Here is an 89,081-nt window from a genome sequence, read left to right on the forward strand (position 1 = left end):
TCACGTCGCGCAACGATGATGCCCATAGCTCAAGCGTCGTCTCGATTGATGCACCTGCCATCCATGACCTCCGAATCATGGAGACCCATAGATTCAGATCATAGATAAATATGCAACTGTAATGCTAAAGAGCATATTCGGGGGCATGAGTGCAGTGGGCGAGCGCCCCTGATTGATCGCGGTCCTTAGCCGGTGTCACCGGAACACGCGCCGGCGCCCTGACATGGACACGTTTCCAATCAGGGCCCTCAAACAGGGCCGAGAACTGCGCCGCGGTCAGATGCATGAGGCCAGCCTGCATCTTCGGCCAGCGGAAATCGCCCTCCTGGAGCCGCTTGGCGACCAGACACATGCCGGTGCCATCCCAGAAGATCAGCTTGGGCCGGTTCGTTTCGCCGGGAACACATAAACCGTGCCGGAGAATGGATCGCGTCCCATCTCCGCGGTCACCAGCACAGCACGTCCACCCCTTGCGGAAGTCGACCGGTTTGGTGGCGATCATCACCCGAACGGTACCCGACGGCCGATCACGCTTGGCTTCTCAGCACCTGGATGGGAGCGGCAGCGTGATTTTGCCAGGCAGGCGTCTCACGACTGGCGGCGCTGCTTAAAATCGCGGCTCTACCTCGTAGGCAATTTGCGCGACGATCTTAGTCGCGTCGCCACGCCCGCGGTACCTTCCGACATGTTGCCCTTTCTCTCCTGCCGAGGGTGCATTCACTCGGTGAAGGTCCCATCGTTTGTCCGAGGTTGGTGTCAGGCGGTACGTGCGCCCATTGGCGCGACAATACCATTGCGGTGCCTTGCCGAGCTGCGTCCATTTGCAATCTGCACCTGATAGAAGTCGTTGCTCGGCCGCCGAGCGCTCCTGCTCCCGAATACGCTTATGTCGCTCCGCCCGTTCGAGACGAAAACGCTCCTCCTCGCGCTCCACATATTCGGACAAAAGCCCGATTATCGCGGGCAGCTCGGTGCCTTCAGCTTTCTCCTTAGCGAGCAATGCAAGGCAGCCATCTTTGAGATCATCGTTTGGGTAGGAGGCAAAGGGCTCCTCCTGGAATGCCCTCATTCTCTGTGCGACATCGGTCATGGTGAGGATCGGGCCAGGCAAGTGGTTGAGGTACTCTCGCAAATCTTGGATCGGAATCCAGCATCCCACTGCCGATTTGAGAAGCGCTTCCCGCTCACCTTCCCATTTCTGCCACGTCCTGCTCTGAGGATCTAATCGCTTTACGATGTCTGTTGCCACCCGCGTCAACGAGTGCGGATCGCGGAGATGCCGCAGAGATGGGCTCTTCACGTATTCGCTCAAGAGGGCTCGCACCACCGAAACGCGATCATGGTGTATCACGAGTTTCACCTCCTATTGTGATCCGGGCGGCACAACGCCCGTTGTTCTTGTATACAGCAACTACAGCAGCTATGATCTTGAAAATTTTCCTCGAGCAAGCCTTGGCTCGCAATGGCGAGAAAGAGCTTGAGCATAGGTAAACGGGCGGTATGTTGTCCCGTGATCGAAGAGATAGGGAACCTCACATTCCTGTCGGCGGCCCGTTCTATTGTTCGGGAGAGATTGCCGAATTCTTCTGCCACTTTGAAGCGTGCCGGTATCCCGCCTGATAGCCAGCAATCGCGTATCGCGGTAACGATGCCTGCGGCTATCAAGCGGGATGGTTCTCAGATCGAGACTGACGGCGGTGAGATGTGCCGCAGTGGGGGTCTTCCTCACTTTGTGTGGTGATGATTATTGATGAGCGGTAGCATGCGCGCTCTGAGGAGCGCCGCGCCCGCTCTGCCATACATCGCACGTTTGATCGTCTTCAGGCGGTTGATCTGGCCTTCCGCCTGGCCGTTGCTCCAGGGGAGTTCAACGGCGTTGCGGACGGCGCCGATGTCACGGTGCAAGACCCGCGCGAACCGCACCATCGGAGCGAGCCCGGAGCTGACGGCATCGTCGATCCAAATGTCAAGCTTGCTCGATTCACCGCTCCGGAGAACGCCACGAAATCGCATGGCAAGGCTGCGCATTAGACTAAACTCATGTGATCCCTGCTTGAGGACGCTCACCTTGCTCGCCTGATTGATCGTCAGCATACTTCGTGGCTTCATGCAAAGGGCAGCCGCGACCACCGGCGAGATCACATGGCCGGTCTCCGGATCCCTTATCGGGATGACAGCATCGCGGCCCAATTGATGCGGTATGATCGGAGCCGGCGACGCACCGTCCTTGACTAACCTCTCGGCGCGGCGCCAGCTTGCGAGAAGCCGCTCGAGATTCGAGAAACTGCCCGCGTAGCCACGCTGTTTGACATCGTGGAACAGATGCCGTCCGCAGCGATTGCCATCTTTCCAGCACTCGGTGAGGAACGCCTCGAAATATAAGGGTGATGTCGGCTTCAGCGCCGACCTTCGCCGGTCGGGTGGCGTCTCGAAAGTCAGCCATTTCGCAATGCTGCGCCGGCCGTAGCCGGTGCGACGTGCGATCTCCGAACAGGACAGACCCTCCTTGTGCAAGGCGTGCACGGTATCGAACACCATCTGCCGTGATTGTCGATGAGCATGGCGCACCCGACCCTGATGCGTTGCATCAACCTGCGGATCCTCCTGAATCAGATCGATTTGCGCGCTTCCGGTATTTTTATCCGGCAGCAAAGCTCGTCCCGTGGCGGCAATCACGCCTGTGCTGGGTGCATGCCGAGCGCCTTCTGCAGAAGCTGATGGCGGCGACCGCGAAGGAGGAGCGGCCGCTCACGATGGTCCGCGATCTCGTCTGGCGCTTCTACAAGGCGCCGAAAGCCTACAGCAGAATCCTTCCCCTCACTCCGCTCCCGCGTTCCGACGACGGTTCGACAGGATCTTTACCCTACACACCGGTTATGAGGCGCTCGACAAGTTGCTCGAACGGCTGCATCGACGAAAGAATGAGCTGCTGAAGGTGCTCGAACATCCCGATATTCCGTTGCACACCAACGCATCGGAGAATGACCTACGAACGTTTGTCACGAAGCGGAAGATCTCCGGCGGTACGATGAGCCAGGATGGCCGTGTTGCGCGCGATGTCATGCTCGGTTTGATGAAGACGTGCCAGAAGTTGGGGCTTTCCTTCTACCACTTCCCCGGTGACCGGCTCGGCCTTGGCGACGGTGGTTATCCCATGTCGCCGTGGTCGGCCACCATCCTCGCCCGCGCCTGAGAGTGAACCTTCCCGATGTCGCCTTGTCGTGTTTGGCACTCAGCGCGGCCTCGATCCCTGTCGATCTGGGTCGCAGGCGGCGATCTTCTTCAAATCAGGCAAGCAGAGAGGCAAGTTTGCCTGGCAAACCAGCAGCGCCACCAGATCTCCACTTACCCCGCAGCAGTACGCGGGGCAGATTTGGTGGCAGCTTTTCAGCGTCAGCGCATGGAAAATGTGCATAACCGGAGGCCTTGCACGCTGTTCGTCGGCGCGGGGATTCCCGCAGAGGGGCAAATCATGATTCGATTCCATCATGAAGAAGCGGCCCCCCTCTCCCGAGCATGCCGATACGCTTTCGCTGAATGCGTTGCGCAGTCTGGTGACGGGACTGGTCGAGAGGTCGCAGCAGGCGGAAGCGCGGCTTGCGACTCTTGAGGGAGAGGCCGTCCGGCTTGGCGAGGAAAACGCCGCCCTTCGATTGGAGAACACCCGGCTGAAGGTCGAGAACCAATTGCTGCGCGACGAGATCGCCCGGCTGAAAAACCTGCCGCCGCGTCCGCCGTTTCGCCCTTCCGGCATGGACAAGGCAACCGACGCCGGAACCGGCAGCAACTCGGGCTCAAAGAAGAAGCCGCGCGGCCCGAAGCTGGACGTGGAGCGGACAAGCCGGCAGGAGATCCTGCGCGTCAAGGTGCCCGACGGATCGCGATTCAAGGGCTACAAAAGCGTCTATGTTCGCGACCTGGTGCTCAAGGCCGAGGTCGTGCATTACCGTCGCGAATGCTGGGTAACGTCGCAGGGAAAGACGGTGCTGGCACCCTTGCCGGCCGGGATCATCGGCGGCTACGGCACCAACCTCAGGCGGCTGTGCCTGATGTTGCATGCACAAGGACAGGTAACGACCGCGCGTCTGACGACATTGCTCAATGACATTGGTCTCGACATCTCAAAACGCCAGATCGTACGGCTTTTGACCCGGCAGCTGGATGGCTTTGTTGCCGAGGACGCGGCGGTGTTGCATGCCGGTCTGGTGTCGTCGTCTTATGTCACCGTCGACGACACCGGCGCCCGACATTCCCATAATCCGTATTACGCCACACACATCGGCGGCCCGAATTTTACCGTCTTCCGAACGGCAAAATCGAAGTCACGTCTGAATTTCCTGTCGCTGCTGCGCGGCAACTACCAGGATTTTGTCCTTAATGATGCCGCCTTCGACTATCTGGAAAAGCGCCGCGGCGATCCGGTCCTCTTATCCAGGCTGCAGACGCCGGAGCCGCAGCGCTTCTGCAACCAGGTGCCATTCATGGCGCATCTGGCCGAGGGTATCGACATCTTTGACCGGCAGGAGATCGGCACGCATGCCGAGGCCGGCCTGTGGGGGTCTATCCGTCACCACGGCCTGATGGGCAACACGGTGATCGTCTCCGAAGACGCCGGCCAGTTCCGTGTCGGCAATCACGCGCTGTGCTGGGTTCATGCCGAGCGCCTTCTGCAAAAGCTGATGCCGGCGACGGCCAAAGAGGAGCGCCTGGTCACGATGGTTCGCGATCTCGTCTGGCGTTTCTACAAAGCGCTGAAAGCCTACAAGCAGAACCCTTCCCCGCGGGCCGCTCCGGCCTTCCGACGACGGTTCGACCGAATCTTCAGCCTACGCACTGGCTATGGGGCGCTCGACAAGCTGCTTGAGCGGCTGCATCGAAGGAAGACCGAGCTGCTGAAGGTGCTCGAGCATCCCGAGATTCCGCTGCACACCAATGCCTCCGAAAATGATCTGCGGAGTTTTGTCACGAAGCGAAAGATCTCCGGCGGCACGATGAGTCGCGATGGCCGTGTTGCCCGCGACGTCATGCTTGGTCTGATGAAGACCTGCCAGAAGCTTGGGCTGTCCTTTTACCTTTATCTCGGTGACCGGCTTGGTATCGGCAACGTCGGCCAACCGGTTCCGCCCCTGTCGGCGATCATTCTCGCTCGGGCCTGAACACCCGGGGCCGCGTCGGCTCGGCTGCGCCATCACCGTTGCCCAATGAACCGGCACTGCCACCAAATCTGCCCCATGTACCCCCACGTACCTCTAGACAGGCAACTTGGGGCGGTCGTAACGCCTTGAAATCATGGTAAACACTCCCTTAATCAGAAGTTATATGCGTGATTGATTCCGTCAGCCATTACGATAGTGAATGGGGCATATAGCCATCGATAAGTATCGGTTATCGATGGTAGTTGATCTGGAGTCGCAAATCAGCGAAAACCGTGTCAGCGGACGGCCGAAGCGCAGTCTTGATCACCGTTTCGGAGCTTGTTTTGACGTCACCCAACCAAAAGTCTGCCGTCGAACGCCGCGCCGAAGAACTCGACACGATCGCGTCCGTGCTGCCGCTCGAACGCCGCGACGAGCTCGCCGAACTGCTGAGCGATCGGGACGTGGAGACGCTTCGGCATCTGGTCAATGCGGGCATGGGCGACAACACCCTGCGGGCCTTGACCTCGGATCTCGCCTATCTCGAAGCCTGGGGGCTGGCGGCAACCGGACAATCGCTGCCCTGGCCGGCGCCCGAAGCGCTGCTGCTGAAGTTCGTCGCCCACCATCTGTGGGATCCGGAGAAACGTGCGGCCGATCCGGATCATGGCATGCCTGATGACGTCGACGACAACCTCCGGCGTCAGGGTTTTCTGAAATCTGTCGGACCACACGCGCCGGCGACCGTGCGCCGGCGGCTGGCGACCTGGTCGACGCTGACCAGATGGCGCGGCCTCGATGGCGCCTTCGCCTCCCCTGCCCTGAAGTCCGCCATTCGCCTCGCCGTGCGCGCCGTCCCGCGCACACGGCGGCGCAAGAGCGCCAAGGCGGTCACATCAGATGTGCTGGCAAAGCTGCTGGCGACCTGCGCCAGCGACAGCCTGCGCGATGTCAGGGACCGGGCGATCCTGATGGTCGCGTTTGCCTCCGGCGGCCGCCGGCGCAGCGAGATCGCCGGGTTGCGCCTTGAGCAGCTGAGTGCCGAGCCGCCGATCGAGATGCCGGACGGCCCTCCCCTCCCCTCGCTGGCCATCCATCTCGGCCGCACAAAGACCACGAGCGGCGAGCAGGACGATGCCGTCTATCTCACCGGCCGTCCGGTGGACGCGCTGAACGCCTGGCTGGCGGCCGCGAAAATCGACAAGGGCAGTGTGTTTCGGGCGATCGGGCGCTGGGGGACCGTGTCGCGGCGGGCGCTCGATCCGCAGTCGGTCAATGCGATCCTCAAGCAGCGAGCCGCAATGGCTGGCCTGGAGCCGGGTGCGTTTTCCGCCCATGGGTTACGGTCCGGCTATCTCACCGAGGCTGCCAACCGCGGCATTCCCCTGCCCGAGGCCATGGACCAGTCGCGCCATAGGTCGGTTCAACAGGCGTCGAGCTATTACAATGATGCCACGCGCAGAAGTGGCCGCGCAGCGCGAATGCTTTGAGGCAGCCGTCTTTAACAGACCGCAGGAGGCATCTGCCCCTCCCCGACACCCTTTCGAATTCCCCACACGACGCCGAATTGGGACCAGGAATGAAGCCACGAGAACAGCGCCCGTCTTGTTGCCAAACCTCGCTTCAAGCGTCAGTAGAGCAGCCGCGTGCGTATCGTTCCAGGAATCTGGCGCAATGCCTGAAGAATGTCGTCGGCTGCTTGCGAGATCCCTTCGGCCTCGACGACGACGTAGCCTGTGTCTCCATAGGTCTGAAGAAACTCAGCGACGATGTTCAATCCGCGCGATGAAAAGATCTCATTCAATTGAATGAGCATGCCGGGACGGTTTTCATGCACATGGATGAAGCGCGTACCGTTCGGGCGCTCGGGCAGCTGAACTTGCGGAAAGTTTACCGCGCCCATCGTTGAGCCGATGTCGGAATACTCGACCAGCTTTCTGGAGACCTCTCCGCCGATGCGCTCCTGCGCTTCTTCCGTCGATCCTCCGATATGCGGCGTCAGAATAACATTGCTCAAGCCCTGCAACGGCGTTTCGAAACGCTCCTTGTTCGATGCAGGCTCCTTGGGGAACACGTCCACGGCGGCACCCGCCAGATGTCCTTCTTTCAGGACTTTCGCGAGCGCATCGAGATCGACCACCGTGCCGCGGGAATTGTTGATGAAAATGGCACCCTTCTTCATGCGGCGCAGTTCGGTTTCCGTGATCATGTTATGCGTTGAGGGCGTTTCGGGAACATGCATCGTCACATAGTCAGAGATTTCAAGAAGGTCGCCGAACGAAGCCATCGACTCCGAATTGCCCCGGCGCAGCCGATCGGAAAGATCGAAATAGCGCACCACCATGCCCATGCTTTCGGCAAGCGAGCTGAGTTGCGAGCCGATATTGCCGTAGCCGACGATACCGAGCGTTTTCCCGCGGACTTCGCGGCTACCGACCGCGGACTTCTCCCAGCCGCCGGCATGGACGGATGCCGAACGGGCAAAGATCTGACGTGTCAGCATGATGATTTCGCCGATCACCAGTTCCGCTACCGAGCGCGTGTTCGAATACGGCGCGTTGAACACCGGAATCCCGCGCCGCCGCGCCGCATCCAGATCGACCTGGTTCGTACCAACAGAAAAACAGCCGACGGCAATCAGCTTCTTGGCGGATTCGAAAATCTCTTCCGTCAGCTGCGTGCGGGAACGAATTCCGATGATATGGGCGTCCGCGATTTGGCTCTTGAGTTCCTTGTCATCGAGCGCCTTCGGCAGATGAGTTAGGTTGGTGTAGCCGGATGACGAAAAATAGTCCACGGCGCTCTGACTGATGCCTTCCAGCAGAAGCACGGAAATGCGATCACGTGGGAGAGAGAGTTGGCGAGTCATAGATGTTGCTCCGATTTCCGAATGGCCGATGGTGTTTCAGTCGCCTATGAATGTCTAAGCGGCCGCGCAGGTGCTAATACCAATACCTTGGTAGCGCGAATAGATCTCAACGCAGCGCGGTTTTCGGGGCCACCTCCCCAAGGGTGGCAAGAAAGGATGATATCAGCTTCGCCGTCCCTCCCCACCGCCCGAAAACACGAGGTTCAATTGAGATAAACAATTGATTTAGCGACGCAAAGTGCCAAAAAAAACGGCTGACAATCGACCTAGCGATAACGGATCTTAGCTCATTCGTCGATTTCTCATCCCGCGAGCCTTCCCGCTGCCCCATTGGCCTTGAGAAGTGCCATCAGCATCGGACCAAGCGAAAATTCGCCTCGGGCCGACCGCTTCGTCAGGTCACGTAGATATCCACCGGCCGAATTGATCATATTCGACCTTTCCAAAATGCATGCCATTGCGACAGCGGCATTTTCAGGACCCATCGTTCCGCACGCCTCCTCGTAAGCTGACGGACTGACGCCCAACATTGAACGGACAACCACTGCGGCTCCCACCAACTCGCGCCAGTGTTCAATTTTGCCGCCGGGCCCGTAATCGCTGATCTGTGGGCAGGCGCGAAGCACCATACCCAGCGGGAATGCCTTGATTGGCTCGATGTTGTTCTGCCCGCTAGCCCGCTCCCTGTCCTTTGTCTTAGGTTCTGGCTCCAACTTCTTGCCCTGCTCATTTCTAGAGCTAGGTTCAAGTTCATTGATGGATTCGGGTTTTGAATTCTGTAAGTGGCATCCATTTTGGATAGCATTCCCACCCGTTTTTTCGGCTTTTACCTGAATTTCCAGTTGGTTGAGCACTTCCTCACGAAGAAGCTCCATTTCGTCGAGGGTAGTCTCCACCTGCTGGCGGGAGGGATACCGCGGAAGTCGGTTCAAGATGCCGATATAGGCGTCTTCAACGGCTTCCCAATTGCCACTGGCTCCTTCTTCGAGGGCGGCTGTGACGAGTTTGCGCACATCCCGCCGACAGATGGTCAAAGCTTCCTTGGCCCTACGGAAACGAATTCGTTCGGCGACGACGTCCTGCGCGAGCTGAGCCAGTTCCGCCGAGCGAACGACCAATGGAGCCAAGTCAAAACCAAACGCCTGCTCGATCTCGCCATCGCGGGTTCGATGAGCGTAGCGCTTTCCGTTAGGGCTATCGCGTCTCTGGATCAGGCCCGCATCAACGAGTGACGCTAGGTGCCTGCGAAGGGTGGTGCCAGCGATACCATGGGCACGAAGAGAGAGCTGTGCGTTCGATGGAAACACCACCAAGCCCTGCTCCACGTCGAGTTCGGTATTCGGAAAAAAGCTCAACAGAGCATCGAGAACTGCAAGCGCTCTGTCCTGGAGCGCCAAGCGCTCCCGCGCCTCACTAATGTCGCGAAACACCTTCCACTTATCGACGCTCTTATCCGTTTTCGATTCCGCGACGGAGAGCTGACCTTTCACCAGCGCAAGCGTCATCGATCGGCGCCCAAAGGGCGTCGAGACATGTCCCGTTTGCATTTTTCTTTCCCCTTTCTTCGGGCAAAAGAAATCCGCTCACCAAATCGGTGCCAAAGACTCTTGACTGTGATTCCGGGAAATGCGATTCTCGATCTTGCTAAGGATAACGAGAGAGGCTTCCACGGGGTACCGTTCGGGGGCCTTTTTCTTTTGCGGTTTAATCTCCGTTGTCGTCAGGTTTAGACTGCCTGTATTCGTCGTACAGCTGGTCCATTCGGCCGGAGAGCCAATCACTAAACGGCTTGGCTTCTATGTTCGAAAGCTCGATGGCGACCTTCTTGGATTTGGCGTTCATCGAAAAACTCAACGAGCTATCGCGCGATACCCACTCTTTCGCAGATGCCGCCGCTCTCGGCTTTTTTGCATCCGATTTGGCCTTGTACCGCTTGAGATAATCGTGAAGGTCGTCAAACCTCTTGTCCTCGGAAAGTTCAAGGAACTCAGCGTTAGCCACGCGATCCGTCGATGCTCGGAGAAGGGCAGGGGTAAGCACGAGTTGCCTAAGGCTAAGCCATTTATCTCGCCCTATCTTTTTCGCGGCGCCAACCGCCTTGATGACTGGAGCAGGGACGACTTCGACAACACCGAGCATCTTGGACAACATCGCTTCATCGATGGCAAGGGATGTTCGAACTACGTCCTTGGTCATTCCCGTGGCAAGTAAGTTCTGAGCAAAGTAGGCACGCTCGATAAACGATAGATTGGACCGGGCCGAGTTTTCCTGGCCTTGAGCAATAGCCGAGGCGATATCATCGAGTTTCTTGACGATCGCCTTGACTGGGATCCCCAGCTCGCGTGCGACCTTCAGGCGCCGGTGGCCGAATACGACCGTGTAGCGCTGACCATCCGCGCCTGGCCGCACGAGGATAGGCGTCGACTGCCCGGATTCTTGGATGGCCTGCTTCAGCTCCAGATATTCCTCGCCATCATCTGAGAGGCGATCGGAGATAGAGGAAGCGTCGAGCGACTGTGGATCCAATTCCACAATCACTTCGCCTTCCATCAACTTCTTGGTGTTCTCCGCAAGATCTTCGATGGATCGGACAACCGTCTTAGCAGCCCCAGTCATCGCGTAACCAGGCTTGGTCGGCGCTTTGCTTGCGGAGATAGACGCGATGTCCAACTTTGCAAATGGGTTTTCACGCGACATGGCTTGTCTCCCAACTCAGCGTCAACGCCGATAAGGTCTTGTTACCCTTCGCGAAACGCGGAAAAAAAACGGCTGACAAGGTCATTTTCGTCCCCATGCACTGTGGATCAATTCCATGATCTCGCCGTTTGCGGAATTCAGGCTCTCGATAGCGCGATCATACGTTGACCGGACGAAATCGCCGCGCTCGACCTCGTATAGGGTCTGCTTCTTGATCGAGGCGTCCGAGATTGCTGTCGACTTCAACACGTGATTTCGAAGCATGTGCTGAGCGAACATCGACTGCATGAAGCCGACCATCTGTGCCTGCGGTATGTCTGTCGGTTCGAAACGCGTTACCAAATAACGAAACCATTCCACCCGGATCTCGGCGCCTGCCTCGGCAACCGGCGTCATGATACCGCCGAGCATCATCAGGAACTGGCTCATAGACATGACGTCCAGCATCTGGGGATGGATGGTGATCAGGATGCCGGTTGAGGCCATCAGCGCGGTGATCGTTAGATAGCCAAGCTGAGGTGGGCAATCGATGACCACCACATCATATCGGTTATCGACTTCCTTAAGTGCATTGACGATCCGCATATGAAAGAGACGCCCCTCATCCCCCTTCTTTGACGAGATGGCGAGCGGAACGTCGTATTCGTATTCCTGCAAAATCAGGTTGGCGGGCACGACATCGAGGCCAGGGATGTTGGTCGATTGGATGACATTAGCGATCGGCTTACGCTCATCATCGAAGCGCAACGCTTCGTAGAGCGACGAGGTTTCGTCAAGCTCTGGCTGGATACCAAACAAGGATGTTAGCGATGCCTGCGGGTCAAGGTCGACAGCAAGGACGCGGTGGCCGGTTAGCGCGAGATACTGGGCAAGATGGGCCGCCGTCGTTGTCTTTCCGCTACCACCCTTGAAGTTGACAACGGACACGACCTGCAAAGGTTCGCCCTGCCGGCGTTTGGGAAGGTAATATCGCTTGTCCGATTTCTTGTTGGTCTCCAGATACTCTCTCAGTTCGAGCATTTGATCGGCCGTATAATAGCGTCGACCAGCGACCGATTCGATCTCAGGACCTTTCCCTTCGGAATGGATCTGCCGCAGATGACTTTGCGTGACGCCCACGAAATCCGCGACTTCACCAATTTGGAATTTTCGCAAACCCTTTCGAGCATCAGGCGGATACTGCTGGCTGCGCAGCATATGCAACGCGCTAGAGATCTTTGATCCCTGCTCGGCGATCTCAAGATCAAAACGGTTAGGCAGCGGCTGGCTCATTTTGCGAACTATTTCCTTGGTGGTCACACTTTCGAAAAAATGGCCATAGAGCCATCATTTGCGCAACTATCATTCGATTCCGCCTGCGCGGCAAGGAATTTAAAGTTAACAAAGTCTTAAGTCGATCCCTCGCATCTGCGTCGGTTTGCGTAATACGCGTTATATTTCATCATGTTAGGCAAACTTCTATCGTACCCGGCCTTTCATCTTTCCTGTGACTCAACCGCCTAAATTGCAGACAGCATCGCTTTCCGGCGATCGGTTCGAGGCGAAACTGACGGAATCACCCGCGACTCGCGAGGTGCAAAATTGCACGTAGACTTCGCGCCGCCTCCGGGGTCTGTCTCCTCACGCACTCAAACGAGGAGACGATCTTCCCCATGCTTCAGTCGCACTCCCGCCTTGTCCGCAAACTCCAGGACGCACTCGGCGAGCGCCTTTGCATTGCCCTTGAAGACCCGACAGTCGTCGAGATCATGCTCAATCCAGATGGCAAGCTCTTCATGGAGCGCTTGGGTCACGGCGTTGCGCCAGCGGGCGAAATGCAGGCGACTGCAGCCGAGACCGTTATCGGATCGGTAGCGCACGCTCTCCAGTCCGAAGCCGATGGAGAGCGACCAATCATCTCCGGCGAACTACCGATTGGCGGCCACCGCTTCGAAGGTCTCCTCCCTCCCGTCGTCAATTCGCCAACCTTTACGATCCGCCGGCGCGCGTCGCGGCTCATTCCGCTCGACGATTATGTGACCGCGAAGATTATGACCGAAGCGCAGGCTTCGACTATCCGCAGCGCGATCACCAACCGCCTGAACATCGTCATCGCCGGCGGCACGGGATCAGGCAAGACGACGCTTGCGAACGCGGTCATCGCCGAAATCGTTTCTGCGGCGCCGGAAGACAGGATGGTGATCCTTGAGGATACGTCCGAAATCCAATGCGCCGCAGAGAATGCCGTCTGCCTACACACGAGCGACGCGGTCGACATGGCCAGGCTTCTCAAAAGCACGATGCGCCTGCGTCCCGACCGCATCATCGTTGGCGAGGTTCGCGACGGCGCCGCACTGACCCTGCTGAAAGCCTGGAACACGGGGCACCCCGGAGGCGTCACGACGATCCATTCCAACTCCGCCATGTCGGGGCTTCGACGCCTCGAGCAACTGACATCGGAAGCCAGCCAGCAGCCAATGCAAGCTGTGATCGGCGAAGCGGTCGATCTCGTCATCTCGATCGAACGCGCCGGGCGGGGGCGCCGGGTGAGGGAGGTGCTCCATGTCGAGGGCTTCAACGGCTCGCGCTACCAGACAGAACACTATCCGCAGATCGATGAGGACAGTCATGCTGCATAATCGCTTTCTCCGTTTGGGAACTATCGGCGCACTGATTTGCGTCTCTCTCGCCGGCCCCGCACTCGCAGGCTCAGGCGGAGGTCTGCCATGGGAAGGCCCCCAGGAGCAGATCCAGCAGTCCATCACCGGACCGGTCGCTGGCTATATCGCACTGGCCGCGGTTGCGATTGCCGGCGGCATGCTGATCTTCGGCGGCGAACTCAACGATTTCGCACGACGATTGGTATATGTGGTGCTGGTCGCGGGGATCCTCCTTGGCGCGACGACGATCGTCGGCCTCTTTGGCTCGACGGGCGCTTCGATCGGTGGCTCGTTCGTCGCCGAGCAGACCGCGATCCCGAATGCAAATCGGGTCGGGGGAGGGGAGGGGCGTCATGGCTGACGCCGGCACGGGTCTTCACCGCAACCGCATCCACAGAGCTCTGTCGCGACCCAACCTTCTGATGGGAGCGGATCGGGAACTCGTGCTGCTGACCGGGCTCGCCGCGGTCATTCTCATCTTCGTCGTCCTGACCGTCTACTCGGCGCTGTTCGGCGTGGCGATCTGGATCGTGGTCGTCGGCGCGCTCCGCATGATGGCGAAGGCGGACCCCATGATGCGCAAAGTCTACGCGCGACATATGCGGTATCAAGCGCATTACCTCCCGACCTCCGCGCCTTGGCGCCGATACTGAGGATCTCGCAATGGTTGCCTTACGCACATTTCGATCGACCGGTCCGTCATTCGCGGACCTCGTTCCTTATGCAGGCCTTGTCGATAACGGCGTTCTCTTGCTGAAGGACGGTAGTCTGATGGCCGGCTGGTATTTTGCCGGTCCGGATTCCGAAAGCGCTACCGATTTCGAACGCAACGAACTGTCCCGTCAGATCAATGCGATCCTATCGCGGCTCGGCACAGGCTGGATGATACAGGTCGAGGCGGTTCGCGTGCCGACGACGGAATACCCTTCCGCCGAGCGCAGTCATTTCCCGGATACGGTAACGCGCCTTATCGACGACGAACGACGGAGGCATTTCGGTCAGGAACGCGGGCATTTTGAAAGCCGCCATGCGCTAATCCTGACCTACCGGCCGCCCGAGCGCCGCCGGTCCGGGCTCACTCGCTACATCTATTCGGACACCGAAAGCCGTTCGGCGAAATATGCCGATACCGCTCTTGATGCGTTTCGCCGCTCGATCCGCGAAATCGAGCAATATCTCGGGAATGTTCTCTCCATACAGAGGATGCAGACCCGGGAGGTTCGTGAGCGGGACGGTGCTCGCATTGCACGCTACGACGAGCTTTTCCAGTTCATCCGCTTTGCGATCGCTGGCGAAAACCATCCCGTCCGCCTGCCAGAAGTCCCGATGTATTTGGACTGGCTCGCGACGGCGGAGCTCGAACATGGATTGACGCCGCGGGTCGAGAGCCGGTTTCTCGGCGTGATTGCGATCGATGGACTTCCGGCCGAGAGCTGGCCGGGGATCTTGAACAGCCTGAACCTGATGCCGCTGACCTACCGCTGGTCGTCGCGATTTATCTTTCTCGATGCAGAGGAGGCCAAGCAACGCCTCGAGCGCACACGCAAGAAGTGGCAGCAAAAGGTCAGGCCATTTTTTGACCAATTGTTCCAGACGCAATCCCGGTCGGTCGACCAGGACGCGATGGCCATGGTGGCCGAGACTGAGGATGCGATCGCTGAAGCCTCATCTCAATTGGTGGCCTACGGCTATTACACGCCGGTCATCATTCTCTTCGACGAAACCCGCTCGGTGCTGCAGGAGAAGGCGGAGGCGGTTCGTCGCCTCATCCAAGCGGAAGGCTTCGGAGCCCGCATCGAGACGCTGAACGCGACCGATGCTTTTCTCGGCAGCCTGCCGGGCAACTGGTATTGCAATATCCGCGAACCGCTGATCAACACGCGAAATCTTGCCGACCTTGTCCCGCTCAACTCTGTTTGGTCGGGCCAACCCGTCGCCCCGTGCCCGTTCTATCCTCCCGACGCGCCTCCACTCATGCAGGTTGCGTCTGGCTCGACTCCCTTCCGGCTAAACCTGCATGTCGACGATGTCGGCCATACCTTGATTTTCGGTCCGACCGGTTCCGGCAAATCCACGCTCCTCGCGCTGATCGCCGCCCAATTCTGCCGCTACGAGAAGGCGCAAGTCTTCGCTTTCGACAAAGGCAATTCGATGCTGCCGCTGACGCTTGGGGTGGGTGGTGAGCACTACGAGATCGGCGGCGAAAGCGGGGAGGGGGCCAGTCTTGCCTTCTGCCCATTGTCCGAGCTTTCGACTGACGCCGACCGAGCCTGGGCCTCCGAGTGGATCGAGACCCTGGTTTCGCTTCAAGGCGTGACGGTTGCGCCAGACCATCGAAACGCGATTTCGAGGCAGATTGGATTGATGGCCTCGGCGCCTGGCCGTTCTCTGTCGGATTTCGTCAGCGGCGTCCAGATGCGCGAGATCAAAGACGCCCTCCATCACTATACGGTCGATGGCCCGATGGGTCAGCTCCTCGATGCGGAAGAGGATGGGCTGACGCTCGGGCGCTTCCAGTGCTTCGAGATCGAGCAACTGATGAATATGGGCGAGCGTAATCTTGTGCCCGTTTTGACTTATCTCTTTCGCCGGATCGAGAGGCGGCTCGATGGCTCGCCAAGCCTCATCGTCCTGGACGAGGCATGGCTGATGCTTGGCCATCCTGTGTTCCGCGACAAGATCAGGGAATGGCTCAAGGTGCTACGCAAGGCGAACTGCGCCGTCATTCTCGCGACGCAGTCGATCTCCGACGCCGAGCGCTCGGGCATTATCGACGTCCTGAAGGAATCTTGCCCGACCAAGATTTGCCTTCCGAACGGCGCAGCTCGGGAAACCGGCACCCGCGATTTCTACGAGCGGATCGGTTTCAATGAGCGGCAGATTGAGATTGTCGCGAGCGCCATCCCTAAACGCGAATATTACGTGACCTCACCCGATGGCCGCCGGCTTTTCGACATGTCCCTCGGCCCGGTCACACTCTCCTTCGTCGGCGCTTCCGGCAAGGCCGATCTAGCCCGCATCAGGGCGCTCTCGTCGACCCACGGCCACGAATGGCCGGTTCAGTGGCTCATCGAAAGGGGGATCAACCGCTATGAGTGAAGCAGTCCAGTTTTCGAGGCTCGGCAGATCGTTGGTGGCGGGGTTGGTCGCCGCCGCCCTTACTGCAACGCCCACGGTTTCCTACGCAGGAGGCGCGGTTACCGGCGCGACCGAAATGACGCAGATGCTCAACAACGGTGAGCTTATCCATCTCGTTGGTCAGTCGACCGAACAGATCAATAACCAGATCAAACAAATCACGCAGCTTGCCGAGCAGATCCAAAACCAGCTCAATATCTATCAGAACATGCTGCAGAATACGGCCCAGCTTCCGAACCACATCTGGGGCCAAGTCGAAGGCGATCTGAACCAGCTGCGCAATATCGTCAATCAGGGTCAGGGCATCGCCTTTTCTATGGGCAACGCTGACGATCTGCTGAAGCAACGCTTCAAGAGCTACGCGGATTTGAAGACAAGCCTTCCGAACGCAGAGAGCTTTTCGTCCACCTATCAGACGTGGTCGAACACGAACCGCGACACGATTTCCAGCACGCTCAAGGCCGCGAGCCTTACCGCCGATCAGTTCGACAGCGAGGAAGATACGATGGACCAGCTGCGATCGATGTCGCAATCGGCGGACGGCCAGATGAAAGCACTTCAGGTCGGCCACCAGATCGCAGCACAGCAGGTCGCCCAGATGCAGAAGCTCCGCGGTATCGTCTCCCAGCAGACCACGATGATGGGAACCTGGCTGCAGAGCGAACAGACGGACAAGGATCTGGCGCAGGCTCGTCGCGAGAAATTCTTCAATGCTGATGTCCAGTCCATTCCCTCTGGCCAGAAAATGGAGCCCCGCTGGTGACCCGCCCCGTATTGATCGCCTCATTGTGCGTTGTGATCGCAGGGATTGCTGCGGTCGCCACAGTCGTTCTGGTGCGTGGGGAAAGCTCCGCCGCGCCGCAGATGAGCGAGGAGCAACGAGCAACACGCGAGAAGTTTTTTGGCACCGGCAAAGAGCTGCCGCCGATCGAAAAAGGGCAGGAGATGCGCCCGAGATGGTGAAGCGCTATCGGAAAGCCACCTTCCTCGTTGCGGGTATCGCGTTTCTCGCTTTGGCAGCACCTGCTTTCGCTCAGCAAGGCCAGGTCCTTACAGAACTGGAAAACCAGGTCTCGACAGCAGCCAAAGGGTGGGAAACCACCGTCATGGATGCGGCAAGAACGCTGTTCTGGATCCTCGCTGGAATCGAGGTCGGCATTGCAGCGGTGTGGCTCGCGATCCAGGCAGCATCGCTGGACAGTTGGTTCGCCGAGCTCGTTCGCCGCATCATGTTCATTGGCTTTTTCGCCTTCGCTCTCACTCAGGGTCCGACCTTCGCCAAAGCTGTCGTCGACAGCCTCTTCCAGATCGGCGCCGGTGGCGGCTCTGCGTCGCCCGCCGAGGTCTTCGACGCCGGAATCCGCGTGGCATCCCAGATGTCGGAACAGGCGAAGTTCGGCGTCTTCGAAGACAATGCCTTGGCTATTGCCGCAGTGCTTGCGATGGGCATCGTCGTCATCTGCTTCTCTCTCGTCGCGGCAATCTTCGTCTCGGTCATGGTCGAGATGTATGTCGGCCTGCTGGCAGGCATGATCATGCTCGGGCTCGGTGGCTCCTCCTTCACCAAGGACTTTGCGATCCGCTATCTCATCTATGCCTTCGGCGTTGGGATGAAGCTGATGGCCTTAGTCATGATCGCCAAGATAGGCTCCAACGTGCTGCTCGGCCTCGCGCAGGCGCCCACAGCCGAAAGCGACCAGTTTATCACCACACTCGCGATCGCTGGCATTTCCGTCGTCGTCTTCATCATCGCAATGTACGTTCCGAACATCATACAGGGCGTCGTGCAAGGGGCGTCGGTCTCCGGCGGCATGGAGACAATCCGTCACGGCGGACAGGCGGCCTCGTTTGCAGCGGGCGGCGCGTTTCTCGGCGCCGGCGCAGTAGGCGCTGGCTTTGCCGCTGCGCAGGCAGCGCGCGCCGGTGGGTCATCGGCCGCAGGCTCGGTGCTCCGTGGTATGGGCGCAAGTTTCAGCTCCGGCGCCATGGCTGCCGGATCCGCCGCAAAGGAGAAGGCGATCGGGTCGCCCGGCGCTTATGCCGGCTCCCTTCTCGGCCTGGCCAACGCCAAGCTCGATCAGGCGAGGGGCATTCCTTCAGCTCCGACACCTCATCCGGAAAGACCGGACAAACCATAATTCACGGACAGGATCACACAAATGGCAGGGCATACCGCACCTGAGAACCCGTATCTTGCCGCAAGGCAGGAATGGTCAGAACGCTACGGCTCCTACGTCAAGGCGGCTTCCGCTTGGCGAGCAGTCGGCATTTTGAGCCTGGGAATAGCGGTTATCGGCTTCGGTTACGCGCTTTATCTCAGCACGCAGGTCAAACTCGTCCCTTACATCGTCGAGGTCGACAAGCTGGGGAACACGGTTTCTGGCGGCTTCCCACAACAGATCGAATACGCGGACACCAGAGTCGTTCGCGCGACGCTCGGGAACTTCGTGACCAGCTTTCGTTCGATCACACCGGATGCTGTGGTCCAGAAGCAATATATTGACCGCACCTATGCCTTGCTGCGAACGAGCGATGCCTCCACGCAAAAGGTCAATGCATGGTTTCGCGGCAACTCGCCGTTCGAAAAGGCGGTCAACGCGACAGTGGCGATCGAGGTGAACAACATCGTCGCGCTTTCGAACCAGACCTATCAAATCGACTGGACGGAGTACGAGCGCGATCGGAAAGGCAAGGAGGTCGCGACCCGGCGCTTCCGGGGCATCGCGACCGTCTCGATCACATCACCACAGGACGAAGCAACAATCCGGCTCAATCCGATCGGCGTTTATGTGACCGATTTCGATTGGACCGCGCAACTTTGAAGGCAGGGATCTGCAATGAGGATCAAACACAAACGCGTCGCTCTTCGCTGCATGCTGACGCTCGCCTTATCGACCGGAGTTTCACCGATGGCTATCGCACAAAGCCTCACGGGCAATGAGGTGAAAGGGACGAACCTCTCCGGCAAATGGCGAGGTCAGGCCGGGCTGGTTACACGAGGACCGGACGGCAAGGTGATTTTTCTTTTCGGCGAGACTCAGCCGTCCGTCGTCTGCTCCCCATTGCAGGTCTGCGATATCGAGCTTCAGGGCGGCGAAATCGTCCGCGACGTCCTCGTCGGCGATACCGTCCGCTGGAAGGTGGAGCCAGCAACATCGGGCGCCGCCGGCGGGCAGGCGATCCATCTGATCGTCAAGCCATCTGAGCCGGGGCTTGTCACTTCGATGGTGGTGACGACATCACGCCGCACCTATCATATCCAGCTGAAATCGCATCCGACACAGTACATGGCCCGCGTCGGGTTCGAATATCCCGAAGATGCCGCCACAAAGCTCTCCGATATCAATGCACGTATCCAGGCCATGACCGGGTCGGACGGCGGTGTGGCTCCGGAACAGCTCGCCTTCTCCTATTCGTTGAGCGGAAACGCCCCGTGGCGGCCGAAGCGGGTCTATTCCGATGGGCAGAAGACCTACATCCAGTTTCCCCGCGCTATCTCCGGCCAGGACGCGCCGGTTCTCTTCGTCGTCTCGGGTGGACAGAACCGCATCGTCAACTATCGGATGGAGAACGACATGATGATCGTCGACTATAATATCGATAAGGCGATCCTGATTTCCGGGGTTGGCTGGAAGCAGCAGAAGATCACGATCCGGCGGGGAGGGTGATCCATGCAGCTTTATCGCCTCATTCCGATTGTCCTTGCCCTCAACCTAGCCGGATGCCAGACCGCAACCGATGGGCTGTCCACCAGCGCAGCACCCGCTGACGTCACCGGGCCTGCCGCCGGTGCCATCGCCGGCGACATGGCAGGACGTTTCGCCGAGCAAGCTGGATCAAGGACCACTCCCATCAAACTGCACAAGGATACATCCGAATTTGCCGTCGCGCTCGAAGCTGCTTTGAAAGGGTGGGGCTTTGCCATCGTCACAGATGACAAGAGCGCAAACGAGAAGGGTGCAGCAAAGCCCGTCGAGTTGACCTACTCGATCGTTGCCGCCGACGGACAAGTTCTGGCGCGTCTTTCGACTGACGCGATGGAGCTCGGCCGGGCCTACTCGGTGAGCAATGGGGTGGCGACGCCAGCAAGCCCCCTTTCCCTCATGAAGCGAAACTGACAGGCGGAGACGATCATGGTCCAATCGCTGCAACTGGGAACGTCAAATCAGTCTGCTGACGAGAAAGGGATGAAGCGCCTCAATCGCGTGCCCGTGTTCGTCGGCATCGGGATCCTGGTTCTGTTCCTCGCCGTTCTCGTTTACGGCCTCTCCTCACGTGGGCTGAGGTTTGGCCAGCACGACCAGAACGAAAACGGGACTGGCACGCCGGCTTCCACCTTCGCCGATCAGCTGAAGCGGGGTGTCAAAGACGGAATTATCGGCGACCGGGAGGAACAGCAGCCGGTGTTTCAGCCAACCCCGGTCCCACAGCAGCAGGAAGCCGCCCGTCCGGTGGAGGCAGAGCCCAAGGTCGAACCACGGGAGCCGCGCAGGTCTCGCATGGAATCGGACGAGGAGTGGAATGCCAGGATACTTCGCGAACAGCGGGAACAGATCTTTCGTGAACAGCAACGCCAGCGCATGGCAAGCCTACAGGCGAGGGGAGCGGCCCTCGACTCGCCGCTGAAGGTCGATATCACCGATGTCTCGGCACAATCAGCGGACACTGCGTCTGCCGGACCGCGTCAATCGAACTCCGCGCCATCCGGCGCGCAAGATCTTTATGCCGCAGCGTTGAGAGCGGGCGCTGCGGGTCAGGTCGATCAGAATGGACAATCGTCTAAGGAAGATTTCTTCAACGCAGACATCAAGGATCTCGGCTATCTGCCCAATCAGGTCGTGCCTCAGCAGTCACCTTACGAACTCAAGCGTGGATCGGTGATCCCCGCGACACTGATATCAGGCATCAATTCCGACTTGCCGGGCCGCATCACGGCGCAGGTCAACCAGAACGTCTATGACAGCGCGACCGGCCATTTCATGTTGGTGCCGCAAGGGACAAAGCTCTTTGGCCGTTATGACAGCAAGGTCTCATTCGGCCAGAACCGCGTCCTCGTCGTCTGGACCGATATCATCTTCCCGGATGGCTCGACTCTGCAGATCAGCGGCATGGCCGGGACCGACGCGGAAGGCTATGGCGGTTTCAGCGACAAAATCGACAACCACTATTTCCGGACCTTCGGCTCGGCCGCGCTCGTCGCGCTCATAGGAACAGGGATCGACATGTCTATGCCTCAGAGTTCAACTCTTGCCACGCAGGACACCGCCTCAGACGCGGCGCGGCGGAATTTTACCGAAACTTTTGGACGGGTCGCCGAGCAGACCATCTCGAAAAATCTCAATGTCCAGCCGACGATCAAGATCAGGCCGGGTTATCGGTTCAATGTGCTGGTTGATCAGGACATCATTTTTCCTGGCAGCAACAGGGGTTAAAGTCCGACACCCGGCCAGGCTCAACTGAAGGAGATAGTCGATGGTCGATAGGATGCCAGAGCGTGCGAAGGACGATCTCGACCGTGTAGTTCAACAGCTCTACGCTATTGCGCCCGAGGTTGATAAGCTTGCCACTAACTGTGCGAATGCGCTGCAGTCAAACGTTGATGCCGACGGCGACTACATCTCAAAGCGAACCATGAAGGCATTCACTGACATTCGAGAGGCGATTGCGCACCTCTATGCTGCTGGGCACGAAGTCATGGAGGAGCGAGACCGCTTCTTTGGAAAGCCGATGATACGGCGATAATCCGGTTGCGTACCAGTTGGTAGCTCCCCACAGCTCACTGCTGGTGCTTACCAGCCAAGAAAGTTTTGGCTTCGTCAGTCAAAATTAAAGCCGGGGTCCCGTGAAACGCGACCTCGCGAACAAGGTCTTTTTGCTCCAGCGTTTCGATAGTCCTGGTCGCGACCCGACGGTCGCCAATAAGCCAAACTCGACCGACACGTCTTTGATGCCTAAATTTCGCTATCGCGGTCAACGCGTCAAGCGAGGTCTTCGTGATGGATGTGGCTTCAGGTTTCATCATGCCGATCCGTTTCTGCTGAGTGTTCACGTAGGGGTCGGCCTGCTAACCTTCAAGGTGGTGGCCGTTCCGTGTAAAGCCCCCGGATGCTAGACCAGTAAGCAACGAATCGCGGGGGAATAGCATGCCGTTTTACAGAGTGACCTCTCGCAGCTTGCTCATCGAAGCTGACAATCCCGCAGAGGCCGCGATGAACGCTTACCGGATGTTCGAAGATCGAACGCCCTCTGCCTTTGAGGTTGTGGGTCCAGATACGGAGGTCAACGAGGTTCACCTCACCTCCGAGCAACAAGAGCAGGCAATCACAATAGCGTTCGCCAAGCGATCTGCGTCTTAAGGTTCCGGCTGTCACGGCTGCGAAGGTAGTGCCGTGGGCACGAGAAGGTAAGGGATCAGTCCATCCTGCAAAACTGCAGTGGAAGTGTCTCCGGCCGATCGCTAAAATAATTCTCAAGACAGTACGTGCTGTGTTGCTCGATTCTCATACGAGCAGACCTGTTGGCGTACATCGCAGGCTGTGCGTGGGCGTTGGGAGAAATTATGGGTCACGAGAGAAATGACATTACCACGGACATCGACCTGCGGCCGATTGTCGGACTGCTCTCGAACGAGTCCGAGCAAGTTGTCGAAATCCTGACCGTCGGCGCAATCAAGAGACATCGTACGCTTGTCGACCGCGCCGAGAAAATGTTCCAAGTCGCTCATGCAGCCGAGCGGGATGACAAGAACGAGCCGAATGACGCTCACCTAGCCTATCTGGAGGCGACGATCGAAATGCACGCACAGATGTCTGCGCTCACAACACTTCTCAACATTCTGGGCCGAACGCCGAAGGTTTGATCAAATCAGATCCCGCCGGATTGCCAGAGCCACGAGTTGGGTATTGTTGCAAAGGTCATAACGCCGCCTGACCTCGGCGAGCGCAATACGGACGGTATTATATTTAACGTGCTCAATATCGGCCGTGTCTTCCACCGTTTTGCCAAGTGATAGCCATCGCGTGTAAGTCGCCTCCTTCGGAGAGAGATAAAACGGTTCCTGGATCGAAGGAGTTACCTTCAGCTGTTCGATGCGGGCATGCAGCTGCCCAACCGCAGAGGATGCGGCGATCGGATCAATTTCTTCCTGCACAGTCAGAACGGGCTTTGAAGTGACGAAGCTCAACACTGAAATGGCACCACTGGAAATCGCAATCGGGATGGTGACGCCTGAACGGATCCCGAATTGCGATGCCGTTTCATAGAAAGTCTGGTCTTCCTCCGACAGAGTCCCATTTTCTTGCGTTCCTGACCAGATAAAGGCGCCGCGTGATTGTTGGGCTCGCTTCCTAATCGGATTTCGCCGGTCCAGGTCCAACTTTCGGCTACGCTTCAGCCAATCGGGATGCAGGTTTGATATCACGTAAAAGTCGCCCGGCAGCAGTTTGGAATAGTCGTAGCCGGAAAACTCGAACCGTTCGGCCAAATCCGCCAGGGCGGTTTTCAGCGTTGCACCGTCGTGCGCGACAGCGCTGATTTCTAAAAGCCCGGCGACAAGTTGGTTCATCCAAATCTCTCCCATTCAGTGCTGCTCTCCTGCCCGAAGCGCCTCATGGCGACAGTAGCGGAACGCGGTTCCGCACCTATGCGGCCTCTTCTACAACGCTAACGGGTGCAACTCGCGGGCGTTGACTCAGCCTGAGGTTGATTAATTCATTTGGTCAGGTCGCCCACTCGCTGTGCGTCTGTCATAAAATTATCCAACCTGAATTCGATAACCGGCGAGTGAGTGATTTGGCACGATGTAATATGAAGAGCAGTGAAACGAAACGAAATTAGAACTGGTAATCGATTGTTTCAGAACGGAAAATTATTTCTGCCACCACCAAACGACGGTAGTGATTGGAAGGAATTGTTCAAGAAACTTGCGGCGGCGGGCGCAGGCAGACCATTGGGCGAAGACGGATTTCCCGCAGGCCCATGGACGCCCGAGCTGCTTGCGGAGGCCATTTCCCAAATAGATTCGAACCAAGCTGGGGTTGATCTGAGGACCGTACAGCTTTGGTTTCAGGAAAATGACAGGGGAATTAGCGCCGCGAACATTCGTTGGCTTGCAAGGGTCTTTGGGTGCGATGATCCGGCGGCGACTGCAGCATGGCAGGTCGAGCTAAGTTCGGCTCAGGCGCGGCTGCAGGCCAAGAGACGGGAGGCGAAAAAGGCGGACAGTCTTGCGCTAGAAAGTCCAGATGTGTCGCCAGACCCCACAGTTGACGACGAGCAGTCGTCAGCGCTCGAGCTTACACCCGAAGCGGCAGCCGATCGGAAGAAGCAACGCTTCGGTTTGGCGCGAAAATCGGAGGCCCTTTTTAGCGGCGGCTCGCCGTTGAACTTGCCTGCATCAGTGTTTGCGGGCGCCTCCGCTCTCGGTTTTCTGTCGTACATTGTGGGGATCCACAGCGCAGTTTACGTCCGAGCGGATAACGTTGCGAAAGAGGTTGGATTTCTTTGGGCGCCGAATTGGACATTCCTTTTCATGGTGCTCTTGCCGCTGTTTTTCGCGCTCGTCACGGAGCTACTCGCTTTTTGGACAAAGAAAGGGCGCGTGAAGCTATGGTCGGGGAGCGACACGACCACAAGCGAGGATGATTGGGCACGCAATGTCGAGGCGTCTTCCTCGTCCTATTGGGCGGTGTTTCTGATTTGTGTGTTGTTTGCCGGTGTTTTCCAGTGGATTGGCGTTTGCCTCATCCCATTGCTGGAAGGCGGAGCAGACTACGCGACAAGTTGGGGCACGCTGGCAACTGTGCGACCGGAGGTTATATCGGTACCGGTGTCGATCGGGTTCACGGCCTTCGCTTACCTCTACATGAGCCTTTGCTTTTATCTATTCTTTGCCGGACTCATTTTGCTGCATACGATGGTCCATGATCTGAGAAAAATCGGCGCCGAAGCCACGATCCTGCAGCAGGTTGGATCTCAAGGCGAAGTCTATGAGCTTTGCTTGAGATTAATGCGTGGGATATTTCGTTGCACAATTCTGGGCATTCTCGTCGCCGTGTGCATGAAAGCTCAGAGCTCTTATTTGACATCAAATGCCAAAAATATCGTCGACTGGCTGTCAGGAGACATGTATTCGGCACTGGCGGGACGTGAAGGTGTTAGCAATGGGTTCCACTATCGCATGCCCACCCATTACAGCAGCCTGCTCGTTGCACTTTCGACCCTCGTTGTCTTCGTCTACGGTTCGATCTGCCTGCGAGCTATCGGCACGCGGTTTCATGTTCCTCTCTGGAAGATGGCGGCGGTCGTGACATGGCTGTTTGCCACCTACCTGCTGGTAGATGCATTCGTGGGTTTCTCAATCGTGTTGGGCTCCGGTGTACTGGTCGCGGTGTTCAGCCTGGTTGATCCTGGCCTAGGCAGTCGGCGATCCAGTGAAATAGGAAGCAAACAAATTGTATCTTAGCTGGCTTGATCGGTGGGATGAACAGCGGGCGCGACGCGGTGAGGACGGGAAGGAAACGACGAGTTTCATCCTTGATGCAGACCGTGTGTTTCCAGGTGAGGAAATCGACACCATCCGCGAATTTTGTGCACGCGCAGATGAAGCTTCGACTGACCCGACGTTTTTTGATGAGCAAAACGGCGGCGATCAACAATTCGAAGTGGGAGAGCATTGGATTAAATTTCCATCGGACATTTCTACCGATGTCGCAGAGAATAATATCGTCTGGGCGAAAATCACCAAGAGTGGATCACTCGACAAGGCACTGGTGATTTTTCACCATTGGAACGCACGGGCTCGAAACGCTCACATTGCCAACTTTATGTCACGGCGCGGCATCACTGTCGTTGAGATCGCAATGCCTTATCACTTCGAGCGTAGCCGTCCCGGTTCATTGCACGCGGATTACATGCTGAGCGCCAACCTTGGTCGAACGATCCAAGCCGTAAGGCAGGCGGTGTCTGATGGAAGAAAACTCATCCGCTGGCTGAAGAGCGAGGGATATCGAGAAATCTCCGTCCTCGGCATGAGCCTCGGTTCCTGGGTCGCAGGATTGATTGCCGCACATGATGCGAACGTTTCGAAGGCTTCGCTGTTTCTGACGGGTGGAAGCCTTGCGGATATGGTTTGGACCGGTCGAGCGACACGATCTATCCGTAGCAGCCTCGAGCCGGAAATCGAGCTGGCTGATCTCAGGCGAGCATGGAGCCCATTCAATCTCGAGAACTATGTGCATCGTCTGGCTCGGCCGGATCTTGATCTTCAAGTGGTGCTTGCCAAGAGAGACACGGTTGTGTTCCCGGAGCTGTCGGAAAGCTTGTTACTAGGTTTGAAAAACGCCGGCAGCCGGCCGCAGATCCTGAAATTAAACTGTGGGCACTATTCCCTCGGGAAACTACCATACATTTTGTACGTCGGTTTGAGCTTAAAGCGGTTTCTGTCTTAAGTTGACAGGGTACTAAGTGTCAGCGTGACAATCGGGTGCATGAGGTGCCATAAACTTAAGTGCCTTTACGAACTTGACGAACTTATCCATCTTTGCCATATGAGTACTTCTGTATGGAGGAAATGTTATGGCATCTCCCAAGGCAAAACCCAGCATGAAAGACGGCTCAGCCCGCAGGGATGGACCAAATAGGTCCATGGCTTTTTTCCTGGCGACAGGCGCCGGTGCGCTGCCGGAAGGTATGAGTGGCTTCAAAATCAAAGTTCCGGATAGTGCGACCAAAGTCCTGTCCGACAAGCCCAAGCGCGTGCAGGCACTGCTGCAGCAGTATGGTCAGGCGATTTCCAGGAGCCGCACCGCCGGCAGACGTGTGAGCTTTCGCGTTGACGTCGATCCTGAAGGTGAAATGGTCGTAAGTCCCGTCGAAGAGGAAGCAACGACCATCCCTGCACTGTCTGAAGAGGACAGCACGCCGGATGCTGAACTTGAGCAGGCTCTTGCCGCAGCCCGGGAACGCGGACGCTCGAAAGCAGCAGAAATCCTCGCGCGCGTCGATATGCTCAGCGCTGACGAATTTGCCCGCCTCCTCGGAACGACGCGGGTGACAGTCAATACCAAGCGGCAAAACGGTCAGGTGCTCGGACTCGACGGCGCCAAGCGCGGGTATCGCTTCCCGGATTGGCAGCTCGATTCCAATGGCAAACCGTTTGTAGCACTTCCCATCCTCCACGAGATGCTCGGCGGAGCCTGGGCTGTCTATCGCTTCCTGGTCCAGCCCCATGGTGAACTGGATGGTCTGACGGGGCGCCAAGCTCTGGAGCGTGGACGAAGTAAAGAGGCGCTCGCGGCAGCGGAAAGCGTTGGGCGAGATTTCCGGTAAATGGGAAATGCACTACCGCCCGCCGGCTTCGAAACAGCGAGCCTGCATCTACACGTCGTTGCGCCCGGCTCAAGGTTCGGCCGCATCTACCTCGGTAGATACCCGGATCCGCTCGGCTTCGGAAAGACACCGAGCCGCTTCAGCGACCCGCGGCGCCGAAAGCCCGCCAATCGCTTTGGCGTGCTCTACATGGGCGACACCGTCAAAGTCTGCTTTCTCGAAGCTTTGCTAAGGGATCAGCGCGATGGGTTGATCGGTGATCTGCCAATTGCCGAGTCAGAGTTACGTAACCGGCAGTTTACACAGATTGAGGTGATCGACCCACTGACGATGGTTGATCTGCGCGACGACGGAGCGATCAAGATGGGCGTGCCGACGGATGTGGCAAAATCCTCCAAGCAATCCCTTGCTCGCGAGTGGGCTGTCGCATTCCATGAACATCGAGATCATGTCGACGGCATCATTTATCCCTCGAGGCTAAACGGGCACACGAATCTTGCAGTGTTCGATCGATCCATCGGCAAGCTGAAGGCTGTCGGCGCGACAAGGCTGATACGGGCGCCGGGTCTCGCGAATGTGCTCGATGACCTGAACGTTGCGATTATCAATCCCTGATCCGTCGCCGCGTTCAGTATTGATCGATAAGTCATTTCTGACCGCCGATTCTCGACAGATCGATCCTGATACCCGCCGATCCGATATCGTTTGCGCTTGAGGGCTCGGCCTCGCTTTCAGCCGGCGCGGCATCAGCAGGCTCCGCCTCCACCACCTTCGCCTTGTCGTCCTCTTCGGGTACTGCACCCCCCGGATCCTCGGCTTGAAACACGCCTTGGCCCTCGAACTGGCCTGTGTTCCAGGCGTAGACCGCATCGTCGAAGATTTGCGGAAAGACCTCAACGTTTGTGGGGTTGCCGTACCATTTTCTTACGATCCGAAGGATCTTGGCGAACATTGCAGATCCCTTTCGGAGGTTCTTGCAGGGCTCGACCAGATCGGAATTTATCTCGGAGGTATCCTTGACGCCGACACCGGCCGGAAACTGCGTCACCCCCACCCGGACCACCGCCTGGCCGACATACTGCCGAACGATGCCCATGGCCTCGTCAGGGGTCTTCGGCTTGGGAACGAGGATGAGACGGCCGCCCGATTTGAGGGTGACAGCAAGTGGGTCGTCGGAGCCGACCGCAGACACGAACTGCTCGACAATAGTGGGCTTGAGCGCCGGATCGGCGCACTGTTTGATAAAGGCAGGGTCCATGACAATGGCTCCAAAGTCAGGTGTTGAAAGACATAATGAGGGGCTTGTCGAACAGCCGTGCCCAGGCTTCGGTGCTGGCGCGCTGAATGGCGATGATGGAACTTCCTTTGGTCCACCAGTCGTTCCCGACGGCTATGATGAGATCAGGGCCATGAAGCATCGACTGCAGGACAGGCCAGATGATCAGCTGCTCGTAGCAGATGAGTGGGGCCACGCGCTGGCCGCCAACGGATACGATCGGATTTGCGAAGAAGTCCGCTCTGGCTCCTCGACCCTTTCCGATCAGTGGGAACCAGGGCTGCCACATCGAGCCAGGCACTGGCATGCGTTCCCGATAGAGGATCTCATTGCCGCTGGCCGAGACGCGAACCAGAACATTGTCATATCCTTCCCGATCGACGACAGCCGCGCCGGCGATGACATTCAGATCGACGGCGGCGAGCTGCTGCCGCCATAGGCGTTCGACCGACGGCGTCCAAAACCCGAGAGCGCTTTCAGGCAAAAGCATGTAGGCGGTGTCGGGCCGACGCTGTAAGCGAAGCGTTGCAACAAGATCACTATGCCGAGCAAGACTGTTATCGCGACCCAGACTATTTCCGAGCTGCAAGTCGACGCCCTGCCAGCCCCGCCCTATGTCCGGTGCGGTCCAGAATGCGGCGGACCAGAGCCAGAAACCTACGAGGGCTATGGCTGCAGCCGGTCGATATCGCGTCGTCATAACCGTGAGACCGGCTGTCACTGCCGCCAATCCCACCCAGCCCCATCCTGGAAAGAGAACGCCTGCCGCTGTGATTGGATGGGCCCAGCCGACAATGCCGAAGGGTGGAAGGGCCATGAGGACCATCGCGATCGTATATCGCAGGCCTTTCCAACCCCCGGACTGACGCGACCATAGTACGGCGTGAACGAAAACGAAGCCGCTTGAGGCGACCAGCCACAGGATCAGCCCCGGCCAGATATCTGATTGATAGAAGGCAGCCACGCCTTGCGGCAGACCGCGCGACGCCGCCAGAAAATAGGCGGCCGAAACGACACTCGCGGTGCGACGACTGCATGCGAGCGACCAAAGCGCCGGAAATGCGATTGCTGCAGGAAGCGCCAGTAGATGTCCGCTCCAGCCGATAAATCCAATCGTGGCAGAAGCCAGAGCGAGGGAAAGAGGCTGGAGCGAATCAGGGCGCATAGGTGAGCACCTGCTTTGCAAGGCCGAGGACACCGGCGGCTGGGACCGGCCCGAAATATCGGGAATCCCAGGATCCGGGAAATGGCGAATGGAGGAACAGAAAGCCGGCTGGAACCGTCCCTCCGGCGTAAGGGCGCAATGGACGCCCCTGGCCGTCCTGAGACACGAGGTTCGAGCTTGCGATCTGCCGCCCATCGATCGCAACGTCGCCAGCGATCTCGATGTGCTGGCCGCCGACTGCAGCCACCGTTTTGATGAGGGGGCCAAAGCCGCCCGGGCACAGGCCCGCGCGAAGGTAGCCTCTCTCAAATCCCTGGGAAACAGTGTCGGTCTCCGGTGGGCAGACGAACACCAGGTCGCCGACCTGAACAGGGCGATCGAGAGCCGCAACACGCCAGAGTCCGAGCGGCTCGCTGGGCGTGGTGTTGATCCGCAGGCCACCGATGGACCCACCGAAGATCACCGCAAGGGCAACGCCACATGACACCGCGAAGAGAGCGAGAGCCGGGCGCCTTTGGCGCGCAGCGGCAGAGGTGTGGGAGATGAGAGACGTCATTTCAGCGACAGTCCTTTCGTCTGGGTCTGCCGCATGGCTTCCGCCTGCTTGAGAGCCACAGCTGTTCGCTCATGCGCAGCCAATTGCTGGACGGTCCGGATCGTGTCCCAGGCCGATCGCAGCTCGTTCTTCTGGGCCGGCTGCATACCCGCGGACGCTGCCCCGAACGCCTTCCCGTCAGCTGTCTTTGCCGCGAGCGGCAGGAAGGTTCTTTCCCCGAAGCGTTCCGACACGGCCTTGGCAAAACCTTCGAGCTCAACCTTCACCATCTTGTCCGCCAAGGCGAACTCGAGACCGGCGGGGATATCGTTTCGATCGATCGCATCGCGCACGCGCTCGAGCACCTGCTTTGCGGATGCGGAGAGAGCCGGAATGTCGAGCGAGAGCTTGGTGCGCACCGCGCGTTCCTCGTCCTCATAGCGGCTGGCCGCGTCTGCGCGTTTCGCAATGAAGCCCTGCAGATCGCGGGCAAGGGCAGGCGCGTTGACGAGTGCTGTATCGCGGGCCTGCTTCTCGGCGCTCCCCGCAAAAAGACCGGTCTTCCCCTTCAGCGCGCCGAAACTTTCCGGACGCTCGGCAATGCGCGCAATCGTCGTTGCTGCTACCGTCCCGTTCGCCAGCATCGCGTCGACGTTGACTGCCTTGAAGGCGGCCTGCGGATCCGCAAAGACGTGATGGAAGCGAGCGGAAACCTCCTGCCAGCTGTCCTTCAGGCCGGGGTCGGCCGAGAGCCTGTCTTCGACCGCCTGACCGATCGATCTTGGGAAGGTTGTCGTGCCTGAGACCATGGGTTTTGCCTCCTTGATTGCAGATGTTGTCGATACGGTCGATCTCGCTCCGCAAAGGCCGAGCTTTGCCGCGACAGCGACGAGACGCGCGCCAAGCTCGGCGAGCTTCGACGATTGACGAACGGTCCATTGGAGCTGATCATGCGCGATGGTGCGGGCGACATTCATCAGATGGAGGCCACGCGCCTCCGCAAAACGCAGCGCCGCGCGATAGTGCGAACCGTCCTGATAGTCGAGCGTCGTTTCCTTCGATCCGGCACGCGAGAGCTGCTCATGGAGCCGTGCCATCGCCAGCTCTGCGATCGGCACAACCTTCCAGGAATTGCGGTCGACCTCCTTGCCATCGGGGAGCGTGACGCGTTGCGATCCGATGTGTTTGAGGCCGATGCGATCACCGATCATGGCCTCCGACGCATCCATCGCCCGCGCGAGATCGACACCCCAGACGGTTCGCTCCTGGCCATCGGCATAGCCGAGCGTCACGTAGTAGCTGTCCCGGTTGCCTGGCTTGTGCTCGTAAGGCGCTTCGCCATGGGCCAGCAGCACGCCGCCACGCCGTTGCGCGAACTCTTCCAGCCCGACATAGAGCTCCGCCGTCTCGCGGTGACGCGTCATGGCGACATAGGACAGGTGCCGGTCCAGCGTGCTCGACGCCAGCACCTTGACGCGATCGACAGTGGCGCCCTGGCTCTTGTGCACCGTGGTGGCATAGCCGTGATCGACATTGGCGTAAAAGCGCTGCTCGACCACGACCTGACGGCGGTCTTCGCCATCGCCGATGTCAGCAACAATCCGTCCCGGCTGCGCCTCGACAACCCGCGCCAACATCCCGTTCTTGACGCCGAGCGACCCTTCATTCTTCAGGAAGACGATCTGATCGCCGGCCGCAAAATACCTCGTCCCGTCTTCCGTCTTGAACGCATGGCCAGTCTCGATCAGCCCACGCTCGACGAGCTTGTCGCGCGCCATCTCGTTCAACAGACGAACATCGACACGGCGATGGGCGAGGATCAGGGTCGCCTTGGCCGGATCGTATTCACGGTCCCAATCGGAGACCAGAGCGGTGATTGCCTCGTCTCTCGTCCAGCCGGTCCGGACCATGCCCCGCTGCGCGTAGGCGTCGAGCGCGGCCGACACGTTTCCACGCGCCAGATCAAGGGAGGCATCGCGCATCCAGTGTTCCCGCTGGCGATAGATCGTCTCGAGTTCCGCATAGCCGATCCGCTCGGAAATGGCGCGGAAGGCAGCGCCGGCTTCGATCGGCTGCAGCTGCTCGGGATCGCCGACCAGAACGAGCTTCGCACCGGACAAGGTTACCGCTTCGACGAAGCGTGCCATCTGCCGAGACGAGACCATTCCGGCCTCATCGAGGACGAAGACGGTCTTGTCATCAAGCCGGTCTCGCTCCTGATCCCATCTCAGCTCCCAGGCGGACAGGGTGCGGGAGACAATGCCGGCTTCCTTCTCCAAACCTTCCGCCGCCTTGCCCGCAAGCGCACCGCCAACGACCCTGTAGCCGGCCGCCTCCCAGGCTTCACACGCCGCCTTCATCATCGTCGTCTTACCGGCGCCGGCACGGCCGATCACAGCGCCGATGCGCTCCGAACCAGTGACATGTTCGATCGCAGTTTTCTGCTCATCCGACAGGCGGTCGTGGCGAGAGAATACGCCGTTCAGTACCGCTGGCTTGACGGCATGCGAGGATCGCTGCGACAGCCAAATCGCCTGATTGGCCATCTGCGCTTCAATGCGGATCAGCTCCCGCGTCGTGTATTTCGCCGGTGCCCTGACGCCAGTGACGAGATCCATGCGCTCACGGTCGAGCCGCAGCGTCTGCGGCCTCTGCAGGATCCGCGCCATCAGGTTCTGGAAGAGCGCAGCATCGTCGATATAGCGATAGAGAACCTTCGCGATGTCACGCTCGTCGAAGACGCTCTTCTCGCGGGTGATGAGGTCCAGGACGATCTCAGGATTGCGCTGGATACGCCTGATATTCTCGGCGCGCCTCTCCTCCTGCAGCTCCAACCGCTCGAGCGCGACTTTCTCTTCCCCGGCGTCGCCTTTCCGTTCGATCGCCTTCGTCCCGACGCCGAGGTGGATGGTCGGCGTTAGCTCGATCCCTTGCTTTTCGAAGGACCGTCCATCGACACGAATGTCGATTCCCGCAAGGGCCAGATGCCGATTCTGACAGGCGAACCAGCCATCCCGAAAAGCATTGAAATCGTCGGCTCCGCCGGCCCAAAGCTCATAGACGATCTTGCCAGCATCGTTACGGACAGGGTTGCCATCCTGTCCCAAGACCGCGACCTTCTTGGCGCCAAACCCGTCCTCGGTCAGTGGCCTCAAGGTTGTCATCAGGTGGATGTGCGGATTGCCCGGCGCATCGTGGAACACCCAGTCGGCGATCATACCCCTGGCGGTGATCTGCCGCTCGACGAAATCGCGGACGAGCGCGATGTTCTGATCGGCGGTCAGCTCGATCGGCAGGGCAATGGTCACATCCTTGGCGAGCTGCGCATCACTCCGCTTCTCGAAGGCCTCGACCTTGTTCCAGAAGGCTTCCGATGCGCCGGAAACCGAATGATCGGCGATCATCTCCTGCAGCCATTCCGGTGCGTCTTCAGGAATGGCGAACTCCTCATGCAGCAGCCCTTGCTTGCGGCTGTAGTCGATCGTCCTGGCTTCCCGCTCGAAGTCCATTTTGGCGCAATGCCGGTAGGCCGCCGACAGCACAGCGCTGCGGCCGGAGCCGCGGGCAACGATGCTGACTGAGAAATGCGGGACCGCCACGGCGAGAACGAGCTCCTAAGATCGAACAAAATCAGACTGTTCGTCGGGAGCGCAAGGCCCCGCCAGGGCCTTTGAGCAGGGCGTCGCGTCAGCGACGTATAATTGCGCCCTTGGATCCGCTCCTTCGGAACCGCGGGATCATTCGCCAAAAGCTAGCGCTTTGGCGAGGTGCAACATTGCACCTTTCCAACGGAAGAAAATTCGGGGCAGGGTCTGTGTCCATCGGACTATCAGCAACGAGGACGCCACGCCCATGAAGAAGCCAACTGCCAAGATCCGTGAAGAGATTGCTCGCCTGCAGGAGCAACTCAAACAGGCTGAAACACGCGATGCCGAGCGCATCGGGCGCATCGCGCTACGTGCGGGGATCGGGGAGATCGAGATAGAGGAGGCTGATCTTCTGTCGGCATTCGAAGAGGTCGCCAGCCGGTTTCGCGGAGCAACGAAACTCGCGCAGGGGCGCAAGTCCGCGACCACGCCGCCGAACGGCGCTGGCGAGGCTGCGGGCCAATCTGCGGAGGCTTGAGCGAATGCAAAAGACGACGGCGAGCGAAGCCCGCAAGAAGGACGCGCGGGAAAAGATCGAGCTCGGCGGCCTGATCGTCAAGGCGGGCCTGCGTTATGAGAAACGCGCGCTCTTGCTCGGGCTGCTGATCGACGCCGGCGCGCGGATCAAAGCGGACGATGCGGAGCGAACGCGTCTGAGTGAGCTCGGCGCAAAGGCATTCGCCGATGATGCCTAAGAGGATCCTTGTCGCCGCCATTCCAGCCGTGGCCATGCTGGCAATTGCGCTGAGCCTCCCCGGTATCGAACGGTGGCTCGCCGCATTCGGAACGACGGATCAGGCAAAGCTGATGCTCGGGCGGATCGGGCTCGCACTGCCCTATACGCTCGCCGGGGCATGCGGGCTCATGTTTCTGTTCGGCACGAGGGGATCGGTCAATATCAAGACCGCGGGCTGGAGCGTTGCCGCGGGCGGTTTTGGTGTCACCGCCGTCGCACCGCTTAGGGAGGGATCGCGCCTGCTGGCTTTTGCTGGCCAAGTCCCCACGGGAAAGACGCTTCTGTCCTATGCCGATCCTTCGACCATCGCAGGAGCAGCCACTGCGCTGCTTGCGACATTCTTCGCGCTGCGCGTTGCGAGGATGGGCAATGCGGCGTTTTCGCGAAGCGAGCCGAGACGCATCCGGGGCAAACGCGCCCTGCACGGAGAAGCGGACTGGATGACGATGCAAGATGCCGAAAAGCTCTTTCCGGAAACAGGAGGCATCGTCATAGGCGAGCGATATCGTGTCGATCGCGACGATCCGGCCGCCTCGTCGTTTCGAGCCGGTGAGCCGACGACCTGGGGAAGGGGAGGTTTCGCACCGCTATTGTGCTTCGACGGCTCGTTCGGTTCATCGCATGGGATCGTTTTCGCCGGTTCAGGTGGTTTCAAGACGACCGCTGTCACGATCCCGACCGCGCTCAAGTGGGGCGGCTCGCTCGTCGTGCTCGATCCGTCCAACGAGGTGGCGCCGATCGTGATGGAGCACCGGCGCAAGGCGGGACGGCGCGTCATCGTCCTCGACCCTAGAAACACCGGCTCCGGCTTTAACGCGCTCGACTGGATCGGTCGTCATGGAAGAACCAAGGAAGAGGATATTGCGGCCGTCGCGTCTTGGATCATGAGCGACAGCGGCCGCGCGACCGGCGTTCGCGACGACTTCTTTCGCGCATCCGGTCTTCAGCTCCTGACCGCGATGATCGCCGATGTCTGCCTGTCAGGGCATACGGATATGAAGCACCAGACCCTGCGCCAGGTTCGCGCCAACCTCTCCGAGCCTGAGCCCAAGCTTCGCGCCCGCCTTCAGGAGATCTACGACAATTCAGCGTCCGACTTCGTGAAGGAGAATGTCGCCGCCTTCGTCAACATGACGCCGGAGACCTTCTCTGGCGTCTACGCCAATGCGATCAAGGAAACGCATTGGCTAAGCTATGCGAACTACGGCGCTCTGGTCTCCGGCTCCAGCTTCTCGACCGAGGCGCTGGCCGATGGTGAAACCGACGTCTTCATCAATATCGACCTCAAGACTTTGGAAACCCACGCCGGTCTGGCGCGCGTCATCATCGGCTCCTTCCTCAACGCGATCTATAATCGCGACGGTGCGATCAAAGGCCGGGCACTCTTTCTCCTCGATGAGGTGGCAAGGCTCGGTTACATGCGGGTGCTGGAGACGGCACGTGATGCCGGCCGGAAATATGGCATCACGCTCACGATGATCTATCAGTCGATCGGCCAGCTGCGGGAAACCTACGGCGGTCGCGACGCGTCCAGCAAATGGTTCGAGAGCGTCAGCTGGATCTCGTTTGCGGCAATCAATGATCCGGAAACAGCCGATTATATCTCGCGCCGATGCGGCACGACGACAGTCGAGATCGACCAGGTCAGCCGCAGTTTCCAATCGCGCGGGTCGTCACGAACTCGCTCGAAACAACTCGCCTCCAGGCAGCTGATCCAGCCGCACGAAGTTCTTCGCATGCGTGCTGACGAGCAGATCGTCTTCACAGCCGGCAACGCGCCATTGCGATGCGGCCGCGCGATCTGGTTCCGTCGACCGGACATGAAGTCATGCGTCGGCGAAAACAGGTTTCAGCAGCGAGAGGCGAGCACCGATGATCCGGTTCCGCCCGAACCAATCTGACCGCAGGAGGATCCGGCAATGCGATATTGGGAAGCCTGTGAGGCGCAGGTTCCGGCTGAAGACGCGATTGAAGAATGCCGCATCCACGACGTGGCGGCGGCCGTCCGAGAAGATGACAAAGCATTGATCGATGAAACCACTGACGAGGTCATTGCTCATGCCGATGAGGAGGGGAATATTATGGCGCAGATATCGTCGGCTATCTCGGGCACTAATCAATCCTGCCGCGAACGCGAAAGGATCGTGACCCGAAAGGGCGGAGACCGCTAGCGGGCTTCGTTCGCCGTGGCGAATAGAGCCGTACGCCGAAGGCGGATCGCCGAAGACCTGACACTTAGAATGCTTCACGAGATTGAATCGATCACGCGAAACCGATTCATAATTGTCGTTGGACTGCAGACTCAGCACGCGCGATTCTCGGTCATGATCGCACAGCCCTACCAGCTTTATGTCGAACGCAAGGACCGCGCCAGGAACATGGCTCGCTACTATGCCATGTCGATCGAGGCCAACCTGTTCGGTGAACTCTGCCTTACCCGGCGATGGGGGCGGATCGGCACCAACGGTCAGACATTGATCCACCATTTCGAACGGGAGCAGGATGCGGTTGCCCTCTTCCTGGACCTGACCCGACGGAAATGCGCTCGAGGCTATCGACCACGATCAACCCCTGCCCGCGAATCTGATAGTTTCGCTCCTTCTACCGTCATCGAGCTTGAGGCAATCAGGTGAAATCAATTTGGACTGGCGTCATTTCCGTCTCTGTTCTGCTAGGGGCCCCCTTGCTTGTCCCGCATGTTGACGCGGCGTATTCCGGTCAACCGGCGACGTTCCCCAAATGTGCGTCCGGCGCGCGTCACAACTGCGTCGTCGATGGTGATACACTGTGGATCAGCGGTCAGAAGGTGAGGGTTGCGGATATCGACGCCCCTGAGATCATTACGCCGAAATGCGCGTCGGAACTGGCACTCGGCGACAAGGCAACAGAGCGGTTGATCGAGCTCGTCAACGAGGGGCCATTCCAACTCCAAGCGTGGCCAGGGCGTGATACGGATCGGTACGGCCGCAAGCTTCGGGTTCTCGTCCGGGACGGGCGCAGCCTCGGCGACCGGCTGGTTGCGGAAGGCTTGGCGCGGACCTGGTCGGGCCGGCGCGAGCCATGGTGCTGAGGAACAGGCCCGCCGGAGCGGGCCGGTGGCGCCTTGCCGAGAGCACGAAGGCGGCGGCCGGTGAGGTGTAAGAATTTTGCGAGCTGTTGCATATTGTTTCTCCTGTGATTGCGTTTCATCGCGGGGATGAGATGCGGATCGGGAAGGAGTGCTGCATCGGAACGACCGCAGCGAAGCGGAGGACCTGAGGACGACTGAATTTTGGCTCGCGAGGAAGCCGAAGGCGGGGAAAATTCTGGCGGCATCAGGTTGCGGCGCGACGCTCGAGACGCACCATCCCTGATGTCGATGAAATTGGATTACAGGAGAACCGCGACAGTCGACGAACACGAAAGCCGTATCGGTTGCCCCTCAGTGAGGAGGTTCCCGATCGAGGGTCTCGTTCCGCAGGGCGACGGCAGCCGCAAGCTCCGCCTGAGCGACATCCAGTTCGGCTCGGATCTGGCGACGCTCGCCGGCGTCGCAGGCGTTACGAAGCTCGGCCCGCAGTTCCTCAATTTGGATTTCAATGTCGTAGGTCATCGTCTGATCTCCTTGAGTGTGAAAGACGACCACCTCGGCCGGGAGGGGATGGCGGGGTCAGGGATCGCGAGCGACCGGCAGAGCCGGGGAGTGGGGGAGCCGATTTTCGGAAGGCGCCGCAGGCGGCTGGAGAAAATTGGGGGAACCGCTCATCCTTGATGCCGGCATGCGCGAGCGGCACACTTCCAGTTTCTGAGCAGCTATCCCTCCCTCTCGTCTGCCACCAAAAAAGCCGGACCAGGCTCAATGCCTGATCCGGCTTTAGATCTGCGCCGAAGGAATGACCCCGCCCTCTCGGGCGGGGTCGGAATTCTTAGTCCCGGTTCGGGCGGGACCAGATCAGCTGGTAGCCATCTTCGCCTTCGACCTCAGAGAGCGTCGCGTAGATCGGAGCGGGGAAGCTCGGGTCGTCAAGCTTGACTGAGAGGTAGTCGCGGTCGGTCTGCTCCGAGCGCTTCTGCCAGGCGGCGCCGAGTTCAACGGCTCCCGCGAAGATGCGGAACTGCGGACCCTTGTCGGAGGGATTTTCGATGCGGGCGATGCGGGCCTTTACGTTGAGGGCGAGGGTGCGGATCGAGCCGGTGAAGCCGTTTTCGGTGGAGGTGAAGGTGCCGATGGTAGCCATTGCCGTATTCCTTTTCGCTGTTTCGGGCCGCTCCATTGCGGCCTCGATGGCAGTCGCAAAGGCCGGTGACGATCGGACCGCACCCGTAGGGCCGAAACATCGTGAAGGGCGGCGTGGAGAGACTTTCTTGTTTCGCGAGGAATGACGGCTTGAGCCGGCAGGGGATGAAAGTTTCGGAGCGCCGTTGCGGGAATACGAGCGAGGCGAAGCCGTTCTCCGGCCAGACATGCCTCATCGAGCCCGCGAATGGAGCCCTGTCGTCGAGGGAAACGGATATGACAATGGCGGCCGACAACACCCGGCCCCGAATTGACGGAGTACCGGATCGGCCAGATCACTGAGTTCACCATTAAGTCACTTCGTACTCGCAATCTCCCGGCCACCACGGCTTGCGGCCTCAATCCTTGTCGGTAGAGTTGCCCTGCGATTCGTCGCCTGGAGGATTTATGGCAAAGCAGACGAAACCGTTCATCGTCGAAATCAAGCAGTCCCGGAAAGTGAAGACCGGCGTTGAAAAGCCGTCGATCTGGGGTTCGTTGGATCTCCGGATGGCCGATGATCGCTCTCCGGAGTTGGACCGGACAGATGAACCGGTCGCCATCGTAGCTGGCGACCGTTCCTAGCGCATCAGCTCGTGCGGCCGTATCAGGCTGCCTCCCTGATTGCGGATCTGGTGGCCTGTAGGCCATGGAGAAATGCGACCGCGCGCTGCGCATGGGCCGCCGCCTGAAAGATCGCCCGCTTGTCATTCGCTAAAACTGACAGCCAAGACTGCAGGTATGACGCATGATCGGGCCGAGGCTCGAGTTCGGGCACGATTCCGAGGTCGGCGCAAAGAAAGCAGCTTCCGAGCTCGGCGATCAGCTCTTCCCTCGCCCGCTCGCTCTTATCTTTGGCGTAACGGGAGAGATCACGACCAACACGGTGTTCTGGCGCCGTCCAATGCGCGACTTCATGGCTCAGCGTCGCATAATAGCTAGCGGCATCCTTGAACGCGTGAAGCGGCGGCATCTGAATGAGATCCGGGCCAGGCGCATAGAAGGCTTGGTTGCCGCCGTGACGGATGATCGCACCGGTGTTCCGAAAGAACCGCTCCGCGCCTTCGATCCGTTCGAAAGGATCGGGCCGGGGCTCCGGCTGGTGATGGAAGTGGTCCGGCAGGCCATCGATTTGCTCGACATTGAAGACAGAATAGGCCTTGAGAAACGGAATCTCCCGGTCGATCTCGCCGCCGTTCCCATCCGCCTCGGACTTCGTAAAGCGGCTTGCAAAGACGACCGTCGAGCCTGTCTCGCCCTTGCGAACGGCAGCACCCAGTTCGATAGCCTGTTTAAATGTCATCCACATCGACGAGGCAAAGCCACGCGACATCTGCTCCGACCAAAGCAGGAGCACGTTCATTCCCGAGTAGGGAAGACCATTGTAGCGAAGCGGGCGCGTGATGCGGCCTTCGGTATTGGCGGCGCTCCATGGCTTCATCCAGGGGCGAGTGCCATCAGCGAGCTCCTCCATGATCCGGTCGGTGATCCGGCTGTAGATGTCAGCTCGCTTCGATTCCAAATTCCTGCTCATTTTCATCTCCATATGTTGGAACCGCGCCAATCGCGGTCCCGTCGCGCAGGCAAAAGGCAGGAGCCCTGGAGGCGGGGCCATGCACCGGAACGGCCTCAACAAGGTGGAGGACGGCGAAGCCGTTGCCTGGCGCCGGCGGCTCCTGCAGGCGGCAAGCGCAGACGGGCCGCACCGGCCGGATCAAACGAACTTTCATTTCCTTCCTTTTCACCCATTTGCCGAAAGGCAAAAAAATAGGCCGGTTCCCATAGGGACCGGCCCTGATCGTGCGAGAGCGGCGGGGCTTAACCCCGCCGAGGATTTCAATCGAAAGCGGACATCTGAGCTTGGGCAGCCTTGCGATCCACGGAATGTCCAGGGTTTTCGACCGGGCGATCGAAGGGCTTCCAGCTCTCGCCGACGACGTGCTTGTAGGCTGCGACGGCACCTTCAGCTGCCGTGCGCAGCGCATGGGCCTGGATACCCATGTCGGCTGCGAATTCCCGCTTGCGGTGCGCGGCACTATCGTAGCCGACGGGACCATCGAGGTCCTCGTCACGGGCATCGTTTGCCGCCTTGGCGGTGGCATCGCGCGCTTCCGTGACGGCCTTGCTGTAGAACTGACCGGCACCGTGGGCGGAGCCGACATAGGCGCCGACGATCCGCTGGAGGTGGATCTGCATGGCGCGCTCGCTAAGGCCTTCGCCGAGAGCGTCCGCGGTCTCGGAGATCAACCGTTCGTGGAGGTCGCGGATCCCGTCGCTGTCGATGACGGCTGTCCCGAAGCTTTCGGCGATCTTGAGCGCCTGGGCGCTGTCTGGGCAGGTGAGGCGAACCATCTCGACGGTGGCGCCCTTGCGGAGTTGGACGACGCGAGCGGAAGAGCGATGGGTTGCGGGCTTTGCCATGGTGGTCTCCTTGTCGGTTATCCCGAGGCTCTCGAACCGGCTTCCTGCCGGCCCTTCCTCGGGTGCGGTCGACCAAAGCCGGCGAAAGACGGGCGGTTTCACAAGTCCGGATGCCCTGACCGAGCGAATTGACTTTGCGGGCACGCGGGGCACCAGCCCTGCACGGGATCGCGAAGGCGGTTTGCGAGAGGAGGGGAGGAAGGCCGCCACGCGGCGCGACAGCGACCTTGAAACGACCGGCAGCAGGCTTAAGACCGTCACAAACCCGAGGCAGGTGCGGCAGGGTGCGAGGTGGATGACGGAACGACGCTCGAGGACCACAATGATAGCCCGCGCCACGATCTCAACCGACGATCCGATCCACGGGAACGCCTGGAAGCTGTACGCCCGCCGCACCCTGTTGCTCAGCGTACGATCAAGCGGATTGGGCAACCGGCCTCCTCGCGGCTCCCACCCTCCATCATGGCGTCGAGTTCCGCCCTCCGCTCAAAAGCAAGGCGGTTTGCATGGTCCATCAGCACAGCCCGGTGGGATCGACCGTGATACCCGCCACTTCGGCCGCGCGAGCGGGCCAGCACTCTCGCCGTCACGGCCAACCGCTTCGCGCGATGCACGATCTGGCGCTGGATACGATCGAAATCTTGATGCGGAACTTCATCGGCGATCGGCCGGTACGTCGAACTCATGCCGCCGACCTCGACCAGCCAACGAAGGAGGACGGCCCGTCATAGGGCTGATGTCGCGCCTCATCGATGACGTAGCCGAAAGGACCACGACTGGCATACTCGTTGCTGTCAACGAGATATCGCCGCTCGATTTCGCCGATCGATCGTTCAGTGCCGTAGCGCGCGATCACCTCCGTCATCCCGGCGTGGTGCCCCGACAAGATCGCCGACGTCACGATCCAATGGTTTGCGTGGATCCTTTCGAACTCCTGCCGGTCCTTGCCCCGAGACGCTCCTACCCCGAGCGCTCGGCCGTGAACCGTCTCCCAAAACTCTGGCCAGTGGTGTCGGATGGTTTCCTCTGCGGCCCGCCGCTCGTAGCCCGTGAACAGGTCGGGAAAAGCATTGGCGACGGCTGCCCATTCCACATCCTCCTCGTACCAGCAGGTCTCGTTTCGGAGAGCTGTCGGCACGGCCAGGTTTCGGTCGGGAGAAAGATGAAAGCCGCCATGGCCGGCGGTGACATGAGACACGATCCCCGAACCGTAGATCGTCGCCATCTGTGACATGCCCCAAGGGGTGCTGCAGGCGATGCGTGCCTGGACCCGGCCGAGATCGTGCAGATCGCGCTGATGCTCGGCAGTTTCGATGACACGGGCGATGAAGGCAGCTTCGTCTGCGAGACTGCCGTCATGACGGTAGAAATCGCCACGTCCGAGGCAGGAAAGCGGGCGGCTTTCGCGCCACAAGGCGCTCGCCAGGAAGCTGCCGGCGGGTGTGGTGATCATGGCGAGCACAAGATCGCGCGTGCGCGCCACCGGAAAACCCTCGGCGCTAAGGCTGAATTCTATGCCGAGCGCATCCGCGATCGGGTTGTTCTGCTGTGGGAAATGCGTGGACATTGGAAACTCCATATGTACCGGAAACAGGAAGCGCCGCCGGGGGTGCCGGCGGCGCGATCGGGTCGGGACTTGTGGCTGGCGCGCTACTCCGCGGCGATGCCGTAGGCAGTCTCGCGATCGTCGAGATCGCCCTCGGGCGCATCGTCGGCGGCTGCGCCTTCCGCGTCCTCTTTCTGGGTCAGCCCAGCATCCTCATCCTCTTCAGATATCTCGGCATGACGCAGCAATGCCATGATCTCCTGAGGGTCCGGGGCGAACAGAGCGCTCGGATGAACGAGACTTGCATCCCCGGCAAAATGGTCGACGAGTGCCGAGCGGGTATCGCGAACACGCGCCTTCGGATCGACGCCGGCATCCGCCGCCGCAAGCTCAAGAGCCTGACGCGATAGGCACGCGAGGAAATCCTCATCGCCCATGTTCGGCAGGTAGGTATCGGCGCCAATTGCCTCGCCTGCGATGCGCGAGACCAAACCACTGTTCGACATGCCGCGCCGGCACGAGAGGACGTCGATCAGCGCAGCGCGGGCGGTGACGCGAACGGTGTCCATGTCGAACGACAGGCGACCATCTTCCGTGAAGAGGCGAGCGGCATGTCGCCCGAAGCGAGCGCCACCATAAAGCGCCCCGCCGGCGCCGGAATCGACCCGGACATTCAAACCGGCGAAGGCGAGCACGAGGAGCGCCATCAGCATGTCGTCCTCGATCGGCGCACGGGCGAGCGCGTCGTGCAAGGCGTCGGTGCGGAAGTCACCGATCATATCCAAGCCCTTCTGGGTGACATCAGGCCGCTGCTTGGCCGTCGCGCTATCGTCGGCGACGTCAGCACCATCGGACGTGGCCGTCTGTCCCTTGGCCGGCTTCGTCTCGGGCATCCGATAGTGCACCGACTGCACCTTGCCATCGCGATCCAGGTAGAGACCGGTGACATCGCCCTTGCCTGGCTTGCCGTAAACACGCTCCGCCTTCTTGGGCAGTTCCGGCTGGCCCCAGTTGTTGACCTCGACGATCGCGCCCTTCTTCGGCAGATTGTTGGTCATCCACTCCTGCTGGGCGCCGAGGAAGGCTTCGACATTGGTGGTGAAGCGATTGTCCTGGTCGGCGGAGCCGAAGAGATCGTCGGCCCATTCGATGCCGTAGGCTTCCCGCAGGTCATCGCCAAAGCTCGCATCGCGCGCGTACATGCGGGTTTTCGAGAGGCCGTTGGCGATCTGCCACCAGGAGGCGGTGTCGCCCTTCTTCGGCTTGTTGGCTTTCCAGACCTCCTTCTGATCCTCGAGCGATGCTGCCGCGATCGTGCGCAACTGCTGTTCGTTCGGCATGTCGCCCTTTGCCATCTGGTCGAGCATAACAGGCAGAACGTTGGCGAGCAGACGCAGCTTGCGGATCTGGCGGACGGGAAGGGAAAGCGCGACAGCAACCGCTTCCTCTGTCCAGCCGAGTCCGACCAGTCGCTCGATACCCCGCCACTGGTCGACCGGGTTCAGCGGTTCGCGGGCAATGTTTTCGACCATCGAGCGCATGGCGCCATTGTCCGTGGCGGCATCGCTGACGACGACCTCGATCTCGTCGAGGCCGGCTTCGATCGCGGCTCGCACGCGGCGATGGCCGGCCTGGATCAGATAACCGTTGCCGCCATCGGCTTGCTGCGACACGACCGGCGGCTGGATGATGCCGACGGCTTTGACGGTCGCCAGCAACAGCGCATCTGCCGGCGGCGAGGATTTCGACTGCCTGATATCGTCGGGGTTTGCGTTCAGCGCACGGGGATCAATCTTGAGGATCTGCATGGATCTTGCTCCTTGTCCGGTAGGGAGCGGCAGGCTTGCTGCTCCTTCATGTCCTCTTTCCTTCTCGAAGACACCTCCCGAACCGCGGGGCGGGCGGCACGTCGCAAATGCGGTCGAGCAGCCCTGGCGTAACGCGCCAGCACGGCTCACAGCCATGCGCAGCGCGAGGGGCAGGGGTGAGGAGACCGCGATTGAACGCCAGTGGCGGCGGGCGGAACGCCCTGCGATCGACCTCCATCCCTTTTTCTCTCACCCTTCTTCCTATTTCCCAATAGCGCCATCGACAGCCCTGACGATCGCCATCAACGGCATTGGCTTCCAGGCAACCGTGAGATTGCGCGTCAGGCGATAGACCAAATGTGAGCCAAAAAAAATGGGCCAGCGGAAAGCCGCGGCCCATGAAGTGTGAAGGTCAATTAACCTCCAGAGGGGAACAGCTGCTGCGGCGGAACTGGGAGGAGGCCCGCCATGTGCATCAGCTGCAGGCTGTATGCCTGTTTTTTGACCAATTGGAAAACATTTATTGTGCAGTGCAGCTATGCAGCCGCGGCTTGGCTCGCTGGCGTTTCCACATCCGCGGCCAGAAGTGCCTCCAGCTCCTTCAATGCCAGTCGTTTGGAGGCGAGCTCTTCAGCAAAGCCAAACTGGCCGCCGTCACGCGAACGGTACGAGGCGAGCCGTCGATTGGCTTCATCCAGCCTCTGTCGATACTGGTCGCGCTCGTCTTCGAACCCGCAGAGGGCATGCTCGAGGCGAGCGATAGCGCCGAGCGGCGTCACGGTGACGGCCAGATCGATCTCGTAGTCCGAACCGGTGCGCTTCAGCAGGGTCGTGTAGTGATAGCCTTCGCCACGACCGTAGCGTCCGCCCTCAAAGATAAGATCGAAGCCGCCGATCGAGGCAAGCCGCATTTCACCCTCGTGCTGCAACTGGACCAAGGTCAGGATCTCCTTCATCAAAGCGCGCCCGGCGACTTTGCGATCGACATGACGATCTTCCATGACAGTCATCTCGAAGGCATCGGCTGTCGTCGGTACAAGCCGCGCAACATCCCGGCCGATATCGCCAATCCGACGGGTGGCCGTCTCGATCTCGCGCTCGGCGTCGCGGATCTGACGACGAACGGCGAACAGGTCGTCCTCATGGGCAGCGCGTAACCGCTCAAGCCGAGCGATATCAGCCTCCAGCCCCGCCTTCTGCATCAGGCGTTCGTCGCCCGAGGCGATTGCCTTGGCCATGGCGAACTGGTTGGCCGCCCCCTCGCCAAGATCGTCGAGCCGCCGGATCGATGTGTCGCCGGAAAGGGCCGCCGCAATGAAGCGGGCCTTACGTTCATTGTTCTGCCACATGGACGCGTCGAGCGAGCCTTGTGTGGCATAGGCGAAGATGTCGACCTCGTCATGCTGGTTGCCCTGGCGCACGATCCGGCCCTCGCGCTGCTCGATCTGCGAGGGGAGCCACGGCACATCGAGATGATGCAGTGCTTTCAGGCGAAGCTGCGCATTGACGCCGGTGCCCATGGTCTCCGAGGATCCGATCAGGAAACGGACCTTGCCGGCCCTGACGTCGCCGAACAAGCGCTGCTTGGCTTCGGTCTTCTTGTAATCCTGCATGAAGGCGATTTCGGTGGCCGGCACGCCGAGACGGACGAGCTCATCTCGGATCCAGCGATAGGCCGAGAAGCCGCGCGATTTCTCGACGTTGATGGTGCCGAGATCGGAGAAGATCATCTGCGCAGCACCCGGCAGGTCGAAGGGCTTGCCATCCGGACGCACGTAGGTGCGCTCTCTCGTCTCCTGCCAGATGCGGAAGGCGTTTTCGACCAGCAAGTTGAGCTTGTTGTCGGGCTCGTTGTCACCATCGGGATCGACGAGCCTCAGATCGATGGCGGCATGGCGGCCGTCGGTGATGACCGAGAGCAGGATATCGTCACCGGGCTTGGCCGGCCCCTCGCGTCTCTCGATCGCCTTGATGCGGGCGTCGAGGATCGTCTGGTAATTCTTGAAGGCCTGGGTTGGTTTGGCGGTCAGGATCTGCCGGTGACCGGTCGAAAGCTCCGGCACACGGACATACTGCTTGAGGTCCGCCGGCATGACGACGTCGGCGAAGCAGCGGAACATCGCGATCAGCTCGGGGACGTTGACGAAACTGGCGAAACGGCTCACCGGCTTGTACTTGCCTGATGGTTGGATCTCGAGTTCCGTGGTCGTGTCGCCGAAGGTCGAGGCCCAGGCGTCGAACTCGTGCAGGCCGCGCTCGTGCAAGGCCTCGTGGCCGAGCAGCCGCTGGACCGAGAACATCTCGCCGAGCGTGTTGGTAATCGGCGTGCCCGAGGCAAGCATGAGCGCCCGGCCAGGGTTCTTCGTCTCGATGAAGCGGGATTTGACGTAGAGATCCCAGGCGCGCTGCGAGCCGTTGGGATCGATGCCCTTCAGCGTCGACATGTTGGTGGCGAAAGACAGCTTGCGGAACTCCTGCGCCTCGTCGACGATGATCTGGTCGATACCGATTTCGGAAATCGTCAGGAGGTCGTCCTTGCGGGTCGACAGTGCTTCCAGCCGCTCCGTCAGCCCTTCCTTCAATCGCTCTAGACGCTTGCGCGAGACGCGATCCTCACTGTCGACCTTGGTGACCAGGTCCTCGTAGAGTTCGAGCTCGTCCCGGATCATTTGGCTCTCGAAAGCTGAAGGCACGGCAATGAAGCGGAACGCCGAGTGCGTGATGATGATCGCATCCCAGGTCGCGGTGGCCGCCCGCGACAGGAAGCGAGCCCGCTTGTCCTTGGTGAAGTTGGTCTCGTCGGCCACGAGGATGCGCGCGTTCGGGTAAAGCGCCAGGAATTCCCGTGCCGCCTGCGCCAGGCAATGGCCAGGCACGACCAGCATCCCCTTGGCGATCAGCCCGAGACGACGCTGCTCCATAATGGCAGCTGCCATGGTCATCGTCTTACCGGCGCCGACGGCATGGGCAAGGTAGGTCGAGCCGGCCGAGATGATCCGCCAGATGCCGCGTTTCTGGTGCCCATAAAGAACAAAGGCGCCAGAGGCGCCGGGGAGCTGCAGGTGCGCGCCGTCGAATTTGCGCGGTGCGATGTTGTTGAAGCGGTCGTTATAGACCCGCGCCAGACGATCGGTGCGATCGGGATCGGTCCAGACCCAGTTCTGAAAGGCCTCCTTGATGCGCTGCAGCTTGTCGCGCGCCGCCTCGGTATCGATGACATTCAGCACGCGGCGCTCGCCGTCAGCATCCTTGAAGGTATCGAAGATCTGCGGGACGCGGCTGTTCAAGGCGTCAGCAAGGAGTTCGCCGGCATGGCGACGGCTGGTGCCCCATTCCGAGGTGCCGATCGCGGAGTATCCGAGCTGCCGCGCCTCGACCGTCCAGGAGCCAAGTTCCGGCATGTGGTGGATACGGATATCGACCGCCATCGTCTCCCTGACGAAGGAGACGACGTCAGCCGCGGGGGTCCATGGAGCGCCGAGCCGCGCAGTGATGTCGGAGGGCCGGAGGTCGGCCGGCTGAACCTGCTGCAGGGCCCGCACATTTCGTGCGAAACGAGGATCGAGTGCCGTGGCAGCTTCGGCCTCCACGAGCTTGGTCCGCACCGCGCCGGAGAGATAGGCATCCGAGGTCTTCCACGCACCGTCGCTTGGATCCTGGAAGATCGCATCGCCGAGATCCGCGGTAACGGTGGAAACGTCCATATGCAGCAATTCGGCGATATGATCGAGGTCGACATGGCCACGTTCATTGAGTACGACCGCCAGCGCATCAGCCGCATTGGTGATGACAGGCGACATCGGCGGGGCGATCACACGGGTGCTGAAAATCGGACCTGGCTTCGCGGTGTCGGTCTCCAGATCGTAATCCTCGATCGAGGCGACCAGCCAGCAATCGGGATCATCGAGAAACGGCTGCAGGTTGGGCCGGCGATGGGTCTCGCGAACCTCGCCGGTTTCGGTATCTTCCTGGATCGAAACGGTCGTGTGGTTGATCGGCCCGAAATCCCGCACGAAGCTCGACCAGGCAATGCGAAGCCGGACCTGATGATCGCGCCTGGGGCGATCGGTCTCCTGGCCCTTCAGGATATCCCGAACCGCATCGCGGATCGGGATCAGCTTGGTGACGATACGGACGTGCTTTTCCGACAGACCGTCGCCAGTTCGGCCCTTGCGAATGGGAACCGCCACCGCCGCCCCGTCGACCACCTGCATCAGGCCGCGCGTGCGATCGAGGAAAAAACTGCCTTCGCGGATATTCACCTCGGGCTTCAGGTTGACGATATCGCCAAGCTCGACCTCCAGATCGATATCTATGGGGGTCGGCTCCCCGTCGTAGAGGCCTTCGGGCAGCAGGCCGATCGCCTTCGCCAGGTCCGCTTGCAGATCCTGCCCTGATGGCGCCAGGCAGGTATAGGTTTCGCCGAAGGGTCCGGAGGTGAGCGCATGGCTGCCAAGAAGGAAATCCGGATGGCGCGCGAACCAGCGATTGACCCGGATTGCACCTTCGTCTGCCGTGGCCGGTCGGATCTCGTCGACATCGAGCCAGGTCAGATCGCCTTCGGCTTGGCCAACCTTGCGCCTGCGGAAGAACAGGATATCGACGACCACGTCCGTACCCGCGTCGCAGCGAAAGCTGCCCTCGGGCAGACGGATCGCCGCCACCAGATCGGCTGACCTGGCGATATGCTCACGCGCCGTGGTGTCGGACTTGTCGAGCGTCCCCGAACTTGTGACGAAGGCGGCCAGTCCGCCGGGCTTCAGGAGATCGATCGAGCGGGCAATGAAATAGTCGTGCAGGCGCAGGCCGAGCGACCGATAGGCGCGGTCGGACCGCACCGTGCGATCGGAAAAGGGTGGGTTGCCGATAGCGAGGTCGAAGATCGGGGACAGATTGGTGCGCGAGAAGTCGCCGTTGATGATGCGTGCCCTCGGCTGCAACAGGCGGGCGATGCGGGCGGTCACAGGGTCGAGCTCGATCCCGGTGAAGAAGCTCGCCTCCCGCAGTGTCTCCGGGAGCAGGGCAGGGAAGAGCCCAGTTCCGATCCCGGGCTCCAGCACACGGCCGCCGCGCCAGCCAAGCCGCGTCAGCCCCGCCCAAATCGCCCTGACGATGAACTCCGGCGTGAAGTGGGCGTACTGCGTGCAGCGCGCAAAAGAGGCATATTCCTCGTCGTTCACCGCTGTCTCGAGCGAACTGGCAAGCTCGTCCCAGCCCTCCCGAAAGCTGATCTCGCCCGGGCGGCGAAACATGCCGTTCGCCAACTCCGAGGCGCCAAAACCGGTGAAGCGTATCAGCCGCTTCTGCTGGTCGCGTGTGACAGGCACGTTGCCGCTTTCGATCTCGCGCGCCGTCAAGATGGCCGCGACGTTGAGGCGGGCACGCTCCTTCCAGGTCGCCGCGAGACCACGGTCCCCGTCGTCGAGATAGAAGTTCGCTCGAAGACCCTGCTTCCGCGGGGCAGAGCGCGGCACCCTTCGGTTTGCAAAGGCCGGCGCCGGTGAAGGCGGTGTCGGATCGGGTTCGTCATCGTTGGCCGCAACGGGGTCGAAACCGCCGAAAGCCGTCACGCCGAGTCCGAGCCCGGACGAGAGGGCCGAGCTACCGAACATGTCGAGAGTAAAGGGATCATTGCTCATGAAAGTGCTCCTTCTAAACGCGAGCGCCATCGTCCGGTCGCGTCGCGACCGGTGTGATCGATGGGCAGATGAGGGGAGGGAACCGCTTACGCCGCGGCGGACGGCAGATGGCGTATCTGGACCGGTAGCTTGCCGGCGATCTCGTCATCGCTCAGGTCATCGAGCAGTTTCAGGATCGTGCCGTTGCCACCACTCCACAGCATGATCGTTCTCTGGCCCTGCATAGGTTTGGGGAAGCGATCGCCGGCATAACCGCGATAGGCGTCGGCCGTGCTGCTCCAGATATGTTCGAGGCGTTCCTCACGGGTCATCGCACGGATCGGCCGCGTCTCGCGGTCGAAGATTGCGACGCGCATGGCCTCGACCGAGCCTTGGTCGGAGAGATCGCAATAGCCGTGGAAATAGCGCGTCCGCCCGTCGATCCTGAGTGCGAAGAAAATGCTGGTGACCGAGCCCGTCAGAAATTCCCTGAGAGCGAAGATCGGTCCGCGCATCCACAATGGCGGGAGAATATCGAGCATGTAGTCGTAAAGGGCTTCGTCGATCTCGAACCATTCGCCGGCGTAGAGCGGGGCGGCGTCAGTCTCCCACCGATCCGGACGCTGATTATGGCGATCGAACAAGCGGAACATCTGCGGGCGGGTGGCGACGCCTTCAAAGATCTTGCGGATAGGGGAAACGGAATTCATCTGCGGCTCCTTTGGTGCTCTGGAAACCGAAGCCGATGGATCCTGGCGATCTCACCTTCCTCTTCAGTTTCTCGTGACACCTTCCGGGCCGCCGGCATCCCGCCTGGCCGGGTCAAGGGCCGGCTTCAGCCGGGCGTAGCCTCCCTTGATGCGGGCAGGCGCGATGCGGCACGCCTGTTTCCGTTTCCTGTTTTCGCTCTTTCCCTTTTTCTCTCCTGAAGCACCGCGTTCCAGTCCTCCGCTGTCGGACGGAGGCGAAGCCAGTCACCTCCGACCTCTTCGGCAAGACCCCGCAGCCGATCCGCGAACCTGTCGCCTTGAGGATTGGCGTCGGTGGCGGCCACCAGTTGCACGTTCTGACGTGCGAGCAGCTCGCACAGGGCGTCCTCCCCGGTCGGAGACCAACCGCCCCCAGTGCTGAGGTACAATGTGCCATCCCGCATCCCTTCGATCGCGGCGAGGCTCATCGCGTCTATCGCGGCCTCCGTGACGCAAAGCCGCGTCGCCTGCGAGGCACCGAACCGGAACAGAACCTTCGATCCGCCCGACGCGAACCCGCGCCAATCTGGACCGCGTTCCTCCCATCCCACGATGCGGCCGCTGCTGTCGGTATGTGCAGCCCACATACTCCCGAACGGTCCCTCGCGCAGGAGGTCTCCTTGCACCGCGGCGCGTATGACGTTGATCGGCAGAACTCGCACCCCGCACAGATAGCGCCATGCGTCTGATCCGTGCCCGAGAGCTTTGCGGGCATGCCAGCGATCGCTGACGGATGCCGTGCATGTTGCTCGCTCAGGTTTTTGCCACTCCGCCGACGAGAAGCTGAACCCGACCAACGCTGCAACGCGTGCGGCCCCTTCAGAAAAACCAACACCGTCGAGATGGCAGACAAGTGAAAACACGTCACCCTTGGCCTCGCTGAGCGGATCAAACCAGCCGCGGCCCTCATGCGTGACGATGATAATCTCTGCCGACCGACGATGTTTGACCGCCCGTCGCGTGCTTTCCTTAACATCGATCGCAAACCCGGATGTTTCGAGTACGGCGCCGCATAGCGTTGGTGCAGCGATCGGTTTGTGCCAGCAGTTGTGTCCATGATGGATTTAGTCAGTTTGCTTTCGCTTTGCCGCGGACGGATTCCGGGCGTCCGCAGGCGAGCATTCGGTTGAGAACGGCGACGCCGATGGCCACCTCTGTCAGTTGAGTGGGGCAAGAACGTGCCCGCAGGCGACGCCCGATGATCCCCTTGTATCGACTCATTGCCGTTTCAATTAAAGCCCGTTTGCCATAGCCGGTGGAGGCCTGCCATTTTAGCCGACCATCGGCCTGGATTGATGCGACATGACGATCCCGTTGGTTTACCGGCTCAGCCTCCTGTCTTGCCACGGCCGTTGCGCGCGGTGGAATGACGATCTTTGCTTCAGTACTGTGGCGCAGGACAGCGTTGTAGGTTGGATCCCCATCATAGGCGCCATCGGCGGTGAACCGGCCAATCTCATCGTCGATCTGGTCGAGCAACGGCGCCACCTGCGAGGCATCGCTGGTGTCCTGATCTGTCAACGCATGCGCAATGATCTCGCCACTGTCGGCATCAAGCGCCAGATGCAACTTGCGCCAGCCACGGCGGGACTTGGCACCATGCTTTTCTTCAAGCCATTGGCCTGCGTCATAGATCTTCAGCCCGGTGCTATCGACCAGCACGTGAAGTGGAGCATCTGGCTCAGCCCGTCGTTTGGCAGATGGTTTCCAGGTTCTTGCCCGTCGGCTGAGGGTCGTGTGATCGGGCACGGGCAGATCCAATCCCATCAGCGCAAGCACCGAACTCAAAAGCCCTTCGCTTTGGCGCAGCCGCAGTCCGAACGCTATGCCCAACATCAAGGTCGTCTCGATGGCGAGATCAGAGTAATGCCGCTGACCACCGCGTGTCGTTCGGCGCGGTGCAGCCCAACCCGACAGCGCCTCCGGCGTCAACCACAGGGTTAAGCTGCCGCGACGGCGAAGACCCGCTTCATACTCCCGCCAGTTCGCCACTTTGAATTTCATTTTGCCGATGCGATGTCGGCGGGAGGCGTTATGTTTATGCGGCATGCCGGTTCATTTACGCTGGTGTCGGTCGCAGCCGCTTAGATGGAAAATGTTGAAATTTGATCCGTGCACCAAAGTCACGCTTGGCCGCCTTGGCATTGCGGCGGCTTTGCACCAGAACCTCCAGGACGAAACCGTTCTGATCGACGGCGCGCCAGAGCCAGTGCTTCTTACCGCGGATCGAAACGACGGCCTCGTCGAGATGCCACTTGTCGCCGGGTCGACCAACTGAGCGGCGGCGGATCTCGCTGGCGAAGGCCCGCCCGAATTTCTCTGCCCAAAGCCGGACCGTCTGGTGCGAGACAATAATCCCTCGTGCCGCCAGCATGTCCTCGACCATCCGCAAGCTGAGAGGAAAACGGAAATAGAGCCAGACAGCATGGGCGATGATCTCGGGAGGAAAGCGATGGCGGCGGTAGAGTGGGTCACGGTCTGTCATGGCCCGTCATCTCACATCGAATTCCACATTCCGTTAAGTTGACGATGCCAGAGGCCGCAATACCGAGTTTGCACTTGCTGCGGCTATCGCGCTGGAAAATAGTTCAATCCACGTTCTCTCAGCGGATACCGATGGCATTGACGGGTCAGAGACCAATGCCGGCGCCTTTGCGGATGGCGGCACTTCCAAGCACTTGTTGGGAGCTGGCTTTAATGCTCAGACTTTATTGGACGCTAATGACAGCTTCACCGCTTTTGAGAAGATCGGCGATCTTTTCGAGACAGGTCCGACGGGAACCAACGTAAACGACTTCCGCGCATTGCTAATCGCCTAAAATATTTACTGCGAGCCTGGCTCCTTAGGGCGAGTAAAGGCACCGGAACCGCCGGCTCCAAATTGGCCGTAACTTTATTGAAAATTCCGCGCTTTGATCTTCAGCGTATTGATATGACGGGTCAGGCACGAACATGTCGCGCGGGGCGACAACCGGCTCCGGCTTGTCCCGTGGATCCGGCCCGCCACCTCTGGCGAACTCGTCGCCGCGACCGACCGGCAGCTTGAACTCTTCGTCGCGATCCGCGAGGCCGACAAGGTCGCCTGACAAGTCGAATAGCTGCTGGGCGACAAGATGGACGACCTCCCCTTCCCGCTGGATCCGGCTACTGATCGCCATCATCGAAGATCCGAGAACAATCCGCCGGCGCTTTTCGAAGAGTGTCGGCCAGACGACAAGGGTGGCCGGTCCTGTCTCGTCCTCAACGGTGATGAACATGACACCCTTGGCCGATCCCGGTTTTTGCCGAACCGGGACAAGTCCGGCGAGTGGCGTCGCCTTAATCTGAAGAAGGTATAGTGCGGACAGGTAGCGATCGCTATGCGGCAGCCGATGAGGTGATGTCGCGCCAGGCTGTCATGGCAGCGGCACGGCATTCTCGGTGATCGGAGGCGCTCAGATGTTTGCGGTGCAGATGGAAGAGGTTGGCGACCGGGCCTTCAATTGAAATGAAACGCTGGCATTGTCGGGTGGATTTGAACCGCATCATGCCCCGTTCTCGTCGTCGGATGGCCAGATGAGAATTCTCAGCGCGGTTGTTGAGGCCCTTGTGCGAACGATGCTCGACGGATGGGATTAATTCGGCTTTCGCAGCAGAGTACGAGCGGAGCTTGTCGGTCACCAGGACGCGCGGCGTGACACCCTGGCCCTTCAGCAACTTGCGCATCAGCCGCAGGGCCGCCGTCTTGTTTCGGCGGCTTTGCAAGAGGGCATCGAGAACATAACCTTGGGCGTCCACGGCCGCCAGAGCCAATATTTCTTGCCTCTGATGGAAACGACCAGGCGAGTGGCGCAGGGGAGTTGCACCCCCGCGCTCTCTCAGAACCGGACGTGATACTCTCGCATCATCCGGCTCCCATTGTCCGGCCGTATCCATGAAGCAGTGGCCAATGGGCGAACAGCCGAGGTTGGCGCTGCGCGATGCGCAAGAGCCAATGCCGGGATCGCCGCTTGTGCCCACGCAAGGACTTGTACTTTCCCGAAGCCCATCGAGCCAAGTATCGTTCGATGCTCCAGAGCGTAGGTTATTGGTTCCAGATGGCGTTTGACCACCATCTGGTGATGGGTTGACCCTGACTGCCGAACCCGTGGCCGCTCCCAAAGCGTATCTGGAAGACTGGTTGGTTCGGTAGCTCGGGCTTCCGATGACCGATAAAGCTTACGTGATTTTGCTCAGTGCAATCGCTTGGGTCTGACCCTGTGCATTGAGGAAGGTGCTCTCGAAAACGAGGGTTTCGTCACGCGCCACCGTGGTCTGTACTGTGGCGGTCTGACTTGCCAGCATCGGGCGAAGGAAGCTGGCCGACATTGACCCTCCGGACAACCAAGCCATGCCAGCGAGCCTCGTAAGCTCCTCCGAAAGCCAGCAAACGCTCATCAATCCTTGCACGACAACGTCGGTGAAGCCCATTTCGCGCGCTATTCTGCGATCCGTATGCAGATTGACGAACTCATCGACGAAGCCGGAGAAGATCGCCATCTGGCCTCTGTCAAATGACATCGTCCGCAAGGGCAGTCTCCCCTGCCGGGGTGGGTCTTCAGCGATTTTTTCGAGGATCGGCAGACTATCATCCCAAGCGGTAGAGAAGCTCACTCGCTCGCGAGAATCCGGATCGTCCGGAATTCCCGAACGATTTAGGTCGAACAATTCCGTGTTGATCTGCGACACGTACAGGCGGCCTGACTCGTCCCGTGCTTCACTGGCATGACGGAAGTACCCTTTCCCGCGTTTAGTGAATTTCTCCGTGTTCCGGCCGGAGAAGATCAACTCGGTGCCAGCCGGGACAGGAGCATGAAACACAAAATCCTCGTGCTGATGGAAGCCGCGGACGCGGCTTCGATCATATTGTGTCTGGTAGAACCACATCAATTCCTTGAGGATCATGGCACTAGGAGCGATCCGCCCCGAAAACGCGCTGTGATCGCGGAAATACCACGGGTCCTGGCAGTTCAACGCATAGCAATAGGCGTTGATCGCAGCGTCGTCCGCAGTATAGCGCACCGGCGCGGCCTCCTCCGGGACAACGACGTTTTCGAAGATCGGGTCACGAAGATGTTCACCTACCTTCCGTGATTGCAGATCGGGCAAAGCGTTCCAGTTGTCCATGACGTGTCCTCAGGTGATATCCAGAAGTCGCTTAAGCGGATGCGTCGCCGTCTTTCAGCCAACGGACTTCATCCTGGGTTAACGTGACACCGAGAGCACCGAGCGAGTCCCGAAGCTCCGTCAGGTTCGCAGGTCCGATGATCGGGAAGATCGGCAGATTTTGTGCGAGCAGATAGGCCAGTGCAATCTGTGCCGGCGTAACGCCTCCGCGCTTTGCGAGAGCATGGACTCGGTCGCGGCGAGCGAAGTTCAACTCGCTGTACCAACTCTTCACCATGACCGGGTCATCGAACTTGTCGCGACCTGCCCGGTCGGTGAAGAAGCCTCGCGCCTGGCTGGACCATGCAAATACCGGAGATTGCGTGCGTTCGAGCCACTTTACGCTAGCCTCATCCGACGACGCGATGCAGCCTTCCCACATGGGCGCAACCATCTCCGCGAGACTGAAGTTGTTGGAAAGCAGCTCGAAGCCCTTTTTACCGTTCTTCGCAGCGTAGGCATTGGCCTCGTCCATCCGCCCGAGGGTCCAGTTAGAACCGCCGAACTTGCGGATACGACCTTCGGCCACCAGTTCGTCTAGCACGTCAACAAATTCGCCCACTGGGACGGCCGGATCGTCACGATGCATGAAGTAAAGATCGAGATAGTCGGTCCGTAGCCGGTCAAGCGATTCCACAAGCTGGGGGCGAATGGCCTGAGGTGTGCAATGTGGCGTGTGTGCACCCTTTCCAATGATGATCACGTCATCGCGGACACCGCGGTTCTCAATCCATTGACCCAACAGTTTGTCGACCGAACCCTGGCCATAGACATACGCGGTATCGAACACGGTGCCGCCGGCTTCGAAGAAGGCATCGTAGACCGTCGATGCCAGCGGAAGCGTCTTGAGCGCCATACCGCCGATCACAATCCGCGAGGCTGGCTTACTGACATCCAAGCGCTCGTCGAAGATCATCTTGTGATCGGCCGCCTGAGCCAGCACGCGCCCCGAAATCGTGGTCTTCGATCCCAGCGTCTCTCCGGGATACGCGAGGCCAACCGCCTGACGCCAAGCATCCAATGCCGTCATGGTGCCGACAGTATCCTCGAGGGTTGGGACAGGCCACGATACCGAGCCGGACCGGACAGCTTCGACAAAATTATCGGCTTCGATCTCATAAAGCCAATTGTCTGTCTCCACCTTAACGGTCTCGGCCTCGCCCTGTCTCGATGTGATGTTGATTATCCCGGTGCCGCCGGTTTTGCCCGAGCAGAACCACGGGGACGGCACTTCGATGCGGCCCTTGGTCCCGTAAATACGCAGTGTATTATCCTGAACAGTCGTGATGCTGGCTGAGACTTGAACCAAGAGGTCCTCCGCAAACCGAAGGACGGCGACCGCACGCTCATCGACACCCGTCGAGCCGAGGTGAGCGAAACCTTGCACCGCAAGAGGCTCCGCGAAGTTCTTCCCGCGAGCCGCACCCGCCAGGAGACGCGCCATCGAAACACCATAGCAGCCAACGTCCAGAATAGCGCCGCCGCCGAGCTTCGGATCGAAGTGTCGTTTTTCAACGCCAAAATCAGTGTGGTAGCCATAGGCGGCCTGAATGAGCGTGATGTCTCCAATTCGGCCGGATTGTACGATTTCCAGAAGCCTTTTTGTTTGCGGATGGCCCCGGTACATGAAGGCCTCCATGACGACCACACCCGCCTGGTGCGCGGCATCAGCGATAACCATCGCCTCGGCCGCGTTCATTCCGATCGGCTTCTCACAAAGGACATGCTTACCTGCTTCGCAGGCTTTGATTGCCCACTCCGCGTGCGTCGGATGGGGTGTGGCAATATAAACCGCTTCCACCGTTGGATCGCTCAGGAGAGCCTCGTACCCTTTATGGACGCGAGCCCCATGAAACACGTCGCCGGCGTCTGCCGCGGGGTTGCGACTGGCAATCGCCGTCAGTACGCCGCTGTTGGAGCGGGCCACTGCGTCGGCGAACTGTTTGGCAATTGCGCCCGTCCCCAGAATGCCCCAACCAAGCTTCTTGTTAGCGCCTGCAGCAGACCTTTGTTCATTCGTCGTAGTCATCTTCATGTCTCCAAAAATCGGTAGGTAGTCAGTCTTGCGGTCCGAGCCGAGTGGCGGTTATCGTGATCTAGTATTGGCTGTCAGGTTTGCTGATGCGGCGTGCAACGTTTGGTCTCGCTCGTAAGCCGGACCACCGATCAGTGGCCCGGCCAGTGTTCTTGGGAGGACAAAATTACTTGTCCGGGAGGTTCATCGCCTCCAGACGCGATGGTGCCAGCTTCGCCTTGTTTGTCGTCGCATCGTAGTAGTCCAGCACGTTGCTCTTATCGATCATGGGTGCTGGGAAGGAGATGTTCTTAGGGATCGGCTTGCTTTCCAGGACGCGGACGGCCGCCTCGACGCCTTCGACACCGAACGGATGGTACGACATCACCATCGCAAGCTTCTCTTCGTAGATCGCCTTGAGCGTTTCGTTGGCGACGCCGTCATATCCGACCACGAACATCTCCTTTTCGCGGCCAGCCTCGTGAATGGCCTGAATCGCACCGAGCGCCATGTCTTCAGAGTGGACATAGACGCCGTCCACCTTTTCGTTGGCCTGGAGCATGTCCTCCATGCCCTTCAGCGCTTTCGCACGGTCGTAATCAGCCATAACGTGCCCGACGATCTTGATGTCCGGCACCTTATCGATAACGTCGTGCCAGCCCTTGCCGCGGTTCTGGTTCACCGTCGAGCCGGGGCTGCCTTCGATCTGCACCACGTTGCCCTTGCCGTTTAGTCTTTTCACGAAATACTCGCCTGCGGTTCTGCCCGAATCGAAGGAGTCAACGCTCAACTGCACTGCCCAGTCGACATCTCCCACCAGACCAGAACTCAATACGATGACCGGTATGCCTGCCTTATTTGCTTCACGTACCGCTGGCGCGATTGCTTCGGAAAAGTAGGTGCTGATCAGGATCGCATCGACCTGCCGTGTAACGAGGTCCTCGATATCGCTGATCTGCTTTGCAGGGCGGTTGGCCGCGTCCAAAACCACGGTTTCCAGGCCATACTTCTTGGCCGTGGTCACAACGCCTTCCCGCTGTTCCCGTATCCACTGGGTCGTTACGAACGACTGCGTGAACCCAATCGTCTTTCCGGCGAGAGATTGTGCGAACGCGGAGCGTCCGATCCAGGGTGCCACGAGTCCGGCGGCGACTCCGGTCTGCAGGAACGTACGACGGCTCAGTTTACCTTTGTCGAAAGTCATTGGTTTCCTCCCTTAGCGCTTTCGTGTTTCACTGATGATTACTGCCGCAATAATAATCAGACCCTTAAGCAGCATTTGCGTATACGGCGAAATACCGAGCAAGTTCAGTATGTTAGACAGGAACGCCAAGATCAAGACGCCAACGACAGTCCCTCGGACGGAGCCCTTGCCTCCATCGAAGGTCATGCCGCCGATAAGGCATGCCGCAATGGCGTCCAGTTCATACAGATTGCCCGCATTCGGATCGCCTACCCCGAGGCGTGCCGTCAGCACGATTCCACTGATGCCCGCGAGAAGGCCGCTGACGCCGTAAACGAGGATCTGGTTCAATTTCGTGCGAATTCCCGAAAGCCGTGCTGCTTCCTCGTTGGCACCGACTGCATATACCTCGCGTCCGAAGATCGTGCTTCGAAGGACGAAATGTCCGACGACGGCGCAAAGCAGGAAGACGATGACCGCGACAGGGACGACGCCGACCGACGATGATCCGAGGCTCTGAACAACGTCCGGCATGTTCTCGGCGACGAGCGGGCTTCCGTCCGAGTAAATGAAGACCAGGCCTCTGACGAAGATCATCATCCCCAATGTGGCAATAAACGGCTGTAGTCGGACTTGGGCGATGAGAAGACCGTTTACCACGCCAAGCAGTACCGCAGCCCCAATTGGAGCGATCAGCCAGCCGGCGACCCCATACGGCATCATCCCCGCCATGAGCACGCTCGATATGCCGACCAGAGAACCCACTGACAGATCGATGCCTCTGTTCAGGATGACGAAAGTCATGCCGATGCTGACGATGCCGACCATGCTGGCACCGCGGAGGACGTTGAAGAAGTTCGTGACACTCAGGAAGTGGGGCGAGAGGATGCTTCCCACGCCAAGGAGAAGAAATAGCGCGAGGATGTTTGTCAGCGCCACGCTGTGGTGCGTTAGCCACGCCTTGATGTCCTTGTGCGGTTGCTGCGTTTCTGCGCCAGCTACGGCAGTGGACGGTCGATTAATGCTTGTCATTGTTCAAGCTCCCCCGGCTCGACGGAACTGCCAGCGCGATAACGGCAGCCTCGGTTGTTTCGGACGCGACGACTTCTCCGCTGATCCGGCCTTCGCACATCACCATCACGCGATCGCTGATGTTGATGACCTCGGGCAGTTCCGATGAGATCATCAGGATCGCGCAGCCTTCGTCTGCAAGACGGTGGATGAGGCCGTAGATGTCACGCTTAGCGCCGACATCGATGCCGCGGGTGGGCTCGTCGAAGATGATGACCTTGGGCTGCTGCAAGAGCCAACGGGCGATAACGCACTTCTGTTGGTTGCCGCCGCTTAATTGGCCGGCCGGCTGTTCCACCGAGGTCGCCACGATTTTGAGCTGCTTCACGAATTCCGAAGCGGCTGCGCGTTCAGCAGTGGTGCGAAGCACGCCCACTTTTGAAAACTTCCGACGGCCCGCAAGCGTTATGTTATGGGCGACAGACATCGACCGCAGCACGGAATCGTGTCGGTCCTCCGCCAGGTACGCAATGCCGCTCGCCACCGCATCCGCCGGGCTCGACGGGCGGACCTGCCGTCCCTCTAGCGCGAGATCCCCGGACGTGATGATACTTGCACCGCAGAGGGAGCGCGCTAGCTCCGTCCTCCCAGCACCAACAAGGCCGGCCAATCCAACAATTTCACCTCGCCGTAGGGTCAGCGAGACGTCCTTGAAGCCCGGGCCGGACAAGTTGGCGGCTTCGAGGACAACGTCGCCAGCCTTGCCGTTTCGGCGGGACGGGAAGTGAGAGCCTAACTCGCGACCTACCATGAGCCGTATCAGATCGGCCTTGGTCGTCTCAGCGATCGTGTTCGTCGTCACCAGCGAGCCATCGCGAAGGACGGTTACGCGATCGGCGATCTGGAAAATCTCGTCGAGATGGTGGGAAATGTAGATGAAGGCTACATTTCGCTCCTTGAGACGTCGGATGATCGAAAAGAGATTGTCGGTTTCGACCGGTGTCAGGCTTGCTGTCGGCTCGTCCAAGACGATCAGCTTTGCGTTCTGGCTAATGGCACGTGCCAGCTGAACCAGTTGGCGCTGCGCGATGCTGAGCTTTTCGATCGGTGTCGAAGCATCAAATGAAACACCGACGTCCCTCAGAATGGTGTTCACTTTCTCGTGGAGTGAGCCGTAATCTACGACAAAGCCGCCCTTACGTGGCAAACGCCCCATCAGGACATTTTCGGCGATGCTCAGCGGCGGTGCGACTTTCGGCTCCTGATGCATCATCGCTATTCCGGCATCGATAGCCTTGGAGGGATTGCGTAGATCGCGCTCCTTCCCGTCGATCCAGATTGTCCCCGATGTCGGTGGGAAATTACCGCTCAAGATATTCATGAGCGTCGACTTCCCGGCCCCGTTTTCGCCGATGAGGGCGTGAACCTCCCCGCTGTCGATATCGAAATCGATGTTTCGAAGGACCGTCGTAACTCCGAAGATCTTGGTAATCTGTCTTGCGCTAAGCAATTTCGTGTGTTGGAGCATGTTTCCTCCTTAGCTCCTGGTGTGTCTTTCTCCTGTGCCCCTCAACCCTGACTGTCGTTGGCGATTGCTTCGATGAGCTTGGCGAGGGCGAGCATGCCCGGGTCGTCGAGCCCGATGGTGGCGTTAGCGAACATGCGCGCGCGGCCCATGCGGTTTGGTTTCTGGCGAAACTCGTCGAGGGCGGCATGCGCGCCTCTGCGCGCCGCTTCGGCCGCAGACTGTTGATCGTTACATTCCGCGATCGCGATCGCGACGGCATGGAGGCCATCGAGAATGGTCTTGTCGCCCAACGACGCTCCGCCTCGTGCCGCCATTTTCTGCTGGGCTTCGGCCAACAATCCGCCCAGTGCGGACCAGTCGACTTCCTTGTTTTCCTGGGTTGCTTTGCCGACGCTCATCAGCCCCGTCGCCAACAAGGTTCCGAGGCTGGAACCGGTTGACGATGCAGCTGTTTGGGCAAGCACCAGGCAGGTAGCACCCACTGTTTCGCTCTTGTCGGCATTTGCGCGGTCGGCCAGCGCCTTGAGAACGCGCGCAAGCATGCTGCCCGTGTCCCCATCCCCGATACGAGCATCTGCTTCGTTTAGAACCGATTTCAGTTCATCCATTGCAACGGAAGCCTTCAATGCCGTGCTGCGCACGTGGGAACTGGTAAAGCCAGTCATCTGGTCACCTGCCAAAACGGGCAGCTTGCCGGGGCTGCCAACAATTTATGAAGTTCATCGTCGGCAAAGCAAAGCGATATCGACGCGCCCGCCATCTCCATGCTGGTGACGTAGCGGCCTACCAGAGACGAGACGACGCGGTATCCGCGTCGACGAAGTTCGGCAGAAGCTCTCCGGTAAAGGATGAAAAGCTCTTCCTGTGAAGTCGCCCCGAGGCTGTTCACGATGATGGACACCGTGTCTCCAGCCTCATCCGGCTTATCAGCAAGGAGGCGGTCGAGCATCTCATCGACCAGATCGTCCGCCGGCTTCATCCGGTCGCGCCAGAGCCCAGGCTCACCATGAATGCCGAGACCCATCTCGATCTCGCCGGCGGCGATCTCGAAACTAGGCTTGCCGGCTCCGGGAACTTTGCATCCGGAAAGGGCCAAACCGATCGTCCGCGTTCTCCGGATGACCTTCTGAGCCACGGTTGTGACTTCCTCCAGCGAGCGTCCCTCGTCCGCCGCCGCTCCAGCGGCTTTGTAGGCGTAGACGATACCTGCCACACCGCGTCTCTTCGTTGCTTCAGCAGGACCCGCGCTGGCAATGTCATCGCAACCCAGTACCGATGTCGTGTCAATCTTTCCCTCAAGAAGTTCGCCGGCCATATCGAAGTTCATCCGATCGCCCCCGTAGTTGCCATAAAGGCGCAAAACGCCCTTACCGCTGTTCGCCGTTTGAATGGCTCGCATGCAGGAGCCAACGCTTGGACCTTCGAAAACATCGCCTACTGCGCAGGCATCGAGAAGTCCCTTGCCGACGTATCCGGTGAACAACGGAAGATGTCCCGAGCCACCTCCGGTGACGATCCCGACCTTTCCGGGACGAAGCGGGGTCACCGCGCGTATCACGCGCAGGTTCTCACCGTCCCTGCACAGGTGGGGATTTGCGTCGACGAAGCCATCGAGCATCTCGTCGACGAAGTTGTTCGGGTCGTTCATCAATTTTTGCATTGTGTGACCTTTCACGCCATCCTAGTAGGCCAGCGCCGAGTTAGCTTCGAAACTGGTGATCGGCGGGTAAGCACGTTCGTCGGTGACAATATCGAGAAGCACGGTCCGGTCGGCGGAAAATGCTTCCTTCAAAGCAGGCAGGAAGTCGCTTGGCTTCTCGATGCGAATACCTTCGCAGCCGCATGCGCGCGCAATGGCAGCATGGTCCACCGGCGCGAAATCGCAGACGTCCGTGTAGGCTCCGAAACCCACCTTCTCGGCATGCTTCTGATAGCCGAGAATCTGGTTGTTCAAGACGGCGACGACGACATTGATGCCCATTCGGCGGGCGGTCTCCAGCTCAGACCAAACATGCGCGAAACCGCCGTCGCCTGTCAGGCAGAACACTTTCGAGTTAGGACGCGCGACCTTCGCGCCCATTGCCAATGGAAGACCCCAACCGAGCCCGGCAAGACCGCGTGGAGAGATGATGCGCTGACCGGCCTTTCGGGACGTCAGGAAGTTCGCGACCCAGATCGACGAGTAGCTCGCGTCGGCAACCACGATCGTGTCTTCGTCGAGAACGGTGTCGAGATCGCGCATGAGACGTTCCGGACGGATCGGAGTGGCTTCCGACGATGACTGGGACCCAGCTTCGCTAGACGATCTGCGTCCCGCCGCGATCTCGCTTTCGATCTCAGCCCGCCGTTCGGTACGACGCGACAAATCCTTGCCCGCCAGAGCCTCCTTCAGAGCGGCCAGCGTCAGCTTCGCATCGCCTGTCAGGCGAAGTGCTTCATAATTGCGGCCGATCTCCTGGCCGTCGATATCGATGTGAATGTACTTCGCGTTCTTGGGATAGAGGGTCCAGCTGTCGGTGCCGTTCTGGTTGGTCCGGTTTCCGACGAGGAGCACAACGTCCGCATTGGTAACCATCGAACGAAGGTCCTTGGTCAAACCGCGCGTACCCATGAAGTACCCGACGACGCCGACCGAGAGCGGATGGCGCTCGTCGACCGACCCCTTGCCCATAACGGTCGTAGCGACCGGCAGCGACGCCGTCTCCTGAAGTGCCGCAAGCTCCGGACCTGCGTCAGAGAGATGGATACCACCACCTGCGATGATCAAAGGCTTGGAAGCCCCGGCGAGAAGCTCGGCGGCCTTGGCGATCTGAGCGGGATCCGCGCTAACGCGGTCCAGGGGGAAATGACCGAGGCTGGCCTGACGCGGAGCGGTGTCGGAATCCAGGACTTCGTTGAAGAGGTCCATTGGCACGATAAGCACGGCCGGTCCGGGGCGGCCCGAGGCTGCAGCCGTGAACGCCATATCGACGTAATCGTCGATGCGGCTGGCGTCTGTCAACCGCTTGATCCACTTGGCCGAGCCTTTGAAGATTTCCAGATGGTCGAGTTCCTGGAAGGCATTCTTGTCCGTAAACGCGCGGCTGACGTCCTGGACTACAGCGACGATCGGAACCGAAGCCTTGAGTGCTTCGGCGAGGCCGGGCACGAGCAGGGTCGCAGCCGGACCGTTCTGCGCTGTTACAACAGGCACCTTTCGGGAGATGCGGGCGTAGCCATCAGCCATGACCGTGCCTGCGTTTTCGGTTCGGTAGCCAACTTGACGAATGCCGTAGTCCGGCGCGGCAAGGATCAACGCCGAGGGAATGCTTTGGCCGAAAATGTACTCCACGCCGTGACGGTGCAGTGCGGCGGCGAAAACCTGAGCGGCCGTAAGGGTGTTGTTAAGCGGCTCACGTGCCGGGGATTTCACAGACTGCATATTATCCTCCAAATGTTCGCGCGGTACATCAGACGGCACGGCTGGTTCTCAAAGTTTCGACTTCGTCGGGGTGAAGATCGAGCCAATCCGCGAGCACTTCGTCGGTATGCTCGCCCAGGCGCGGTGCGGGGGAAACCTGCTGTCTCTCGCTACCCATTTTGATGACTGGCCCGCTCATCGCAATTAATCCGAGCGACGGATGGTCGACATCGATGATGTTGCCGGCTTCGCGCATGTAGGGGTTTTCGACCACGTCTTTGATGGTTGACACCTTGGCCGACGGCAGATCGGCCCGGTTCAGAGCTTGGACGGCTTCATCCGCCGGGACATTGGAAATCCATTCGGCTACAAGTGCTTCGGTCGCCTCGACGTTTTGCATACGCGCCGCCAACGTGCTGAACCTCGGGTCCTGCAGGAGTCCAGGCTTCCCGATCATTTCGGCGAAGCGTTTGAAGGGCTGATCAGCCCCGGCCATAACGTGGACCCAAGCACCATCCTGAGCGCGGAATGTATTAGACGGCGCTGTATACCGATCTCGGTTACCCGCTCTGGTTCGGATCGCGCCGAGGGATACGTATTCCGGGATCGCCGTCATGAGCAGCGAAACCGCGCTACTCATTAGGCTGACATCGACCATCCGCCCCTTGCCAGTTTTGTGACGTTCCTGGAGAGCGGCCAGAATACCGATGCACGAGTAAAGCGCCGTGCTGTAGTCGACGACAAATGTGCCCGCTTGCATCGGCGAGCCGTCCGGCGACCCCGTCAAATCCATGAGACCAGATGTTGCCTGCGCAATACCGTCGAAGCATGGCTGAGATGCCATCGACGTCGTCTGTCCGTAACCGGAGATACGCGCCATGATAAGCCGAGGGTTGATAGTGTGAAGTTCCTCCCAGCTACACCCCATGCGCTCCATCGTACCCGGACGGAAATTCTCGACGAGGACGTCGGCTTCCGCTGCGAGACGGCGCAACAGGACCTGAGCTTCCGGATTTCGAAAGTCCAGTGTCATCCCCCGCTTGTTCCGATTGAACATTAGATAGTACAGGCTCGCGCCGTTCATCTCGGGCTGGAACGCGCGGGTATCGTCACCCAGTGTGGGTCGCTCCACCTTGACGACGTCTGCGCCGAGGTCTCCTAGGACGGTTGTGCAGTGTGGCCCGGCGATAAAACGCGAGAGGTCGAGCACCTTCAGGCCAGCCAGCGGCTTGCTCATGTTCTTCGTCTTTCAATTTAGCGTATGTGACTTGCAAATGGTCCGTACCGGACCGTTGCGCTTACGCGCGCAGCAGCGATCGATCTTTATCGATATGCGTCCGGATCAACTGAACCTGTTCGGGCGTTGGTTCCGGAGTAGACTTGGGTGAGCCATCGGACTCCGGCATGAAGCCCATGAGGTCGTGCACTTCTTCGAGGGCCACACCGGGATGCAGAGACCTCAAGCGCATCGAGCCGCCGGTCCCCTTGAAATCGAACACGGCCTTATCGGTTACGCACAGCTGTGGACCGGGGCCAGACAGGTTGTAGCGCTCTCGGCTGACCCCTCGCCGCTGATGGCCGAAGCTCGTTACGAAGTCGACCTCCTCGACAAAAGTGCGACGGCTGAGGTCAACGACGATGATCGGCTTGCGGACGAAAGCCAGATGCTCGGGCTGCGCGAGGCATCCGATGAGGCGGGCGCGGATGCTGCCATCGGGATTATTGATACGAGTAATATTCAGATTGCCATAGCGATCAACCTGCGCGGCGGACTCGAACGAGACATCAAAACGCCCATGGGCGAGCATGTCGATCTTCTGGGACGTCTCGGTGAGCTGGCTTGCGCATCTCCACCGCGTGAAAGAGTCCTGAAGCCAGCTCTCCGGCATCTTGTCCAGATCGGGCGAAAGAAGGTTGCCCCAGTAGAGTGAAGCATTCGGCGCGTGAGCGCTCTGCGCTAGCTTTACAGCCACCACGGGAAGTCCGACAGCAAGGGTAAAGGGCCGCCCCGCCGTGCCGACGCCTGTGAAGACAAGGTCATCGTCCTGAATTTCACGAGCGATGACCGAAGCCATCAGTTCATTAGTAGAGTAATCAGTCATGCTGCACCTCCCACAACCCCAAGCCGCTTTCGCAACGCCTCCAGGCCACCAAATTTGCGCAGGTACTCCTCATGACCTGCAGTCCGAACGAATTCATTGAGGTACGCCTGGGCAGCCTCGGGCGAAGAACCCGCCTTCGCGAAATCGCGGATGTGGTCGACATCCTCGTCATGGATCGTGTCACATGCTAGCGGGTGACCGCCAAACGGCACATGGACGACCGCTTCGACCCATTGGCTCGGGATGTATGTGAGGTTGGGCTGCTCCATGATCTCGCTGTGGTCGACGATTTCCTCGACCGTTACGATGAGCCGCTTCGAGCCTCGCGCGATAATCTGATCGACATCGTCGGAATCTCGGAGCAGCGGCCACTGCACGTTGCCGAACTTGTCGGCACGATATCCATGCATCACCGTGAATTCCGCGTCGATCGCGCGAACGGCGGCGTAGATGTCACCAGTGAACGGGCAGGTCATTTCGGTTACGATAGAGGCATCCTGCCCCATCATATCGGTTCCCAAAATTGCCTTCGTGGGAAAGAATCCTACGCCAGCACAGGCAGCCTGAAATCGTGCGACCATCGTTGATTCCGAAAAGTCGCGAACCTCGACCTTTCCGGCTTCGACGGCACGGCGGAAATTCGGTGCCAGTCCATGCCAGAACAATCCCACATAGACTCCTTCATAGCGATGGAGAAGACCCGCGGCCGCAAGCATGTCGACTGAAACGCCAGTGGCAAATGTGTAGACGGTCAGGTCGCCAATGGACTGCCGTATCATTTCACGAACGGCTGCATTCGGCTGTCGTCGCATGATGTTGCCGCCCAGGGCTACCCTGCTTCCGGACGGAATCCGACTGATCGCTTCCGAAAGCGACACAAATTTCTCTTTCATAGGACCCTTGTCTCCCAGCGGCTATGCAGGCCGCCTTCAAAATAAAAACGTTTCTATACATAATAGAAACGTTTTTATTTTTGCCGTCAATGAGATTTTTGAGGGGGCAGGAAGTTTTTCTGTTGAATCTGGGTGGGATCAGACGAGTTTGCAGTGGTACGGCGGATCACGAGCTCGGTGGAAAAGATGTGAGCCTCACCAGTGAGATTCTCGCCCTTGATCATCCTTACAAGCATTTCGGCGGCACAGACGCCCATTTTACGCCGCGGCGGTCGAGTTGTCGTAAGCTCGACACCCGAAAACTGTGCAAACGGGATATCGTCGGCACCTGTCAAAGACATATCCTCCGGGATTCGGACGTTCATTTCACGCGCCGCCTCTAGGAATCCAAGAGCGTTCATGTCGTTGCTGGCGATGACGGCCGTAGGTCGGTGGCGCATTTTGAAAACGTGCTCCGCAGCCTCGCGACCCGCAGCCAAGCCGTAATCGCTTTTTATAATCAGCGCTTCGTCGTCGTCCAAACCCTTCAGGCGCACGATTGCCCTATAGGCTCGCTGACGTTCTTGTACTGTGCTCGAATCCTGCGGTCCTTCCACCAGCGCGATACGCGTATGCCCAAGATCAATCAGATGATCCATGACAACCTTGATGGCCTGGTGGTTATCTGTTCCGACGTAAGGATCGGGAAACTCGACACTGCGGCGGTGCATGAGCACAAAGGGAACGTCCGACATCAATGAGCGAAATTCCTCGCCGCGCGAGCGCTGCGAAATCAAAATCATCCCATCCACATTTCGATCGCGCATTCCTTCCATCAGCGTTAGCTGACGTGACGCAATATCGTCTGTGTTACAGAGGATGACACTGAGGTTCTCGCGCATCGTGACATCGTCAATCCCACGGAGGTGATCAGCGACAGATGGGTTTGCAACGTCTGCAACGAGTACGCCGATAGCCGAGGTGCGGTTCATTCTGAGGCCCCGTGCGATCGGAGACGCGCGGTATCCGAGGCGCTCTGCGACCTCCCTGACCCGTCGTTTCGTTTCTTCTGTCACAAGGCTGCTGTTTGACAGAGCGTTGGATACTGTGGACAGTGCGAGGCCACACTCCTGCGCGACGTCTTTGATTGTAACGCGTTTACGCGGCTTATCCTCGAGGGGCATGGCATACCTTGAAATGCAATCGGTTGAAAATCGTGGCGGTCAGCGCCGCCCCCTCGGCATGCCAAAAAGCGATAATCCGCTCAGTCGGACTGCGGGATTAACATCAGAATAGGTTTCGCGGACGGTGGGCTCGGGATAATGCACCGCCCGCCGGTCTATGCAGTCAAACATTCCCGTGTCCCCTTCTTGCCGCCAATGAAAACGATTTTATTGCGAAATACGCGCGTAGGGCAAGCTAAATCGGCTAACAGTGCCATGTCTTGTTCATCCGGGCGCTGTAGCCGTCTGGAAGTTTGGACGATTTCCAAAGATCACGCATCCCACACGGTTCGGAATCGTAAGCACCGCGGAGCTCTAGGCGGTCGAGGTGATCTTCGTGCCGTCGAGTATTCTTTCAAGCGACCTGTCCGGTTGCTCGGCGTCACGCTTTCGTCACTGACGATGGAAGATGCCGGCGCTGCGGAGATCCAGTCCCAACTCGATCTCGGTATCTGACGCAGATGCCCAGAAACGAAAAAGCGTGCCGCGGGAGGAGGTCCGGCAGGCTTTTCGAAAAGAACCGAACAGCGACTGGGAGGAGGAGTGCCGCTGTTCCTACAAGACGTCCCTAGGAGGAGTGGGCCGTCTGAAACTCGAAGCTCTGCCGGAGGCAGGTGAATCACTTCGATAAACCCAGTTATATACCGCCCGTGGTCAATTCCCATGCTTTATGCTGCACTGCAGCTATGCAAGAAACACAAGTCGGAAAGGCTTGCCCTGGAACGACGGCCAAAACAGATCCCAACATGGGAAACCGACGCAAAAACGCCCGCGTCATCAGCGGGCGTCGAGCGGTCTCGAAGACTAGATACTGTGTGCGTGCGGTTAGCGCGCGATCGATGCGCGGGCAACGCTGCGGATGTCAGCGCGGTCGATGCCGAGGTCCTGCAGTTCACGGCTGGACATACGGCCAAGTTCGTTAACGGTCTGACGGAACTTGCGCCAATTGTTGAAAGAGCGTGCTACGTTCATGATAATCCCCTTTCCTGAGGGCTCTGACGTCAGTAACCTTGCTTGGCTCCGACGTCGTTTCGATGATTGGAATATAGACATTTCAATCGGTTTAAAACAGCAACAATCCCTCACCCCACCTATGCACGGAGCGCATAGGATCTTCAGTTTTCGCGGGCAATGCTTATAAGACTGGCGCGCCATGAGCTCGGAGGCGCGTCTCAGAGGAGAAACTCAATGCTGTAAGCTGCTCGCGACGACAGGTGCGCCGAATTCCTTAGCGTCCGAAATTTGCGATTTATTACGGACGCCATAACCCGGATGACCGCCTTGATGAGAGCAGAACCTGAGACCCCGTCATTCGACATCTGGCGCAGTTGAAAGGATTAGAACCAACGACCCAGCCAATCAGATTACACCGTAATGTCTCGCTTTGCCGAAACTATCGTTGATTATCATACAGGGCCATGTTGCCTGCCAGCCATTCTTTGGCCACTAGCATTGTTTGTCGATTCGCGTTCAAGGCGCATTCTCACAGCATCGATTTATCGGACACGCTATGAAAAGTTCCTCGCGCAAGAAGCCGGGCTCTACACTTCGCGACAAGGTATCGGGTATTCTCGAGATGCTGCATGCACTGTCAAAACCGAATATCGCCTGGTATCGACGACTGTCGAAAAAGCATCGACCACTGCACCCGAGAGCACTCCCCAGCGTCTTTGAAGCCGTTTGGGGCTTCTTCATTGCCCGAAAATTCGATCGCGCATGTGATTTTGCGCCACAATCTCGGCGGAAATTAACCAGAAAAACAACGCGGCGGCAGTAGTTTCAATTCTCGCTACCCGCTCCAGACGTACAGCCCGGCAGTCAAACCGGCTTGCGTTTGAACTCTTCCCGCAAGTAGTTGATAAACAAACGGGCACGGTAAGGAAGATAGCGTGAGTCCTGATAAACGATATAGAGGGGCCGCTTCGTGCATTCGTAATCGGGCAAAACCTGACGCAGCGTGCCAAAGGCCAGATCGTGGCGGATGGCATAGAGCGGCAGCATAGCCACACCTGCCGACTGGACGACGGTGTCACGCAGGAAGGTGACGCTGTTCGTGAAGATCGAACCTCGGACCCGGACCGAGGCGGTTTCGCCCTGCCGGTGAAACCGCCAGATCGAATCGTTGGCATAAGACCGATGCACAAGGCAATTGTGCGCCTTCAGATCGGACGGTTTGTCTATCGCGGGGTGGCTGTCGAAATAATCTTTGCCGGCGCACAATACCCAGTCGGTCTCTCCGATCTTGGCGTTAATTAGATTAGCATCGTCCAGGTCATCCATCGAAAGACCGAGGTCAAAATCCCCCTCGAAGAAATCAGACGGCGCAAAGCCGCGGCCCAGTAAGATGAGCGTAAAATGTATCCCCGGATATTTTTTTGAAAACTCAACGATTGCCGGCCCCAAGCGCAGATTGCCGAAACCCATGGAGGCCATGATCTTCAAATGACCTCTTTCACCGGCCTGTTCTTCGGCAAGGCGCCCCTCCACTTCCACCAACCCCTGAAGTAATGCCGAACAGCTTTTGAGGTATTCCGCGCCGGCCTCCGTCAGCACGAGGGATCGGGTGGTACGCCGGACCAGCAGCACCCCGAGATGGTCTTCCAACTGCTTGAGATGCGCGCTTGCAAGCGACCTGGAAATCCCGAGTTCATGCGCCGCTCGCGCCAAGCTTCCCGACTTGGTTATTTGCAAGAAAGTGCCGATGATCTTGAGTCTGTCCATTATTCCGCAGCTTGCCTACCGAAAATCTCGGGCCGTCCACAGGGCCGTGCCGTGTCAGGTGTCCGGCAGCAAGGTATATCCGGCACGGCTGCGTTCCAAGCGCGCAAATCCCGGCGCATCAAAATGGGCGCCCGCCAGAGCCAGGCCTTCGTTACTGACGGTATCGAAGACGCGCATCCGGGTGGCGGCAGCCATCTCGGGATCGACATCAAAGATCAGAGCGGTCTGCGGCAGCGGAACCTGAAGTTTCGCGAAATGGACGATGTCGCCCCAGACGAGTACGGGCCCCGTGGTGCCGCTGACACGCCAACTGCAATGGCCGGGAGTATGGCCCGGCGCCGGTACGGCCTCGATCCCCGGAAGGCCCTCGCCCCCCTTCACGGTTCGAAGCCGCTCGATATACGGCCCCAGCGACCGCTTCGCATTGCGGAAATTCCGCGTCAGGCGGTCACTGGCATTCGCCGGCAACGTGCCCAGCCAGAAGTTCACCTCGTTTTCATGGATGAGCAGGCCGGCATTGGGAAAGACCGCTTTTCCCTCCCGATCGGTCAACCCGTTCGAATGATCGGGATGAATATGGGTCAGCACCACATGGTCAACGTCGCTGGCTTCGACGCCCAGAGCGTGCAGGCTTTCCAGTATCCTGCCATGCGACGGCCGCGCGGTCTCTCCGCCGCCCGTATCGACCAGCACGGTCATGGTCGGTGAGCGCAGCAGAAACCCGAAGACCGGGATCGGGATCTTCTGACCAACCGGAATCCCCAGCAGTTCCTCAACCTGTTCCGCCGGCTGGTTGCGGACGGCATCATGAGCGGACAGCAACTCTCCGTCGCTTACCGCGTCGATCCTCCATAGGCTATCCACCACGCGCTCCTCCCTGTTGACGCGGTCGTCTATACATCATCAGCCCGCGCGAATGGAATCGGAGATTTTCTCGGCGATCATGATAACCGCAGCGTTGATATGGCCGCTGGGCATGTCTGGCATGACGGAGGCATCGACGACGCGCAAGCCCTCCATGCCCCGGAGCTTCAGATCCACGTCTACGACGCTTGTCTCGTCTGTACCCATCTTGCAGGTACCGGCCGGATGGTTTGCGGTGATCGCCGTCTGCCGCAGGAGCGCTTCGACCTCGGCATCGCTGTTGGGCGCCTTTTTCGGTGTGACCTCCCGCCCTCGGAAAGCGTCGAGCCCCCGCTGATGCGCAAGCTCGCGGCCGAGCTTATAGCCATCGCGCAGGGTTTCGAGGTCGCCAGGCTCGGAAAACGGATTGAAGTGGATCAACGGCGCATCCCGGTTGTCGGCAGAGCGCAACCGAACGGTACCACGGCTTTTCGGATGCAGCAGGCAGGGCCGGATACCAAAGCCGTCGGTATAGGCCGGCTTGATTCCCGGAAACCACAGGTCGGCCTGCATCGGTAGCCCACGGAACATGAATTCGATGTCGGGGACAGGCTGGGTCGCGGTGGTTTTGATAAAGGCATGCAGTCCCCCAGGAACGACGGTACCCGGACCGGTGCCGCTAAGATAAGCCTGGACCATCGCAAAGGCCATACGATCGAAACGCAACGTCTGGCGCAGCTCCGATGGCGGGTCAAGCCGCTCGTACATGTTCAGCGCCGCCATGTGATCTTGCAGATTCTCGCCCACCGGCAGTGAGACCAGCGGTCGGATTCCGCTGGATTCGAGATGCGCGGCAGGACCGATGCCCGACCGCATCAGAAGCTTTGGAGAGTTGAACGCGCCTGCGGACAGGATCACCTCTCTTGCCGCGCGTGCATCCACCGTTCTGCCACCTTGCCGATAGCGGATGCCGCGTGCCTTCAAGTTTTCGATGATGATGGTATCAACATCGACACCCGTGACGAGCGTCAGGTTTTTTCGGGACCGGACCGGCTTCAGAAAGGCGTTCGCCGTCGAGGCGCGCCGTCCGCGGGCGATGGTGTACTGACTGCGGCCAATGCCGACGGGCGGCTCTGAATTATAGTCGTCGAGGATCGGCAGCCCCATTTCGTTGGCTGCCGCCTGCCAGGCGGCATACAGCGGATCATCCGTTCGGGCATATTCCACCCCGAGCGGGCCGTCCGTGCCCCGCCATTCGCTGGCCTCGCCCGCCCAGGTTTCTGAGCGACGGAAATACGGCAAGCAGTCGGCATAGGACCAGCCGGGTGCGCCGTTGCTGGCCCATCGGTCGTAGTCTCCGGGATGGCCGCGGGTATAGGCCATGACATTGATCGAGGAAGATCCACCCAGCACCTTGCCACGGGGCGCCTTCAGTGACCGCCCATCGAGACCCGGTTCCGGTTCGGACGCATATCCCCAGTCATAGAGCCCCCAAGCCAGAAGCTTGCCCATGCCCAGCGGAATATGGATGAAGGGATGCCGGTCCGGCGGGCCTGCCTCCAGCAGCAAAACCTTAGTGTGTCCGTCTTCGGTCAACCTGTTCGCCAGGACACAACCGGCCGATCCGGCGCCGACCACGATGAAATCGAATTCTAGATGTGGACTCATGTCTCCCCGACCAATTGTTTATGTTTTCGGCCGCATCAGCTTTCCAACATCGGGATATGCCAGCAGCCGGGCAATGCCCTCCTCTGCCGCCGCAGCCAGGATTTTGGGTTACAGAAAACACTCCTATACCCACAGCACTCCACGGGCGCGGCAGCCCGGCGTGCGGCGTAAATGACCACCGTCGCCTGTCCGTCCCTAACCAGTTTGCCCGGCATTGTGTAGGCGCGCTCTCTTGCATGCTCTGTCGCGATTCGCTGCACAATCGATGGAATTATTGTCCAAGAAATCTTCACATAGCGTGCAATCAGGCACATCTTTTCAGCCTGCCGGGCCTTTGCTAGGGCTATACAACATCGCAAAGTTCATCGGCTGTGGTAACAAAGCGCCACAAAAGAGGGCCGTCGAGCAGGCCCCCGCTAAACAAGTGTGTGCAAAACTGAAAGTCCAAACATGGGAGGAGCATTGTTTGGCTGAAGAATATACCAAAACGGTGCGCGAAGCTTCGTTTGAAAAATCCAGGCCGGCCGCAGGGTCACCGCTGGTCATTCGCAACGCGGTCAAGCGCTTTGCCTCGAAAGGGGGCGAGGTCACGGCGGTCAGCGATATGTCTTTCGATGTTGCTACGGGCCAATTCGTTTCTGTAATCGGCCCTTCGGGCTGCGGGAAATCGACCCTGTTCAATATGATTGGCGGCCTTGTTGACAGCTACGAGGGCGATGTTTTGGTTCAAGGGCAGCGGGTAAGCGGCCCCCACCCCGCCGTCGGCCTGGTTTTTCAGGAGGAATCGACCTTTCCCTGGCTAAACGTGATCGACAACGTCACCTTCCCGCTCGAACTGCGGAAGATTCCGCGCACGGAAAGATACAACCAGGCCCGGGAGTTCATTGCAATGGTCGGGCTGGCGGGGTTTGAGCATAGCATGCCTTACGAATTGTCGGGCGGCATGAAGCAGCGCGTTTCGATTGCACGGACACTCATTACCCACCCGCAAATTTTGCTGATGGATGAGCCCTTCGCGGCACTGGACGAGCAGACCAGAGTGCTCCTGGGTGAGAAGATTACGGAAATCCAGCAGAAACTCAAGCAGACCACGCTGCTGATCACGCACAACCTGACCGAAGCCGTGCAGCTTTCGGACCGAATCGTCATCATGACCTACCGTCCCGGCCGGGTGAAGCGTATCATCGATATCGACCTGCCGCGGCCGCGCACCGCAGAAGTCGTGTCGAGTGACGCTTTCGGGCATTATGTCGCGGAAGTTTGGTCTGACCTGCGCGAAGAAGCCTCCAGAGGTATGGTGGAGTCCGATGGATCGAAGGCGCCGCACTAAGATGGAGGGACGCTTCGATCTCCGGCGTTATCCGGTTGCTGTCGGAATCGCAACCGTCGCCGTGCTGACTGTCTTGCTCGAAAATGCGCTGCGGCTCGGCCTCCTCAATCGCTATGTTGTTCCTTTGCCGAGTGAAGTCCTGCTCAACCTGCCGCGGCTGTTTACTGAGGAGGCGATCCTGCAGCGATTTTTCGATACGGGATTCCGCATGCTGGTCTCCTGCATCCTTGTCGTCGGCATCGCCGTGCCGACCGGCGCATTGCTTTGGCGCTACCGACTGCTTCGCCGGGCGGTCATCGATTGGGTGGCGGCCTTGGCCGCAGCTCCGGTGGTCCTGGCTTTTCCATTGTTCCTGGTGATGTTCGGCCGGAGCACCGCGACGGTCGTGATCATGTCACTGATTACCGGGCTGGCGCCCCTGGTCATCAAGACCGTCGAAGGGTTGACCACGGTACGGCCCGTTCTGATCAATGTCGGGCGCAGCATGCGCCTTTCGTCGATGCAGATGTTCTGGAAGATCCTGTTGCCGGCTGCACTGCCGGCAATCTTTACCGGCATCAAGATCAGTTGGACCTATGTCCTGATCAGCGTGGTCGGCATCGAATACCTCATTAATCTCGGCGGTTTGGGCGCGCTCATCAATGAACTGGTCGAGCGTTACGACCTTCCTGGCACATATTCGTCGATACTGCTCGTCGTGCTCCTCAGCGTCATTTATTTCATGGCGCTCGAACGGATCGAGAAATGGGTTCGGAGGTAGAATGACGCAGAATCTCCCCCGCGCCTGTCCGTCGGCCCGGCTCCTCGGCTGGCCCACCGGTGTAAACGCCATCAGGGTGTCCATCATCTGTACTGTCGCGATCCTGTGGGAGGCGGTGGTCAATTCTGGGCTGGTCTATAGCGGCGTGATGCCGTCACTAGTCGCCATCGCCAGATCGACCGTCGGCATCTTTGCCACAGCGGAGTTCTACGGCAATTTACAGATCAGCGCGCTAGAGGTGGCCCTTTCTCTTGTGATCGGAACTGTCACCGGCGTCTTTGTCGGCGTCCTTTTGGGGGCGAGCCGGGTCCTCTCGCGGGCCTATGAGCCTTATATCTACTATTTAGGCCCCACGCCCCGGATCATTTTTCTGCCAATCATGATCATGCTGTTCGGTCTCGGGATCGGATCGAAGGTGGCGCTCGGGGCTTTGTCCTGCTTCTTCGTGCTGGCACTGATTTCGGCGAACAGCATGCGTCAGATCAATCCGACGCTGATCCGGGTGGGGCGATCGTTGCAGGCAAAGCCGCTGCAAATGGTCACCAAGATCTATTTGCCAGCGATGCGCGCGCCCATCCTGAACGGCGTCCGGCTCGGCTTCGGTACCGCCATGCTGACCTGCATCCTGGCTGAAACCAAGCTTTCGAATGCCGGTCTCGGCTTCATGCTGATGCAGTTTTATTCACAATTCAACATGCCAGCGCTCTACGGAATGCTTGTCGTGATCTTCGTCATCGCCGGTATGGGGAACGGCGCTCTTGGCAGGCTTGCGGATGGCCGGGCTCGCTAGCATGCCAAGGGAACCCAATATCTAACGATCAAAATAGGGAGGAGTTTTATGTTTCGGAAAACAATGGCCACTTTGGCGTTTCTTTCTGTCGCCGCGTTGAGCGCAGGAGCGCAGGCTGAGGATCATATCAAGATTGCCGCAGGCGGCAAAGGTCTCGGAGAAACCGAGATTGTCGCGATCGGGCAGAAGCAGGGGATTTTCGCCAAGCACGGCATTGCCCTCGACGTCTTCTATACCGCTGGCACCGGGGAGACGATCCAGGCGATCGTATCTGGTGCGGCGGATCTCGGCGTCTCGGTCGGGGTTCTTGGCGTGGTCGGCGCCTATGCCAAGAACGCACCGCTGCGGATTATCGGCGCAAGCTATACCGGCGATTCGAACCTGTTCTGGTATGTCAAATCAGATTCGGCGATCAAGGAGCCGAAGGATGCCGCAGGAAAGACCGTCGCCTATTCCACCAACGGCTCCTCTGCGAACAACGTGGTGCTGCAAATGCAGCAATATCTGGGCGTGAAATTCGCCCCGACTGCGACTGGCGCGGCGCCGGCCACACTGACCCAGGTGATGACTGGCCAGGTCGATGTAGGCTGGTCCGGTGCGCCGTTCGGCGTGGCCCAGATCGCTTCGGGCGAGATCCGAGTGCTGTGGCGCGCGTCCGATGTTCCGGCACTCGCGAGCCAGACATCGCGCGTTTTGATCGCCAACACCGCATTCCTCGACGGCAAGGCGGAACTCGTCGGCCGCTTCATGGACGCCTATCGGGAGACGGTTGACTGGATCTATTCCAGCGCCGCCGGAGCCCAAGCCTATGGCGACGCATGCGGCGTGTCGCTGGAGGTCGCGAAGCAGACGCTGAAGGATTTCGTAACGAAGGCTTCCGCGGATCCGGACGCGGTCCAAGACCTCGACGGGATCATGACAGCTTCAACGGAGCTGAAATATCTCTCCGCCCCCCTCAGCAAGGGACAGATCGCTGAACTGATCCAGATTCCGCCTCGCAAATAAGGCGTCCCGGATCGCTCGGGTGGCGGCGTGCGCCTCCCGAGCGAAACTATCTGCCGTTACATCGGCCTACCCCGCCCCTATCACAGAACAGGAGCCATAGAATGAGCGCCCATGCACCAGCCGAGACTGTCGGCAAGATGCTGATCGATGGCAAGATGGTCGAAAGCGAAGGCGGAGGCTGGCTGCATTCGGTCAGTCCGGCCGATGAGACTCTGCTCGGTCGGGTGCCGATTGGCACCGCCGCCGACATGAACGCCGCCGTCGAGGCCGCCGAACGCGCGCAGCCGGCATGGGCGGCCCTGCCGGTCGCAAAGCGGGTGGGTCATCTCAAGGCCCTGGCCGATGCGATCCTGGCCCGGCGCGAGGAATTCGCGGTGCTGGAGGCGCTGGATACCGGCAACACGGTTGGCCCAATGCGGCGGGATGTCGAGAATGCGGTCGAACGCATCCATTTCGCCTGCGGTCTGGCACATGAGATCAAAGGAGAAACGATCCCGAACGGCGGCGCCAACATCCATATGACGCTGCGCGTACCCTATGGTGTGGTGGGGCGGATCATTCCTTTCAACCATCCCATCGGCTTTGCCGCCTCGCGGATTGCCCCTGTACTCGTCACCGGCAACACCACCGTTATCAAACCGTCCGAGCAGAGCCCGCTATCGGCTTCGCTGCTGGGGGAGCTCTGCGCCGCCCACCTACCGGCGGGCACCGTAAACATCGTGACCGGCGGACTCGAGACAGGCGAAACGCTGGTCCGCCACCCGCGCGTCAAGCGCATTGGCTTCATCGGGTCGGCCGCGACGGGCATGGCTATCCAGCGTGCCGCCGCCGAGACAGCGGTCAAGCACGTGACACTGGAACTGGGCGGAAAGAATCCGCTGATCGTCTGGCCTGACGCCAACCTGGACAAGGCTGTGGCTGCCGCCGTCTCGGGTATGAATTTCGGCTGGCAAGGGCAATCCTGCGGCTCGACCAGCCGGTTGATGCTGCATGAGGACATTCACGACGCCTTTGTCGAGCGTGTGCTGGAGCATGTGCGTGCGATCCGCGTGGGTCATCCACTGAACGATGGCGTGACCATGGGGCCGATCAACTCCAAGGCACAATACGAAAAGGTGCTGTCCTATATCCGGCTGGGCCAAGAAGAAGGGGCGCGCCTGATCTTTGGCGGCAGCCGCCCACAGGGCGATGCATTCGAGCGTGGCTACTGGGTCGAGCCTACCATCTTTGCCGATGTGGCCATGTCGATGCGGCTGGCGCGCGAAGAGATCTTCGGGCCGGTTCTGTCAATCCTGAAATGGAGAGACAAGGACGATGTCATCGCGATGGCAAATGACATCGATCTCGGTCTGACCGCCTCGGTCTGGACCCGCGACCTCAACCGCGCGCTGCATGCGGCGCAGAGGCTGGAGGCGGGCTATATCTGGATCAACGGCGTCGGCACCCATTTCCGTGGCGTGCCCTATGGCGGGTTCAAGAACAGCGGCGTTGGACGCGAGGAAGGACTGGACGAACTCCTCAGCTATACCGAGGTCAAGGCGGTCAACATCCTGCTTGACTGAACGGCATGGCTTGGCTCCTGGAGGCGAACCGTAACAATAGGATCGAGGTCGCGCGAATAGATCATGATGAGGACGGTGGCGTCGCGTTAAGCTATTGAGGGACGCAGCAAGGGATTACGGACTCGTTTTATGCGCCAGTCGACAAGGTGATTTCCGCCCAGACAGCTATGGCGGCAGCACGAATATCGCGGTGATCGGCGGCTGTCAGATGTTTGCGGTGAAGATGGAACAGATTGGAAATCGGGCCGTGAATGGAGACGAAGCGCTGGCATTGGCCTGCCGACTTGAAACGCGTGAGACTTCGCTCTCGTCGTCGTACAGTGTCGTTTGGCACTTCTGTGGTTGCCGCCCGATTGGCAAGAAATTTCTGACTTTCTTTGACGTGTGATCGAGTGCGGTCTTCTGTCAGGCCTTGTTGCGGCGTTTGCAAAGGCCGCCGGCCGGTATGGTGATCCGCGGAGCGGGTCCAAATCTTAATCCCGAGCTTGCAGGCTCAACGTGCCAAACTCCTGTTGCCGATCGGTTCGATCATGCGCCCATTCAGGTCGTCGACTTCTCACACCTCTTTGCCAGTCCTGGTTATCCGCGGCAGTTTCCTTTCACGCCGCCATTGCCAGATCTGGGTCTCGATAATCTTCCTGCTTCGTCAGCATGGCCCATATTGGCCGAGCCATCTTGTTCGCCAGTGCGATCGCCACCGGCATGCGCGGCTTCTTCGCGAGCATCCGCGAAACCCACGATCCTTGTACTCGCGGTTTGCGACCCGCCCGACTCAGGCGCGCCATTGCCCCGATGATTAGGGCGTAAAATCATAAAATCGCTTGGTGTTTTTCGCCTATCGTGATTCAAGGCTTCCGAATGAGGGAGCCTCTATGACGCGTCGCCGCTACGAACTCACCGATCACGAATGGTCGATCCTGTCGCCGCTGTTGCCCAACAAGCCCCGCGGCGTTCCTCGGGTCGATGATCGGCGAGTGCTGAACGGCATCCTCTGGCGGTTCCGAACGGGCTCGCCCTGGGCGGAAATCCCGAGCGCTACGGTCCGTCGACCACCTGCTACAACCGCTTCGTCCGCTGGCGGAAGGCCGGTGTCTGGGATCGGCTTCTTGAAGCGGTTTCCGAGGCTTACGATGGCGACATCGTCATGATCGACTCGACCTGTGTCCGCGTTCACCAGCATGCGGCCACGGGAAAAAGGGGGATGGAGATGATGGCGGCATCGGACGTTCCCGCGGCGGGCTTACGAGCAAAATCCACGCGCTCGTCGATGCCGAAGGTCGCCCCGTTACCCTGCGCCTGACCGGTGGACAGATCGCCGACTGCACCGAGGCCGACGCGGTGACGAACGGTACAGGGCTTCACTTTGGATGAGAATGGAAATGGATCCTTCACCGCAATCCGGAACAACAGCTTAGTCACGCGTTGCTCCGCAACTCGGCCCCGAACTAGGCGCCTGCGCCGATCCTGCGAAGGCCGTGTGCGTGCTTGAATCAAATACTGATGCGTCCCGCTCCGTGCGGGACGCATCATCATCAGCCGTTTACTGCGCGTCGACGATTTCCTTCGGAAGAGGAGAACCGTGGAATTTCTGATAGATGCTGTTCAGATTTCCATTCTTCAGGTTCGTCTTGATCCAGTCATTGATCTTCGCCAGGAGCTCCGGCTCGTCCTTGCGGACGCCGATCGCCAGGTCGAGGACCTTGATGGTGATCTTCGGCTCGAAAGCCTTCTGCGTGTTTTTGTCGTGGATCTGCTTCACGAGGGTCGCCGAGGTCGAAATGATGGCGGCCTGGCCGGAAAGAGCAGCGGTGACCAGGGTCGCATCGTCATCATAGCGCGCGACGGTAAAGCCCTTCTCGGCGGCAATCTTCGTCAGGTCGGTATCCTGGGTCGTGCCGCGCGTGACGGTGACCGTCTTCCCCTTCAGGTCCGCCCAGTCCTTGATCGGCGACGAGGCCGGCGCTGCGATCACCGAAAGAAGGCCTGCATAGGGAATCGAGAAATCAATGACCTGCTGGCGTTCGGGCGTTACGGACAATGTGGAAATGACGATATCGGCCTTCTTCGTCTGCAGGTTAGGAATGCGCGTCGCGCCCGTGGTCTGGATGAATTCCAGCTGCAGCCCCCAGTCCTTGGCAAGAAGCGCTGCCGTTTCCACGTCAGAGCCGGTCGGTTTGAGGTTGGCGTCCAGCATGCCGGACGGCGGGATGCCCATATCGGTCGAGATCCTTATTTTTCCCGACGCCATGATGTCGCTGAGCTCGTCGGCCGAAGCCGTCGTGACGCCAAACGCCGCCAGGGCGCCGGCCAGGCCCGCAAGGGCCAATAGATTGCGAAGTTTCATGATTCTCCTCCTGTTATGATGATTAGAGATCGTGACTGAGAAATTCCCGGAGCTCTTCCGTCGAAGGGTTGTTGAGAATGTCAGCCTTGCCTTGTTCGTGAACGAGGCCCTGGTGCATGAAGACCACCTTGCTGGCGACCTTGCGTGCGAAGTTCATTTCATGGGTGACCATGATCATCGTCATCCCGCTGATGGCCAGCTGCTCGATCACTCTGAGGACCTCGCCGGTCAGCTTCGGATCGAGCGCGGAGGTTACCTCATCGAAAAGCATCACCTTCGGCTCCATCGCGAGGGACCTGGCGATGGCGGCGCGCTGCTGCTGTCCGCCGGACAGTTGCTCCGGGTAGTTGTCGATCTTGTCGTGAAGGCCCACGCGCTCGAGGGCGCTGCGTGCCAGCTCGCCGGCCTCTACCTTTGCCAGCCCTTTCACCGAGCGCGGTGCAAGCATGACGTTCTGCCCGATGGTCAGGTGCGGAAAGAGATTGTAGCTCTGGAACACGATGCCGACGTCCAGCCGCAGCTTCCTGAGATCCAGCTTGGGATCGTGGACGCTGTGGCTTGCCACCTCGATCCTGCCGCTATCGACGATCTCCAGCCGGTCGATGCATCTTAGCGCCGTGCTCTTGCCCGAGCCGCTCGCGCCGATCAGGGTTGCGACCTCGCCCTTGTCGACCGAAAAGGTTACGCCCTTGAGAACCGAGACGGCACCGAAACTCTTCTTAACATTATCAAGTGAAATCATTGGCATGGTCAGGCTCTTTCAAGGCTCTCGACTGCACCCGGTCTTGCGTTCCGGCTCCGCTTTGCCACGCCTCCCTGCTCCAGCCGGCGGCTGAAGACGGAGAGCGGAAAGCACAGGCAGAAATAAAGGCCGGCGACGATGAGGTAGATGAGAAATGGTTCGAAGATCGAATTGTTGATCAATTGTCCGGCGCGCGTGAGCTCGACAAAGCCCACTACCGAGGCAAGCGAGGTGTTCTTGACGATCTGAACGCTGAAGCCGACGGTGGGCGGGGTCGCTAAGCGAATGGCCTGCGGCAGGATGACCTTGAACATGCGCTGGGGCCGGGACAGGGCTAGGCATTCGGCAGCTTCCCACTGCGCCTTCGGAACGGCCTCGAGGCAGCCTCGCCAAATTTCGCCAAGATAGGCGCTGACATAGATCGTCAACGATACGCCGGCCGCAAAAAGCGGCGTGATCGAAAATCCCAGCGTCGGCAGACCGAAATAGATGATGAACATGATCACCAGCAGCGGCGTGCCCTGGATGAGCTGAACGTAACCACCCGTCAAAATTCGAACAACGCGCGATGGCGTGATGCGTCCAAGCGCGACGACAAAGCCCGCAAGACCTCCGCCAATGAATGCCATTGCGGTCAGGACAACGGTCCACCAGGCGCCGACGAGGAGGAATTCCAGATGATGGATATTGAATGAGATGGTCATTGAGATGCCCTCTTCATAGAGACGTTCCAAGGCGGCGACGCCGTGGAAACAGCGCCATGCCCAAGGCCCAGAAGCTTGTTCGCATGGCGATGGACAGCGCGAGATAGAGCATCGCGACGACGATGTAGGTTTCAAAGGGCCGGTATGTATCCGACTGGATGAAATTGGCGGCAGCCGTCAGCTCTTCCGTCGAGATCTGCGAGGTCACCGAAGATGCCAACATCAGAAGAATGAACTGGCTGGTGAGCGACGGGTAGACCCGCTCCATCGCCGGCCGCAGTCCAACGTGCCAGTAGAGCTGGACGGGAGACAGGCCGAGGCATTCGCCAGCCTCCCATTGGCCCTTTTGGATAGAGTCGAAGCCGGCGCGCATGATCTCCGCGGTGTAGGCTCCGACATTTACCGTCAAGGCGATGATGGCGACAAAGATTGCGGAAAACGAAAAGCCGAGGCTCGACAGTCCGAAGTAGATGACGAATATCTGCACCAGGAACGGCGTGTTCCTGATGCTCTCCACATAGACCGCCGCCGCACGACGCAGAAATGGTCCTCCCGAACGGCGCGCAATCGCGCACAGAGTTCCGATCAGAAAGCCGGTCAGAGTCGTAATCACGGCAAGCTTGGCCGTCAGGACAAGCCCGCCAAGCAGCATGTCCCAACGCTGGAGGACAACGGAAAACTCGAAAGTCATTGACGGCTATCCATGACAGCAGCCTGTCGCTTGTCCTGCCCGGTCATCCGGTCATAGACCCGGAACAACGCCTGGTTTCCATTCGCCCCCTCGCCATGGGCCCGCGCCTCGACATATTGAGCCGTTACCAGGGCCGTTGCCGGCAACGGAACATCGTTCTGGCCCGCCATTTCGAGAACAAGGCGCAAGTCCTTCAGCATCAGATCGATGCGGAAACCGGCCTTCGCATCGCCGTCGATCATCGAAGGCCCGAGCTTGTCCAGCATCCACGAGGCCGCCGACCCGCCAAGCAGCACCTCGCGCATCTGCGACAGGTCGACGCCGCTTGCCCTGCCCAGCGCAAGCGCCTCGCAGACGGCCTGAATATTGACAGCGCAAATCAGCTGATTGCATAGCTTCACCGTCTGACCCGCGCCGGACGCGCCGACATGGGTGACGGTCGTTCCCATGGTTTCCAGCACCGCCCGAGCCCGGTCGAAGGCTTGGGCATCGCCACCGACCATGATCGTGAGCGTCGCATTTTTTGCCCCAATCGGGCCGCCGGAGACGGGCGCGTCCAGCAGGGCGATACCTTTTGCCGAGAGATCGCCAGCCATCTTGCGCGTTGCCTCGGGCGAGATCGTGCTCATGTCGATGAAAACGCCGGCGCTCTTCATGTTCGCCAGGATGCCATCGGCATAGACGACGTCCTGGACCTGCGGGGTGTTCGGCAGCATCGAAATCGCGATGTCCGCATCCCTGACCGCTTCAGCGACGGACCCGCAGGCTACAGCGCCCTGCTCCTCGAGAGCACTGCAGGCGTCGGCCACGATGTCGAACACGGCGACCGCATATCCGGCCGCAACCAGATGTCCGGCCATCTCGCGTCCCATTACGCCAAGTCCCAGGAATGCCAGTCGCGGCAATCGCTCTTGCGTCATGCGCCTATTCCTTTCCAAATTTCATCTCGGCCGTGATCTGCTTCACACGCCCTTTTCAAGAGCGGCGAGCTTCTCCACGCGACGGACGAAATCTTCGTTTCGGTCAAATTCTGCACCGAGATAGGCGGCGACGAGATCGCGGGCGAGCCACGGCCCGACGATCTGCGCGCCGATACACATGACATTGACGTCGTCATGCTCGACACTCTGATGCGCGGAATGAACATCGTGGCAAACCGCGGCCCGGATCCCGTTGATCTTGTTGGCGGCGATGGCCGCACCGACGCCCGTGCCGCAAACGAGAAGCCCGCGCTGTGCCGCACCTTCGCGCACCTTCGTGCAGACGAGCCGGGCGATATCGGGAAAGTCGACGGGATCGGGCGTGAAGCTGCCGATGTCTTCGACCTCGTGGCCAACCTCTTGCAGATAAGCAACGACCTCCCCCTTCAGAGGAAACCCTGCATGGTCGCTGCCGATTACGATCTTCATTGGCCTATTTCTTTCCGTGTTAAATGACTTAGGATTACTTTGACGGTGCCGCAGCCCGTCCCCGCGACGCGCAGGCTTGCGCGACGTCGAAAATCGGCGCCGATTTCGAAATGCTTGGCGAGAAGCGTGTCTGCAGCGGCAGCATCGCGGGCAACGATCGCCTCGAGAATGAGGCGGTGATGATCGACGAGGAATTCCTCTATCCCTTCGATCTGGATGATCTTTTCGCGCCGCTCCAGATGCGAGCGCATCATCAGCTGAGCGATGGAGGCATAGATCGTCACCAGCGTCGGCGAGTGCGACGCCTGGACGATGGCCTCATGAAAACGGAAGTCAGCCTGACCTCCCTTTTCGGGCTCATGGATCGTCTCGATGATACTGCCGAGCGCATCTGTCAGGTTCGCCAGATCCTGCTCCGTCGCGCGCTGGCATGCGAGACGAACCGCATGATGCTCGATGGCCTTTCGCGCCTCCATGATGTCGCCGATGACATCGGCCTGATGGGCGAGCATAAAGCTGAACACATCGCCCAGCGCCGTCACATCCGGCCGCTTTACGACCGTTCCGACACCGTGGCGGATCTCCACCGCCCCGACCATCGCCAGCGCGCGAAGCGCCTCCCTGAGAACGGGACGGCTGACATTGAGCTGCGCGGCCAGCTCTCGTTCCGGCAAGAGCAGATCGCCCGCCTTCAACTTTCCCGAGATAAGCTGATCCCGCAGGAATGATACGACGCGACTGTGTGCCCCTTCTTCAGATGCGGATCTTCGAATTGGGTTTTCAGTTATCATGTATCTTCCCTTCAGTGGTATTACCTCTTATATGTCCACGAGCAAAAGCGAGTCAACATCATTTACTAAAAACCATTTCAAACGATTCGTTCGCTCTAAATTTCAATTTAACCAGGCATTGAAGGCCAAGGGTGGCAACAGGGGACACTCAGTGATTATAGTACTTGGATCCATCAACATCGATCTGGTGACCACAACAGACCGCCTCCCCTGCCCAGGCGAAACGATATGCGGCAGCCAATTTTACACCTCTTCAGGTGGCAAAGGAGCGAACCAGGCCTTAGCTGCGCGTCGGGCGGGAAGCAGGGTCCGGATGGTTGGCGCGGTCGGCACCGACCAGTTCGGAAGCTCAGCCATCTCGGCCCTTCAGGATGCGGGCATCGATCTCTCCGCGGTCAGCAATTCCGCAGCACAGACGGGAACCGCCTCCATCTATGTGGCAGCCGACGGAGAAAACACCATCATTGTCGTCCCAGGCGCAAACGAAACGATCGGACGGGCTGAAGCTGCCGAAGCCGTTCAGGCGATGGGCGAGGGGGATATCCTGATGATGCAAATGGAATTGCGGCCCGACGCCATGGAGGCCGCGATACGAGCCGCCAAAGACAAGGGCGTTCAAACCATGCTCAACATAGCGCCGATGAGCGAGAGGGCCGCGGATCTGGCAACCCTCGTCGACATCGTCGTCGCCAACGAAACAGAGTTCGACCTCCTGGTCGGCAAAGCGATCACCAGCCCGCAGGAGCGTATCGAACTGCTGAAGCTGCAGCACGAAAAACAAGGCCAGACGATCGTCGTTACCTTAGGTTCCGAAGGCGCGATAGCAATCCGCTCCGGCGAAATCTTCACGGCAGCGGGACTGCGCATTTCACCGGTCGACACGGTCGGAGCAGGCGATACATTCTGCGGATACCTTGCCTCGTCACTGGACCAGGGCGTGGACTTCGGGGCCGCCCTGCGCAAGGCAGCAGTCGCCGGGTCGCTCGCTTGCCTGGCGAGAGGCGCCCAGGCGGCGATACCGTATGTACCGGATGTCGACGCCCGCGTCTGAGTTTGGCAGCGGTAGTAGGGGCCGCATCCGGCTAAGTTCTTGAGGGAAATCGGCCGGACGGACCTTTAAAGCGCCTCGTCCAGGACAATCAGATTGAGCTGCGTCACGCGGGCGTTCGGTCCTTGCAAAGCTGCAAAGAGGAATCCAGATCACTTTCATCACCGCCGTTCCGTTCCACGTTAGCCAGTCCGTCCCCGTCGGCGCCATGCTCGCCAAACCCGTCCCGATTCTTGGAGAGTGGGCTGGTTTGACGGCTCTGGCCGCTGGTCCAGTTTGGGTGCTTCTTGCCGTCGCGCACTGGAAATATGCCACGAACAAATATCAGGGTGGCGGCGGTTGATCTTTCTGCAAGGGGGAAGTTTTTTAGCCACGTCGCTATCGACAGGGGCAAGGCAGGTCGTCCTCGTTCAACACGGACCGCGTCACATATTACGATCATTTAAAGCAAACGCCAAAGTAGAAGCTCTTGAGATCCCATCAGGGGTGGATAGCGGCCTGCACCGTGTCAGAGTGAGGTCGCTTCTGTAACGGGCTTTCCCGAGTCAATCCCTTATGAGCTCAATCCCTCGCCGAGTGCTTGCTTCTGTCCGC

At 59.5% G+C, this 89,081-nt stretch carries 79 protein-coding genes and 10 pseudogenes; 36 read left to right on the top strand and 53 right to left on the bottom strand.

Annotation, left to right across the window (positions count from 1 at the left end; all coding sequences use genetic code 11):
* Nucleotides 1–124: 124 nt before the first annotated feature.
* The 3 genes and pseudogenes from tnpB to HGP14_RS28825 all read right to left on the bottom strand — a co-directional run.
* Nucleotides 125–502, bottom strand: coding sequence for an IS66 family insertion sequence element accessory protein TnpB (gene tnpB, locus HGP14_RS28815; RefSeq protein WP_168833286.1), 378 nt, complete (start codon nt 500–502; stop codon nt 125–127).
* Nucleotides 503–607: 105 nt separating this feature from the next.
* Nucleotides 608–1,312 (bottom strand): hypothetical protein, encoded by a 705-nt coding sequence (locus HGP14_RS28820; protein WP_205927393.1) that lies wholly within the window; start codon nt 1,310–1,312, stop codon nt 608–610.
* 413 nt (nt 1,313–1,725) lie between these two features.
* A pseudogene (locus tag HGP14_RS28825) lies at nt 1,726–2,649 on the bottom strand (transposase); the annotation flags it as partial.
* A gap of 13 nt (nt 2,650–2,662) precedes the next feature.
* On the opposite strand from HGP14_RS28825, the gene HGP14_RS28830 reads away from it, so the two are divergent.
* The 3 genes from HGP14_RS28830 to HGP14_RS28840 all read left to right on the top strand — a co-directional run bounded on the left by HGP14_RS28830 (nt 2,663) and on the right by HGP14_RS28840 (nt 6,625).
* Complete coding sequence (locus tag HGP14_RS28830; RefSeq protein ID WP_312862212.1) at nt 2,663–3,193, top strand: transposase; 531 nt, start codon at nt 2,663–2,665, stop codon at nt 3,191–3,193.
* Nucleotides 3,194–3,488: 295 nt separating this feature from the next.
* Nucleotides 3,489–5,156: a transposase gene (locus HGP14_RS28835; protein ID WP_168833288.1), complete on the top strand. Its 1,668-nt coding sequence runs from the start codon at nt 3,489–3,491 to the stop codon at nt 5,154–5,156.
* Nucleotides 5,157–5,479: 323 nt separating this feature from the next.
* A complete protein-coding gene (locus HGP14_RS28840; protein ID WP_246704645.1) occupies nt 5,480–6,625 on the top strand; it encodes a site-specific integrase in 1,146 nt (381 codons plus the stop codon).
* Nucleotides 6,626–6,765: 140 nt separating this feature from the next.
* On the opposite strand, the gene serA is transcribed toward HGP14_RS28840, so the two are convergent.
* The 4 genes from serA to repA all read right to left on the bottom strand — a co-directional run bounded on the left by serA (nt 6,766) and on the right by repA (nt 11,973).
* Nucleotides 6,766–8,004: a phosphoglycerate dehydrogenase gene (gene serA / locus HGP14_RS28845; protein WP_168833290.1), complete on the bottom strand. Its 1,239-nt coding sequence runs from the start codon at nt 8,002–8,004 to the stop codon at nt 6,766–6,768.
* A gap of 302 nt (nt 8,005–8,306) precedes the next feature.
* Nucleotides 8,307–9,551 (bottom strand): plasmid replication protein RepC, encoded by a 1,245-nt coding sequence (gene repC, locus HGP14_RS28850; RefSeq protein WP_168833291.1) that lies wholly within the window; start codon nt 9,549–9,551, stop codon nt 8,307–8,309.
* A gap of 157 nt (nt 9,552–9,708) precedes the next feature.
* The gene (gene repB / locus HGP14_RS28855) at nt 9,709–10,701 is read right to left on the bottom strand and encodes a plasmid partitioning protein RepB (RefSeq protein WP_168833292.1); all 993 of its coding nucleotides are present in this window, start codon (nt 10,699–10,701) and stop codon (nt 9,709–9,711) included.
* A gap of 81 nt (nt 10,702–10,782) precedes the next feature.
* Nucleotides 10,783–11,973, bottom strand: a complete 1,191-nt coding sequence (repA, locus tag HGP14_RS28860) for a plasmid partitioning protein RepA (RefSeq protein WP_168833293.1) — start codon at nt 11,971–11,973, stop codon at nt 10,783–10,785.
* Nucleotides 11,974–12,353: 380 nt separating this feature from the next.
* Between repA and trbB the strand changes: the two genes are divergently transcribed.
* Genes trbB through HGP14_RS28920 form a run of 12 tightly spaced genes read left to right on the top strand, consistent with a single transcriptional unit; the run spans nt 12,354 to nt 22,220 of the window.
* Entirely contained in the window at nt 12,354–13,319 is a 966-nt protein-coding gene (gene trbB / locus HGP14_RS28865) for a P-type conjugative transfer ATPase TrbB (RefSeq protein ID WP_168833294.1), read from the top strand.
* Complete coding sequence (locus HGP14_RS28870) at nt 13,309–13,701, top strand: TrbC/VirB2 family protein (RefSeq protein ID WP_168833295.1); 393 nt, start codon at nt 13,309–13,311, stop codon at nt 13,699–13,701. The genes trbB and HGP14_RS28870 overlap by 11 nt, the downstream gene beginning before the upstream one ends.
* The gene (locus HGP14_RS28875; protein WP_168833296.1) at nt 13,694–13,993 is read left to right on the top strand and encodes a conjugal transfer protein TrbD; all 300 of its coding nucleotides are present in this window, start codon (nt 13,694–13,696) and stop codon (nt 13,991–13,993) included. Before HGP14_RS28870 ends, HGP14_RS28875 begins: the two co-directional genes overlap by 8 nt.
* Nucleotides 13,994–14,003: 10 nt before the next feature.
* Nucleotides 14,004–16,439, top strand: a complete 2,436-nt coding sequence (locus HGP14_RS28880) for a conjugal transfer protein TrbE (RefSeq protein ID WP_168833297.1) — start codon at nt 14,004–14,006, stop codon at nt 16,437–16,439.
* Nucleotides 16,432–17,241 carry a P-type conjugative transfer protein TrbJ gene (gene trbJ, locus HGP14_RS28885; protein WP_168833298.1) on the top strand — a complete coding sequence of 270 codons (810 nt, stop codon included), beginning with the start codon at nt 16,432–16,434 and terminating at the stop codon, nt 17,239–17,241. The genes HGP14_RS28880 and trbJ overlap by 8 nt, the downstream gene beginning before the upstream one ends.
* On the top strand, nt 17,238–17,441 hold the full coding sequence (gene trbK, locus HGP14_RS28890; RefSeq protein ID WP_168833299.1) for an entry exclusion protein TrbK: 204 nt from the start codon (nt 17,238–17,240) through the stop codon (nt 17,439–17,441). Before trbJ ends, trbK begins: the two co-directional genes overlap by 4 nt.
* Nucleotides 17,435–18,616, top strand: a complete 1,182-nt coding sequence (trbL, locus tag HGP14_RS28895) for a P-type conjugative transfer protein TrbL (RefSeq protein ID WP_168833300.1) — start codon at nt 17,435–17,437, stop codon at nt 18,614–18,616. Before trbK ends, trbL begins: the two co-directional genes overlap by 7 nt.
* A gap of 21 nt (nt 18,617–18,637) precedes the next feature.
* Nucleotides 18,638–19,300, top strand: a complete 663-nt coding sequence (locus HGP14_RS28900) for a conjugal transfer protein TrbF (RefSeq protein WP_168833301.1) — start codon at nt 18,638–18,640, stop codon at nt 19,298–19,300.
* Nucleotides 19,301–19,315: 15 nt separating this feature from the next.
* Nucleotides 19,316–20,146 carry a P-type conjugative transfer protein TrbG gene (trbG, locus tag HGP14_RS28905; protein WP_168833302.1) on the top strand — a complete coding sequence of 277 codons (831 nt, stop codon included), beginning with the start codon at nt 19,316–19,318 and terminating at the stop codon, nt 20,144–20,146.
* Nucleotides 20,147–20,149: 3 nt separating this feature from the next.
* Nucleotides 20,150–20,596 (top strand): conjugal transfer protein TrbH, encoded by a 447-nt coding sequence (gene trbH, locus HGP14_RS28910; protein WP_168833303.1) that lies wholly within the window; start codon nt 20,150–20,152, stop codon nt 20,594–20,596.
* Nucleotides 20,597–20,611: 15 nt separating this feature from the next.
* On the top strand, nt 20,612–21,910 hold the full coding sequence (trbI, locus tag HGP14_RS28915) for an IncP-type conjugal transfer protein TrbI (protein WP_168833304.1): 1,299 nt from the start codon (nt 20,612–20,614) through the stop codon (nt 21,908–21,910).
* A 40-nt stretch (nt 21,911–21,950) separates the two neighbouring features.
* Nucleotides 21,951–22,220 (top strand): hypothetical protein, encoded by a 270-nt coding sequence (locus HGP14_RS28920; protein WP_168833305.1) that lies wholly within the window; start codon nt 21,951–21,953, stop codon nt 22,218–22,220.
* A 34-nt stretch (nt 22,221–22,254) separates the two neighbouring features.
* Here the strand turns inward: HGP14_RS28920 and HGP14_RS28925 are convergent, their stop codons facing one another.
* Entirely contained in the window at nt 22,255–22,497 is a 243-nt protein-coding gene (locus HGP14_RS28925) for a hypothetical protein (protein ID WP_168833306.1), read from the bottom strand.
* A 540-nt stretch (nt 22,498–23,037) separates the two neighbouring features.
* Here HGP14_RS28925 and HGP14_RS28930 point away from each other — a divergent pair.
* The gene (locus HGP14_RS28930; protein WP_168833307.1) at nt 23,038–23,337 is read left to right on the top strand and encodes a transcriptional repressor TraM; all 300 of its coding nucleotides are present in this window, start codon (nt 23,038–23,040) and stop codon (nt 23,335–23,337) included.
* Here the strand turns inward: HGP14_RS28930 and HGP14_RS28935 are convergent, their stop codons facing one another.
* Nucleotides 23,338–24,042, bottom strand: a complete 705-nt coding sequence (locus HGP14_RS28935; RefSeq protein WP_168833308.1) for an autoinducer binding domain-containing protein — start codon at nt 24,040–24,042, stop codon at nt 23,338–23,340. It abuts the gene before it with no gap.
* A 285-nt stretch (nt 24,043–24,327) separates the two neighbouring features.
* On the opposite strand from HGP14_RS28935, the gene HGP14_RS28940 reads away from it, so the two are divergent.
* From HGP14_RS28940 to HGP14_RS28955, 4 genes are all read left to right on the top strand, one after another.
* Nucleotides 24,328–25,941, top strand: a complete 1,614-nt coding sequence (locus HGP14_RS28940) for an RcgA family putative transporter (protein ID WP_168833353.1) — start codon at nt 24,328–24,330, stop codon at nt 25,939–25,941.
* Nucleotides 25,931–26,926 (top strand): RcgR family putative quorum lactone hydrolase, encoded by a 996-nt coding sequence (locus tag HGP14_RS28945; RefSeq protein ID WP_168833309.1) that lies wholly within the window; start codon nt 25,931–25,933, stop codon nt 26,924–26,926. Before HGP14_RS28940 ends, HGP14_RS28945 begins: the two co-directional genes overlap by 11 nt.
* A gap of 241 nt (nt 26,927–27,167) precedes the next feature.
* Nucleotides 27,168–27,806, top strand: coding sequence for an XRE family transcriptional regulator (locus HGP14_RS28950; protein WP_168833354.1), 639 nt, complete (start codon nt 27,168–27,170; stop codon nt 27,804–27,806).
* An 84-nt stretch (nt 27,807–27,890) separates the two neighbouring features.
* Nucleotides 27,891–28,421, top strand: a complete 531-nt coding sequence (locus HGP14_RS28955; RefSeq protein ID WP_312862214.1) for an RES family NAD+ phosphorylase — start codon at nt 27,891–27,893, stop codon at nt 28,419–28,421.
* Between the two features lie 31 nt (nt 28,422–28,452).
* On the opposite strand, the gene HGP14_RS28960 is transcribed toward HGP14_RS28955, so the two are convergent.
* The 4 genes from HGP14_RS28960 to traA are packed head-to-tail and all read right to left on the bottom strand — an operon-like array spanning nt 28,453 to nt 34,381.
* Nucleotides 28,453–29,064, bottom strand: a complete 612-nt coding sequence (locus HGP14_RS28960; protein WP_168833311.1) for a TraH family protein — start codon at nt 29,062–29,064, stop codon at nt 28,453–28,455.
* Nucleotides 29,065–29,080: 16 nt separating this feature from the next.
* Nucleotides 29,081–30,247, bottom strand: coding sequence for a conjugal transfer protein TraB (locus HGP14_RS28965; protein WP_168833312.1), 1,167 nt, complete (start codon nt 30,245–30,247; stop codon nt 29,081–29,083).
* Nucleotides 30,237–30,803 carry a conjugative transfer signal peptidase TraF gene (traF, locus tag HGP14_RS28970; protein WP_168833313.1) on the bottom strand — a complete coding sequence of 189 codons (567 nt, stop codon included), beginning with the start codon at nt 30,801–30,803 and terminating at the stop codon, nt 30,237–30,239. Before traF ends, HGP14_RS28965 begins: the two co-directional genes overlap by 11 nt.
* The gene (traA, locus tag HGP14_RS28975; RefSeq protein ID WP_168833314.1) at nt 30,800–34,381 is read right to left on the bottom strand and encodes a Ti-type conjugative transfer relaxase TraA; all 3,582 of its coding nucleotides are present in this window, start codon (nt 34,379–34,381) and stop codon (nt 30,800–30,802) included. The genes traF and traA overlap by 4 nt, the downstream gene beginning before the upstream one ends.
* 253 nt (nt 34,382–34,634) lie before the next feature.
* On the opposite strand from traA, the gene traC reads away from it, so the two are divergent.
* From traC to HGP14_RS29005, 6 genes are all read left to right on the top strand, one after another.
* Complete coding sequence (gene traC, locus HGP14_RS28980) at nt 34,635–34,907, top strand: conjugal transfer protein TraC (protein WP_168833315.1); 273 nt, start codon at nt 34,635–34,637, stop codon at nt 34,905–34,907.
* A 4-nt stretch (nt 34,908–34,911) separates the two neighbouring features.
* Entirely contained in the window at nt 34,912–35,124 is a 213-nt protein-coding gene (gene traD, locus HGP14_RS28985; protein ID WP_168833316.1) for a type IV conjugative transfer system coupling protein TraD, read from the top strand.
* Entirely contained in the window at nt 35,114–37,066 is a 1,953-nt protein-coding gene (gene traG / locus HGP14_RS28990) for a Ti-type conjugative transfer system protein TraG (RefSeq protein WP_168833317.1), read from the top strand. The genes traD and traG overlap by 11 nt, the downstream gene beginning before the upstream one ends.
* An 18-nt stretch (nt 37,067–37,084) precedes the next feature.
* Nucleotides 37,085–37,336 (top strand): hypothetical protein, encoded by a 252-nt coding sequence (locus tag HGP14_RS28995; RefSeq protein WP_246704646.1) that lies wholly within the window; start codon nt 37,085–37,087, stop codon nt 37,334–37,336.
* A gap of 153 nt (nt 37,337–37,489) precedes the next feature.
* Nucleotides 37,490–37,798: a WGR domain-containing protein gene (locus HGP14_RS29000; protein ID WP_168833318.1), complete on the top strand. Its 309-nt coding sequence runs from the start codon at nt 37,490–37,492 to the stop codon at nt 37,796–37,798.
* Nucleotides 37,795–38,235: a thermonuclease family protein gene (locus HGP14_RS29005; protein ID WP_168833319.1), complete on the top strand. Its 441-nt coding sequence runs from the start codon at nt 37,795–37,797 to the stop codon at nt 38,233–38,235. The genes HGP14_RS29000 and HGP14_RS29005 overlap by 4 nt, the downstream gene beginning before the upstream one ends.
* 351 nt (nt 38,236–38,586) lie before the next feature.
* Here HGP14_RS29005 and HGP14_RS29010 read toward each other — a convergent pair whose 3' ends face one another.
* Nucleotides 38,587–38,757 (bottom strand): hypothetical protein, encoded by a 171-nt coding sequence (locus tag HGP14_RS29010; protein WP_168833320.1) that lies wholly within the window; start codon nt 38,755–38,757, stop codon nt 38,587–38,589.
* Between the two features lie 313 nt (nt 38,758–39,070).
* Entirely contained in the window at nt 39,071–39,382 is a 312-nt protein-coding gene (locus HGP14_RS29015) for a DUF736 domain-containing protein (RefSeq protein WP_011654735.1), read from the bottom strand.
* A gap of 446 nt (nt 39,383–39,828) precedes the next feature.
* Between HGP14_RS29015 and HGP14_RS29020 the strand changes: the two genes are divergently transcribed.
* A complete protein-coding gene (locus HGP14_RS29020) occupies nt 39,829–40,005 on the top strand; it encodes a hypothetical protein (protein ID WP_168833321.1) in 177 nt (58 codons plus the stop codon).
* 22 nt (nt 40,006–40,027) lie between these two features.
* On the opposite strand, the gene HGP14_RS29025 is transcribed toward HGP14_RS29020, so the two are convergent.
* The 10 genes and pseudogenes from HGP14_RS29025 to HGP14_RS29070 form a co-directional block, all read right to left on the bottom strand.
* Nucleotides 40,028–40,954, bottom strand: a complete 927-nt coding sequence (locus HGP14_RS29025; RefSeq protein WP_205927394.1) for an ArdC family protein — start codon at nt 40,952–40,954, stop codon at nt 40,028–40,030.
* A 302-nt stretch (nt 40,955–41,256) separates the two neighbouring features.
* Entirely contained in the window at nt 41,257–41,841 is a 585-nt protein-coding gene (locus HGP14_RS29030) for a hypothetical protein (RefSeq protein ID WP_168833323.1), read from the bottom strand.
* Nucleotides 41,842–42,245: 404 nt separating this feature from the next.
* Entirely contained in the window at nt 42,246–42,527 is a 282-nt protein-coding gene (locus HGP14_RS29035; RefSeq protein ID WP_168833324.1) for a hypothetical protein, read from the bottom strand.
* Nucleotides 42,524–43,408, bottom strand: a complete 885-nt coding sequence (locus HGP14_RS29040; protein ID WP_168833325.1) for a DUF7007 domain-containing protein — start codon at nt 43,406–43,408, stop codon at nt 42,524–42,526. Before HGP14_RS29040 ends, HGP14_RS29035 begins: the two co-directional genes overlap by 4 nt.
* 83 nt (nt 43,409–43,491) lie before the next feature.
* On the bottom strand, nt 43,492–45,195 hold the full coding sequence (locus tag HGP14_RS29045; protein WP_168833326.1) for a ParB/RepB/Spo0J family partition protein: 1,704 nt from the start codon (nt 45,193–45,195) through the stop codon (nt 43,492–43,494).
* A 536-nt stretch (nt 45,196–45,731) separates the two neighbouring features.
* Complete coding sequence (locus HGP14_RS29050; RefSeq protein WP_168833327.1) at nt 45,732–50,834, bottom strand: Eco57I restriction-modification methylase domain-containing protein; 5,103 nt, start codon at nt 50,832–50,834, stop codon at nt 45,732–45,734.
* A gap of 86 nt (nt 50,835–50,920) precedes the next feature.
* Entirely contained in the window at nt 50,921–51,523 is a 603-nt protein-coding gene (locus tag HGP14_RS29055; protein ID WP_168833328.1) for a DUF1419 domain-containing protein, read from the bottom strand.
* A 125-nt stretch (nt 51,524–51,648) separates the two neighbouring features.
* Entirely contained in the window at nt 51,649–52,425 is a 777-nt protein-coding gene (locus HGP14_RS29060; RefSeq protein WP_312862213.1) for a DUF3991 and toprim domain-containing protein, read from the bottom strand.
* 205 nt (nt 52,426–52,630) lie between these two features.
* A complete protein-coding gene (locus tag HGP14_RS29065) occupies nt 52,631–53,611 on the bottom strand; it encodes an IS5 family transposase (RefSeq protein WP_168833329.1) in 981 nt (326 codons plus the stop codon).
* A 58-nt stretch (nt 53,612–53,669) separates the two neighbouring features.
* Nucleotides 53,670–54,047 (bottom strand): annotated as a pseudogene (locus HGP14_RS29070) (IS6 family transposase); the annotation flags it as partial.
* Between the two features lie 52 nt (nt 54,048–54,099).
* Here HGP14_RS29070 and HGP14_RS29075 point away from each other — a divergent pair.
* A pseudogene (locus tag HGP14_RS29075) lies at nt 54,100–54,381 on the top strand (MOFRL family protein); the annotation flags it as partial.
* 74 nt (nt 54,382–54,455) lie between these two features.
* On the opposite strand, the pseudogene HGP14_RS29080 reads toward HGP14_RS29075, so the two are convergent.
* From HGP14_RS29080 to HGP14_RS29165, 19 genes and pseudogenes are all read right to left on the bottom strand, one after another.
* Nucleotides 54,456–54,867 (bottom strand): annotated as a pseudogene (locus HGP14_RS29080) (OB-fold nucleic acid binding domain-containing protein); the annotation flags it as partial.
* A 52-nt stretch (nt 54,868–54,919) separates the two neighbouring features.
* Nucleotides 54,920–55,383, bottom strand: a pseudogene (locus HGP14_RS29085) (IS6 family transposase); the annotation flags it as partial.
* A 376-nt stretch (nt 55,384–55,759) separates the two neighbouring features.
* Nucleotides 55,760–56,707: a MaoC/PaaZ C-terminal domain-containing protein gene (locus tag HGP14_RS29090; protein ID WP_168833330.1), complete on the bottom strand. Its 948-nt coding sequence runs from the start codon at nt 56,705–56,707 to the stop codon at nt 55,760–55,762.
* A 31-nt stretch (nt 56,708–56,738) separates the two neighbouring features.
* Complete coding sequence (locus HGP14_RS29095) at nt 56,739–58,775, bottom strand: aldo/keto reductase (RefSeq protein WP_168833331.1); 2,037 nt, start codon at nt 58,773–58,775, stop codon at nt 56,739–56,741.
* A 172-nt stretch (nt 58,776–58,947) separates the two neighbouring features.
* Nucleotides 58,948–59,964 (bottom strand): substrate-binding domain-containing protein, encoded by a 1,017-nt coding sequence (locus tag HGP14_RS29100; protein WP_168833332.1) that lies wholly within the window; start codon nt 59,962–59,964, stop codon nt 58,948–58,950.
* Between the two features lie 12 nt (nt 59,965–59,976).
* Nucleotides 59,977–60,975, bottom strand: a complete 999-nt coding sequence (locus HGP14_RS29105; RefSeq protein ID WP_168833333.1) for an ABC transporter permease — start codon at nt 60,973–60,975, stop codon at nt 59,977–59,979.
* Nucleotides 60,962–62,482 (bottom strand): sugar ABC transporter ATP-binding protein, encoded by a 1,521-nt coding sequence (locus HGP14_RS29110; RefSeq protein ID WP_168833334.1) that lies wholly within the window; start codon nt 62,480–62,482, stop codon nt 60,962–60,964. Before HGP14_RS29110 ends, HGP14_RS29105 begins: the two co-directional genes overlap by 14 nt.
* A 41-nt stretch (nt 62,483–62,523) precedes the next feature.
* Nucleotides 62,524–63,147: a dihydroxyacetone kinase subunit L gene (locus HGP14_RS29115; protein WP_168833335.1), complete on the bottom strand. Its 624-nt coding sequence runs from the start codon at nt 63,145–63,147 to the stop codon at nt 62,524–62,526.
* Complete coding sequence (locus HGP14_RS29120) at nt 63,144–64,142, bottom strand: dihydroxyacetone kinase subunit DhaK (protein ID WP_168833336.1); 999 nt, start codon at nt 64,140–64,142, stop codon at nt 63,144–63,146. The genes HGP14_RS29115 and HGP14_RS29120 overlap by 4 nt, the downstream gene beginning before the upstream one ends.
* Nucleotides 64,143–64,163: 21 nt before the next feature.
* Entirely contained in the window at nt 64,164–65,903 is a 1,740-nt protein-coding gene (locus tag HGP14_RS29125) for an acetolactate synthase catalytic subunit (protein WP_168833337.1), read from the bottom strand.
* A gap of 28 nt (nt 65,904–65,931) precedes the next feature.
* Nucleotides 65,932–67,119, bottom strand: coding sequence for a CaiB/BaiF CoA transferase family protein (locus tag HGP14_RS29130; RefSeq protein ID WP_168833338.1), 1,188 nt, complete (start codon nt 67,117–67,119; stop codon nt 65,932–65,934).
* Nucleotides 67,120–67,180: 61 nt separating this feature from the next.
* Nucleotides 67,181–67,957, bottom strand: a complete 777-nt coding sequence (locus tag HGP14_RS29135) for a CoA-transferase (RefSeq protein ID WP_168833339.1) — start codon at nt 67,955–67,957, stop codon at nt 67,181–67,183.
* A 23-nt stretch (nt 67,958–67,980) separates the two neighbouring features.
* Nucleotides 67,981–68,877, bottom strand: coding sequence for a CoA transferase subunit A (locus HGP14_RS29140; protein WP_168833340.1), 897 nt, complete (start codon nt 68,875–68,877; stop codon nt 67,981–67,983).
* Nucleotides 68,878–68,963: 86 nt separating this feature from the next.
* Nucleotides 68,964–69,848 carry a LacI family DNA-binding transcriptional regulator gene (locus HGP14_RS29145; protein WP_246704647.1) on the bottom strand — a complete coding sequence of 295 codons (885 nt, stop codon included), beginning with the start codon at nt 69,846–69,848 and terminating at the stop codon, nt 68,964–68,966.
* A gap of 39 nt (nt 69,849–69,887) precedes the next feature.
* Nucleotides 69,888–70,040: pseudogene (locus HGP14_RS36805) on the bottom strand (LacI family DNA-binding transcriptional regulator); the annotation flags it as partial.
* An 864-nt stretch (nt 70,041–70,904) separates the two neighbouring features.
* A complete protein-coding gene (locus tag HGP14_RS29150) occupies nt 70,905–71,051 on the bottom strand; it encodes a DUF1127 domain-containing protein (RefSeq protein WP_080739486.1) in 147 nt (48 codons plus the stop codon).
* An 846-nt stretch (nt 71,052–71,897) separates the two neighbouring features.
* The gene (locus HGP14_RS29155; RefSeq protein ID WP_168833342.1) at nt 71,898–72,800 is read right to left on the bottom strand and encodes a LysR family transcriptional regulator; all 903 of its coding nucleotides are present in this window, start codon (nt 72,798–72,800) and stop codon (nt 71,898–71,900) included.
* 54 nt (nt 72,801–72,854) lie between these two features.
* Nucleotides 72,855–73,667: an MBL fold metallo-hydrolase gene (locus HGP14_RS29160; protein WP_168833343.1), complete on the bottom strand. Its 813-nt coding sequence runs from the start codon at nt 73,665–73,667 to the stop codon at nt 72,855–72,857.
* 36 nt (nt 73,668–73,703) lie between these two features.
* The gene (locus tag HGP14_RS29165) at nt 73,704–75,311 is read right to left on the bottom strand and encodes a GMC family oxidoreductase (RefSeq protein WP_168833344.1); all 1,608 of its coding nucleotides are present in this window, start codon (nt 75,309–75,311) and stop codon (nt 73,704–73,706) included.
* A 466-nt stretch (nt 75,312–75,777) separates the two neighbouring features.
* Here HGP14_RS29165 and HGP14_RS29170 point away from each other — a divergent pair, with 466 nt between their 5' ends.
* From HGP14_RS29170 to HGP14_RS29190, 5 genes are all read left to right on the top strand, one after another.
* The gene (locus HGP14_RS29170) at nt 75,778–76,641 is read left to right on the top strand and encodes an ABC transporter ATP-binding protein (RefSeq protein WP_246704648.1); all 864 of its coding nucleotides are present in this window, start codon (nt 75,778–75,780) and stop codon (nt 76,639–76,641) included.
* The gene (locus HGP14_RS29175; RefSeq protein ID WP_246704649.1) at nt 76,619–77,401 is read left to right on the top strand and encodes an ABC transporter permease; all 783 of its coding nucleotides are present in this window, start codon (nt 76,619–76,621) and stop codon (nt 77,399–77,401) included. The genes HGP14_RS29170 and HGP14_RS29175 overlap by 23 nt, the downstream gene beginning before the upstream one ends.
* A 1-nt stretch (nt 77,402) precedes the next feature.
* Nucleotides 77,403–78,191: an ABC transporter permease gene (locus HGP14_RS29180; RefSeq protein WP_246704650.1), complete on the top strand. Its 789-nt coding sequence runs from the start codon at nt 77,403–77,405 to the stop codon at nt 78,189–78,191.
* Nucleotides 78,192–78,239: 48 nt separating this feature from the next.
* Nucleotides 78,240–79,196: an ABC transporter substrate-binding protein gene (locus HGP14_RS29185; protein ID WP_168833345.1), complete on the top strand. Its 957-nt coding sequence runs from the start codon at nt 78,240–78,242 to the stop codon at nt 79,194–79,196.
* Between the two features lie 101 nt (nt 79,197–79,297).
* A complete protein-coding gene (locus HGP14_RS29190; protein ID WP_168833346.1) occupies nt 79,298–80,758 on the top strand; it encodes an aldehyde dehydrogenase family protein in 1,461 nt (486 codons plus the stop codon).
* A gap of 127 nt (nt 80,759–80,885) precedes the next feature.
* On the opposite strand, the pseudogene HGP14_RS29195 reads toward HGP14_RS29190, so the two are convergent.
* A pseudogene (locus tag HGP14_RS29195) lies at nt 80,886–81,131 on the bottom strand (IS6 family transposase); the annotation flags it as partial.
* A gap of 226 nt (nt 81,132–81,357) precedes the next feature.
* Nucleotides 81,358–81,558: pseudogene (locus HGP14_RS29200) on the bottom strand (IS110 family transposase); the annotation flags it as partial.
* Nucleotides 81,559–81,630: 72 nt separating this feature from the next.
* On the opposite strand from HGP14_RS29200, the pseudogene HGP14_RS29205 reads away from it, so the two are divergent.
* Nucleotides 81,631–82,114 (top strand): annotated as a pseudogene (locus HGP14_RS29205) (IS5 family transposase); the annotation flags it as partial.
* A 184-nt stretch (nt 82,115–82,298) separates the two neighbouring features.
* Here the strand turns inward: HGP14_RS29205 and HGP14_RS29210 are convergent.
* Genes HGP14_RS29210 through HGP14_RS29240 form a run of 7 tightly spaced genes read right to left on the bottom strand, consistent with a single transcriptional unit; the run spans nt 82,299 to nt 87,439 of the window.
* Nucleotides 82,299–83,102: a transporter substrate-binding domain-containing protein gene (locus HGP14_RS29210; protein WP_168833347.1), complete on the bottom strand. Its 804-nt coding sequence runs from the start codon at nt 83,100–83,102 to the stop codon at nt 82,299–82,301.
* Nucleotides 83,103–83,124: 22 nt separating this feature from the next.
* Complete coding sequence (locus tag HGP14_RS29215; RefSeq protein ID WP_281408135.1) at nt 83,125–83,850, bottom strand: amino acid ABC transporter ATP-binding protein; 726 nt, start codon at nt 83,848–83,850, stop codon at nt 83,125–83,127.
* Between the two features lie 2 nt (nt 83,851–83,852).
* On the bottom strand, nt 83,853–84,548 hold the full coding sequence (locus tag HGP14_RS29220) for an amino acid ABC transporter permease (RefSeq protein ID WP_168833348.1): 696 nt from the start codon (nt 84,546–84,548) through the stop codon (nt 83,853–83,855).
* Between the two features lie 13 nt (nt 84,549–84,561).
* Nucleotides 84,562–85,239, bottom strand: a complete 678-nt coding sequence (locus HGP14_RS29225; RefSeq protein ID WP_168833349.1) for an amino acid ABC transporter permease — start codon at nt 85,237–85,239, stop codon at nt 84,562–84,564.
* Complete coding sequence (locus HGP14_RS29230) at nt 85,236–86,159, bottom strand: NAD(P)-dependent oxidoreductase (protein WP_168833350.1); 924 nt, start codon at nt 86,157–86,159, stop codon at nt 85,236–85,238. Before HGP14_RS29230 ends, HGP14_RS29225 begins: the two co-directional genes overlap by 4 nt.
* A gap of 42 nt (nt 86,160–86,201) precedes the next feature.
* The gene (gene rpiB, locus HGP14_RS29235; protein ID WP_168833351.1) at nt 86,202–86,648 is read right to left on the bottom strand and encodes a ribose 5-phosphate isomerase B; all 447 of its coding nucleotides are present in this window, start codon (nt 86,646–86,648) and stop codon (nt 86,202–86,204) included.
* Nucleotides 86,645–87,439 (bottom strand): FadR/GntR family transcriptional regulator, encoded by a 795-nt coding sequence (locus HGP14_RS29240; RefSeq protein WP_168833352.1) that lies wholly within the window; start codon nt 87,437–87,439, stop codon nt 86,645–86,647. The genes rpiB and HGP14_RS29240 overlap by 4 nt, the downstream gene beginning before the upstream one ends.
* 151 nt (nt 87,440–87,590) lie before the next feature.
* On the opposite strand from HGP14_RS29240, the gene HGP14_RS29245 reads away from it, so the two are divergent.
* A complete protein-coding gene (locus HGP14_RS29245) occupies nt 87,591–88,490 on the top strand; it encodes a ribokinase (protein ID WP_168833361.1) in 900 nt (299 codons plus the stop codon).
* A gap of 139 nt (nt 88,491–88,629) precedes the next feature.
* Nucleotides 88,630–88,830 (top strand): annotated as a pseudogene (locus tag HGP14_RS29250) (ABC-2 family transporter protein); the annotation flags it as partial.
* Nucleotides 88,831–89,081: the final 251 nt, after the last annotated feature.

The organism is Rhizobium sp. P32RR-XVIII, assembly GCF_012641395.1.
In the GTDB taxonomy this organism is placed as follows: Bacteria; Pseudomonadota; Alphaproteobacteria; order Rhizobiales; family Rhizobiaceae; genus Rhizobium.

Coding starts and splice junctions, on each gene's coding strand:
- tnpB (WP_168833286.1), bottom strand. CDS start 502: ATGATCGCCACCAAACCGGTCGACTTCCGCAAGGGGTGGACGTGCTGT.
- HGP14_RS28835 (WP_168833288.1), top strand. CDS start 3,489: ATGAAGAAGCGGCCCCCCTCTCCCGAGCATGCCGATACGCTTTCGCTG.
- serA (WP_168833290.1), bottom strand. CDS start 8,004: ATGACTCGCCAACTCTCTCTCCCACGTGATCGCATTTCCGTGCTTCTG.
- repC (WP_168833291.1), bottom strand. CDS start 9,551: ATGCAAACGGGACATGTCTCGACGCCCTTTGGGCGCCGATCGATGACG.
- repB (WP_168833292.1), bottom strand. CDS start 10,701: ATGTCGCGTGAAAACCCATTTGCAAAGTTGGACATCGCGTCTATCTCC.
- repA (WP_168833293.1), bottom strand. CDS start 11,973: ATGAGCCAGCCGCTGCCTAACCGTTTTGATCTTGAGATCGCCGAGCAG.
- trbB (WP_168833294.1), top strand. CDS start 12,354: ATGCTTCAGTCGCACTCCCGCCTTGTCCGCAAACTCCAGGACGCACTC.
- HGP14_RS28870 (WP_168833295.1), top strand. CDS start 13,309: ATGCTGCATAATCGCTTTCTCCGTTTGGGAACTATCGGCGCACTGATT.
- HGP14_RS28875 (WP_168833296.1), top strand. CDS start 13,694: ATGGCTGACGCCGGCACGGGTCTTCACCGCAACCGCATCCACAGAGCT.
- HGP14_RS28880 (WP_168833297.1), top strand. CDS start 14,004: ATGGTTGCCTTACGCACATTTCGATCGACCGGTCCGTCATTCGCGGAC.
- trbJ (WP_168833298.1), top strand. CDS start 16,432: ATGAGTGAAGCAGTCCAGTTTTCGAGGCTCGGCAGATCGTTGGTGGCG.
- trbL (WP_168833300.1), top strand. CDS start 17,435: ATGGTGAAGCGCTATCGGAAAGCCACCTTCCTCGTTGCGGGTATCGCG.
- HGP14_RS28900 (WP_168833301.1), top strand. CDS start 18,638: ATGGCAGGGCATACCGCACCTGAGAACCCGTATCTTGCCGCAAGGCAG.
- trbG (WP_168833302.1), top strand. CDS start 19,316: ATGAGGATCAAACACAAACGCGTCGCTCTTCGCTGCATGCTGACGCTC.
- trbH (WP_168833303.1), top strand. CDS start 20,150: ATGCAGCTTTATCGCCTCATTCCGATTGTCCTTGCCCTCAACCTAGCC.
- trbI (WP_168833304.1), top strand. CDS start 20,612: ATGGTCCAATCGCTGCAACTGGGAACGTCAAATCAGTCTGCTGACGAG.
- HGP14_RS28920 (WP_168833305.1), top strand. CDS start 21,951: ATGGTCGATAGGATGCCAGAGCGTGCGAAGGACGATCTCGACCGTGTA.
- HGP14_RS28925 (WP_168833306.1), bottom strand. CDS start 22,497: ATGAAACCTGAAGCCACATCCATCACGAAGACCTCGCTTGACGCGTTG.
- HGP14_RS28930 (WP_168833307.1), top strand. CDS start 23,038: ATGGGTCACGAGAGAAATGACATTACCACGGACATCGACCTGCGGCCG.
- HGP14_RS28935 (WP_168833308.1), bottom strand. CDS start 24,042: ATGAACCAACTTGTCGCCGGGCTTTTAGAAATCAGCGCTGTCGCGCAC.
- HGP14_RS28950 (WP_168833354.1), top strand. CDS start 27,168: ATGAGTGGCTTCAAAATCAAAGTTCCGGATAGTGCGACCAAAGTCCTG.
- HGP14_RS28960 (WP_168833311.1), bottom strand. CDS start 29,064: ATGGACCCTGCCTTTATCAAACAGTGCGCCGATCCGGCGCTCAAGCCC.
- HGP14_RS28965 (WP_168833312.1), bottom strand. CDS start 30,247: ATGCGCCCTGATTCGCTCCAGCCTCTTTCCCTCGCTCTGGCTTCTGCC.
- traF (WP_168833313.1), bottom strand. CDS start 30,803: ATGACGTCTCTCATCTCCCACACCTCTGCCGCTGCGCGCCAAAGGCGC.
- traC (WP_168833315.1), top strand. CDS start 34,635: ATGAAGAAGCCAACTGCCAAGATCCGTGAAGAGATTGCTCGCCTGCAG.
- traD (WP_168833316.1), top strand. CDS start 34,912: ATGCAAAAGACGACGGCGAGCGAAGCCCGCAAGAAGGACGCGCGGGAA.
- traG (WP_168833317.1), top strand. CDS start 35,114: ATGATGCCTAAGAGGATCCTTGTCGCCGCCATTCCAGCCGTGGCCATG.
- HGP14_RS28995 (WP_246704646.1), top strand. CDS start 37,085: ATGCGATATTGGGAAGCCTGTGAGGCGCAGGTTCCGGCTGAAGACGCG.
- HGP14_RS29000 (WP_168833318.1), top strand. CDS start 37,490: ATGATCGCACAGCCCTACCAGCTTTATGTCGAACGCAAGGACCGCGCC.
- HGP14_RS29010 (WP_168833320.1), bottom strand. CDS start 38,757: ATGACCTACGACATTGAAATCCAAATTGAGGAACTGCGGGCCGAGCTT.
- HGP14_RS29015 (WP_011654735.1), bottom strand. CDS start 39,382: ATGGCTACCATCGGCACCTTCACCTCCACCGAAAACGGCTTCACCGGC.
- HGP14_RS29020 (WP_168833321.1), top strand. CDS start 39,829: ATGGCAAAGCAGACGAAACCGTTCATCGTCGAAATCAAGCAGTCCCGG.
- HGP14_RS29025 (WP_205927394.1), bottom strand. CDS start 40,954: ATGAGCAGGAATTTGGAATCGAAGCGAGCTGACATCTACAGCCGGATC.
- HGP14_RS29030 (WP_168833323.1), bottom strand. CDS start 41,841: ATGGCAAAGCCCGCAACCCATCGCTCTTCCGCTCGCGTCGTCCAACTC.
- HGP14_RS29035 (WP_168833324.1), bottom strand. CDS start 42,527: ATGAGTTCGACGTACCGGCCGATCGCCGATGAAGTTCCGCATCAAGAT.
- HGP14_RS29040 (WP_168833325.1), bottom strand. CDS start 43,408: ATGTCCACGCATTTCCCACAGCAGAACAACCCGATCGCGGATGCGCTC.
- HGP14_RS29045 (WP_168833326.1), bottom strand. CDS start 45,195: ATGCAGATCCTCAAGATTGATCCCCGTGCGCTGAACGCAAACCCCGAC.
- HGP14_RS29050 (WP_168833327.1), bottom strand. CDS start 50,834: ATGAGCAATGATCCCTTTACTCTCGACATGTTCGGTAGCTCGGCCCTC.
- HGP14_RS29055 (WP_168833328.1), bottom strand. CDS start 51,523: ATGAATTCCGTTTCCCCTATCCGCAAGATCTTTGAAGGCGTCGCCACC.
- HGP14_RS29065 (WP_168833329.1), bottom strand. CDS start 53,611: ATGCCGCATAAACATAACGCCTCCCGCCGACATCGCATCGGCAAAATG.
- HGP14_RS29090 (WP_168833330.1), bottom strand. CDS start 56,707: ATGGACAACTGGAACGCTTTGCCCGATCTGCAATCACGGAAGGTAGGT.
- HGP14_RS29095 (WP_168833331.1), bottom strand. CDS start 58,775: ATGACTACGACGAATGAACAAAGGTCTGCTGCAGGCGCTAACAAGAAG.
- HGP14_RS29100 (WP_168833332.1), bottom strand. CDS start 59,964: ATGACTTTCGACAAAGGTAAACTGAGCCGTCGTACGTTCCTGCAGACC.
- HGP14_RS29105 (WP_168833333.1), bottom strand. CDS start 60,975: ATGACAAGCATTAATCGACCGTCCACTGCCGTAGCTGGCGCAGAAACG.
- HGP14_RS29110 (WP_168833334.1), bottom strand. CDS start 62,482: ATGCTCCAACACACGAAATTGCTTAGCGCAAGACAGATTACCAAGATC.
- HGP14_RS29115 (WP_168833335.1), bottom strand. CDS start 63,147: ATGACTGGCTTTACCAGTTCCCACGTGCGCAGCACGGCATTGAAGGCT.
- HGP14_RS29120 (WP_168833336.1), bottom strand. CDS start 64,142: ATGCAAAAATTGATGAACGACCCGAACAACTTCGTCGACGAGATGCTC.
- HGP14_RS29125 (WP_168833337.1), bottom strand. CDS start 65,903: ATGCAGTCTGTGAAATCCCCGGCACGTGAGCCGCTTAACAACACCCTT.
- HGP14_RS29130 (WP_168833338.1), bottom strand. CDS start 67,119: ATGAGCAAGCCGCTGGCTGGCCTGAAGGTGCTCGACCTCTCGCGTTTT.
- HGP14_RS29135 (WP_168833339.1), bottom strand. CDS start 67,957: ATGGCTTCGGTCATCGCTCGTGAAATTCAGGACGATGACCTTGTCTTC.
- HGP14_RS29140 (WP_168833340.1), bottom strand. CDS start 68,877: ATGAAAGAGAAATTTGTGTCGCTTTCGGAAGCGATCAGTCGGATTCCG.
- HGP14_RS29145 (WP_246704647.1), bottom strand. CDS start 69,848: ATGAACCGCACCTCGGCTATCGGCGTACTCGTTGCAGACGTTGCAAAC.
- HGP14_RS29150 (WP_080739486.1), bottom strand. CDS start 71,051: ATGAACGTAGCACGCTCTTTCAACAATTGGCGCAAGTTCCGTCAGACC.
- HGP14_RS29155 (WP_168833342.1), bottom strand. CDS start 72,800: ATGGACAGACTCAAGATCATCGGCACTTTCTTGCAAATAACCAAGTCG.
- HGP14_RS29165 (WP_168833344.1), bottom strand. CDS start 75,311: ATGAGTCCACATCTAGAATTCGATTTCATCGTGGTCGGCGCCGGATCG.
- HGP14_RS29175 (WP_246704649.1), top strand. CDS start 76,619: ATGGATCGAAGGCGCCGCACTAAGATGGAGGGACGCTTCGATCTCCGG.
- HGP14_RS29180 (WP_246704650.1), top strand. CDS start 77,403: ATGACGCAGAATCTCCCCCGCGCCTGTCCGTCGGCCCGGCTCCTCGGC.
- HGP14_RS29185 (WP_168833345.1), top strand. CDS start 78,240: ATGTTTCGGAAAACAATGGCCACTTTGGCGTTTCTTTCTGTCGCCGCG.
- HGP14_RS29190 (WP_168833346.1), top strand. CDS start 79,298: ATGAGCGCCCATGCACCAGCCGAGACTGTCGGCAAGATGCTGATCGAT.
- HGP14_RS29210 (WP_168833347.1), bottom strand. CDS start 83,102: ATGAAACTTCGCAATCTATTGGCCCTTGCGGGCCTGGCCGGCGCCCTG.
- HGP14_RS29215 (WP_281408135.1), bottom strand. CDS start 83,850: ATGCCAATGATTTCACTTGATAATGTTAAGAAGAGTTTCGGTGCCGTC.
- HGP14_RS29220 (WP_168833348.1), bottom strand. CDS start 84,548: ATGACCATCTCATTCAATATCCATCATCTGGAATTCCTCCTCGTCGGC.
- HGP14_RS29225 (WP_168833349.1), bottom strand. CDS start 85,239: ATGACTTTCGAGTTTTCCGTTGTCCTCCAGCGTTGGGACATGCTGCTT.
- HGP14_RS29230 (WP_168833350.1), bottom strand. CDS start 86,159: ATGACGCAAGAGCGATTGCCGCGACTGGCATTCCTGGGACTTGGCGTA.
- rpiB (WP_168833351.1), bottom strand. CDS start 86,648: ATGAAGATCGTAATCGGCAGCGACCATGCAGGGTTTCCTCTGAAGGGG.
- HGP14_RS29240 (WP_168833352.1), bottom strand. CDS start 87,439: ATGATAACTGAAAACCCAATTCGAAGATCCGCATCTGAAGAAGGGGCA.